Source organism: Streptomyces sp. H51, from assembly GCF_035656535.1.
Taxonomy (GTDB): domain Bacteria; phylum Actinomycetota; class Actinomycetes; order Streptomycetales; family Streptomycetaceae; genus Streptomyces.
On the sequence record NZ_JAYMHD010000070.1, the window covers coordinates 57,672 to 149,982 of the forward strand.

At 71.9% G+C, this 92,311-nt stretch carries 76 protein-coding genes, 1 tRNA gene and 5 pseudogenes (1 of these 82 running past the window's edge); 47 read left to right on the plus strand and 35 right to left on the minus strand.

Features of this window, described 5'->3' with window-relative positions:
• The 5 genes from VKA29_RS25600 to VKA29_RS25620 form a co-directional block, all read left to right on the plus strand.
• Nucleotides 1-1,014 carry the 3' portion of a radical SAM protein gene (locus tag VKA29_RS25600; protein WP_324788332.1) on the plus strand. Its footprint begins 33 nt before the window's first position, so 1,014 of the gene's 1,047 nt are visible here — the last part of the coding sequence; its start codon lies beyond the left edge, outside the window; it ends in the stop codon at nucleotides 1,012-1,014.
• Nucleotides 1,015-1,246: 232 nt separating this feature from the next.
• Entirely contained in the window at nucleotides 1,247-1,675 is a 429-nt protein-coding gene (locus tag VKA29_RS25605) for a hypothetical protein (RefSeq protein ID WP_324788333.1), read from the plus strand.
• A gap of 603 nt (nucleotides 1,676-2,278) precedes the next feature.
• On the plus strand, nucleotides 2,279-2,521 hold the full coding sequence (locus VKA29_RS25610) for a hypothetical protein (RefSeq protein ID WP_324788334.1): 243 nt from the start codon (nucleotides 2,279-2,281) through the stop codon (nucleotides 2,519-2,521).
• 178 nt (nucleotides 2,522-2,699) lie between these two features.
• Complete coding sequence (locus VKA29_RS25615) at nucleotides 2,700-3,605, plus strand: tetratricopeptide repeat protein (protein ID WP_324788335.1); 906 nt, start codon at nucleotides 2,700-2,702, stop codon at nucleotides 3,603-3,605.
• A 3-nt stretch (nucleotides 3,606-3,608) separates the two neighbouring features.
• Entirely contained in the window at nucleotides 3,609-4,832 is a 1,224-nt protein-coding gene (locus VKA29_RS25620; RefSeq protein ID WP_324788336.1) for an MFS transporter, read from the plus strand.
• A 194-nt stretch (nucleotides 4,833-5,026) separates the two neighbouring features.
• Here VKA29_RS25620 and VKA29_RS25625 read toward each other — a convergent pair whose 3' ends face one another.
• The 3 genes from VKA29_RS25625 to VKA29_RS25635 form a co-directional block, all read right to left on the minus strand.
• Nucleotides 5,027-6,175 (minus strand): cytochrome P450, encoded by a 1,149-nt coding sequence (locus tag VKA29_RS25625; RefSeq protein WP_324788337.1) that lies wholly within the window; start codon nucleotides 6,173-6,175, stop codon nucleotides 5,027-5,029.
• Between the two features lie 488 nt (nucleotides 6,176-6,663).
• Complete coding sequence (locus VKA29_RS25630; protein ID WP_324788338.1) at nucleotides 6,664-7,710, minus strand: zinc-dependent alcohol dehydrogenase; 1,047 nt, start codon at nucleotides 7,708-7,710, stop codon at nucleotides 6,664-6,666.
• Between the two features lie 166 nt (nucleotides 7,711-7,876).
• Nucleotides 7,877-8,773 carry a LysR family transcriptional regulator gene (locus VKA29_RS25635; RefSeq protein WP_324788339.1) on the minus strand — a complete coding sequence of 299 codons (897 nt, stop codon included), beginning with the start codon at nucleotides 8,771-8,773 and terminating at the stop codon, nucleotides 7,877-7,879.
• Nucleotides 8,774-8,877: 104 nt separating this feature from the next.
• Between VKA29_RS25635 and VKA29_RS25640 the strand changes: the two genes are divergently transcribed.
• From VKA29_RS25640 to VKA29_RS25665, 6 genes are all read left to right on the plus strand, one after another.
• Nucleotides 8,878-9,897, plus strand: coding sequence for an NADP-dependent oxidoreductase (locus tag VKA29_RS25640; RefSeq protein WP_324788340.1), 1,020 nt, complete (start codon nucleotides 8,878-8,880; stop codon nucleotides 9,895-9,897).
• Nucleotides 9,898-9,994: 97 nt separating this feature from the next.
• Nucleotides 9,995-10,363, plus strand: a complete 369-nt coding sequence (locus VKA29_RS25645) for a cupin domain-containing protein (protein ID WP_324788341.1) — start codon at nucleotides 9,995-9,997, stop codon at nucleotides 10,361-10,363.
• Nucleotides 10,360-11,463 carry a histidinol-phosphate transaminase gene (locus VKA29_RS25650; protein ID WP_324788342.1) on the plus strand — a complete coding sequence of 368 codons (1,104 nt, stop codon included), beginning with the start codon at nucleotides 10,360-10,362 and terminating at the stop codon, nucleotides 11,461-11,463. The genes VKA29_RS25645 and VKA29_RS25650 overlap by 4 nt, the downstream gene beginning before the upstream one ends.
• A 43-nt stretch (nucleotides 11,464-11,506) precedes the next feature.
• Nucleotides 11,507-12,544: a class I SAM-dependent methyltransferase gene (locus tag VKA29_RS25655; protein WP_324788343.1), complete on the plus strand. Its 1,038-nt coding sequence runs from the start codon at nucleotides 11,507-11,509 to the stop codon at nucleotides 12,542-12,544.
• 9 nt (nucleotides 12,545-12,553) lie between these two features.
• Nucleotides 12,554-13,303 (plus strand): hypothetical protein, encoded by a 750-nt coding sequence (locus VKA29_RS25660; RefSeq protein ID WP_324788344.1) that lies wholly within the window; start codon nucleotides 12,554-12,556, stop codon nucleotides 13,301-13,303.
• A gap of 15 nt (nucleotides 13,304-13,318) precedes the next feature.
• Nucleotides 13,319-14,131 carry a methyltransferase domain-containing protein gene (locus tag VKA29_RS25665; RefSeq protein WP_324788345.1) on the plus strand — a complete coding sequence of 271 codons (813 nt, stop codon included), beginning with the start codon at nucleotides 13,319-13,321 and terminating at the stop codon, nucleotides 14,129-14,131.
• An 88-nt stretch (nucleotides 14,132-14,219) separates the two neighbouring features.
• Here VKA29_RS25665 and VKA29_RS25670 read toward each other — a convergent pair whose 3' ends face one another.
• From VKA29_RS25670 to VKA29_RS25695, 6 genes are all read right to left on the minus strand, one after another.
• Nucleotides 14,220-14,846 carry a hypothetical protein gene (locus tag VKA29_RS25670; protein WP_324788346.1) on the minus strand — a complete coding sequence of 209 codons (627 nt, stop codon included), beginning with the start codon at nucleotides 14,844-14,846 and terminating at the stop codon, nucleotides 14,220-14,222.
• A gap of 28 nt (nucleotides 14,847-14,874) precedes the next feature.
• Nucleotides 14,875-15,651: a hypothetical protein gene (locus VKA29_RS25675; RefSeq protein ID WP_324788347.1), complete on the minus strand. Its 777-nt coding sequence runs from the start codon at nucleotides 15,649-15,651 to the stop codon at nucleotides 14,875-14,877.
• A gap of 346 nt (nucleotides 15,652-15,997) precedes the next feature.
• Complete coding sequence (locus tag VKA29_RS25680; RefSeq protein ID WP_324788348.1) at nucleotides 15,998-16,717, minus strand: TetR family transcriptional regulator; 720 nt, start codon at nucleotides 16,715-16,717, stop codon at nucleotides 15,998-16,000.
• Nucleotides 16,718-16,802: 85 nt separating this feature from the next.
• On the minus strand, nucleotides 16,803-17,528 hold the full coding sequence (locus VKA29_RS25685) for an EthD family reductase (RefSeq protein WP_324788349.1): 726 nt from the start codon (nucleotides 17,526-17,528) through the stop codon (nucleotides 16,803-16,805).
• 285 nt (nucleotides 17,529-17,813) lie between these two features.
• Nucleotides 17,814-19,472: an AMP-binding protein gene (locus tag VKA29_RS25690; RefSeq protein ID WP_324788350.1), complete on the minus strand. Its 1,659-nt coding sequence runs from the start codon at nucleotides 19,470-19,472 to the stop codon at nucleotides 17,814-17,816.
• Nucleotides 19,473-19,835: 363 nt separating this feature from the next.
• A complete protein-coding gene (locus VKA29_RS25695) occupies nucleotides 19,836-20,564 on the minus strand; it encodes an alpha/beta hydrolase (protein ID WP_324788351.1) in 729 nt (242 codons plus the stop codon).
• Nucleotides 20,565-20,952: 388 nt separating this feature from the next.
• Between VKA29_RS25695 and VKA29_RS25700 the strand changes: the two genes are divergently transcribed.
• The 6 genes from VKA29_RS25700 to VKA29_RS25725 all read left to right on the plus strand — a co-directional run bounded on the left by VKA29_RS25700 (nucleotide 20,953) and on the right by VKA29_RS25725 (nucleotide 27,604).
• On the plus strand, nucleotides 20,953-21,363 hold the full coding sequence (locus VKA29_RS25700) for a nuclear transport factor 2 family protein (protein ID WP_324788352.1): 411 nt from the start codon (nucleotides 20,953-20,955) through the stop codon (nucleotides 21,361-21,363).
• A gap of 79 nt (nucleotides 21,364-21,442) precedes the next feature.
• On the plus strand, nucleotides 21,443-22,024 hold the full coding sequence (locus VKA29_RS25705; RefSeq protein WP_324788353.1) for a GNAT family N-acetyltransferase: 582 nt from the start codon (nucleotides 21,443-21,445) through the stop codon (nucleotides 22,022-22,024).
• 601 nt (nucleotides 22,025-22,625) lie between these two features.
• Nucleotides 22,626-23,999, plus strand: coding sequence for a hypothetical protein (locus VKA29_RS25710; RefSeq protein ID WP_324788355.1), 1,374 nt, complete (start codon nucleotides 22,626-22,628; stop codon nucleotides 23,997-23,999).
• 78 nt (nucleotides 24,000-24,077) lie between these two features.
• Nucleotides 24,078-24,150, plus strand: a tRNA-Ala gene (locus VKA29_RS25715).
• Nucleotides 24,151-24,499: 349 nt separating this feature from the next.
• Nucleotides 24,500-26,629 carry a glucose PTS transporter subunit IIA gene (locus tag VKA29_RS25720; RefSeq protein ID WP_324788356.1) on the plus strand — a complete coding sequence of 710 codons (2,130 nt, stop codon included), beginning with the start codon at nucleotides 24,500-24,502 and terminating at the stop codon, nucleotides 26,627-26,629.
• Between the two features lie 123 nt (nucleotides 26,630-26,752).
• The gene (locus VKA29_RS25725; protein ID WP_324788357.1) at nucleotides 26,753-27,604 is read left to right on the plus strand and encodes a PRD domain-containing protein; all 852 of its coding nucleotides are present in this window, start codon (nucleotides 26,753-26,755) and stop codon (nucleotides 27,602-27,604) included.
• Here VKA29_RS25725 and VKA29_RS37055 read toward each other — a convergent pair.
• The gene (locus VKA29_RS37055; protein WP_420718563.1) at nucleotides 27,547-27,819 is read right to left on the minus strand and encodes a cellulose binding domain-containing protein; all 273 of its coding nucleotides are present in this window, start codon (nucleotides 27,817-27,819) and stop codon (nucleotides 27,547-27,549) included. The two genes, VKA29_RS25725 and VKA29_RS37055, sit on opposite strands and share 58 nt — an antisense overlap.
• 199 nt (nucleotides 27,820-28,018) lie before the next feature.
• A pseudogene (locus tag VKA29_RS37060) lies at nucleotides 28,019-28,126 on the minus strand (hypothetical protein); the annotation flags it as partial.
• Nucleotides 28,127-28,394: 268 nt separating this feature from the next.
• On the opposite strand from VKA29_RS37060, the gene VKA29_RS25735 reads away from it, so the two are divergent.
• From VKA29_RS25735 to VKA29_RS25755, 5 genes are all read left to right on the plus strand, one after another.
• A complete protein-coding gene (locus VKA29_RS25735) occupies nucleotides 28,395-29,261 on the plus strand; it encodes a DUF4132 domain-containing protein (RefSeq protein WP_324788359.1) in 867 nt (288 codons plus the stop codon).
• Nucleotides 29,262-29,275: 14 nt separating this feature from the next.
• A complete protein-coding gene (locus VKA29_RS25740; RefSeq protein ID WP_324788405.1) occupies nucleotides 29,276-34,171 on the plus strand; it encodes a DNA-binding protein in 4,896 nt (1,631 codons plus the stop codon).
• 209 nt (nucleotides 34,172-34,380) lie between these two features.
• Complete coding sequence (locus VKA29_RS25745) at nucleotides 34,381-35,541, plus strand: AAA family ATPase (RefSeq protein WP_324788360.1); 1,161 nt, start codon at nucleotides 34,381-34,383, stop codon at nucleotides 35,539-35,541.
• Nucleotides 35,538-39,362 (plus strand): vWA domain-containing protein, encoded by a 3,825-nt coding sequence (locus tag VKA29_RS25750; RefSeq protein ID WP_324788361.1) that lies wholly within the window; start codon nucleotides 35,538-35,540, stop codon nucleotides 39,360-39,362. Before VKA29_RS25745 ends, VKA29_RS25750 begins: the two co-directional genes overlap by 4 nt.
• Nucleotides 39,359-41,296 (plus strand): hypothetical protein, encoded by a 1,938-nt coding sequence (locus tag VKA29_RS25755; RefSeq protein WP_324788362.1) that lies wholly within the window; start codon nucleotides 39,359-39,361, stop codon nucleotides 41,294-41,296. The genes VKA29_RS25750 and VKA29_RS25755 overlap by 4 nt, the downstream gene beginning before the upstream one ends.
• A gap of 174 nt (nucleotides 41,297-41,470) precedes the next feature.
• Here VKA29_RS25755 and VKA29_RS25760 read toward each other — a convergent pair whose 3' ends face one another.
• The 9 genes from VKA29_RS25760 to VKA29_RS25800 form a co-directional block, all read right to left on the minus strand.
• Nucleotides 41,471-43,660, minus strand: a complete 2,190-nt coding sequence (locus tag VKA29_RS25760) for a SpoIIE family protein phosphatase (protein WP_324788363.1) — start codon at nucleotides 43,658-43,660, stop codon at nucleotides 41,471-41,473.
• A 186-nt stretch (nucleotides 43,661-43,846) separates the two neighbouring features.
• Entirely contained in the window at nucleotides 43,847-44,767 is a 921-nt protein-coding gene (locus tag VKA29_RS25765; RefSeq protein ID WP_324788364.1) for an NAD(P)-dependent oxidoreductase, read from the minus strand.
• Entirely contained in the window at nucleotides 44,764-45,942 is a 1,179-nt protein-coding gene (locus VKA29_RS25770) for a cytochrome P450 (protein ID WP_324788365.1), read from the minus strand. The genes VKA29_RS25765 and VKA29_RS25770 overlap by 4 nt, the downstream gene beginning before the upstream one ends.
• A complete protein-coding gene (locus tag VKA29_RS25775; RefSeq protein ID WP_324788366.1) occupies nucleotides 45,939-46,712 on the minus strand; it encodes a glycosyltransferase family 2 protein in 774 nt (257 codons plus the stop codon). Before VKA29_RS25775 ends, VKA29_RS25770 begins: the two co-directional genes overlap by 4 nt.
• Nucleotides 46,709-48,202 carry a class I adenylate-forming enzyme family protein gene (locus VKA29_RS25780; protein WP_324788367.1) on the minus strand — a complete coding sequence of 498 codons (1,494 nt, stop codon included), beginning with the start codon at nucleotides 48,200-48,202 and terminating at the stop codon, nucleotides 46,709-46,711. Before VKA29_RS25780 ends, VKA29_RS25775 begins: the two co-directional genes overlap by 4 nt.
• A complete protein-coding gene (locus VKA29_RS25785) occupies nucleotides 48,202-48,942 on the minus strand; it encodes a glycosyltransferase family A protein (RefSeq protein ID WP_324788368.1) in 741 nt (246 codons plus the stop codon). Before VKA29_RS25785 ends, VKA29_RS25780 begins: the two co-directional genes overlap by 1 nt.
• A complete protein-coding gene (locus tag VKA29_RS25790; protein WP_324788369.1) occupies nucleotides 48,939-49,967 on the minus strand; it encodes a ketoacyl-ACP synthase III in 1,029 nt (342 codons plus the stop codon). Before VKA29_RS25790 ends, VKA29_RS25785 begins: the two co-directional genes overlap by 4 nt.
• Before the next feature lie 251 nt (nucleotides 49,968-50,218).
• Nucleotides 50,219-50,797: a YceI family protein gene (locus tag VKA29_RS25795; RefSeq protein WP_324788370.1), complete on the minus strand. Its 579-nt coding sequence runs from the start codon at nucleotides 50,795-50,797 to the stop codon at nucleotides 50,219-50,221.
• Complete coding sequence (locus VKA29_RS25800; protein WP_324788371.1) at nucleotides 50,794-51,147, minus strand: rhodanese-like domain-containing protein; 354 nt, start codon at nucleotides 51,145-51,147, stop codon at nucleotides 50,794-50,796. Before VKA29_RS25800 ends, VKA29_RS25795 begins: the two co-directional genes overlap by 4 nt.
• Before the next feature lie 129 nt (nucleotides 51,148-51,276).
• Here VKA29_RS25800 and VKA29_RS25805 point away from each other — a divergent pair, with 129 nt between their 5' ends.
• Nucleotides 51,277-51,732 carry a MarR family winged helix-turn-helix transcriptional regulator gene (locus tag VKA29_RS25805; RefSeq protein ID WP_324788372.1) on the plus strand — a complete coding sequence of 152 codons (456 nt, stop codon included), beginning with the start codon at nucleotides 51,277-51,279 and terminating at the stop codon, nucleotides 51,730-51,732.
• 172 nt (nucleotides 51,733-51,904) lie between these two features.
• Here VKA29_RS25805 and VKA29_RS25810 read toward each other — a convergent pair whose 3' ends face one another.
• Both VKA29_RS25810 and VKA29_RS25815 read right to left on the minus strand, forming a co-directional pair.
• On the minus strand, nucleotides 51,905-52,741 hold the full coding sequence (locus VKA29_RS25810; RefSeq protein ID WP_324788373.1) for a hypothetical protein: 837 nt from the start codon (nucleotides 52,739-52,741) through the stop codon (nucleotides 51,905-51,907).
• A gap of 66 nt (nucleotides 52,742-52,807) precedes the next feature.
• The gene (locus VKA29_RS25815; protein ID WP_324788374.1) at nucleotides 52,808-54,016 is read right to left on the minus strand and encodes a cytochrome P450; all 1,209 of its coding nucleotides are present in this window, start codon (nucleotides 54,014-54,016) and stop codon (nucleotides 52,808-52,810) included.
• 303 nt (nucleotides 54,017-54,319) lie between these two features.
• Between VKA29_RS25815 and VKA29_RS25820 the strand changes: the two genes are divergently transcribed.
• The 5 genes from VKA29_RS25820 (at nucleotide 54,320) to VKA29_RS25840 (ending at nucleotide 58,619) form a co-directional block, all read left to right on the plus strand.
• On the plus strand, nucleotides 54,320-55,363 hold the full coding sequence (locus tag VKA29_RS25820) for a zinc-binding dehydrogenase (protein ID WP_324788375.1): 1,044 nt from the start codon (nucleotides 54,320-54,322) through the stop codon (nucleotides 55,361-55,363).
• Between the two features lie 36 nt (nucleotides 55,364-55,399).
• A complete protein-coding gene (locus VKA29_RS25825) occupies nucleotides 55,400-55,915 on the plus strand; it encodes a hypothetical protein (protein ID WP_324788376.1) in 516 nt (171 codons plus the stop codon).
• A gap of 270 nt (nucleotides 55,916-56,185) precedes the next feature.
• On the plus strand, nucleotides 56,186-56,926 hold the full coding sequence (locus tag VKA29_RS25830; protein ID WP_324788377.1) for a lysophospholipid acyltransferase family protein: 741 nt from the start codon (nucleotides 56,186-56,188) through the stop codon (nucleotides 56,924-56,926).
• Nucleotides 56,927-57,649: 723 nt separating this feature from the next.
• On the plus strand, nucleotides 57,650-58,330 hold the full coding sequence (locus VKA29_RS25835) for a restriction endonuclease (protein ID WP_420718566.1): 681 nt from the start codon (nucleotides 57,650-57,652) through the stop codon (nucleotides 58,328-58,330).
• Nucleotides 58,331-58,346: 16 nt separating this feature from the next.
• A complete protein-coding gene (locus VKA29_RS25840; RefSeq protein ID WP_324788378.1) occupies nucleotides 58,347-58,619 on the plus strand; it encodes a hypothetical protein in 273 nt (90 codons plus the stop codon).
• 148 nt (nucleotides 58,620-58,767) lie between these two features.
• Here the strand turns inward: VKA29_RS25840 and VKA29_RS25845 are convergent.
• From VKA29_RS25845 to VKA29_RS25865, 5 genes and pseudogenes are all read right to left on the minus strand, one after another.
• Nucleotides 58,768-59,768, minus strand: a pseudogene (locus tag VKA29_RS25845) (IS5 family transposase).
• Nucleotides 59,769-59,942: 174 nt separating this feature from the next.
• Entirely contained in the window at nucleotides 59,943-61,640 is a 1,698-nt protein-coding gene (locus VKA29_RS25850) for an amidohydrolase (protein ID WP_324788379.1), read from the minus strand.
• Nucleotides 61,641-61,853: 213 nt separating this feature from the next.
• A pseudogene (locus tag VKA29_RS25855) lies at nucleotides 61,854-62,129 on the minus strand (transposase); the annotation flags it as partial.
• Nucleotides 62,130-62,208: 79 nt separating this feature from the next.
• A pseudogene (gene infA / locus VKA29_RS25860) lies at nucleotides 62,209-62,427 on the minus strand (translation initiation factor IF-1); the annotation flags it as partial.
• Entirely contained in the window at nucleotides 62,424-63,014 is a 591-nt protein-coding gene (locus VKA29_RS25865) for a GNAT family N-acetyltransferase (protein ID WP_324788380.1), read from the minus strand. The pseudogene infA and the gene VKA29_RS25865, both read right to left, overlap by 4 nt.
• A 313-nt stretch (nucleotides 63,015-63,327) precedes the next feature.
• Here VKA29_RS25865 and VKA29_RS25870 point away from each other — a divergent pair, with 313 nt between their 5' ends.
• The gene (locus VKA29_RS25870) at nucleotides 63,328-64,626 is read left to right on the plus strand and encodes an MFS transporter (protein WP_324788381.1); all 1,299 of its coding nucleotides are present in this window, start codon (nucleotides 63,328-63,330) and stop codon (nucleotides 64,624-64,626) included.
• Nucleotides 64,627-65,066: 440 nt separating this feature from the next.
• On the opposite strand, the gene VKA29_RS25875 is transcribed toward VKA29_RS25870, so the two are convergent.
• From VKA29_RS25875 to VKA29_RS25885, 3 genes are all read right to left on the minus strand, one after another.
• A complete protein-coding gene (locus tag VKA29_RS25875; protein ID WP_324788382.1) occupies nucleotides 65,067-65,192 on the minus strand; it encodes a hypothetical protein in 126 nt (41 codons plus the stop codon).
• A gap of 160 nt (nucleotides 65,193-65,352) precedes the next feature.
• The gene (ligA, locus tag VKA29_RS25880; protein WP_324788383.1) at nucleotides 65,353-67,449 is read right to left on the minus strand and encodes an NAD-dependent DNA ligase LigA; all 2,097 of its coding nucleotides are present in this window, start codon (nucleotides 67,447-67,449) and stop codon (nucleotides 65,353-65,355) included.
• 201 nt (nucleotides 67,450-67,650) lie between these two features.
• The gene (locus tag VKA29_RS25885; RefSeq protein WP_324788384.1) at nucleotides 67,651-68,091 is read right to left on the minus strand and encodes a MarR family winged helix-turn-helix transcriptional regulator; all 441 of its coding nucleotides are present in this window, start codon (nucleotides 68,089-68,091) and stop codon (nucleotides 67,651-67,653) included.
• Nucleotides 68,092-68,242: 151 nt separating this feature from the next.
• Between VKA29_RS25885 and VKA29_RS25890 the strand changes: the two genes are divergently transcribed.
• Both VKA29_RS25890 and VKA29_RS25895 read left to right on the plus strand, forming a co-directional pair.
• Nucleotides 68,243-69,646: a DHA2 family efflux MFS transporter permease subunit gene (locus tag VKA29_RS25890; protein WP_324788407.1), complete on the plus strand. Its 1,404-nt coding sequence runs from the start codon at nucleotides 68,243-68,245 to the stop codon at nucleotides 69,644-69,646.
• A gap of 234 nt (nucleotides 69,647-69,880) precedes the next feature.
• A pseudogene (locus VKA29_RS25895) lies at nucleotides 69,881-70,372 on the plus strand (kinase); the annotation flags it as partial.
• Nucleotides 70,373-70,624: 252 nt separating this feature from the next.
• On the opposite strand, the gene VKA29_RS25900 reads toward VKA29_RS25895, so the two are convergent.
• The 4 genes from VKA29_RS25900 to VKA29_RS25915 form a co-directional block, all read right to left on the minus strand.
• Nucleotides 70,625-71,971 carry an MFS transporter gene (locus VKA29_RS25900; protein ID WP_324788385.1) on the minus strand — a complete coding sequence of 449 codons (1,347 nt, stop codon included), beginning with the start codon at nucleotides 71,969-71,971 and terminating at the stop codon, nucleotides 70,625-70,627.
• Nucleotides 71,968-72,633 carry an ArsR/SmtB family transcription factor gene (locus tag VKA29_RS25905; protein WP_324788386.1) on the minus strand — a complete coding sequence of 222 codons (666 nt, stop codon included), beginning with the start codon at nucleotides 72,631-72,633 and terminating at the stop codon, nucleotides 71,968-71,970. The genes VKA29_RS25900 and VKA29_RS25905 overlap by 4 nt, the downstream gene beginning before the upstream one ends.
• Before the next feature lie 128 nt (nucleotides 72,634-72,761).
• The gene (locus VKA29_RS25910) at nucleotides 72,762-73,691 is read right to left on the minus strand and encodes an ADP-ribosylglycohydrolase family protein (protein WP_324788408.1); all 930 of its coding nucleotides are present in this window, start codon (nucleotides 73,689-73,691) and stop codon (nucleotides 72,762-72,764) included.
• 460 nt (nucleotides 73,692-74,151) lie between these two features.
• Complete coding sequence (locus VKA29_RS25915) at nucleotides 74,152-75,108, minus strand: ScbA/BarX family gamma-butyrolactone biosynthesis protein (protein ID WP_324788387.1); 957 nt, start codon at nucleotides 75,106-75,108, stop codon at nucleotides 74,152-74,154.
• A gap of 440 nt (nucleotides 75,109-75,548) precedes the next feature.
• Between VKA29_RS25915 and VKA29_RS25920 the strand changes: the two genes are divergently transcribed.
• Nucleotides 75,549-76,334 (plus strand): response regulator transcription factor, encoded by a 786-nt coding sequence (locus VKA29_RS25920; protein ID WP_324788388.1) that lies wholly within the window; start codon nucleotides 75,549-75,551, stop codon nucleotides 76,332-76,334.
• 149 nt (nucleotides 76,335-76,483) lie between these two features.
• Nucleotides 76,484-77,092, plus strand: a complete 609-nt coding sequence (locus tag VKA29_RS25925) for a ScbR family autoregulator-binding transcription factor (RefSeq protein WP_324788389.1) — start codon at nucleotides 76,484-76,486, stop codon at nucleotides 77,090-77,092.
• A gap of 83 nt (nucleotides 77,093-77,175) precedes the next feature.
• Here VKA29_RS25925 and VKA29_RS25930 read toward each other — a convergent pair whose 3' ends face one another.
• Complete coding sequence (locus VKA29_RS25930; RefSeq protein WP_324788390.1) at nucleotides 77,176-77,769, minus strand: TetR/AcrR family transcriptional regulator; 594 nt, start codon at nucleotides 77,767-77,769, stop codon at nucleotides 77,176-77,178.
• An 856-nt stretch (nucleotides 77,770-78,625) separates the two neighbouring features.
• Here VKA29_RS25930 and VKA29_RS25935 point away from each other — a divergent pair.
• From VKA29_RS25935 to VKA29_RS26000, 14 genes are all read left to right on the plus strand, one after another.
• On the plus strand, nucleotides 78,626-79,162 hold the full coding sequence (locus tag VKA29_RS25935) for a hypothetical protein (protein ID WP_324788409.1): 537 nt from the start codon (nucleotides 78,626-78,628) through the stop codon (nucleotides 79,160-79,162).
• Nucleotides 79,163-79,690: 528 nt separating this feature from the next.
• On the plus strand, nucleotides 79,691-79,897 hold the full coding sequence (locus VKA29_RS25940; RefSeq protein WP_324788391.1) for a transcriptional regulator: 207 nt from the start codon (nucleotides 79,691-79,693) through the stop codon (nucleotides 79,895-79,897).
• A 419-nt stretch (nucleotides 79,898-80,316) separates the two neighbouring features.
• Complete coding sequence (locus VKA29_RS25945; protein ID WP_324788392.1) at nucleotides 80,317-80,625, plus strand: dehydrogenase; 309 nt, start codon at nucleotides 80,317-80,319, stop codon at nucleotides 80,623-80,625.
• The gene (locus VKA29_RS25950; protein WP_324788393.1) at nucleotides 80,622-81,164 is read left to right on the plus strand and encodes a nuclear transport factor 2 family protein; all 543 of its coding nucleotides are present in this window, start codon (nucleotides 80,622-80,624) and stop codon (nucleotides 81,162-81,164) included. The genes VKA29_RS25945 and VKA29_RS25950 overlap by 4 nt, the downstream gene beginning before the upstream one ends.
• A gap of 27 nt (nucleotides 81,165-81,191) precedes the next feature.
• Nucleotides 81,192-81,674 (plus strand): ester cyclase, encoded by a 483-nt coding sequence (locus tag VKA29_RS25955; RefSeq protein ID WP_324788394.1) that lies wholly within the window; start codon nucleotides 81,192-81,194, stop codon nucleotides 81,672-81,674.
• Between the two features lie 221 nt (nucleotides 81,675-81,895).
• The gene (locus VKA29_RS25960; RefSeq protein ID WP_324788395.1) at nucleotides 81,896-82,300 is read left to right on the plus strand and encodes a nitroreductase family deazaflavin-dependent oxidoreductase; all 405 of its coding nucleotides are present in this window, start codon (nucleotides 81,896-81,898) and stop codon (nucleotides 82,298-82,300) included.
• 14 nt (nucleotides 82,301-82,314) lie between these two features.
• Nucleotides 82,315-82,887: an NAD(P)H-dependent oxidoreductase gene (locus VKA29_RS25965; protein WP_324788396.1), complete on the plus strand. Its 573-nt coding sequence runs from the start codon at nucleotides 82,315-82,317 to the stop codon at nucleotides 82,885-82,887.
• Between the two features lie 81 nt (nucleotides 82,888-82,968).
• Entirely contained in the window at nucleotides 82,969-84,261 is a 1,293-nt protein-coding gene (locus tag VKA29_RS25970) for a cation:proton antiporter (RefSeq protein ID WP_324788397.1), read from the plus strand.
• A gap of 173 nt (nucleotides 84,262-84,434) precedes the next feature.
• Nucleotides 84,435-85,094, plus strand: coding sequence for a hemerythrin domain-containing protein (locus VKA29_RS25975; protein ID WP_324788398.1), 660 nt, complete (start codon nucleotides 84,435-84,437; stop codon nucleotides 85,092-85,094).
• Between the two features lie 334 nt (nucleotides 85,095-85,428).
• Nucleotides 85,429-86,898: an MFS transporter gene (locus VKA29_RS25980; protein ID WP_324788399.1), complete on the plus strand. Its 1,470-nt coding sequence runs from the start codon at nucleotides 85,429-85,431 to the stop codon at nucleotides 86,896-86,898.
• Between the two features lie 1,849 nt (nucleotides 86,899-88,747).
• The gene (locus VKA29_RS25985) at nucleotides 88,748-89,668 is read left to right on the plus strand and encodes a MarR family transcriptional regulator (protein ID WP_324788400.1); all 921 of its coding nucleotides are present in this window, start codon (nucleotides 88,748-88,750) and stop codon (nucleotides 89,666-89,668) included.
• Between the two features lie 197 nt (nucleotides 89,669-89,865).
• Nucleotides 89,866-91,578 carry an NAD(P)/FAD-dependent oxidoreductase gene (locus VKA29_RS25990; RefSeq protein ID WP_324788401.1) on the plus strand — a complete coding sequence of 571 codons (1,713 nt, stop codon included), beginning with the start codon at nucleotides 89,866-89,868 and terminating at the stop codon, nucleotides 91,576-91,578.
• Between the two features lie 40 nt (nucleotides 91,579-91,618).
• The gene (locus VKA29_RS25995) at nucleotides 91,619-92,200 is read left to right on the plus strand and encodes a flavin reductase family protein (protein ID WP_324788402.1); all 582 of its coding nucleotides are present in this window, start codon (nucleotides 91,619-91,621) and stop codon (nucleotides 92,198-92,200) included.
• A 1-nt stretch (nucleotide 92,201) separates the two neighbouring features.
• Nucleotides 92,202-92,311 (plus strand): biotin carboxylase N-terminal domain-containing protein (locus VKA29_RS26000; protein ID WP_324787317.1); only part of this gene is annotated, 110 nt, incomplete at its 3' end.

The following is a 92,311-nucleotide window of genomic DNA, read 5'->3' on the forward strand; positions in this document are numbered from 1 at the left end:
GAGGTCATCTGGGACATCACCTACGCGTGTCCCCTGCGATGTGTTCACTGCTACTCGGAGTCCGGGCGCCGACCGATCCGACAGCTGTCCCCCGCCGACATGCTGCATGTCGCGGACGCCATCGTCGAGATGGGCCCGCACGCGGTCTGCCTGGCCGGGGGAGAGGCTCTCCTGGCCCGCGGGGTCTTCGCCGTCGCCGACCGGTTCTCCGAGGCCGGGGTGCCGGTCTCGCTCTTCACGAGCGGATGGTCCCTGAAGCAGGAGACGGCGGAGTCGGTCCTGAGCACCTTCGCCGGCGTGACCGTGAGCGTGGACGGCGCGTCCGCCGACGTGCACGACCGGATCCGTGGCAGACGGGGATCGTTCGCCCGGGCGATGGACGCGCTGGCGCTGCTCGACCGACTCGCCCGCAAGCGGTCGGAAGCCGGTGATTCCCGTCCCGACCTGGGCATCGACTGGGTGGTGGTGCGCAGCAACTTCCACCAGATCGAGGAGCTCATCACCGACGTGGCGCCCCGCTTCCCGGCCCTGGACCACATCACGTTCGGCGCCGTGGTCCCCGAGGGCCTCGCCAGCCGGCCGGGCTTCGCCGATCACGAGCTGCTGTCCGACGACCAGGTCCGGCTGCTGGGCAGCTCGCGGTACGTCCAGAAGTTGCGGGCTCTGGCCCCGCCCACGGTCAGGATCGGCACCACCGACAACCTGGCGCTGCAGATGCATCCCGATCTGATCGAGCGCGGCGTATTCCTGCCCGTCCTGCAGATCGAACCGGACGGCCTGGTACGCGGCATGGCCGCCTACGAGGGGACGGTCGGCGACGTGCTCACCGATCCCCCGGCGGAGCTGTGGCGGCGTGCGGTGGAACGCTGGCACGACCCGTTCGTCGTGGAGACCCTGAAGCCGGTGCGCACCATGAGCCAGTGGGCGGAGGCGACACGCGCGATCGACTACCACTTCGCGTCCGAGACCGATCGCCGGCGCATCGACCAGCGTCCCGCGTACGAGCCGGGCTGAGCATGCGACAGGTGGAGGCATCTACCGGGACCCGATCCGCGGCCGCCGTCCTTCGAGACACGGCAGAGCGCACGGGCATCCCGCAGGGCGACGGCGTGCACTGCGGCCGCATGGCGGGTGGTGTGCTCTGCAGGGTGGAAGAGGCCGCCCGCCACCAGTTGCTGTGGACCGCCCGGCCGGCGGTCGCGGCCGCCGGCCGGCGCACACCGACGAGCTGCGCCGGTGGTGCGGCATGATGATCGACGCCATCCTCGCCTTCCACGACGACCTGGCCGAGCTGCCCGGACCGCATGCGCGGTCCTGGCAGCTGGGACTGGCCTCGGCCACCGAGCGCTGCCTGCGGCCCCTCACCGGTGGCCTTCCGGCTCGCCGCTGGCTGGTGCATGCCCGACACCGCACCCAGACACGCCCTCATCCCACGCTCGACCGCCAAATCTACGAGTCCTGGATCCCGCACCTGACGGCTGCGCTCCGCGGCCTCATCGGCGAGGCAGCCGCAGCCGCCGGGCAAGCGAAACGTGCCCGGCAGCCCGCCGCCATGACGCATCTCCTGAGGGCCCGCCACAACCTCCAGCACGCCTGCCGCCACCTCAACCAGCGCGGTCGGTCCGACAACGTCCCCAGCCCGACTCCGCCGAGGAATGCGGCAGGCGAGCGATAGGGTTCCTCCTCCCCCCCCGCCGACGGCGGGCGCCTCGCCGGTGCGGGGGAGGGCGCGGATGGCGCACCGGACGGGCAAGAGGACCGCCGGCGACCGCTCCGACCGCCCGCACGGCCTCCCCAGGACGCCGAAGCGGCCCAGCAGACGGCCGGGCCCACCATGTTCCGGGCAGCGAGCCGTTCGGCTGCCCCTGCCCCGTCGGCCACCGCCCCCGGGAAGGGCCGGGTGCACTGCACGGTGAGGACGGCAAGAGCTCGTCCGGCCGGAGTCCGGACATGGGGAACTCCGGAACAGAACAGTCCGCTCGACGACTCCGTCCCCGGCGCAGTGGACCGGTCGGGCTCCCGTCCTGACGAGCGATCGGCGCCGTCTCCGCCATGAGCCGCGACCGAAAATCAGCGCGGCCGGCCCGCTCGGCGTCCCAGCCGTGGTTCACAGGAGTACCTTCCGTTTCTCCAATCACCTGGGTCACACGGGAAATCCCTTTAGTGCGTGGGGAGTTGGAGCACAAAATGCTCAGAGATCGGGTGCCGGTTCACACCTAACTTCGAATCACTGCCTGCAGCGCAGAACATGTCCGACCGTCACACACAGGGAGTGCACATGAACCGCACCGAGCCCGTCATGCGGGGTCTGAGCCTGAACCACGCGGAGCCGGTGATGCGGGGTCTGAGCCTGAACCACGCGGAGCCGGTGATGCGGGGTCTGAGCCTGAACCACGCGGAGCCGGTGATGCGGGGTCTGAGCCTGAACCACGCGGAGCCGGTGATGCGGGGTCTGAGCCTGAACCACGCGGAGCCGGTGATGCGGGGTCTGAGCCTGAACCACGCCGAGCCGGTCCTCTGACGGACCTCTGCTCCTCACATGTTGCACGCCGGGACGGGGCCCCGTCCCGGCGTGTTACGAGCGCAGTCAACTGGCCTCAGCAGAGCCGGATCCACCTCCCGATCACCGATAGGGCAGCTCCTTGACCACCAGCCGACCTACCCACGGCACCACCCCGCCATCGTCAGTCGAACGTGAGTTGCTGGATCTTCTGGCCGAGGTCGAACAGCATCACCGGTCGGGCCAATGGGCACAGGCGCGGGCGAAGGCAGGGCAGGCCGTGCGGCTCGCCGGACGACTGCCGGACAGCGCGCGCGGACGGCAGCTGGCTCTGACCACCTGGCGCACCGGTGCCGAACTGCTGCGTGTCCTCGGCCGGTACCGCGCGGCGGAGCGGGTGCTCCGGCATCTCATCCGGCAACCGCGGACGGGGTCCGCCGAAGGCGACCTCGAACTCGCCCTCACCTTCAACGGCCTCGGCATCCTGTACCGCTACACAGGCCGGGGAACCGAGGCGGAGGAGTGCTACACCCGCGCCCTGAGCCTGTTCGAGGACGTGGAGGACCCGGTCGGCGAGGCCACGGTCCAGCACAATCTGGCCGGCCTGTACTTCGCGGCCGGGCAACTGGACGCCGCGGAGCAGGCAGTCCGAAGAGCACTCGACATCCGGCACGCGCACACCCCCGAAGCCGCGGCGGAGATCGCGGCCGACAGCCTGTGCCTGGCCGGCGTCCTGGCCCAGGCGGAACGGCTCGAGGCGAAGACGTACGCCGAGCGGGCGTTGCGCTTCTACCGGGAGACGTACGGCCCCGACCACGTCGAGGTGGGCTACTGCCTGCAGGTGCTGGGACACGTCGCGGCGACGGTGGAGGGCGACCGGGAACGGGCCCGCGGTCTTTACGAGCACGCCTTGCGGACCAAGAAGCAGACCCTGGGACCCGAGCACCCTGAACTGCTGTCCACTCTGCTGAGCCTGATCGATCTCTCGTCCGGCCCGGCCAGGGACGAGCTGGTGGCCCAGGCACGACTGGTGGCCGCACCCCTCCCCGACACACATCCGCTCAAGCAGCAGTGCGGGCCCGTGGTACCGGACGAAGGGGTCTGAACCGTGCACGAGGTCACCTCGCGGCAGAGCACCTCCTCCGGCCCTGTCCGCTGGGCCCTGGCGGCCGAGTCCGCTTCGGCGTTCGGCACCGGCATGACGGGGCCGCTGCTGGTCATCTACCTGCACTCGGCGCGCGGCCTGCCGTTGGGGCTGGCGACGGTCGTCGGTGGGGTGAGCGCCCTGATCAGCCTGCTGGGCAATCCCTCCGGGGGCGTCCTCACGGACCGGTTCGGGCCCTGGCGGACCGCTGCCGGGGGACTCGTCGTCGCCGCTCTCGGTACGGCGGCTCTGGGGGTCGCCGGGGAACTGTGGCAGATCCTGCTCGCCGTCGGCGTCGGCGGACTGGGCCTCTCCGTGTCCATGCCCGCCCAGGACACCGTGCTGGGACGGCTCTCACCGGAACACCGCTCCAGGGTCTTCGCCCTGCGCAGTCTGGTCTTCAACGCCGGTCTCGGCGTCGGGGCTCTCGCCGGCACGGTCGTCATCGACCGCCAGAATCCCGCGTCCTTCACGGTCGCCTACGTCTGCGACGCCCTCACCTTCCTCGTGGCCCTGTGCTGTCTGGCTCCGCTGCGGCACGTGGCGGGACGCGGATCGGGCGGGTCGCGGACGCCGTGGATCTCACCCGTTCCCGCCGACCCCCGCCTGCTGCGCCTGTGTGCGCTGCAAGTGGTGTTCACCGTGGTCGGCCTGGGTCAGATCCAGTACGCCTTCGCGGGCTGGATCGAGTACCACGACGCCAGCCCGCGCCTGATGAGTCTCGCCTTCCTCGCCAATGTCGCCACCGTGGTGATCGTCCAGATGCCCGCGCTGCGCGTGACGCGAGGGCGGCTGCGTACTCGCCTGATGGCGGGGATGTGCGTCTGCCTGGCCCTCGTATGGCTTGTCACGCTGGTCAGCGGCGGACGGTCCCAGCTGTCGATGGGAGCGCTGCTGGCGATCGCGGCCGCCCTGCTGGGACTGGGCGAGGTACTGCACGCCATCAGCCTGCCCGGCCTCGTCAACGAACTCGCTCCCGAAGAACTGCGCGGCCGATACAACGGTGCCGTGATCCTCGCCGGGACCACGGGCATGATCCTGGGGCCGGTCATCACCGGGGGCCTGCTGCAGATGAACCGCCCCTACCTGCTGATGACGGTCCTCGCAGGTGCCGCACTGGGCGCCGCCGCCCTCTGCCTGCGCCTGGAACGGCACGTTCCCCGGGCGGCCAACGCCGTGGACGGCTGATCCCGACCGGAGTCCGCGGCGGTGACGCAGTACTGGCTGCCGCCGCCCAGCGAGGCCCACACCCCGTTCGTACCCGAGGACTGATCAACCGCATTCACCGGCGATGACGACGGGTGCGGCCCTGCCGCGGCCCACCCGTACCCGTACTCGGGCTGCGCTCGGACCGCCGACCGGTCTGCCGTGCCGCCGGTCCGTCAGCGGGGCGGATCGAGCACGACGACCAGGCCGCGCCCCGCACGGACGCCCTCGCCGGATCCGGCGTGCAGTTCCCCGGGGGTGGCCAGGCGCATGTGGGGGAAGCGCCGTACCAGGGTGGCCAGGGCCGTGCTGACCTCGGCCCTGACGAGGCCGGCACCCAGGCAGTGCCGGAACCCGAGGCCGAAGGCCACGTGCTGGCCGGCCGGTCGCCGCGGATCGAAGCGGTCGGGGTCGGGAAAGCGCCCGGGGTCCCGGTTCGCGCCCGTCACCGAGCAGTACGCCCGGCTGCCCGCGGGCAGGACGGCACCGCCGATCTCGACCTCCTCACGCGCGTACCGGAAGGCGAACGAGGCCGGCGAGACGAAGCGCAGCAGCTCCTCCACGACCGTCTCCAGCAGTTCCGGTTCGGCGGCGGCCAGTGCCTCCCAGTGCCCACGCTCCTTCAGCAGCAGCGCGAGCCCGTCCGTCAGCAGGTGAGCCGTTGGCCTGGGACCCACGACGATCAGCAGCCGAGCGGCAGCCAGCACGGCGGAGTGGGCCACGTCCGCGCCCTCGTCCCGGCACATGTCGCTGATCAGGTCGTCGCCGGGGTCGAGCCGCCGCCGCTCGATCAGATCGGCGAGGTAGTCGGCCACTGAGCGGTCCGGACCGTTGACCGCGGCATCCGGGGCGGGCATGCCGGGGTAGCCCTCGAACACGAGGTTGTGGATACGGCGTCGGCCTTCCTCCGGGACACCCAGCAGCGCGCACAGGGCGGCCACGGGATAAGGACGGGCGAACGCCGCCCCCAGATCCACGGCGGTGCCGGTGGGCAGAGTGTCCAGCAAGGAGTCGGCGATCGGCTGGATGCGGCCGGTGAGCCTGGCGATCCGGCGGGGGCCGAGAGACCTGGTCAGGATGTGGCGCAACTGGTTGTGCTCGTCCGCTCCGAGGGAGAACAGCTGCTGCTCGTCCATCACCTGGTGGTCGGTGAGCGCGTCGAAGGCGGCCATGCTCAAGGAGGTGCTGCCGGGGCACTCGCCGCGCATCCGGGGGTCGGTCAGGACCCGGGCCGCGAGGTCGTAGTCGGTCACCAGCCAGCCGGGCGCCGTGCCGTTCAGGGTTATGTGGTGCAGTCCGCCGTCTTCCTGAAAGGTCCGCAGCATGGAGACATCACGGAGCGAGGCTCCGCCGACGAAGAGCGGTTGCCCCTCGGAGCGGCGGAAGCCGGACGGGGCCGTGGTCCCGGCAGTGCGGTCGCTTGCGCCAGGAGTGCTCACAAAGGAGTCCTTTCCTCGGGGAAGTGCGCGGACGTGCGTGCGGTCAGCGGTTCGGACATCGGTAAGAGCTATCGGTAAGAGCTACACGAGCGCCGGTCGAGGCGTCCACGAGAAGTCACGGATTGAGTAGCCATTGCTCCGGTGGCGCCTCTTCACAGGTGATGCAATGAATTCGGCGTGACAAGGTGCCGGTTACGCCCTCAACGGCGCGACAATCCCCCGAGTCGCCGTTGAGACCGCCCTCGCAGGAATCCCCGTGGCCCCTTGCGAGGGCGGTGTCACCACCCGGCTTGCCGCGCGCGGGGACGCTCTCGGGCGGCGGACGTGCCCGCTTGCGCCGAGGTCACATGGTGGCCCGGCCCGCTCGACGTCCCTCAGCGGGGCGCGTGGAGGCGATCGCGCACGAAAACGGGTTTGACAGCGGGTTCCAGCAAGGCATCCGCGGCTTCTTCGACCGGTACCGGCTCTCCCAGCAGAACGTCCGGCCTGATTCGCCCTTCCCGGGTCAGACCGATCGCGTCCTCCACGTACATCCCGGCGTTGGCGATACCGATGTGGAAAGAGACATTCAGGCTGTACATCCGGAGGAGATCGATCTCGATCTTCGTGAAGTGTCCTCCCGCCGACTCGATGGATCCGCCGGGGGCGACCGACGCGAAAGCCTGCGCCAGCCTCTCGCTGTCCAGAGAACCGTCGAAGATCAGATCGAACTTTCCGAGTTCCTTGCGGAGCGGGCCGCTCTCCACCGCGGCACCGAGCGTGGCCGCCAAGGTCCGCCGCGTGGCACTGTCGTCCAGATAGGTGATCCGGCGCGCTCCCAGACTGCGCATCATGTCGACGGCGAAGAGGGCCACACTCCCTCCCGCCGGGCCGGTCGGGGCGAGCACGAGAACCTTCGGGTCCTTGTTCGCGGAGAGGTGTCCGGCGGTGAACTCAAGGGCGATCGTCATGTTGTCGCCCGCTGACACCAAGGGGATCGGATCCATGCCCTCGGGAACGGGCACCAGCATGGCATCGGCATAGGGAACCCGGACCACCTCGTCGAAAAGACCACCCCAGTGACCCGTCGCCGGCGAGGGGATTCCGTACGAGGCCGCCGGGGGAGTGGACCGGCAAAGGGCCGGGCGGCCGGACCGGCACTCGGCGCAGGTGCCGCAATTGATGTGCCAGGGTATGACCACCAGCTGTCCGGGCGTCACATGGCGAACGTCGTCGCCGACGTCGACCACTTCGGCCACGCATTCATGGCCCAGGGGAAAGGGCGGCCGGAAGGGTGTCGCCCCCGATATGATCAAGTGATCGAGATCGCACGTCGAGCTCGCTATGGGGCGGACCAGCGCCTCGATCCCGCTCTGCAGGACGGGAGCCGGAACGTCGCGCCATTCGAGTTTCCTGGTTCCGGTGAAGGTCAGCTGCTGCATGGTCTTCCGGTCTCACCCACTTCCCGACCGAGGACCGCCGTCCGACGCGGGCGATCACTCACGATCCGGATCCGGCTGCCCGCGGACCCGGCCCGGAAGACTCCGCCGGTACGGTCCGACGGCCGGCCACCATCATCCCACCCCGGCACGGCACCGCACACTTCCCTCACTCTCCGGGGCGCGGGTGCCGGGCGCGCAGCTCGCGGATCAGTGCTCGGACCGCCGCGGTGGCCGCGAGCTGGGGTGTGGTGACATAGCCGATCCGGCGGGTGGGCCGCTCCGGCCCGAGGTCGGTGATCTCCGTCGTGGCCGGCGCTCCGGTGAGGGAGAGCGCGGGCATGATCGCCATCCCCAGACCGCTGCCCACCATGGACAGGACCGCCCCGTCGTCCTCCGCCCGGACGGTGGCGGTGGGGATCCAGTCCTGGGCCGACCACCACTGACGGGTGTAGGACGAGCAGTTCTCCAGCCAGTCGACCAGCGGCAGCGACCGGGGGTCGGGATGCCCTGCCGGGTGCACCAGCGCGTACGGCTCCTCGAAGAGCACGTCCCCGACCAGGTGCGGCGGGATCGGCGAACCGGTGCCGGTGATCGTGATCCCGATGTCGGCCTTCCCGGCGGCCACCTCCCCGGCCGTCCCGGGACCGACCTCCCGTACGACCGTGACGGACGCCTCGATCCCGGGGTGCCGCGCGGTCAGCCGCCCCAGCACGGACGGCAGCAGATGCAGGGCCGCGCCGCGGAAGGCGGCGATGCGCAGCGGCCCGCTGACCTGCTCGCCCGCCCCCTGCCCGGAACCTCGCGTCTCGACGACGAGGGCGTCCATCATCCGCAGGATCCGGCGCGCGTGGGCGGCGGCCCGCTCACCGGCCGCGGTCGGCCTGGCGCCGTACCGCCCACGCTCGAAGAGCACGACGCCCAGCTTGCGTTCGATGCCGCGCAACGCGTGCGAGACGGCCGACTGAGTGGCGCCGAGCCGGGCGGCGGCCGCCGAGATGCCGCCCTCCTCCGCGACCGCCACCACGGTCCGCAGCTCCTGCGGCGCGAGATCGACTGTACTCATACGCGCGTTCCTCACCTGGTGCTATGAAGGCAGCTCATGGAAGCGGCCGTCCCATGAGCGCAACCCCCTGCCCGGTCCGCACATTCCTTCCTACGGTGCCGACCATGACCGACACCGCGCTCACCGTGCACCAGACCGCCAGACCGGCCGGCTTTCCCTCCCCCGACCACTTCCGCTTCGTGGAAGCGCCGATTCCGGAGCCTGGTCCCGGCACGGCTCTGGTCGAGAACCTCTACTGGTCCGTGGATCCCTACCACCGCGAGATGATGGACGGCGACTTCGCGCTCGACGCCCCGCTGGAGGGCCGCACCCTCGGCCGGGTCGTCGCCTCCCGCACCCCGTCGCTCGCCGAGGGGGAGATCGTCCACCACCGCCACGGCTGGCGCACCCACTCCGTGGTCCGGGCCGCTGACGTCCGGCGCATCCCCCGTATCGACGGGGTGCCGCTGTCCACCCACCTGAGCCTGTTCGGCGGAACGGGCCTGACCGCCTATGTCGCCCTCACCCGGATAGCCCGGCTGCGCGAGGGCGAGGACCTGTTCGTCTCCGCGGCGGCGGGCGCGGTCGGCACGGCAACCGCCCGCATCGCCCGGCTGTTGGGCGCCGGCCGGCTGATCGGCAGCGCGGGCTCGGCGGAGAAGGTCCGGTACCTGACCGAGCGGGTCGGATACGACGAGGCCTTCGACTACCGCTCCGGCCCCGCCGCCGCCCTTCTCGGCGAGGCGGCGCCCGACGGCATCGATGTCTTCGTCGACAACGTCGGGGGCGAGCAGCTCGGCGCGGCGATCGGTGCGCTGCGCGGGCGAGGGCGGGTGGTGCGGGTCGGCACGATCGGCCAGTACAACACTCCCGACGCTCCGCCCGTGGTGTTCGACCACGCCGATGTCGTGGAGAAGAGCCTGCGGATCGAGGGGTTCCATGTGCGCGACTATGCCGATGTGCAGGAGGAACTGTACGAGTTCGCCGTGCCGCACCTGCTGAAGGGGACGCTGGTCCCCGACGAGACCGTCCTGGTCGGATTCGAGCGGATCGTCGAGGCGTTTTTGCTGATGCTGCGGGGCGGGAACCTCGGCAAGACCATTGTTCAGGCCAGGCATTCCTGCGGTGCAGGATCTGAGCAGTAATTACTCAGCCACCGTTCGAGAGGCCTATATAACGTTTCCATCAACCGTTGCAGCGGCTGTGCCGCTTACGATCTGAATCCATGGGAAGGGGCAGGCGTTGAGCGCCGTCGAGAATCTTCCGATTTTCCGTGAGGTGGCGGGACATCACCAGCCTGCTCCTTTTCTCATCACCTCGGACATGTTCGGTGGACTGCCGATCGAGCTGGCTGGGGCGGAGATATCCGACCTCGTCGGCAAGCCCGTGGCCGAGCCTCACGTGCACGATGTTCCCGAGCTCTACCTTCTCGTCTCGGCCAGGCCCGGTGAGGCGGAGATCACCATCGAGGTCGAGGATTCGGAGTACACCGTCACATCGCCCGCTGTATTCCGTGTACCCGCCGGAAAGCGGCACCGGTTCGTCACCAGAAGGGCCGCTCCCGGCAGTTACTGCTTCGGCATATTTCTGCTGGGAGAAGGCGCCGCATGAAAATCAGCGGCAGTTCGGTCCCCGCTTACAACGACGGTTTCTCGCAGGCGTCGGAGATGCTCCGCCTCCACCTGAACGAGAACCCCTTCGGCCCCCCGCAGTCAGCGATGAGAGCGGCCCGGGAACTGCTGGAGAGCGGCCTCTGCGTCTACCCCGACAGCGAGACCGCCGAGCTGCGGGCCAAGATCGCAGGACATGCCGGGGTGACGCCGGACATGGTGGTCGTCGGCAACGGCGTGGACGAACTGGTCCTGATGACCGTGCTGGCCACGGCCGGAGCGGACGGGACGGTTCTGACCACCCGCTCCACCTTCCCCGGATACCTCAGCGCCGCGGCCGTCTGCGGCGCCGCCGTCCGCGAGATCGACAGCGGCCCCCGTGGGATCGACGCCGACGCGGTCGTCGACGCCGTGGCCCGTCACCCCTCGGACCTGCTGTTCGTGTGCAATCCGCACAACCCGACCGGCACGCTGCTGGGCCGGGCCGACATCACCCGCATCGCCGACGCCGCCGAGCGGACCGGAACGCTCGCCGTGTTCGACGAGGCCTACATGGACTTCGTGGCGGACGACGGCGCCTCGGCGCTCGGCCTGGTACGGAGCGGCCGCCGGGCGATGGTCCTCCGCACCTTCTCCAAGGCCTGGGGACTGGCTGCGGTCCGGGTCGGGTACGCCATCGGCCCGGCCGACGTCGCCGCGCGCGTCCGGCAGAGCCGGCAGGCCGTGCCCTTCAGCGCCAACCGGCCGGGACAGGCGGCAGCCCTGCGTGCGCTGGACGACCCCGGCCACCTCGTGGAGGTGCGCCGTCGTACCGCCCACGCCCGCGAGGTGCTCCGCGCCGGCCTGACGGCACTCGGCCTGACCGTCGTGCCGTCCGTCACCAACTTCGTCTTCGTGGAACTGGGGCCGCACCGGGAGCAGGCGGCCGCGTTGCTCGCCGCCGACCACGGGATCCTCGTCCGCGATCTCGCGGCCTTCGGCGCTCCCGGATGCCTTCGGGTGTCCGTCGGCACACCCGCGCAGTGCGAGCGCTTCTGCGCCGCGCTCCGCGAGGTCATCGAGGTGCTCGACGGCACGAACGACCCGGCCGGCCTCACCTGATCATTCCCGGCACTCCGCGGAGAGCGTCGGCAAAGGAGGAGAGATGAACAACCCTCACTGGCACGGACCCAGTCCGACCCTCGAGCCCCTGAGCATTCCGGCTCTCTTCAACGGCTTCACCGGCTCCCACGTGGTCCTCGCCCTGGAGGAACTCGGCGTGTGGGACCGCATGAAGGACGGCGAGCAACCCCTGGAACTGCTCGCCGAGGACACCGGCGGCGAGGTGGTGAAGCTGTCCGCGCTGCTGCGGACCATGGCACTGCTCGGCTACGTCGTGGTGCACGAGGGCAAGGCCGGGCTCACCGACGCCGGCCGGGAACTGGTCGGCAACATCGGCTTCTTCGTCTGGGGAGTGGGCGGTTACGGCCCGGTGCTGACGGACCTCGCCGACCTCGCCACCGGCCGGAAGTCCTTCGGCGCCGAGGTCCACCGCGACGAACGGCGCATCGCCGTCGGCGCCGGAGGCGTGGACCGTTCCCTCATGCGGCCGGTCGAGGAGGACGTACTGTCCGGCATCGAGTACTCCTCGGTCGCGGATCTGGGCTGCGGTGACGCCACCCGTCTCATCCGGCTGTGCGCCGGTGACCCGGACCGGGTGGGCCTCGGCATCGACATCAGCCGCTCGGCCACCGACCTCGCGACCAAGCGGGTCGCGGATGCGGGACTGGCGGACCGGATCGACATCGTCTGCAAGGACGTCCTCCGGTCGATGTCCGAGGAGGTCTTCCCGGGCATCGAACTGGTGGCGAACTTCCTGATGATGCACGACCTGCTGGCCGCCCACGACGACGGCGCCGACGTCGTGCGGACCCTGCGGCGGGTCTTCCCGGACGCCCGGTACTTCCTGGTGGCCGACACCACGGCCCGGCCGTGGGACCGGGATACGGGCCCTGCGCCGATCTTCTCGCTGGAGTTCGAGCTGGTTCACACGTTCATGGACACACCCATCATGAACCGCGACGTCTACGAGAACGCCTTCGCGGCCGGCGGCCTGCGGATCCTGCGGCGCGAGCCGTTCGGCGCGCCCTCCACATGGATCTACCTGCTGGAGGCCGACGACACGGCCACGCCGCGCCGCTGAGGAACGGGCATGAGGAAAGGGAACCTGCTTTCCGCCGCCGGATACGCACGGCTCCTCGCTCCGCTGACCGGCGAACTCTGCATCGAGATCGCAGGCATCGGGGATCCGCGGGCGAGCCCGGCGGACCGGGACCGGCACGAGGGCCTGCTCCAGGAGATCTCGGCCTTCCGCGGACACACGTACTACGCCGACGGGCAGCGGCCGAACTTCCGCCGGACCGACGGCGGTTACGCCGACCTGCAGCCGTACGACCGGGCGGCGTACCACGTCATGCTGCGCGAGCGGGCCTCGGGTGCGCTGACGGCGGTGGTCCGGCTGATTCCCCGTGACTGGGCGCCGGCCGGGCACAGCGCTGTGGAGCAGATGTTCGGGCCGGGGGTGGCGGATCTCATCACCCGGCGCGGGCTGTGCGACGCCGCCGTCCTGGAAGGCGGCCGCCTGGCCGTCGCCGTGAGCCGGCAGAACTACTCGATCGGGCCGCTGGTCAGCCTGGTCGGGCTGGCCTTCGCCGAGTCGATCGGGCGCCGGATGCTCTGGGGGCTGTCCGGCACCAAGGGCCGGCAGGACCTCCTGTTCGCCCGGCTCGGTGCCCACATCCACGACGAGTTCCTCGAACCGGACCCCAAGTACCACGACACGATGACGGTCTACAGCTTTGATCTCGCTGCCGTGCCACCGGTTCTACGGCCCGTCTACGACCGCATACAGGAACTGCTGCTCGCCGGCCCCTACCCGGTACCGGTCGGCCCGAGCACGTGACGAACGAGGTGAGTGATGCGTCCCTTCAGCGCTTTGCCGACCGGCGACCGGTCGGCGGCGGCCCAGACCTATCTGGAGACGGTGTCCCGGCACCCCAGGACCGCCGAACTGCGCGACCTGGCCCTGGCGGCGCTTCCGCTCACGGAGGGTGAGTCGGCTCTGGAGGTCGGCTGCGGCCTCGGCGAGATGGCCCGCAGGCTGGCCAGGCGGACCGGACCGGGGGGCCGGGTGACCGCGGTCGACCACGACCCGGCCATGGTGGCCGCGGCGCGACAGCGGGACGACTCGTGCCCCGGGGCCGCCGGAGTCGACTACGGGGTGGAGGATGTGTGCCGGCTCTCCTTCGCCTCCGGCGAGTTCGACGTCGTCTGGTGCGAACGGGTGCTCCAGCATGTGCCCGATCCGGCGCAGGCGGTGCAGGAGATGTGCCGAGTCACCGCACCCGGCGGACGTGTCTGCGTCCTCGACGTCGACTGGCGCTCCCTGCGCGTCGACGGAGTCAGCCAGGAGATCGCGGCGCCGGTGCTGGCGTCGTTCGCGTCGATCGTTCCAGGTCCCGATGTCGCCGGCCGGGTTCCCGGGCTCATCGCGGCAGCCGGGTTCGAGCAGGTGCGGTCCCGGGAGTTCACGGCCACGTTCGCGTCACTCGCCGAGGCGAAGCCGATCATCCCCCTGTTCGACCGCACCAGTCCCCTCGCCGCTCAGCACGGCGACGGCAGCCTGGAGACCTGGTTCGATCTGCTGGACGCCGCGGACGCGCGCGACGAACTGGCGATCTCGCTGTCCACCTGGATCACGATCGGCACCAGGCCGAGCGCGACGGACTGACCGCGGGCGCGAGACGTGTGTTCTCACGGCCCGGGGCGCGGACGGCCTGCCCGGGGCGCGTTTTCCCACCCCGGGCAGGCCATCCGGTCTACAGTTCCTGCTCCAGTACCCGCGGATCCGTCCGGACGGGCGAGTCCGGGATCTCCGCGTCCGTGCGAACCCCGACCGGGACGCCGAGGTCGGTGAACCACCGTCCGAGCAGGGCCACCTCCGAATCGTCCTCGGCGTGATCCGCCAGGAGTGCCTCGGTGAGCGTCCGGCCCCGCGCGGTGCAGAACGTCGCCTCGTCGTCGATGCAGACGACAGGCGGCGGCCAGACCTCGCCCGGGTACAGCCAGTACCCGTGGACGAAGCAGCCCTCCTCCTTTTCGGCGGCCGGGAGGAAATGGCCCAGGAGTGTGGCCAGGTGCGGAACCGTCGCATTCGCCTGCTCGTCGAGAACGTGGCGCGCGAGCCCGTTCCCCTGGGCGCTTTGCGGACCGAGAATCTCTATGCCGAGATAGTCCAGCGGATCGGAGGCATCCCGCATCCTCTCCAGGGCTTCGGCATCCTCGGCGCCGGCTGCCGACGGACGTGCCGCCTCGAGGGCGGCACGCGCGGGACCGCCGCTCGACCGCGCCTCCTGGATGGCGGCGAGCTGGAGAAATTCCTGCGGGACCTCCCTATCCCCCAGCCACTTCGCTGCCCATGCCCTCAACTCCTGCATCCCTGCCATGTCGCGCACCGCCCGAACCCCCGGAGACTCAGCTGAGCTGGGCCGCGTCGAGGCTCTCGGACGCGCTCGGCACGTCGAGGCTGAGGGGCTTGCCGTACTCGTCGAGGACGACGCCGGCGGCGCTGCCCTGGTCCGACCCGTGAATCTCCAGCGGGTAGGGCTTGCCGGTCCGGGCGATGTACAGCTGGGACCGGCCCTCCTGGGGATCGTTCCTGACCAGCTCGAGAGCCGGAACCCCCCTGACGTCCTTCTGCACGCCCTTGTTCACCGTGCTGTTGCCGTTGTCCTCGGTCATGGAGTCGGCGTAGCCGGCGATGTCGCAGGCATCCGCCAGCGAGCTGAACTCGGGATCGCTGGAGTCGGTGACGATGTAGCGGTCTCCCACCAGTGCTTCCGTCTGGGTGGCCTGATCACCGGCGGCCTGGACCCAGAACGCGTGATCGGGCTTCAGCCACACCTTGCTGCCCTGCTTGATGAGATCGACGTTGGTCCCGTCCTCCGTGATACGGCCCTGACAGTTTCCGGCGCTGTCCATACGCAGGTCGAGCTGACTCTTGCTCACCGTGCCCGCGATGTGGACGGACGGTGCCGTCCGCAGAGCGTCGGAGGCGGCGTCGACCACCTCCGACGCGGAGAGGTTGTCGATCCCGTTGAACTGCGGCGCGCTGGAAGGGGTGGCCGAAGGGGGAGGGGGGGACGAGGGCTCCGACTTCTTGCCGCCGGTGAATGAGATGGAACAACCGGAGGTGGCTGCCAGGGCACAGACGGAGGCTATGGCTATGCCTGCCCTCTGGGTGATCTTCATGGTCTTCCTTCGCGAATCAAGTCAGCACGGCCCTCGCACGCGTACCGTCGGCCGGCCGCACCCCGTGCGTTCACAGGGCGTTCCGTCCTCACGCGCCGGCCGTCGGTTCCGCGTACATGCAGCGGACCGACGAGCCCACGTCGGTCCGGTCCCCGGCATCCGACACGCACCAGACTGCCGACCCCGCGCGGATTCCACATGAGTACTCATTGCTCATGCGGCGCACGCGGACCCGTCTTCGGCCGGGGCGGCGGGACCCGCTCCGGTCAGCACACCCCCGCGTCCGTGAACAGGACTCGCTCCGCCCCGCCCACCGCGCGTCGCGAGGTGGGCGGGCCGGTACGGCTCAGTTCGGCGACGCCTGCCCGCATTCGGCGACGCGGGCCTTGATTCCGGCGATGAAACGCTCGACGGCGTAACGGAACTGGCGCTTCATGGCCTCCTCGCCCGTACCCGGCCCGTAGCGCATCAGGTTCGGGTACGGGCGGGCGGCATCCGCCGCCTCCTCGTCCTGGTCCGACGACTGCGCGCGCATCTGGCTGTACGGAGGATTCCCCGGTGAGGTGCGCCCGCCCGCGACGAAGCCGAGCATCAACGTGACCAGGGCCATGTAGGAGTCGGCCACCTCGTCGTCCGGAAGGCCGCTCTCGGCGACGAGTCCGGTGAGGGCATCGGCCACCCTCAGCGTTTCCGGCCCGAGCCGCCACGCGGCACTCCACAGCACATCGACGAGCGCGGGGCGCGCCAGGAGCGCCTCATGGCATTCGGCGAGCGTCCCGAAGAGCCGGACGTCCCATCCGCCGGGCTCGGGAGGGACGACATCGCGGAGCGTCTCGTCGAGGATGAGCAGCAACAGCTCATCCTTGTCCTTGACATGCCAGTACAGGGTCGAGGACCCGGTACCCAGCTCCCTGGCCAGCTTGCGCATCGACAGCTTCTCGGCACCCTCGGTGTCGAGAAGCCGGATGCCGGCCCTGATGACTTCCGCCCGCGTCAAGGTCAGGCGACCCTTGGCGCGCGCTGAATCCGACCGGCGGCGCTCTACCTCGAACTCTGCTCGTGACACTCGAACAGTCTAGACCAACTTCTGTCCGGGGCCACCGCCCCGGCCTGGTGCCGGGCACGCACCGGACGGGGCGGTGGCACCTGGGTCATGGGCCGGTCGGCAAGAACTCGTCCGGCTGCCCCGCGACGAGGACTTCGCGGGTGGCGACCGCTCGGTAGGTACCCATGAAGGCCCGCTCGTCCTCCAGGAGCGCCTCCAGGTTGGACCGGACGAAAGCCTGCTGCTCGGCCACCGAGTGGTCGAGGGCGAGTTCGGCGATCCCGTCGTAGAGGGGAGCCTCGTGCGGCGACCACCCCCGGTAGTCGGCGGCGAGGCCCACGTTCGTCGTGTAGCGGACCAGTGCGTCGGCGAAGAGGTCCCGGACGAAGGGAACGTGCCGGTCCCGCCAGTAGGCGACCGACTGATCCGGCGTCATGTCGGTTCGGCGCATCAGCATGAACAGCATCTTGACGCCGCGCTGGGCACGTCCCAGGTCGCGGTGGACCCGCTGATCCGTGATCACATGCCGGAAGGTGCCCATGAACTGCTGTTCACCGGCGCGCAGATGATCCGCCGTCGCGCCGAGGAGAGCGGTCAGATCGGCGGGGTCGTCGCAGTCGTACCAGCCTTCGGCGACGCCGTCCCAGGCCGGAGCCTCGTCCGGGGCCCAGCCGGAGTAGTCGGCAGGCAGGCCGATGTTGCACGCGTACCGGAGCAGGTGACTGCCGTGCGCCGCGACCACCTTCGGGGCGTGCACCCGTGTCCAGTAGTCGACGGCCTCGGCATGGGTCTGGTCGGGACGGCGGTTCCAGAGCGTGAAGAGCTTGATCACATCGCACTCCTGTCGGAAGCTTGAATCGGTTGTCGGGTAAGGCGGTTCGCGCAGCGCGGCGCGGCGCGGCGGAGTTCGGCGCCGGCGGTTCGACGGGGTGTTCGGCGGATGCGTACGGGTGCCGGCCGGCGGCACTTCTACCGTCCGCCGGGCCCCGGCCGCCCGGGCGTCGGCGCCGCGGTACCCGTACTCGGCCGGGTCTGCGGGGCACACGGGTTCAGCGGTACGTACGGCTCGGCCGCGGCTCGACAGGCGGCGGTCACTCGGTCATGCCGGTCATGCCGGTCATGCCGGTCCGGCCTTCCGGTCGGCATACCGCTCGCGCAGCCGGACCTTCTGCACCTTCCCGGAAGCCGTCAGGGGCAGTTCCTCGACGATCTCCCAGTGTTTCGGGACCTTGTGGCGGGCGAGCCGGGCCAGACAGTACTCGCGCAGGCCGGCAGCGTCCGGTGTGTGCCCGGGCGCGGGCAGGACGAAGGCGGCGACCTGTTCGCCCCACGTGTCGTCCGGGACCCCGACGACGGCGACATCGGCCACGTCGGGGTGCTGGAACAGCACGTCCTCGATCTCCCGCGGGTAGATGTTCTCGCCACCCCGGATGATCATGTCCTTGAGACGTCCCTCGATACGGCAGTAGCCGCGTGCGTCCATGCTGGCCAGGTCACCGGTGTGCAGCCACCCGTCACCGTCGATCGTGCCGGCGGTGGAGTCGGGGGCGTCGAAGTACCCCATCATGACGTGGTAGCCGCGGGTGCAGAGTTCTCCGACCGTGCCGACCGGGACGACTTCGCCGTCGGCGGGGCCGATGATGCGCACGTCGGTGTGGGGCAACGGGCGGCCGAGTGTCTCCGCGCGGTCCTGGGCGCTGTCCCGCGGCGACGTCCCCGTGATGACGGGCGACGCCTCCGTCTGGGCGAACAGCACGCTGACGGCCGCCGCGGTCTGCGTCTCGACGCGGTGGACGAGTTCCGGCAGGACCACGGCCCCGCCGCTGACCACGCGGGCCAGCCGTGACAGGTCGGTGCGGGCGAAGTCCGGATGGTCGAGCAGACCGATGAGCATGGTGGGGACCCCGATGAGGGTGTCAGCGCCCTCCGTCTCCAGGAGGTTCAGCACGAGCGCCGGGTCGAACACGGGCGGGAGCACGAGCGTGCCGCCCACGGCGAGGGCGCCCAGCACGCTCACCACACAGCCCGCGGTGTGGAACAGCGGCATGGGACTGACCTGCACGCCACCCGGGGGGAGGCCGCACCGTTCAGCGTAGAGGCGGGCGTTGTTGACCACTCCGCGGTGACGCAGCAGCACCCCCTTGGGAGTCCCCGTGGTACCAGACGTGTACTGCAACTGGGCCGCGCTGTCGGGGGAGACGACGGGAAGCGGCTGCCCCGGCGCGCCCCCGGACAGGAACCGGTCCCAGTCCGTGAGCGGGACGGCCTCGCGCAGGTGAGGCAGGTCCGGACGCACCTGTGCCAGGATCTCGGAGAGTGCGCAGTCCCGGTATTCGGGGATGTGGAGAACCCCGGCCGCGCGGGAGTGGCCGAGGACGTGACGCACCTCCCCGGCCCGCAGGGCCGGATTGACGGTGACCAGGGTGATCCCGGCCAGCGCGGCTCCGTACTCCAGCAGCACCCACTCGGGCACGTTGTCGGCCCACACGGCCACCCGTTCGCCCGTCTCGAAGCGGGCCAGCAGCGCACGGGCCACCGTCTCGGCCTGCTCCAGCAGTTGCGCGTACGTCCAGCGGCGCCGCTGCGCGGCGTCGGGAAGGCCCTCGACGAGGGCGACGGTGCCGGGGTGGTCGTGTGCCGCCGACCGGAGCGCGGTGCCGACGGTGAGGTCGGCGAGCGGCGGTGCCGGCTCGGCAGGCCACCACGAACTGGTCAGCGGCGGTCTCGGCCCGCTCGTGGGGTCCTCCGTCGGCGGGAGGTGTGGCGCGTGGGTCATTGCGGATTCTCCAATCGGGACGGTGCGGCCTGATGCAGCGCCGGTGCGACCGAGGTGGCCGGATTCGGCGGCGGCCGCCCGGCGGCCGGCCCGTGGACCACCCGCTCGGCGACGAGGCCGCCCTGCTTCGGGGGCCCAGGGCCTGTCGCGGAAGTCGGGTCGCCCGCGGGAGTACGGGGTCCTGCGGCGTTCGCCGCCTGCTCTCGGGCGTACCGGGGGCAGGCTCTCGCACCGGGCGTGCCCGGGCCGGTGCGAGGTGCGGCGAGTGGGAGCAGCCCGGTGGCGGGCGGTGGCGGACGATGTACTCGCCATGCGTGCGAGCCGCCGACGCCGCCCCCGTGCTGCCGCGGTGAGGAGGGGTGGTCACTCCGCCGATCGCGAGGCGAGCGATTCGATCAGTCCGGCGACCGCGGCCGGCATGACGCGCACCGCGTCGTGGGGGCCGGCCAGTTCGTAGTAGTCCCAGTCCGGAGAGTTGCGGGCACGCAGCGCGTACGGCTCGACGATGCCCAGCGGCCGGGCGTTGCAGTAGACGAACGATCGACGCGCCCTCGACTCGGCCGGGGCCCGCACCGGTTCCTCCATGGTGCCGATGGGGTGCGCGGTCAGCCGTTCGGCGACCGCGGCGGCCCGGGGGCCGGTCCATCCGGTGGTGTCCTCCACGGAGAACATCGGCGGGATCAGCAGGGGGGAACCGGAAGCCGCGGCGGCCGCCCGGGCGCTCTCCACGAAGTCGGGCCCCAGGAGGTCGCCCACCGACTGGCCCGTCTCCGGCACGAAGGCGTCCAGGTACACCAACTCGGCCACCCGCTCGCCCCGTTCGGCCGCTGCGCCGGTGATGACCATCCCTCCGTAGGAGTGGCCGACCAGGACGATGTCGTGCAGATCGTGCTCATCGATGACGCGGACGACGTCCGCCACGTGCGCCGACATGTCGGTGTGCTCGGACGCCTCGCCCGCCCGCTCGGCCAGGCCGGTCAGGGTCGGCGTGTGGACGTCGGCGCCCGCGGCGCGCAGTCGCGCGGCCACGTCTTCCCAGTGCCAGCCACCGTGCCAGCCACCGTGTACGAGGACGCAGGGTCTGAGTGTCATTGACAGTCTCCCGAGATCAGCGAGTCAGGCATCAGGCCAGGGCTCGAGGGAAGAGCGCCGCCTGCCGGTGAGCGACAGGACGCCGTGTAAACTCGGCTCACTGTCACTGGAACACCGTTCGTCTGTCAATATCAGTGCACCAGAAGCACGGGCGGCGCTCAGCCGGGAACCCGGGGGAGTGGTTGCCCCGCAGGGCGTACGGCCGCACCCCGCCACCCGGCTGCCGGGGCCGTCGCACCACCGGTCGGCAGCGGCCCCCTCACGTCACCACCCGTGCCGACTGCGGGAACCGCCACGGCAACCGCGGCCGAGACGCTCGAACGGTGCGGGAACCGGCGGGTCGACGCCCGCACGGTCTCCGTACTCCTCCACCCCTGGAAAGGACGCCATGACCACCCCGAACCACCCTGGGACGCGCGAGTCCCTGCTCGACCAGGACCAGCGCTTCTTCGACGCCCTGGTCGCAGGCGACGTCACCGTGCTCGACGAACTGCTCACGGACGACTTCCTCCTGGTGAGCCTCAGCGACGGAGCGATAGCGACGAAGTTCGACCTGCTCAGCCTGGTGAGGTCGGGAGCCGTCACGTTCCCGGCCGTCCAGCCCTTTCCCGCCGAGGCCGTCGTGCGCTTCATCGGCGACATCGGCATCACCGTCGGAAGGACGAGCATGAACTTCACCAACGCCGACGGCACCACCTTCACCGCCGGCAGCCGCTACACCCACGTGTTCGCCTTCGACCCGGCTGCGGGCTGGCGCCTCCATTCCGCGCAGGGGACACAGATACCGACTGGAGTCTGACGCGCTCCGGCCCCGTCCGGCGACGCCGTGAGTCGATCACATCGCTTGCGCTTGCGAGGTGCGTGAGCACAATCGGCGCGTGCAGATCCTGTCGTTCCCGGAAGCAGCCACTCCCACCGACTTGCGTGTCCAGGTGAGAGAGATCCAAGAGCAGGCATGGCCGTCCGAGCCTGTGCCGGACGTTCCTGTTGACACCCCCAGCCACGATCCTGCACTGCGGCCGTTGTCGATGCTGCTCGTGGACGGGGGAACCGTCCTGGCCGCGCTGGACATCCTGTCCAAGGAGATCGTCCACGCCGGACGTCGCTTTTCGGCTGGTGGGCTGAGCACCGTGGTGACGAGGAAGGAAGCACGTGGCCGTGGGTACGGCCGGCAACTGGTGACAGCGGCCCGGGAGAAGATGATCACCCTGAGCCTGGACCTGGGCCTGTTCACGTGTGATCGCCCGCTTCAGGCGTTCTACGAGAGTGCGGGCTGGCCTGTGCTTCCGGGAGCCGTACTCGTCGGAGGGACACCGCGGGCTCCGTTCCCCAGTGACCGGCCCGGTTTCGACAAGGTCACCATGGCGGACTTCTTCTCGCCCGGGGGCCGGCAGGCCCGGGCGTCGTTCCGTCATTCCCGTATCGAGCTGTATCCGGGGGAGATCGACAAGCTCTGGTGACAGCCGTCGACCGGTGGGCGGCCGGCGAGCCGGGGCACCGGTGAACGGCCCGGACCCGCCGGCAGACGCGCGACAGGCGTTGCGGCGGCGCTTCTCCTGGGTCCGGGCCAGGCGGAAGCCGTCGGTGCCGGTCCCGACACGCCCCTCACCACGACCGCTGCTTCAAGCCCCGGGGATGTCCGGGGAACGGTGCCGTCCATCCGCGGCCCCGTCTCGGTCTCCGTCCACCGCGACGACGCCGGCCATGAGACGAAGGTGACGCTGCCGCCGAACTCCCGGGCCGTGATCGAGGTGGGAATCGGAAACGGTGACCCCGACGCGTATCAGATCGATGCCACGCCCTCCGGGGGCAGCGGGACCATGAACGTGACAGCGGCGAGCGATCCCTCAGGGACCGTGCTGCGCATCGGACCGGTCGGCTCGGGCGCAGCGCACTCGTTCCGTAGCTGTCGACGTTCCACGGAACGGCGACGGAGCGTGGCGCCGCGCCCCAGGGGCGGGGTACGGGCAAGCCTGAGCGGGCTGTTGCGCACTCGCAGGGGGTCTGCGCAGACGGATAAACAGTGGAGCCCGGGCCGGGACGGATGACAAGGTGACGCCCATGCCGTCGCCCGTGGTCGAACAACTGCTCCGTGAACTGCACGCGTCACTGACACTGCGCAAACGCCCGGAGGATGTGGCCCGGCTCGTCCAGGACCTGCACACCGCGCAGGGCACCGCCCTCGACACGGCGACCGAGGGGGCACTCGCCAAGGCTGCCGAGCACTCGCTGCGCAACCTCTGGCACGGCTACACCTCCATGCTGGAGGAGTTCGCGTGTCCCGTCGGCGCGCAACGCCAACTCGCCCGAGCGGCGGACCTGTTCACGTGCGTGCCGGAACTGCCGGGCAGTGCCGGCGACGATCCCGCCGAGATCGAGGCGGTGATCCGGCGCGCGGGGGAGGAGATCGGCCGGTCGTACGGGCAGAACGACTTCGGCTGGGACCGCCTCAACCGGGCCGAACGCACGGCGGCGGGCCTCGACGCCGTCTCGAAGCGCCAGTACAACAAACGCTTCCGGCTGCTGCGCCGGATGGAAGCCAAGCTGGCCCGGCTCGTCCACGAGCAACAGCGGCGCGAAGTGACGATGACCGGCAAGGGCGCGCTCGCTCACGCCCTGCCGTACGAGCTGTTCGCCGCCGACGCGGACTCGGCAGCCTTCATCGCATACATGACGGCGCGCGGCTACATGCGCAGCGTCTTCACCAACGGCCGGCAACGCCGGGTCTACGACGAGGTCGCAGAGGCCCTGTTCCAGCGCCTGCGGGATGCTCCCGAGCGGACCTGCTGGCACGCGGTCGCGTATGTGCACCCGACGGCCGAAGTGCTGGCCCACGTGTCCGACCAGCACCTCACACAACTGCTGGTCCGATGGAACCGTTTCCTGCGCCAGGTCGCCGACCTGCTGGAAGACGCCTGGAACCGGCATCCGCTGGAACGCCACACGATGATCGTGCGCCGCGGCGACGACTCGTCGACGTGGAACCAGGCCGCGCAGGCATGGAACACGGCCCGGGCACACTGGTTCGCGCTGCTCGAGGAACTGGGCCGACACGAGATCCTGGATCGTGTCTGCCCCGGCAAGGTCCCCCGCCTCATGGCTGCCGACGTCGCCCACTGGCACCGCATGAGCGGCGGCGGACTGCACCCGGACACCTACGTGTGGGCGGAGCTTCCGCTGCCCTGGGAAGTCCTCCGGGGCGAGAAGGAATGCCCACGTTCACTCGTCGAAGCAGTCTGCGCCCGGCACCGGGTGGACCCGGTGGCCGGAGCCTGGACCGCCCCCAGGCCGACAGCCGAAGCCGTCCCTTTCCGGCGCACGCCCGAGTTGGTGCACGGAGTCGCCGTGGCGGACCCTCTCATGGCCGGCGCGCTTCGGTCGGCAGGGGTCTTTTCCGGCAAGGACAAGCGCGCCGCTGCCCAGGAGTGGCTGTGACCGAAGGCGAGGAACTCGCCGAGCCGGGCCCGCAAATCAGTTGACCCGCGCCACATCGCCAGCAATGATCACAACGGCGACGAGGAAGCTCTGCGGAGGAGCGCCCGGCTCGCATCCCGGGTGGACGCAGGTTCGAATCCTGCCCTCGTCGCCTCTTTTCTTCCGCGGCGGGAGTATCACCGGCCCGCCCGGGCGTGCGCTCCGCGGCGGCGCGACGGACCTCACGGTGATGTGTCGGGGATTACAGAACGCCGGTATCGAGGGGCCGGTGTGCCGGGTGCTAGGGTGAGCTTGATCGATCTTGATCACAGGATTGTTACTTCCTGAGGCTGTCGTCGTCACCGCTTCGTGCGGTGCCACGCTCGGCATCTGTTTGAGGGAAGGCAAGGCCTGGGTGACGCCGCTGGCGTGACCTGGGCCTTTTTTGTTGCCCGAATCCTGGGGTGAGAGGTCGTGGACCGAAGCAGGACGGCGAGAAAACAGGGATGCAGGGACGCATCATGACTACACCCGTTGCCGGGGCCGGCGCACTGGCGGAGGAGATCCTCCGCGGTGTGGGCGGACCGGAGAATGTCGAGAGCCTGACGCACTGCGCGACGCGACTGCGTTTCCAGCTTCATGACGGCACGAAGGCCGACCGGGCCGCCCTCGACGCCCTCGACGGCGTGATGGGCACCGTGCCGCAGTCCGGCGACCGCCTCCAGATCGTGATCGGCGGAGCCGTCGCCGGCGTCTACGCGAACATCGTGAACCTGCCCGCGATGAGCAAGGCCGGCGCGCGCCCGCAGTCGGACGCGGAAGTGAAGGCCGCCATCCGCGCGAAGGGCCGTGGCCGGTTCGCGTGGCTGGACAACTTCTTCGAGTACCTGTCGGACTCGTTCCGCCCGCTGCTGGGCGTGCTGCTGGGCGCTTCCCTGATCATCGCGATCGCCTCCGTGCTGGACGCGGTGGGCGCGGTCGACTTCCGGGCTGCGGACAAGTCCGCGAGCTGGGTGTTCGTGGACGCGATGTGGCGGTCGGTGCTGTACTTCCTGCCCATCATGGTCGCCTACAACGCGGCGAAGAAGCTGAAGATCGACCCATGGGTGGGCGCGACGGTGATGGCCGCCGTGATGACGCCGAACTTCACGGGCATGATCGGCTCGAAGGTCCCGGGCGTCACCACCACCACCAACAAGACGCTGGGGACCAGCGAGTCCGTGGCGCACGTGTTCGGGCTGCCGATGCAGCTCAACGACTACGGCGGCCAGGTGTTCGTGCCGCTGCTGATGGTCGCCCTGCTCGCGCTGGTCTACAAGCGTCTGCAGCGGATCTTCCCGGAGAACCTGCAACTGGTGTTCGTGCCGTTCTTCAGCATGCTGATCATGATCCCGGTGACCGCGTTCCTCATCGGCCCGCTGGGCGTCTGGGCCGGCAACGGCATCGGCTCGGGCCTGGCCTGGCTGAACGGCAACGCCCCGATCGTCTTCGCGATCATCATCCCGCTGCTGTACCCGTTCCTGGTGCCGCTGGGCCTGCACTGGCCGCTGAACGCGCTCATGCTGCAGAACATCAACACCATCGGCTACGACTTCATCCAGGGCCCGATGGGCGCATGGAACTTCGCCTGCTTCGGCGCGACCGCCGGTGTGCTGCTGCTCTCCATCCGCCACCGTGAGCCGACGATGCGGCAGACCGCGGTCGGCGCGCTGGCCGCGGGCCTGTTCGGCGGCATCTCCGAGCCCTCCCTCTACGGCATCCACCTGCGCTTCAAGCGGATCTACCCCCGCATGCTGGTCGGCTGCGCCGTCGGCGGTGTGATCGTGGGCGTGCTGGGCGGCGTGGACACCAAGGTGTTCGCCTTCACCTCCCTGCTGACCATCCCGGTGTTCTCCCCGGCGGCCGTCTACCTCATCGCGATCAGCGCGGCCTTCGTCACCGCCATGGTCCTCGTCTACGTCTCCGACTACCGCACCCCCGAGGAGCGCGCCCAGGCCAACGCCGAGCGCGACGCGGCCGAGGCAGCCGCCCGCGCGGAGACCGCGGCTGCCGCCACCGACGGTGAGGCGGCGGCCGACGAGCGCGAACTCGTCACCATCGGCGCCACCGCCCCGGCTGCTGCGGCCGGCTCTGCGGCCGGCTCCGCGCCCGCGGTCGCCGCTGCCGCCGGCGCTGTCGACGGCTCGGACGCGGGGCAGGGCATCGACGTTGCGGCGCCGGTCGCGGGCCGTGTCGTCGGCCTCGACGAGGTCGGGGATCCGGTCTTCGCCTCCCGCGCGCTCGGCGAGGGCGTGGGCATCGAGCCGGCCGACGGCCGCATCGTCGCCCCCGCCGACGGCGAGCTGGTCACCGTCGCCGCCACCGGCCACGCCTTCGGCATCCGCACCGCGGACGGCATCGAGATCCTCATCCACATCGGCATCGACACCGTCCAGATGAACGGGGAAGGATTCGACGTCCGCGTCGAGCCAGGCCAGATGGTCACCGTCGGCGACCTCCTCGCCGAGGTCGACCTGGACGCCGTACGCGCCGCCGAGCACCCGACCGTCACCCTCATGACCATCCTCAACACCGCGGGCCTCGCCTCCGTCGAGCCCCACACCGGGCACGACGTCACCCCCGGCACCCCTGTGGTGACCGTGCGGCGCTGACACCCGCCACCCGTCCGGCGCGTGCACCCGTCACCACATGTGACGGGTGCACGCGCCGCGCAGTCTTGTGCAGGATGGGTGGCCGGACAGGAGGACGGGCACGGACAGAAAGGAGGGCCGGCGGTGAAGGCGCTGCGGGTCCTGAACAACAACGTGGTCCTCGCGCGCGAGGAGAACGGCCAGGAGGTGATCCTCACCGGGCGCGCCATCGGCTTCAGCTCCCGCCCGGGCAAACGCGTGGACCCCGCGCTGATCGAGCGCGTCTTCGTCCCCGCCGACGGCCGTGACCCCGACCACTTGGCCGAGGCCCTCGCCCTCATCAGCCAGGACGTCCTGCAGGCCGTCGTGAGCGCCCTCGGCGAGACCGGCATCGAGAAGCCCGACTCCACCCGGCCCACCCTCGCCATCGCGCTCGCCGACCATGTCGCCGGAGCCCTGGACCGCGCCGCCCGCGGCATCACCGTCGACTACCCGCTGCGTGCCGAGGTCCAGACCCTGTACGCCACCGAGTACGCCCAGGCCCGGGTCCTGCTGCAGGCCATCAACAAGCACATCCGCCCGGGACTGGAGGCATCCGAGGCGACCGCCCTCGCCCTGCACCTGGTCAACGCCGGCTTCGTCTCCGGCGACCTGTCCTTCACCTACACGATGACCGGGGTCATCCAGCAGATGCTCGCCGTCGTACGGGAACGCTACGGACTGGACGTCTCCCACGACTCCATGAGCGCTGCCCGCTTCATCACCCACGTCCGCTACCTCTTCGTCCGCATCCAGCAGCACCGCCAGCTCAAGGGCCAGGAAGTCGCCCTCGGCGAAGGCATCCGCCGGCACTACCCAGTCGCCACCCACACCGCCCAGCAACTCGCCACCGTCGTCGAGCTGCGCCTGGGGGAACGCCTGACCGAGGACGAGGTCTCCTACCTGGCCCTCCACATCGCCCGCATGACCATGGACGCCGACGGCACCGCCGCGTGAAGACCGCAGGCCGAGGGGCGGGCGCGCCGGTCCCACGCGCCCGCCCCCTTCCCGGGAGCGCGCCGGTCAGCTGAGTCGACGTTCGAGGCCGTGACCGCGGAACCCGACTGCGTCAGCCTGGTGCTCCAGGCGGTCGTCACCTTCTGGGCGCCGGGCCAGGTCCAGCCGACCTGCCAACCGCTGCTGGTGGAGGTGCCGGTGTCGGTGACCGTCACCTCGGCGGTGACGCCACCGGACCAGTAGTTGACCAGCCTGTTGGTGACGGCGCAGCCGGAGCCCGAACCGCTCCCCGAGCCCTGGGTGGTCGCCGAGACGCTGCCCGAGGCGGCCGATGTGCCTCCCGAGCCGTCGTGGGGTCCTGACCGTGTAGGTGTACGAGGTCGAGGCGGACAGGCCGCTGTCGGCGAAGGACGTGCCGGCGGTGCTGCCCACCTGCCGCCCGTCGCGGTGGACGTCGTAACCGGCGGCACCGGACGAGGCGCTCCAGGACAGCGAGACGCTGCTGCTGGTGGCGCCGGTCACCGTGAGGTTCGCCGGCGCCTCCGGCGACCCGCTGCCGCTTCCGCCGGCGCGCCTGGGGCGGAGGACCTGCTCCCAGCGACCGATGAACCGCCCGGCACCGTGGGAGGCTTGCGCCGAGAATGATGTCGGGAGCGGGCCGCCGGTCGGGTACCCGGTATCCGATTGTCAGTGGTCCCCCCTAACGTTCTCCCCATCGTCGCACTGGCGCCGGGATCACCCCGGTGAACTGTGCTTTCTTCGTGATGTCTTGGTCCGAAGGTGGGGGCTCGTGGGTTGGCTGTCGGCGGGTGACGGGTATGAGGTCGCCCTGGTGGAGGGACGGGTGGCGGCGCGCGCCACGAAGGGGAGGGCGGCCGGACGGCAGCTCAAGTCCCTGCCGCGCGCGCTGAAGGACCACCCGGAGGTGGACCGGCTGCGACGGTTCGCCGAATGGCTGGACCGGCACGCCGCGTCGTGCGTGGCGCAGGTCGACGCCTGGATGGTGTCGTCCCTGCCGGTGCCCACCGGCCTGCTGGCCCGGGTGTGGCCGGACGAGGCCTGGCAGTCGGCGCTGCGCGACCTGGTGGTGATCGGCGACGACCCGGACGAGGCCGGATTCCTGCGCGGGGTGACCGACTCCGGTGAGCTGAAGGTGGTCGACCTGGACGGGGAGACCGTCCGGCTGTCCGCGTCCACGGTCACCCTGCCGCATCCGGTCACCCTCCCCGACCTCGACGACCTCCGCGAGTTCGCGGCCGAACTGGGCATCGTCCAGCGCGTCGAACAGATCCACCGAGCCGTCTGGCGCCGGCCCGCCGGCCTCGACCCGAAGGCCACCCAGGTGGGGGACTTCTCCGGCGGCTCCTACCGTTCCCGGTTCGCCCTGGCCGCCCGCGCCACGTCGCTCGGCTACCGCGTCTGCGGCGGCTACGCCACCGCCCGGGTCCGGGACGCGGGCTCCACGGTCGAGGCGTCCGTGTGGATCGGAGAACCCTACTGGGAGGACGCGGTGTCCACCGGCACCCTGACCTGGCGTGACGGGGACGGCCGTGCCCTGCCGCTGCCCGAGGTGGGCCCGGTGGCGTGGTCGGAGGGGATGCGGATGGCCGCGGCGCTGTACGCCGGCCGTGTGATCGAGGAAGGCAAGAGCGCGTGAGCGGGGGAACGCAGATGGAGCACGAGGAGGCACTCACGGCGGGCGCGGTGCTCCCGCCGGACACGCGGGGCGCCGGAGAGCGGGCCGTGCCGCTGACCGCGCGGACGTACCGTCACCCCGGACTCGACGACCGGGTGGTGGTACGGCTGGTGGCCGGTGAACTGGGCGCCGCGGAAGACCTCGCCGCCGAATACCTCGGCCTCGAACAGGACAGGGAACCGGTCGTCGTGGGACTGGGGCTGCGCCAGTCGCTGGGCTTCCCCGAGTGGGTGCTGGTGCACCACCCGGAGGACGGACACCACGCCCTCGCCGTCGTACCCGACCTCGAGCGCGCGGCCCGCCAGGCCCGGTCGCGCCCCAAGGCGGCCCTGGACGCCTGCCTGCAACTGGGCGAGCAGCTCGCGGCATCCGTACCGCACTTCCTGCCGGTCTTCTACGAACAGGTCGGACGCGTCTTCCTCGCCGAGGAGAACAGCTCCTACGCGGCGCAGATGTTCACGCGGGCCCGCAAGGCGGAGGCGCAGCACGGACTGCCCGTCGACGAGGAGCGACTGGACGCCGTGTTCCTGGAGTTCGCGCTGGCCGGCGCGCTCCCGGTGACGGTGCTCACCGCCTACGCCAAGGAACTCGCCGCCCGGCTCCCGGCCGACGAGGCGCTGCACCGCTTCACCCGCCTGTGCCTGCGCCGGACCGCGGGCGGCATGCCGCCCTCCACCCAGATGGCCAAGAGCCTGCGCAAGCTGGCCCTCGCCGCCGGCCGGGACGCCGGCCAGGTCGAACAGGACTACCTGTCCGAACTGCTCGGCCTCGAAGCCACCATGTGGGCCACGGCCGGCTGGTGGCGGGAACACCGCGCGGCCCTGGCGGCCCTCGCCACCCGCGACCCGCGGGTCCGCGGCACCCTGCTGAACCTGCTGCCGGTCAGGCGCGACAGCGAACTGTCCGAGATCTGGCTGCGACTGCTGGACGATTCCGGGGCCACGGCCGGCCTGTGGGACACATCGCTGCCCGAGGACCAGCGGCCCGACGACGGCACCGCGGGCTGGGTGGAACGCTTCCTGGCCTTCCACCAGGAGAGGACGCACTGGCGAGGCCCCGGCCGCCTGCCCGCGCTGCACGCCCTGGTGGAACGGATCGCCGACCCGCTGCGCGCACAACTCCTCGCCGACGGCAAGGAACTGACGGTCGGCCACGACATCGACCTGATCGACCTGCTGCTGTCCCTGGACATCCCCGTCGCCGCCCCCGACGAGAAGACGAGCCTGCCGCTGTCGCAGTGGTCCCTGGGGGACGGGCAGCGGGACCTGCTGGCGCTGTCGGCCGACTCCCGGTTCCACGCGGCGTTCCACCGCGGCGCCGACCGCCTCGGGAACAACGAGGACGGAGTCCGCACGTGCCGCCTGCTCGCCGCGTCGCCCGGCGGCCGCCCCCTGCTCACCGAATGGGTCCGCTCGGTCGCCCGGAACTTCACCGCCGTCGGCCTGCCCCAACTGCCCGACGCGCTCAACCGGCTCAAATGGCTTCCGGCCGTGGCGCTGGCACTGGCCGAGGAGGACGTGCGCGCCGCCGTCACCACCGACCTGGCGCCCGTCGTCGTACGCACCCTGCGGGCCGGCCTCTTCGACGAACTCGGCTGGCCCGCCTGGGAGGAGGCGACCGCCGCCCTCGTGCCCAAGGCGAACGTCGAGGACATCCTGGTGGCGGACGCCTGGCCGCAGCTCGTCGTCGCCGGCTCCGCACAGGCCCGCGTCATCGGCCCCGGCGGCACCCTCCTCACCCACGACCTGCGCATCCCGGCGAACGACGCGCTCGGCGACCCTGGCTTCCACCTCGTCGACGGCGAAGTCCTCGTCTACTGGCACACCCGACGGGACGGCCTGCGCGGCTACTGGCACACCCGCGCCGACCACGTCCACGACCTCCAGGGACCCGAGCGGATCCGCAGCACCGAGATGGACTGGTACCGCGGCACCCTGCCGCACACCCTGCCCCTGCCCGGCGGTGGCCGGACCACCGGCACCGGCGTCCTGCACGCCGGGGACACCACCGTGCCCGAGGACCGGCCGCTCCTCTTCGACGGATCCTCGCACTGGGTGTGGCACGCAGGCTCCGACGACCCGCAGACGCACGGCTGGTACGAGTACGACCCGGCCACGGGCGGCCTCGGACGCATGAGCCGGCCCGCCTTCCTCGCCGACGCGCTGCGCGACGCCCCGGAGGGCAGCACCTTCCTCACCGGCCGGCTGCTGCCCGCGCCGACGACCGACCCCGGCCCCGCCTGCGCACCCGTCGGCGGCCTCGTCGGCCTGCGCGTCGTGGAGCTGCCCGGCGGCGCCCTGCGCGCCGAGGACCTCGCCGGACACAGCATCACCCTGCCCGCCGGCACCGGCGCGCCCTCCGCCCTCGTCGTCTTCCCCGGCGACGACCGGGCGCGGGCCGTCGTCCGCAACAACTGGCAGCTCGAGATCGTCGACCCCGACGGTGTCGTCACCTCCGTCGCCAAGACCGACCGCACCCCCGGCGTCTTCGGCGAAGGCACGCTGCTGCTGCCGCCGGTCCAGTACTGGGAGAGCTGCACCCCCCGCGACCCGGTCGCCTCCAAGGCACTGCGGAACATCGACCGGGACACGGCCGCCGCCCTGCTGACGGCCGCCGCCCAGGACGACACCGAGGCCCTGCCCAAGGCCGTCGGCGCCCTGCTGCCCGTCAGCCACCCGGCGCTGGTCGCGGGCATCGCGGGGGTCGTGCGGTACGCCGCCGGCCAGCAGGCCGTCCTCGATGCCGCGGCCCAGCGCCTCGCCCACGCCCTCGAAGACGGCCCCGGGACGGACGACGGCCCGGCCGGCCCCTCCGACACCGCCCTCCGCGAGGCCATGAACGGGCTGGGCGTGCGCCCCGGCTACTGGTGGAACCAGCGCGAAGGCTCGGACACCGTCTTCCGCGCCCTGCGGACCCTCACCCGGGCCGCGGGCCTCACCGGCGCCCCCGTCCCCGAGGAGCGCACCAGGAGCCTCCACCTGGACGGTGCCGAGATCGACGTGGCGGACCCCCAGCTGGGCACGCTCCTGGCCCGCAGCGCCGCACTGGCCTACCGCACGGCGTCCGCCGTCACCGGCGAGGAGCACCGCGACGTCCTGCGCGCCCTGCTGACCGGGCTCGACACGCTCGGCCTGACCGCGCCCGACGCGTCCGCGCGCTGGCGCAAGGTCACCGTGCGCCTGCCCAGCGGACCGCTGCGCACCCCGTCGGGCCTGTGGCGCGACGGCGCCTGGAACGGCCTGCTGCCGCTGGGCGGCGGCGCCTTCCTCGCCCTGCTGGGAGACCGACGGCTGGACGACGCCGACTGCACCTTCGACGGCTTCTTCCACGACCCCACGGGACGCTTCGAGGCCCCCCAGCCCTACACCCTCGTCTCCTGCCTCCCGCCGGGCGACGACGCCGACCCCGGCCGCATCCGCGGGCTCCTCGCGGAACTGGCCGTCCGCGGACCCGCGCCCTGGTTCCCCGAGGCCGCCGCCGAGTTCGCCCGGCTCACCGGCGTCACCGACACGGCGGCCCGGCTGATCGTGGCCGGCCTGCCCCAGGTCGATGCCCACCAGCGGACGTTCCTCACCGCCGACACACGGGCCCTCATCGGCGTCAAGGCCGCTCCGGCCGCCGTGGCCAAGGACGAACTCGGCACGCTCGACGCCGGCGTACGGACCGCGGTGGTCGGGGCGCTGCTGCCCGCCGACCCCGCGCGGCTGTGGACCGACGGCCCCGACGTGCGGGCCGCCGCCGACGTCTGGATCAAGGCGGTCGGCCGGCGCACCGCCCTGCCCGAAGACGTCCTCGGTGACGCCGTCCGCTCCCTCAGGCACACCCGGTGGGACGTACGGCAGGCCCTGCCCGCCCTGCTGGACCCGGCCGGAGACCCCCGCCTCGGCCACGACCTCGAATGGGCGGTCAAGGGCGACCGGGTACGGCCCGTCGGCGACGCGCCCGGATTCACCGAGCAGACCCTCGTCGGCTCCGTGGACGTCCTCGCCTGGCTCGCCCACCGGCTGCCCGCGGGCGACCCGCTCCGCGCCGCACTGCCGCCCGCGCTCACCGCCCTCCGCGAGCGGGTGGCCCACCCCGGCCTGGTGCTCGACCTCGGCCGGTACATCAGCCTCCCCGACTTCCGCAAGACCGCGGGCACCCCCACCGAGACGGGCGAGAACTTCGTCCGCTACGGCGCGGTGATCCTGCCCACGCACGACGACCAGCCCGCCCCCGGACTGCGGGTCGCGCTGCTCGACGCGGCCGGCCAGGACCCGTACCTGCCCGCGATCCGGGTCGACGGCCAGCGGCCCTACGCGGCCGAGGTGGCCCTGAGCCTGGTGCGCGACCCGCGTTTCGCCGCCCTCCTCGCCGACCCGGGCGAACCGATCGCGGGGGAGCGCGGCAAGAACGGCACCTGGTGGCCGCAGGACCCCTCCCGCTCGGTGCCGGACCTGGTGACCGAGGCGGCCGGGGAGTACGGCATCGGCGAGGACGCCGCCGCCCTCTACCTGATGCTGCTCGCCCTGCCCGACCCGACCGACCGGATGACGGCGCGCTGGACGGGCTGGAAACCGGCCCGCCTGAAGGCGGCACGCACCGAACTCGCCGCCACCGACCTGGTGATCGGCGCGGACCGGGCCCGCGCGGGCCGCTCGCTGTTCCTGCCCGGCGGCTGGGTGGAGCAGTCGGCCCCGCGCCTCCCCCTGGAACGGTGGAAGCTGCCGCTGTACGACGCGGTGAACGGCGAGCACACCCCCTTCGCCGCCCTCGTGCCGACCCAGCCGGCCGCGGACCTGTTCCGCCGGGCCTGGCAGCGGGTCCGGGAAGGCGACGCGCCCCGCTTCGAGGAACTGAAGGTACGGCGCAGCCGCGGACGCCGCCGCTGAACCCGCCCGGCCGGTGAGCGGGGTGTCGGGCACCCCCGCATCCCCGCTCACCGCCTCCGGCCGCGCGCCGGCCGGCCTCACCGGACCCGGCCGCCTGCCGGTCGGCCGCACCGCGCGACGCGCCGAGTGCCTCCCGGGCACCGACCCCGCCGGGCGCTGCCCGGCGACACCCTGCTCACGCTTCTCACGCACGCCCACCTAGGACACCCATGACGCACACCGACACGGCGCCGACCCTCCCGGCCCGGCAGACACTGCCCGCCGAGGAACGCCACGCCACCGAACTCGCCTTCCTCGCCGCCCACGACGAGGGCCCCCGCCCGCCCGGCTGGCGGCTCACCCCCCGCTCCGTGGTCACGTTCGTCTGCGGCAGCGCCGACCAGCCCCTCACCCTGCCCAAGCCCCACGCCACCCTGCCCGACAAGCTGGTCATCACCCCCAAGTTCATCGGGGAACGGGCCCTGGTCGAGCGGTGCGTCGTCACCCTCGCCGGCGAGCGCGGCCTGCTCCTGGTCGGCGAACCCGGCACCGCCAAGTCGATGCTCTCCGAACTGCTGTCGGCCGCCGTCAGCGGCACCAGCGCGCTGACCGTGCAGGGCACCGCCGGCACCACCGAGGACGCCCTGCGCTACGGCTGGAACTACGCCCTGCTCCTCGCCCAGGGCCCGACCCCGCAGGCCCTGGTCGACTCGCCGGTGCTGGCGGCGATGCGCGCGGGCCGGGTCGCGCGCGTCGAGGAGATCACCCGCTGTCTGCCCGAGGTACAGGACGCCCTGGTGTCGATCCTGTCCGACCGCCGGATGAGCGTCCCCGAGCTGTCCGGCACGGACGACGCCCAGGTCGCCGCCGCCCCCGGCTTCACCGTCATCGCCACCGCCAACCTGCGCGACCGTGGCGTGTCGGAGATGTCCGCCGCGCTCAAGCGCCGCTTCAACTTCGAGACCGTGCACCCCATCGGGGACGTGGAGGCCGAGACGGCGCTCGTCCGGCGACAGGCCACCGCCGCCGTCGAACGGGCCGGCGCCGCATTCGGCGTCGACGACGCGGTCCTCGACGTCCTGGTCACCGCCTTCCGCGACCTGCGGGCCGGCCGGTCCGCGGAGGGCTGGGACGTGGAGCGGCCCAGCACGGTGATGTCCACCGCCGAAGCCGTGCAGGTCGCCGTCTCGCTCGGCGTGGCCACCGCCTACCTGCCCGGCGGCGACGCCCTCGACCTCGTCCCCGGCCACCTCCTCGGCGTGGTCCGCAAGGACGACCCGGCCGACCACGCGCGACTGCTGGGCTACTGGGACGGCCCGGTGCGCCGCCGCGCCGAGGACGGGTCGGCGCTGTGGCGCCGCCTGTGGGACCTGCGGGAGAACCTGCGGTGACGACTGCCCTGGAACCGAGGGCGGCCGTCGCCGCCCTCGCCGATCACACCGAGCCCTACCTGCTCGGCGTCCGCCACCACAGCCCGGCCCTGGCCGCCGCGGTGCCCGCCCTGCTGGACGCCTGCCGCGCCGAGGTCGTGTGCGTGGAACTGCCCGCCGAGTTCCAGCCGTGGCTGGCGCACCTGGCCGCCCCGGGGACCGTCGCGCCCGTCGCGCTGGCCGGGACCGGCGCGGGCGGACGGCTCGGGTTCTACCCGTTCGCCGACTTCTCGCCCGAACTCGCCGCCGTGCGCTGGGCCCGGGAGCACGGCGCCGACGTGGTCTGCTGCGACCTGCCGATGTCCGACCCGCGCTGGCAGACCGAGGCGGCCCCGTCGGCGGGCGACACCCGCACCGCGGTCGCCGAGGCGGGACCCGGACCCGGACCCGCCCCCTTCGCGGACGCCCTCGCCGCCGCCGGCACCGGCCGCGACGGCGACGACCTGTGGGACCGCTGCGTGGAGGTCCTCGCCCCCGGCTGCACGCCGGAGGCGATCCGCCGGGCCGCCCTCGGAGTCGGCTGGGCGCTGCGCCGCGACGCCGAGTCGGCCGGCGTCGTCGCCGGGGCCGACCTGGCCCGGGAAGCCCACATGCGCGAGACCATCGCCCGTGCGGGGGAGGGCGGACGCCGGGTCGCGGCCGTCGTGGGCGCCTTCCACGCCCCGGCACTGACCGGCCCGGACACCGCCGGGTCGGCCGCCGCGGACACGGCGGGGCCGACGGCCGCAGAGGTCACCGGCTCGACGGCCGCGGACACCGCGGGCCCGACCGCCACGGACATCCCCGCGCCGGCAGCCACGGACATCCCCGCGCCGGCAGCCGCGGGCACCACCGGGCCGACGGCCACGGGGGTCCCCGCGCCGACCGCTCCGCGGGTTCCCGCGCCGGACACCACCGGTCGGAGCACCGCCGGCCGGCCGGCTGACGTCGGCGAGGGGCCGGCGGTCGTCACCTCCCTCGTCCCGTACGCCTTCGACCTGCTGGACTCCCGCTCCGGATACCCGGCCGGAATCCGCGACCCGCGCTGGCAGCAGGCCGTGTTCACCGCCGCGGGCGACCCCGCGGAACTGCGCCGGGCCGCGGCACGCGCCATCACCGACGTGTGCCGGGAACTGCGTGCGGCCGGGCACACCGCGGGCACCGGCGAGGCCGCGGAGACCCTGCGGGTCGCCTGCGACCTGGCCGCGCTGCGCGGCCTCGCCGCCCCCGGACGCGGCGAGATCCTGGAAGCGCTCACCGCCGTCATGGGCCAGGGGGAACCCCTCGGCCGCGGCCGGGCCCTCGCACGGGCCCTGGAGACCGTCCTGGTCGGCACCGACCGCGGCCGGACCGCGCCGGGCACCCCCCGCTCCGGTCTCGGCCCCTCCGTGGAGGCGGAACTCGCCGCCCTCCGGCTGCCCCACCCCGACGACCCGGCCCCCCGCGAGATACGCCTCGACCCGCTCCGCTCCGCCCTCGACGGCCGCCGCGAGATCCTGCTCCAGCGCCTCGCCGTGTGCGCGGCCGGATACGGCGAGCCCGTGCGCGTGACAGGCACCGGCGACGGCACCGCCCTGACCACGCGCTGGCAGCTGTCCTGGTCCCCGTCCGTCCCGGTACGGCTGGACCTGGCCGGCACCCGGGGGGTGACCGCCGCCCTGGCCGCCGAAGGCACCCTGCGCGAGACGTTCCGCAAGGAGGCGGCGGACGGCGGACCCACCTGTGCCCTGGTCCTCGCCGGCCTGGAGGCGGCCGCCCGGTGCGACCTGCCCGCCCTGCTCGCCGAGCGCCTGACGGACGCCGCCGAGGTGCTCCCCGCCACCGCCACCCTCCCTGAACTGCTCACCGCGCTCGACCTGCTGGAAGCACTGCGGCGCGAGCACCTCCCCGGCACCACCCCCCAGGCCCGCCGGACCGCCGCCCAGCTGGCCACGGAACTGCTGGACGCGGCGGTACGGGCGCTGCCCGGACTCGCGGGCAGTGACGATCCGCAGGACGCCGCCGCCCTGGTGGCACTGTCCGCACGGGCCGGCGAACACCGCCTGGGGCTGCGCATGGACGACGCCCTGCGAACCCTCGCCCGCGACGGTTCGCCCCTCGTCCAGGGCGCCGCCCTGGCCTCCCGGGCCCTGCTCGACCTGGACCCCGTCGCCGACCTCGGCGCCCGCGCCGCCGGATGGACCGACACGGCCACCACGCCCGACGGACGCCGTGCGCTGGCCCGTCGCCTCACCGGGCTGCTGAGCGGCGCCGCACCACTGCTCCAGTCGGCGCCCAGCGCTCTCGACCCGCTCCTCGAACGCATCGACACGCTGTCCGACCAGGAATTCCTGGACCGGCTGCCGGCCCTGCGCGGCGGCTTCGACACCCTCACGCCCGCCGGCCGCGACCGGCTGCTGCACACGGTGACCGAACGCCTCGGCCACCGCGTCGACCTGTCGCTGAACGCCCCGCCCCACCTGCTCGCCCTGTGGACGGCCGCGGACACCACGGGCCGCACCGCGCTCACCGCCCTGGGCCTCCCGCTCGGCACGGAGCGGCCGGCGCACCCCGCCACCGAGGAGACGCACCCCGTCACCGAGGAGACGCACCCCGCCACCGAGGAGACGCATCCCGTCACCCCGCCCGCCCCGGAACACCCCGCACCCCGGCCCGGACCCGCGCCGCGGGCCGCCCGCGAGCTCCCGCCCACCGACCGCTGGCGACTCCTGCTCGGCCGGGAGACCGACAGACTGCCGCAGCACGCCCGCCGGTACGCCCACGCCCTGGACGAGCTGTACGGCGCGGGCCGCGGCGAAGGCTCCGCGGACCTCGCCCGGGGCGACGGCCAGGGTCGGGGCGGCGGCCAGGAGGCGTCCTTCCCCACCGCCAGGGAGTGGGCCGAGGAACTGCAGGCACTGTTCGGCACGGAAATCCGCGAGGAGGTCCTGGCCCGCGCCGCCGACCAGGGCCGTACCGACGTACTGACGGAGCTGGACCCGGACGCGGTCCGTCCCTCGATCGACCTGCTGACCTCCGTGCTGTCCCTCGCCGGCGGACTGCCCGAACACCACCTCGCCCGGCTGCGCCCGCTGGTGCGCCGCCTGGTGGACGAACTGGCCAGGGAACTGGCCACCCGGATGCGGCCCGCGCTGACCGGACTGGCCACCCCGCGCCCCACCCGCCGCCCCGGCGGCCGCCTCGACCTGCCGCGCACCCTGCGCGCCAACCTGGCCCACACCCGCCGCACCTCCGACGGCCGCACACTGGTCGTCCCGCAGCGACCCGTGTTCTCCACCCGCTCCCGCACGGAGGCGGACTGGCGCCTGATCCTGGTGGTCGACGTGTCCGCGTCGATGGAGGCGTCCGTCGTGTGGTCGGCGCTGACCGCGGCCGTCCTGGGCGGCGTACCCACCCTGTCGACGCACTTCCTGGCATTCTCCACCCAGGTGATCGACTTCACCGACCGGGTCGACGACCCGCTGTCGCTGCTGCTGGAGGTCCGGGTCGGCGGCGGCACCCACATCGCCGCCGGACTGGCCCACGCCCGGACACTCGTGACCGTCCCCAGCCGGACCCTCGTGGTCGTGGTCAGCGACTTCGAGGAGGGCGCCCCGCTGGGCGGACTCCTGGGCGAGGTACGGTCCCTGGCCGGCTCCGGGGTGCATCTGCTGGGCTGCGCCGCCCTGGACGACACCGGCGCGCCCCGCTACTCGGTGCCCGTCGCCCGGCAACTCGTCGCGGCCGGGATGCCCGTGGCCGCCCTCAGTCCCCAAGCCCTCGCCCGCTGGGTGGGCGACCGTCTGCGCGGAGAGAGCCGATGAACCCCGAACTGCCCCCGGCGGCGCCCGACGTGGTGGCGGCGGCCGTGGAGGTGCTGACCGCCCGGCTGCGCAAGAGGCTGGACGCCGCCGTGGAGACGTACACCGCCGCGCCGGTCGTCGACGACGGCACCGCGCGCAGGGTCCGCTGCGGCGAGGACGCCGAGGTCGTTCTCGTGCCCGGCCCGTCGGGCGCGGTCACCGAAGCGGCGCAGGTGACGTGCACCTGCCTGCTGGCGCCGCGCTGTCTGCATCGCGCGGCCGTGCTCGGCGCGTGCCCGGTGGCCGACACCACGGCCCCGTCCGAACCGGCCGAAGCGACGGCCGACACCACGGCCCCGTCCGAACCGGCCGAAGCGACGGCGGACACCGCACCGGAACCCGCCGGCCCGGCGTCGGCGGCCCGGACCCCCGGACCCGTCGGCCCGGCGGCCGACGCGGCACCGGGACCCGCCGGTCCGGTGGCGGCCCCGGCACCCGCGAGCACGCCGCCCACCGCCGCCCAGGTGGCCGCCGCGCGCGGGCTCTGGTCGGCGGCCGCGGCCGTCCTCACGGGCGGGGTGCCGGCGACGGGAGCGGTGCCGCAGGCGGAACTGCTGCGCGCCGCGCACACCGCGCGACTCGCCGGTCTGCACCGTGCCGAAGCGGCGGCCCTGCGGGTGGTGCGCCAGGTGCGCGGCGCCCGTGCCCGCCACGAGGGCCACCGCCTGGCGGACCTGGTCGCCGGCCTGCGCGAGGTGCTCCTCATCACGCACCGGCTGACGGCGCAGGACCCCGACCCCGCCCTGATCGGCACCGCCCGCCGTGCTTACCGTCCGGGCGGCGGCCTCCGCGTCCACGGCGTGTGCCGCGAACCGGTCGTCACCGCCACCGGCTACGGCGGGGTCGTCACCCATCTCGTCGGGGAGGACGGGCAGTGGTTCTCCGTCGCCGACGTCAAACCCGGCGGAGCGGCCCGGGCCCGGGGCGCCGGCACCGCCACTGTCGCCCTCGGCTCGCACACCCTCGACCACGCGGGACTCGCCCGCGGCGGTCTGCTGGTCTCCGGGGCGACACTCTCCCCGGACGGCCGTCTGGGAGCGGGCAAGGGGGTACGCGCGACCCCGCTGACCGGACGGCCCTGGACCGACGGCCCGCTGGCCGCCCTGTTCGCCCGCCCCCTGGACGAGGCGGTCGCCGAGCGTCTGAGCGCACCGGCCGACGCCGACCCGGAACAGGAGGGCGCGACGAACCGTGCACTGATCGGCTGCGACCTGGTCCTGACCGGCGCCGCGGGCGACCGGATCTTCGCGCGGGAACTGCGCCCCGGCGGTGCGGACGGCCTGCTGGTCCGGCTCACCCCGGCCAGCAGCCACCCCGGCCTGGCCCACACGGCGAACTTCCGCCGTCTCGCGTCCCGCCCCGGCCTCCGTCTGCGCGTCATCGGCCGGCTGGACCCCGACCGCGCCGCCACCATCCGCCCGCTCGCCGTCGCACCGGTGCCCGGCACCGAGGCGACCCTCCGGCTGCCCGCCGACCTCAGCGGCCACGCCGACCTCGGCTACGACCGTCTGGAGGCCGCCCACTTCCCGCCCGCCGAAACCCTCGACCAGCCCCCCGGATCCACCGACGTCCCCCCGGACCCCCTGGCCGAAGCACCGCTGTGGCGGCTGCGCCGGCTGGTGGAGATCGCCGTCTCGGGAGGCCGCAGGACCGTCGCCGAAGCGCCGGGCGACGGCGTCACGGCACGGCTGCGCCGCAGCGGCTTCGCGACGGCGGCCGACCTCGCGGCGCAGCTGACCGGCGAGGCCGCCCGCCGCTCCCGCGACGCGTTCGGCCGCCTGGAGGACACCGACCCGGACGCGTACGCCCGGGCATGGCTGGCGGCGGCCGTCTACCTGACCGGTACCGAACGGGCGTTGGTCCAGGCCACCTGGCACCTGCCGTCCACCGCCTGACCGCGAGCCGGGCCCCACGGACGAGCGGGCCGCGAGCCGACCGGTCAGCGGCCCCCGGAAACCCGACGCGATCGGCACACTCGCGCCTTCCGCGGCGGGGGCCGGCCCGCTTCCCCGCCGCCAGCCGCACTCGCGCAGGGCCGGAGGCTGGGCCCGCCCGGCGGGGCCGTCGTCTCATCGGACGCGCGGCAGGTCCAGTTCCGCCCATACGGCCTTGCCGGTGTCGGTCCACCGTACGCCCCAGCGTGTGGTGAGTTTGTGGACCACCAGCAGGCCGCGTCCCTCCTCGTCGAGTACGTCGCCGCGGCGCAGACGCGGCCGGCTGTTGCCGGTGTCGCCGACCTCGCAGGTCAGGCGACGCCCCGCTCGCACCAGTCGCAGGGTGACGGGTCCGGCGCCGAAGAGGACGGCGTTGGTGACCAGTTCGCTGATCACCAGACCGGCGTCGTCCCGGGTCCGGTCGCCGGTGCGCCACCGCCGCAGCAGGGAAGCGGCCAGGGCGCGGGCGCGCGCGGGGGTGTCGTCGCGCGCGGGCAACTGCCAGGTCGCGGTGTCCCGGCTGTGGCGGCCGGTCATCCGGGCGAGCAGCAGGGTCACGTCGTCGCGCAGGCGCCCCTGCGGGGCCAGACCGGCGACGACGCGGCGCGCCGCCTGCTGCAGATCGTCCCACGGGTGCACCTCACGCACCACGTCCTTGAGGCGGCTGATGCCGTCGTCGATGGAGGCCACCGGATCCTCGACCAGACCGTCGGTGTAGAGGGCGAGAAGCGAGCCGGGCGGCGCGGTGAACTCGTGCACGTCGAACGGCTCCCGCACGGCGAACTCGGCTCCCAGGCCCGGGTGAGGTTGCGCCGTGACGGTTGCGGCGGACCCGTCGGGACGGACCAGGACGGGCGGCAGGTGTCCGGCGTTGGACATCACCACCCGGTGGTCGACCGGATCGTAGACCGCGATGCAGCACGTCGAGCCCAGCGCGCTGTAGCCGGCCGCCAGGCCCGCGTCCGTGTCGTCCAGGAGCGTGACCGTCTCGTCGAGACGCTCCAGCACCTCCCCGGGGCCCAGCCCCGCCGACAACAGCGCGCGGGCCTCCATGCTCAGCTGGCCCATGGCCGCCGCGGCCCCCAGGCCATGCCCGATGACGTCGCCGACCACCAGCGCGGTACGGTCACCGGGCAGCGGAAAGCTGTTCACCCAGTCACCGCCGACGCCCGCGCTGTCGGGGGTGGTGGGCTGGTAGACGGTGGCCACCTCGATGGTGTCGCTGCTGGTACGCGGCAGCAGCCGGCGCTGCAACGCCAGGACCTGTGCGTGCTCACGCTGATGCCGGCGGGCCAGGTCCACGTGACGGGCGGTCTTGGCCACGAGTTCCTGCCGGTCGAACAGTTCGCTGTCGCGGAAGGGGCGCTCCTGCCGCCGCCACACTTCCGTCACGCCCAGCACGACGGGCCCTGACGTGCCTTCCGGCCCTTCGACGACCAACGGTATGCATGCCACGTTCGCCCGCAGGCCGCCGGGCACCAGAGCGCGCACCAACCGCGGATCGCCGAGGGCCCGCGCGATCGCCTCACCGTCGGTGAGGACGACGGCCTGCGGCGCGTCGTCGCGCATGACCGCGCCGACCAGCAGACGGCTCGCACCGCGGGGCAGGTTGTCCCCGCACGTCACATATCCCTCGGGCCAGGCCCGGTCCGGCGCCAGGGCCGCCCGGCGCAGCCGGATGCGATCGTGCGCCTGTTCGGTGACGGCCTCGCCCGTCCACACGGCGAAATCGAAGTCGACGGCGGCCACGTCTCCCCAGGCCAGCAGGGACTGGGCCAGGGAACGGGCGGTCTCGCCGATGTCCAGTGAGGTCCCGATCGCGGCCGCCGACGCGTACAGGTGCAGCCGCTTGGCCATGGCGATCAGGGAGACCGTCAGACCTCCCTGCGGCGCCGCGGCCGGCAGGATGCTCATCGAGACCACCAGCTCCGTCCCGTCGTCCCGGCGCAGGCGCTGGACCCGGGCGACGTGCGCCTCCTGCGTCTCGAGGACGTTCCGCAGCCGTTGCGTGACCGTCGGCACGTCCTCCGGGGGCAGCAGTTCGGCGAAGGCGGTCCCGGCCGCGACCCTCACCCCGGCGAACGGAGCAGCGGTCAGGTTGAAACTGGTGATCCTCAGGTTCGGGTTGAGATCGACCACCCCGAGGATCTGTTCCTGGCCTCCGGCCTCCGCGCCGTCACCCGCGGGCCGACGGGCACGGGGATCGCTCTGCGGAACGGCAGTACCCGGGGCCTCGGCGGTTCCGGCCCGGCGGATGTAATCCGCCAGCGCACCGCTGACCCTGTCGAACGGCGGCCCGGACGACGAGGAAGGGGTGGGATCCATGCGGGCTCACTCACCTCGCTGCCTCCGGCTCGCGCCGGAGAGACACTCCCGAGTCCATGGCGATCGGGCTCCGAGATCCCTCACCGCGCATCTCCTGAACAACACGATCGCCGTATTCACCGTAGGGGCGGACGCGAGTGACGCAACACGAGCACCGCCTCGCGGCGCCCGCGCCGCCGGTGTGTCTCAGCCGTCCGCCGCCCCGCTCAGTCGTGTCGTGTAGTGGGTGAGGGTGTGGCGGGGGGCCCAGCCCTGGGCTCGGGCCCTGGTGGTGTCCAGGGTGAGGGAGCCGGTCAGCTGGTGCACGGCGTAGGGGGTGAGGAACGGCTGCGTGTGCGGGCGTAGCCGGGCGAACGTGTGGGCGGCGTGCGCCGCGGTGCGGGCGGCCGCCACCGGGACGTGGCGGATTCGCGCCCTGACGCCGTGGGCGTGCAGGACGTCGCGGATCGCCTGGTCACGGTCGTAGGGTGCCGGGTCGGCGATGTTGTAGGGGCCCGGCGGCCAGTCGGCGGCGGTCAGGCATGCGTCGGTGAGGTTCTCCACGGCGGTCAGGCTGAGCGGGGCGCTGGGGCCGGGCAGCAGCAGCACTCCGCGGCGGACCCGGGACAGCAGCCGGGGCACCAGGTGCGGGTCACCGGTTCCGTAGACGGCACGCGGGCGCAGCACGACGGCGCCTGCGGCGAGCGCCAGTGTCTCCGCGGCCGCCTTGGTGCGGCCGTAGGCGTTGAGGTGGTCCCGTACGGGGTGGTCTTCGGTGAGGGGGGTGCGGCCGGGGCCGGGCGCGTAGACGCTGGCGCTGCTGACCCACACCACCGGCCGGCCGACGGCGGCCTGCAGCAGCCGTGCCGTGCCGTCGACGTTGACGGCGTGCATCGCGGCCTCGGCGGCCGAGCCGGGCGGCGGGTCGCCGACCGCCGCGGCGCAGTGCACCACGATGTCGGCGCCGGACAGGTCGGGCACGTCGCGGGTGGCGTCCCAGGGGATGTGCCGGCCGGCCGGGCCGGGGCGGCGTCCCACGCACAGGACGTCGGCGCCCCGGGCGGCTGCCGTGGCGGCGACGTGGGAGCCGCAGAAGCCGCTCGCTCCGGTGACGGCGATCGTGGTCATCGGTCCTGCCCGGGCGGGGGGGTGGCGCGGACGGTGAGGGAGCGCCAGGCGGGCAGGGCCGAGGTGCGGTCGGCGCGGGCGCGCACCACGGTGGGCCGGTGCGGGGCGAGCGCGGCGAGGAGGTCCTCGAGCTGGGCGCGGGCCAGACGGGCGCCCGGGCAGGTGTGGGCGCCGGCGCCGAAGACGAGGTGTGCCACGGCGGGTGGGGCGGGGCTGAGGGCGTTCGGCGGAGCCGAGTGGGCCCGGGCCGCGTGCCGGGCCACGAGGATGAGCCGGTCGCCGGCCCGGACCGGGCACCCGCCGAGGTCGGCGTCGGCCGCCGCGACGCGCGGCAGCAGCGGGGAGGGCGCGATCACGCGGAGCAGCTCCTGCGCCAGCGCCGGCCGCAGCCGGTCGTCGGCGGCCTGGTCCCACAGTGCCGCGTCGGCGCACCAGGCCGCTGCGCGGGGAAGAGCGGCCACGGTGGTGGTGACGGCGGCGACCGCGAGCATCGCCCGAAGGCCCGTCTCCTCGGCCTCGCCGGGAGTGAGCGGGTGCTGTGGCCGGTCACGGTCCGCTGTCCCGGTTCGGCCGCGCGCGAGCAGGGTGTGCAGCTGTGCCGCGGGCTCGGCCGCTCTGTGCGTCGTGCCGGGCAGTCGCGGCCCGGGGAGGTGGTCGCGTACGGCGGCGGCCGCGGTACGTACGGCGGCGTCGGCGATGTGCAGCGGGTCCGCGCCGGCGTCGAGGAGCGCGCGGACGGTGGCCCCGGCGGCCTCGCGGGCCACCGGGACGAGGTCGACGGCGCGGCCGGCGGCGAGCGGGGCCAGCCGGCGTCGCAGTACCTCCTGCCACACCGGCCGCAGCCGTTCCACGCCGACCGCGCCGAGTCGGTCCGCGACGGCGCGGCGGGTGTCGCGGTGGCCGGTGCCGTCCTGGTCGAACAGGACGGCGCCGGCGGACAGTTCCCGTGCCGCGCCTGCCGTGGTGCCGGCGGCGGTGCGGTCCAGCGGTATGCGGGTGAGGGCGTGGCGGTACGGGTCGCTGCCGTGTACGAGCAGTGTTCCGCCGATCCGGGTCACCGGCCGGCGGCGGGTGGCGGCGAGCAGGGCGAACAGCAGGGGGTGGGAGCGGGCGTACACGCGCCGGTCGCGGCGGCGTGCCGCCCGGACGGCGGCCGGGCGGGGCGGCGGGGTCATCGGACGTGCACCTTTCTTTCGTCGGCGGGGAGGTAGCGGCGGTCCCAGCACCACAGCAGCGTCCGGCGGGCGCCCCATGCCCGCAGGCGGCGCAGGCTGGAGTGGACCACCATCCGCTCGGCCCGCGCGATGCGGTCGCTGTGCTCACGCGCCCGGTTGAGGAGGACGACGTCCTCGGGCGGCCCGGCCAGCGGGACGCGGGGCGCGCCTCCGCAGCGCAGGTAGAGGGCGGCCGTGACGGCGATGTTGTGCCCGTGGCACAGCACGTACGGGGCGCGGTAGCGCGGGTGGCGGTGTTCCCGCCGCCAACGGCCGTACAGTGCCGTCGCCCGGATCACCGCCGGCAGCAGGTACCGCTCGGCGGGCGAGGGCTGCTCGTCGGCGCGGGGGACGCTGCGGCCGCAGGCCAGTTCCGTGCCCCGCCCGAGTTCCGCGCGCACCTCGGTGATCCAGTCGGCGGCGGGCAGGCAGTCCGCGTCGGTCCGGGCGAGCAGCGCGGCGCCGCGTCCGATGGCGTAGCGGAATCCGGTGTCGGCGGCTGCCCCGGTACCCGGTTCGTCCTCACGGACGAGGTGGACGGCGAACGGCGCCCGGGCGGCGAAGCGGCGTACGACGTCCGCGGTGGTGTCCGTGGAGGCGTTGTCGACGACGACCAGGGTGAAGCGGGTGTCGGTCTGGGCGGCGAGGGCGGCCAGGGTGGCGCCGATCCCGGCCTCCTCGTTGAACGCCGGCACCACCACCCACAGGGGCGCGTCGTCGTGGGCGGTCATCCGCGGCCGCCGGCGGTGGGAGGGGCGGCGCCGAGGCGGGCGGCGGCCAGCCGTGCGGCGGCGGCGCGGTCCGGCTTGCGGGAGCGTCCGGACAGCGGGATGTCGGCCAGCAGGACCGCGTCCGGGCGGGCGGACCCCATCCGCCGCAGCGGCCCGGCCAGCGCGGCCCGCAGGGCGGCCGGGTCGGTGCCCGGGGTCGGCTGGACGACGGCGACCAGGCGTTCGTCGCCGTCGCCGGCCTCCACTCCCACCAGCAGCGCGGACTCCACGCCCGGTATGTGCAGGGTGGGTTCGTACAGGCCGGGGTAGATGTTCTCGGCACGCCTGAGCACCATGTCCTTGCAGCGGCCCTCGAGCACGATCCGGCCGCCGTCCAGGTGCGCCCGGTCCCCGGTGGCGATCCAGGGGTCCGGCTGTTCGCCCAGGTAGCGGTCGCGGGCGGCGGGCCCGGACAGCAGCAACTGGCCCGTGGCGTCCGTCCGGGCCGCCACTTCGGGCAGCGGGGCGCCCACCAGGTCGCCCTGCCCGGTGAAGGCGGCCTTGTCGGCCTGCTCCACGGCGGCGGCGGGGAACAGCTCGGTCAGCGCGTACACGCCCCACGCCTCGTGTGCGCCCGCCTGCTTGACACGGGTGAGCAGGTCGGCGCTGACGGGTGCCGATCCGGTCCACACCCGTCCCGTGAAGCGGGCCCGCCGGGCGAGCAGGCCGCGCAGTTGCGGCGGTGTCAGGTAGGTGAGCTGGGGGTCCAGCCCGGCCAGCTGCCGCACCAGCAGGCGTGGCGGGCGGGCGGGCAGTGCGACCGGCGCGCCGGCGGCGAGGGAGGGGACGAGGACGAAGAACGTGCCGCCCAGGACGGGCCGGCCGGCCTCGGGCCGGGCCAGGGCGGAGACCGCGGTCATTCCGGCGGCGAGCGAGGAGCGGGTGTGCACCACGGCGCGCGGCCGGGAGGTGGTGCCGGAGGTGAAGACGATGACCGCGTCCCCGTCCTCGTCCACCGGGCGCGGCAGGGCCGCCGGTGCGGCATCGCCGTCCAGAGCGGGTGCGCAGCCGGGCAGCCGCGGCCCGACGGTGGCCACCGGGCCCAGCTCGTCGAGATCGGGCAGGGCCAGGCGGGCATGGTGGGCGAGGCGCCGGCCCCATCCGGCCACGGCCTGGGCGGCGGCGTCGGCGAGGACGGCTTCGGGCCGGGCGAGGGCGAGCCGGGCCCGCAGTACGTCCGGTCCGGCGCCGGGGTCGAGGACCGCGGCCCGTGCGCCGAGCCGGTGCACGGCGAGCATCACGGCCAGGGCCCGGGGGCCGGGCCGTACGGCGACGCCGACGGTGCTGCCGCGGGTGATGCCCCGCCGGTGCAGAGCGGCGGCGTACCGGTCGGTGAGGTCGGCCAGGTCTCCGCGGGTGGCCCTGACGCGTACGGCGCCGGTGCGGGTGGTGCCGAGGACGGCGGGCCGGTCGGGGGCGGCGCGCAGGGCGTGGTGGAGTGCGTCGAGCATCAGCGGGGGTCCTCCGTGTGCCGGCCCGGCCCTCTGTCGAGGTACCAGCGGGCGGTGCCGAGCAGGCCGTAGGCGCGCAGCCGCCGGGTGGAGTTCTCCACGACCATGTCGCGGGCGTGGACGACGGCGGTGGTGTGGCGGCGGACCCGGTTCAGGAACAGGCGGTCGGTGGGGGAGGGGCGGCGCGGCATCCCGCCGACGGCTTCGTACAGGCCGGCCGTGACGGCCATGTTGTTGCCCGCGTGCATCCGGTAGGGCGTGAGGTAGCCGTGCCGGCGCCGGTGCGCGGGGCGGATGCGGCCGAAGAACGCGGCGATGCGGACCAGCGTGCGGAACGCGGCGCGTCCGAGCGGTCCGTGCTCGTCGCGGCGCGCGTCGATGCGCCCGCACACCAGGCCCGCGCCCCGTCCCAGGGCTTTGCGGGCCGCGGCCGTCCAGCCGGGGCGCGGCAGGCAGTCAGCGTCGGTGCGGGCCAGCATCGTGGCGCCGTTGCCGATGGCGTAGCGGAAGCCGGTGTCCACCGCGCAGCCGGTGCCCTTCTCCGGCTCGCTGAGGACGTGGACGGGGAAGGGGGCCCAGCGGGCGAAGTCGTGGACGACCGCCGCGGTGCCGTCGCTGGAGGCGTTGTCCACGACGACGAGGGTGAAGTCGCGGTCGTGCTGCGCGGCGAGCGCGTGCAGTGTGGCGTCGATGCGCGTGGCCTCCTGGTGCGCGGGGACGACCACCCACAGGGCGTTCACGACTTCTCCCAGACCATCGTCATCATGCTCACGCCGCCGCCCAGGCCCACGAACAGCACCCGGTCGCCGGAACCGAGCCGTTCGTGGATCAGGTCCAGCTGCACGCCCAGGGTGGCGCTGGCCATGTTGCCGAGCCGGGGGAGGGTGACGACGAGCCGCTCGCGAGGGACGCCGGTGAGTTCCACGAACCGTTCCAGGTAGGGCATGGTGACCTGGTGCACCAGGATGTGGCGGAAGTCGTCCCAGTCCAGGCCGGTGCGCTCCTTCATGCGGTCCAGCACGGCGGTGCCGGCCTTCTCGAACACCGTGCGCAGTCCGGCCCCGTCGCCGGTGAAGTACGTGTGCTCCTCACTGCGGGGATGACGGGATCCGCCGCCGAAGATGCCGCCCACGTCCCAGTGCTCGGAGTGCGTCTCGGTGCCCACGTCGAGTATGCCGCCCCGGTCCACCGCCTCGAGCACGACCGCGGCCCCGGCGTCCCCGAAGGTGTAGCCCGCGAAGCCGTCCCGGAACTGGCCCAGGCCGCGGGGTGCGTACCGGACGGCACGGCTGGGTGTCTCCCCGGTCACCACGAGAGCCCGGCGGGCGCGTCCGGCCAGGATCATGGAGCGGGCCGTGTCGATGCCGTTGACGAAGCTGTTGCACGCGTTCGTCACGTCCAGCGCGTGTGCGGCCGAGCCCAGCTCGGCCTGGACGACGTGGGCGGTCGCCGGTTCCGCCATGTCCCGTGTGGCGGAGGCGAACACCAGCAGGTCCACGTCGTAGGGCGCGAGTCCGGCCCGGCTGAGAGCCCCGCGGGCCGCCCGCACCGCGAGCGTCGAGGCGTACTCGTCCGGTGCCGCTGTCCGGCGCGAGGTGATGCCGGTGACGCGTTCGAGCATCCGGCCGGGCAGCCGGAGCCCGGACTCTTCGCTGATCCGCTGCTGCAGGTCCTGGGACGTCACCTCGTGCCCGGGCAGGCAGGAGGCGACGGCTGTGATGCCCGCCCGGAGGCCGGGGCCGCGAACCATGTGGTCTTCGTGCATGGGACGGAGGTTAGGAGCCGGACAGGACGGCGCGCCTGAGCACTCGTACTCATCCGGCCTGGGTGATCGACCGGCGCGGAGGTGGGATCCTCGGCACTGTCACGGCCGCGGCCGCCGGGCGCCGGGCGCCGCCAGGACGGCCGGTGCCCGCAGGGGGCGAACTCGCCGCCGCCCGTGGAGCGCCTTCCTCTGCCTGCCGGGCCACCCGCCTCCGGCCCCGGTCGGGTGCCGGGCCCGGAGGCGTCGAGGGTTCAGACCTGCCGGACCGCCTCGATCTCCAGTGACAGTTCGATCTCCTTGGAGACGAGGATGCCGCCGGTCTCGAGGGCCATGTTCCAGGTCAGTCCCCAGTCTTCCCGGTTGACCCGTCCTGCGGCGGAGAAGACCGTGCGGTCGCCGCCCCACGGGTCGCGGATGTAGCCCAGGTAGTCGACATCGAGCGTGACCGGGCGGGTCACCCCCTTGATCGTCAGGTCTCCGACGAGCTTTCCGGCCGTGCCGTCCCAGGTCACCGAGGTGGACCGGAAGGTGGCCCGCGGGTGGTTCTCCACGTCGAAGAGGTCGGCGGAGCGCAGGTGGTCGTCGCGGGTCCGGTCGCCGCTGTCGACACTGGCCATGTCGATCACCGCGGTCACCGTGGTGTCCTCGGGCCGATCGCCGACGTGGACGGTGGCGTCCACCGAGGTGAAGCGTCCACGCACCTTCGTCAGCATCAGGTGGCGTCCCATAAAGCCGACCTCGGCATGGCCCGGGTCGACCGTCCAGGTGCCCGGTGCCGGCAGTTCCACACCGCCGACCGAGCGGGTCGGCGTGATCGTGTTCCCGGTCATCGGTCGTCTCCGCTTCCCTCTGTCTGCTGCGCGGACTCGGTCGGCAGTCCGGCGCCGATCCAGTCCTCCTTGCCGTCCTTGTAGGTGTAGACCTGCTGGTAGCCGAGCTGGATCAGCCGGTTGGCGGCCTGGCCGGAGTTCGGGCAGGCCGGACCGGTGCAGTAGACGATCACTTCGGACAGCTTGTCGGGCACCAGCTCCGGAGCGAGGGCGTCCACCCGGTCGAGCGGCAGGCAGTGGGCGCCGGGCAGGTGGGCCTCCTCCCAGTACTGCTCCGGAAGGGCCTCGAGGACCGTCGCGCCGGCGCCGATCTTCTGCTTGACCTCGTCACGGGTCAGGTTCTGCACCATGTGGTACCTCCGATGAGACATAAGGCTGTGTGGGTGAGCACGCGGCCACACCAGCCGGGGATTTCCGTGCGTGCGCACACACTTTAACGCTTGTGTGCGCACGCACGCAACCCTGAATACAATGGCCTGATGGCTGACCGCGACTACGGACTAGAGGCATGGCGGGCGATGCTGCTCGCCCACAAGGCCGCACTGCAGGCGATCGAGAGCGACGTCCAGCGCGACGGTCGCGTCCCGCTCACGTGGTACGACGTACTGCTCGAACTCAAGGCGGCCGGTGCGGAGGGCCTGCGCATGCGGGAGGTCGCAGACCGTGTCGTACTCAGCCGCACCCGGGTGAGCCGTCTCGTCGACGACATGGTGCGCGCGGGGCTGGTGCACAAGACGCCCGATCCGTACGACGGCCGGGTGTCCTGGGCGGCGATCACCGACGAGGGCGCCGCCATGCTGCGCGCCACCGCGCCGGTGTATCTGCGCAGCATTCACCGCCGCTTCTCGGTGTACCTCAGCGACGAGGACGCTCAGGTCGTCGCCGAGGCCCTGCGGAAGGTGGCGGAGCAGGACCACGGCGTGGACCGCGACTGACCGCGCCCGCGGGCCGGGTCCGCCTGCCGTTTCCCTCGGGGGCTCGGCGGGCGGGCGTGGGCGGCGACGGCCTCACGCCTCACCTGCCCTCGGCCGTCGCTCCGCCCGCCGTTTCGTCTCTGCCGGGCACCTCCGCCGGACCCGGTGCACAGGCTTTTCGGGCTCCTCTGCCCTACCCGGGGGTGAGCCGCCAAGATCCGTAGGGGTTGAAGGCGAACGATTCTGAGGAGTGGCGCTCGCATTCCAGTCGATGCATGACCCATCGGGGTGCGTCCGGCGAGACCCGGAACCCTTCACCGTCCTGGATCCCCTGTTCGGGCTGTTCGGTGAGCAGGTAGTGCGCCACGGCGTCCATGGTGAGCAGCCACTCGTCCCGCACTTCCAGCTCTTCCGCGTGCCCACGCCCAGGCGCGAGTTCCACGTCGGCTTCGCCGAGCAGATGCATGCCGCGGCTGTACAGCACGCCGTCGCGCCGGCTCGGGAGAGCCGGCACCACCCACGCCCGCCTCAGCACGGTCGCCAGGTCGTACTCGTCCTCGGCGGCCTCAGCCATGTCCGCCAGGCCGAGCCACCGCTCACGCCCGCAGGTCACTCCGCTGGACTCGTTCTTCACCGCGGTGGCACCGCAGTTCAACAGCGCGGCCGTCACGGCCAACGCCCGTACGGAGATGTCGAGAGCGGTGAACTGCGAGGTAAGCGGTGAGAGTACGTAAGCAGCGGAGTCGTGGGCATCCACCGCGGCCCAGTCGTCCTCGGTGAACTCGTCGTCGAGGGTGGACCGGCGGGCGTCCAGCGCGGCGTCGAACGCCGCACGCATGCGAGGATCCGGCCGCTGCCGCAGCTCCGCGAGCCTGAACTCTCCCTCGCAGGCCTCTTCGATCGCCGCGCTGAGCGCGTCGGCATCCAGGCCCACTCCGACCGCACACAGCACATGCCTCGGTTTCACGCCCGACGCCGGAACCACGAATCGGGAGCCGTACATGACTGTTCCCTGCCACACCTTGCTCATCCGGCCAATGATCCGTGGTCGACGGCACGCTGTGACCAGTAACGGCTACTCCAGGATCGCGCACGCTCAGGGACGCGGCCTCCACCGCACCGGCAGCTGACGGGGGCCCCGGATGAGCATGCCGTGGCGCCAGGTCAGGGCGGCCGGGTGGGCGTCGAGTGCGAGGTCGGGGCAGCGCTCCAGCAGGGTGCGGATCGCGACCCGCGCCTCCATGCGGGCGAGCGGCGCGCCGAGGCAGTAGTGGATGCCGTGACCGAAGGCGACATGACCGCCCGCGGCCCGCCGGATGTCGAAGCGGTCGGGGCCGGGGAAGCGTGCCGGGTCGTGATTGGAGTCCGCCAGCGCGACGAGGACCAGCTCACCACCGCCGGGGATGACGGTACCGCCGATCTCGACCGGCTCCGTGGTGAACCTGAACGTCGGCGTCTCCACGGGCCCGTCGTAGCGCAGCATCTCCTCCACCGCGTTGTCCATGAGTGTCATGTCCTCGCGCAGTGCGGCGAGTTGGTCGGGATGGGTCAGCAGGGCCAGTACGCCGTTGGAAATCAGATTGACCGTGGTCTCATGCCCCGCGACCAGCAGCAGCCAGGCGGTACCGCGCAGTTCGTCCGCGGACAGCCGGTCGCCGTCCTCGTCGGTGGTGCGGATCAGAGCGCTCATCAGATCCTGGCCCGGGGTCAGGCGCTTGCGCTCCAGTAAGTCGACGAGGTACGCGGACGTCTCACCCGTCGCCGCCGACCGCGCCTCCGGGTCGGGGTCGGTGAGGATCGTGCTGGTCCAGGCACGGAAAGCGGCCCGGTCCAGCATCGGCACACCCAGCAGCTCGCAGATCACCGAGATCGGCAGCGGGAACGAGAGCGCCTCGACGAGATCGGCCCGCCCTTCCGGAAGCGCCGTCATCGCGTCGAGCAGTTCGTCGGTGATCTGCCGCACACGCGGCGTGAGCTGCTCGACCCGGCGCGGTGTGAACTCGCGGACGACCAGCCTGCGCAGCCGCTCGTGGTCCGGCGGGTCGGAGTTCAGCATGTGCGGTCCCGCGGCGGGACTGGTGATCGGGAAGGAGGGCGAGGCGTTCTTCCACTGCTTGGACAACCGCGGATCCACGAGCGCCGCCCGGCCGGCCTCGTACCCGACGACGAGCCAGGCCTCCGCACCCTCCGGAATCCGCACCCTGTGCACGGGGCCGCGTTCCCGCAGCGCCGCGTAGACCGGATAGGGATCGCGGACGAAGTCCTCGCCCAGCGCGACCAGATCGATCACTTCGGCTGCTGTCATCGCCCGTCCCCGTCGCCCGCCCGTCTCGCGCTCAGCCCGACGCTAGCAGCGAGCGGTGCCCCGGCGAAGGACGCATCCAGCCGAACCGGGCAGGACAGAACCGGTGCTCGGGGCACGCGGGCGAGGAGGCCGGGTGGGCACGGCCGAGGACCCGGGTCCGCTTCCGGGCGCGATCGCTGCACCAGCTGCGCCCGCTGCGTCCGCTGCGTCCGGCGAGTCGGGCGCCACAGGCCCTCAAGAGATTAGACATCGGGTATCTGGTCACACGGTGATCGTGTCGACCGGTTTCCCGGAGGTGAGCCGATGACGACGCCGACCATGCGTGCGGCGCGCTTCTGCCGGGCCGACGGCCGGCTGCGGGTGGCGGAGGTGCCGGTGCCCCAGCCGGGACCGTCCGACGTGCTGGTCCGCGTCGAGGCCTGCGGTATCTGCCTGTCGGACGTGCACATGATCGACGGCACCCTCGACTGCCCGCTGGAAGAGGTCACCCCCGGTCACGAGCCGGCGGGCACCATCGCCCGGGTGGGCGCGGAAGTCCCCTATTGGCAGCCGGGCCGACGGGTGGTCATCGCGCCGGGCAGGGCCTGCGGCTCCTGCCGCCACTGCGGTGACGTACAAGGCTGCCTCGCCCCGCAGACCATGGGGCAGAACTGGGACGGCGCCTGGGCGCAGTACGTCGTCACTCCGTTCCAGACCCTGGTGGAGGTGCCCGACGGGGTGCCCATCGAGCAGGCGGCGATCTGCGCCGACGCGGTCGCCACACCGTTCTCGGGAATCGTCGAACGCGGTGGGCTGCGCCCGGGGGAGCGGGCCGGCGTATGGGGCGTCGGCGGCCTCGGCGTGCACGCCGTCCAGATCGCCCGCCTGGCCGGGGCGAGCCTCGTCGTCGCCGTCGACCCCCTCGACTCCGCCCGACGGCGGGCGCTGGAGGCCGGAGCCGACCACGCCTTCGACCCGACGGCGACCGACGTCCCCGAGCAGGTGCGGCGGCTCACCGACGGCGAGGGGCTGGACCTGACGGCCGAACTCTCCGGCGCCGGCAGCGCCCTCGCCCAGGCGGTCTCCTGTCTCGGCCGGTACGGACGGGCCGTCATGATCGGCATGTCGCCGCAGCCGATCCACCTCACCGAGAACACCATCCTCTTCGGCTACTTCAACCACTCCGTCCTCGGCCACGACGGCTACACCCGCCGCCATCTCACCCAGCTCATGCGCCTGCTGGCGGCCGGCCGCCTCGACCTGTCCCGCTCGGTCTCCGAGGTGCTGCCCCTGGAGGAGATCACCCGGGGAGTGGAGCGGCTGCGGACGAAAGCGGGCGACCCGGTGCGCCTCGTGGTCAGGCCGTAGCCGGGAGCGGACCCGGCCGTGCAACGGAGAACGCCTATGCCGGTGACCTCCTACCTGCGCAGGCAGGCGACGGCTGCCGCGCTCATCAACGTGGTGGTCAACGCGCTGATCACCTGGATCGGCCATCGCCGCACGGACTTCGTCCCGCTCGCCGGGAGCGACGGCATCACCACCGACGTCTTCGTGACCTCGGTCCTGCTGTCGCTGCTGGTGTCGCTCTTCGTCACCCAAGGAGTACGGCACGAACTCACCGCCGGACGCCTGGTGGCGGCGGACGAACCCCCGAGGGCAGGGCGCCTGCTTGCGCGGCTGCCCGCGCGGTGGTGGGCGCTCGGCCTGCTGATCGGGGTGGCGGCGGCAGTCGTCGCCGCCGTCGTGCTGCGGCTGCTCGGTGCGCTGGGGCTGTCCGGCCTCGGCCTGGGGGCCTTCGTGGCCTTCATGGCCGCGTACACCGGTCTGCTCGGGTACGCCGTGACCCGCTGGGTGATCCTCCGGCAACTGGCGGAACGCCGGGCACAACGGCAGCAGGACACGGGCGGCCCGGGCACCTGACCACGCGCCGCCTCCGGCCGTCGGCCCCACGGCTCGATGCCCGCGCCCCTGCCTCCGGTGCCGCGCCCCGGGCCGCCCGGGGCCGCGTCGGGCGGGATCGCCGCAGCCCGGCAGCCGGGCATCGGCACGGACGTGGGCCAAGGTCGTCGGCTGCGACAGGTCTGAGCTGAGGACCAGCGGACGGGGAAAATGAGTACGGCGACTCAGGCCGGACGGGCGCCCCGCCGCCGACGATGAAGACCAACATCGTCGAGATCGGGAGACCGCTCCGTGCTCAGCAACATCGCCGACACCTTGGTGCCCGCCTTCGGCCGCCTGTCGGTGACCACCGACCCCGGCGCCGAGCCGGCGCCGGGCAGCATCATCGCCGCCAACCACACCTCGCTCGCCGACCCCGCCGTCGTGATCGCCGCCCTGCACCGCGTGGGCATCGAACCGGTCATCATGGCCACCGCCGGCCTGTGGCGCGTGCCCGTACTCGGCCGCGCCCTCACCCGCGAGGGACACATCCCCGTGCACCGCGGCGACCGACGGGCCCGGGCCGCGCTCGACCTGGCCGCCCGCGCCCTGGAGCAGGGCCGGTACCTGCTCATCTACGCCGAGGGCGGCCTGCCCCGCCGCAGGGACGCCGCGGAAGCGGCCCCGGGTGACTTCCGCACCGGCCTGGCCCGCCTCTCCGAGCGCACCGGCGCCCCTGTCGTGCCCGTCGGCCAGGCGGGTGCCCGCCGGGTCACATCGGGCAGCGCGATCAAGCAGATCGCCGGTCTCGCCACCGCCCCGCTGCGCCGGCCCGCACTGCATGTCCATATCGGCGCTCCGATCGTGCTGACCGGCGACAGCGCCGTACGCACGGCGCGGGCCCGCGCGGCGGTGACCAGCGCGTGGCGTACCGCAGCCGCACACCTCGCCGAGCCTGCCGCCCTGGCCGGGCAGCCCCGTTCGCAGGCCTGGACCGGGAATCGGGGCGGGGGTGAGGTACCTCCAGCCGACGAAGGGAAGGCTGCGGCTTGATCATCGAGCGGTGCCGCGGGGACGTGGGGTGGTCGGCTCCTTCGTCCGGTGCTTCGCGGGGTCCGCGCTGCGGGATGCGTACGCCGTGGCGTGGCGTGGCGTGGCGTGGCGTGGCGTGGCGGGACGTGGCGGGGCGTGGCGTGGGGCGGGCCGGGTGTCCGTGCGTCAGGAAATGCCGTCGCCGTGAGGACCTGGTCACGGCGTGATTCCCACCGTGTACGAGGACACGGGCCATCGCGGGCGAGCGCGGTACACACTGACCGACTCGTGCCGCCCAGACAGCCGGCGCCCCGCTCGTGCTGCGGGGGCTCGCCCAGGGCGATCAGTTCAGAGCAGCGTTGCTGAAGGGCACCCGGCGGGCGCTGGAGCTGGGAAAAGCCGCCCTGGAGACTGGGGGAAGCCGCCCTGGAGATACGGGACGTAGCCGCCCGGCCCGTTCACCGCCTCGCCCGGCGCCAGGTCACCGCCCTCGACGACCGCCTGCGCGGGACCTTCGGCCACACCGCCCCCGTACCCCTGCTCTGGCGCCACGCCGCGACCGCCCGCGCACACCTGTCCCAGATCCTGACACCGGACGGCGAGCCCCGCGACCTTTTCACCGAGGTCCTCGAGGTCCTGGCCGGGGGAGACATGCACGTCACTCTGGAGTGAGGAGCGGTTCGGTCGCCGGGCGCTGACGCGCTGCTCCCCGCTCAAGCGGTTCACGGCCGAACCCATGACGGCTTGACCTCGGCAAGCCTGGCACACACCGTCACAACGGCAAGGATGGGCGGCCCGGCGGTTGGGGAGCAACAGGTCAGCAGACCACAGAAGGGGGCCCCGCTCATGGGAACAGCGCTGCTTGCCGTGGCAGCCGTGGCAGCCGTCGGGATCGTCGTCGCCCGGCTGGTGAGCGCCGGACGACACGAGGCGCAGGCGGAGCACGCCCGACTGGCCGAGGAGGCGCGCCGCCGAGCCCGGCGGTCACTGGACGCCGTCTGGGCAATGGACGATCGACAGTTCGAGGAGTACGTCGCCGATCTGTGCCGCCGGGACGGCTGCACCGACGTGAAACGAGTCGGCGGCGCCGGTGACCTCGGGGCCGACGTCACCGGCCTCCTGCCCGACGGCCGCCGCTTGGTCATCCAGTGCAAGCGCTACGCCAAGCACCGCACGGTCGGCAGCCGTGACATCCAGACGTTCAACGGCACCGCCCGTGCCGAACACGGCGCCGACATTCCCGTCTTCGTGGCCTCGTGCGTGTTCACCAAACCCGCCCGTGACTTCGCCGCCAGGCACCGACTGGTACTCGTCGACGTCGACCTGCTCGGCTTCTGGAACAGCGGCACCGCGCTGACATCGTTCCTGGGCCTGGACATCGGCAGGTCCGGCACGAACCGAAAACTCCGCCCGGACCATGAATGACAGGAGGAGTGCCGCCGTGAGCAAGAACGAGGCCCGCACGCACGCCTGGCACGTCGAGGCCCGTGAATGCCGGCGCCAGGAGCAGCGCCGCGGCCGCCGGTTCGCCTGCAACAGCCTCCATCCGGCCCGCACCGTACCGGTGGTGGTCGACATGGTGCCGTTCTTCGTCGACGCCGACCCCTGCTGCCGCGGCATCGTGCCGAACATCCAAAGCCTCGCCGACCGGCTGCGCGCGGCCGGCGGAACGGTGGCCTGGGCCGAGGCGCTCGCCCTGATCGACACACGCTGAGCGCTGCGCACAGCCGCAGCGGGCCGGCCGTGGCCGTGCGAGTCGTCATCGGGGTCCCGGTCACGGAAACGCCGTGACCGGAACCCCGGGAGATCAGCTACCGCGGAAGGCACCGACCGCCGCCAGGGAGCGTATTTGGTTGTGATCATCAGGTGGTCCGGGTGAGTTCTCTGAGCCAGATCATCGAGGCGCGGAGGTGAAGGCCGGCGAGGTAGCTCGCGGGTGTCTTGTCGTACCGCGTAGCGATGCCTCGCCAGGCCTTCAGCTTGTTGATCAGCCGCTCGACGGTGTTCCGCTCCTTGTAAAGATCGGCGTCGTGCCTGACAGGCCGGCCGCCTCCAGAGCCCTTCTTCTTCCGGTTGGCGGCCTGGTCCTTCTTCTCCGGGATGACCGCCTTGATGCGGCGTTTGCGTAGGTGGGCGCGGTTTCCGCGGGACGAGTACGCCTTGTCCCCGGCGACTGCGCCGGGCCGGGTGCGGGGACGGCCAACGGGCCCGCGCACCCGCACCTTGCCCAGCACGGGGATGAACTGCGGGCTGTCGGCGGCCTGGGCCGCGGTTAGGAGGAGTGCCAGCGGACGGCATTTCCGGTCGCCAGCGACATGGATCTTGCTGGTCCGCCCGCCCCTGGAACGTCCGAGCCGGGCGGCCTTCAGCCGGAGTTTGCGCCAGCGGCGGATACGCCGCCGCTCTTCCCGCTCGGGATCGTCTTCGACCTCCTGTCCGGTTTGTTCGTCGTAGCCGCCCCTTTTGACCTGGCCTTCTCCTCCGCGATGGCAGCCTTCTCCAGAGCGGTGAGGACGTCTTCGTCCATGTGCGTCCCGGCAGCGTCGTGGTGTGCCCGGGCGGTGGTGGAGTCGATGCCGACCAGAGACAGGTCCACCTCATCCCGCTGCGCGGCTTCCCTGATCAGGCCTTCCATCAGGGCCTCGAAGACACCGGCGTCACGCCACTGCCGGAAGCGGTTGTGGACGGTGGACCAGGCGCCGAACTCCGTCGGCATCTCCCGCCACTGCCCGCCCGTCCTGAACCGCCAGATCACGCCCTCGAACTGCTGTCGCAGCCGCTCGGGGTACGGGCCGTACTCGCCGATCGGCAGATACGGCGCGATGAACTCCCACTCCACATCCGTCAGTTGCACTCGCGTCACTCAAACAGGTCTACCGGTCCACACCCTGCCGCGCGGGCAGATCTCGCAGATTTTCACGGCGCCCAGGGACGCCGTCGCCTCCCTCCATCCGCAGGCGGCGCTGGAGATGACGGAGCGCAACATGAGCGCCGGATCACCACGGCGAAGGAGACCGAATTCACGCAGGTCTGGCCACTACGGCGTGGCGGCCTCGAATACCCTTTCCCCTCCGACGAAGGTCATGTTGACGTGCGCGCGGGCGATCTCGTCAGCAGGCCGGAGGAAGATGTTACGGTCCAGCACCGCCAAGTCCGCCCGCATACCCGGCGCCAGAACCCCGGCGTCGTTTCTGCCGCAAGCATACGCAGCGCCGACCGTGTAGGCGTCGAGAGCCTGCTTGAGTGTGAGAGCTTCGTCGGGTCCGAGGGGATTCGAACTCGGCGGATACGACCGGTTCACCGCCACGTGTATTCCCTCCAGGGGGTTGGGCGTGCTGACCGGCCAATCACTGCCCGCGGCAAGGCGCGCGCCGGTGCGGAGAATCGACGCGAACGGATACTGCTGTTCAGTCCGCACCGGCCCGAGAAGAGGTTTTACCTGCTGGTCCATCTGAGGTTCATGGGTTGCCCAGAGCGGCTGGATGCAGGCGATCACATTGGCCTTCTGGAACCCTGAGCGGTCCTCGGGTGCTACGAGTTCGAGATGAGCAATCGCGCTGTGCCACTTGTTGTCGGGCGCGGCCATGTAGCTCTGCAGCGCATCGCGCACTGCCTGGTCGCCGATGGCGTGGACATGTACACTTAGGCCCGCATTCAACAGGCCCTTCACGGCCTGCCTGAGAAGCTCTTGAGGGACATGCGTATCACCGTGATGATCGGTGGGCATCCCAGTGGTCGGGTCCAGATACGGGTCGATCAACGCGGCGGTGCGGGACTCCACGATGCCGTCCAGGAATATCTTGGCCGTGTTGACCCGGAACTGCGGCCTGTCAAGTTGCTTTTTCAGGTAAGAAAATTCCCCGATCTGTTCAGACAGCAGCCGAGCGGCGATTGTCGGGTCCTTGTCGGCAGGGGTCCAGATGAGGGCCCCGGAAACTCTTGCTGTGAGCTTTCCTTGCTGCAGGGCAAAGAGATACGCCTCTCCGGTGATGCTGCGTGCCTTCACCACGTCAAGCCCCGCGTCGAGCCAGCCGACGATACCCAGAGAGTGCAAGTACTTCTGCCCCTCCTTCAGGGCCGACGCCAGTTCACCGACGCTGAAAGGAGGGATTTTCCCTTGCACCACTCCGGCCGCCATCTCGTGCAGAGTGCCGATGGGCTCGCACACGACGCCGTTTTCAAGTGTCGTGGTTGACGGGATCAGCGGGCCGACATCATCAAGGGCCGCCTGATTGACCCAGGCCGTGTGACCACTGGCCTCTTGAAGAAAAACCTTCCGATCTCTGAGGACCGGATTCTCGTCCAGATATTTCTTGTGCGGCAGCGCATCCCCGAACGGCACAAGTGACCAACCGAAACCCTGGACCCATCCCCCTGGTGGCACACGGGCTGTCTCCACGGCGAACCGCGCTGCCTCCTGCACACATGCATCTATGTAGACCTCTCGAGGCACAGGAATTCCGTTCTTCTGCGAATCACAGTTGCTCAGGTCGCACAGTTTGCCTGAGCGCATCAAGCCTCCCGTAACGGGGTGTACGTGTGCATCATAAAAGCCGGGAATGAGCATCTTGTCGGCAAGGTCGACCACCTCGGTTCCCTTACCGATCAAATCCCTCGCACCATCACCGACCTCGGAAATCGTCTCTTTGGTGACTGCCAGGGCGGTCGGCCAGTTCTTTGGGTCGACTTTACCGTTGTAAACTCCCCCGTTGATGAAAACCAGGTCCGCAGACATTCGATCCTCCACTGCTAATGAGGGGTTGAGCCGCAGACGTCAACCGCGTCGCTCATACCGCGGCGGGCGCGCAGAGTTCTGCCAACGTACGAGATCCCTCATGGAAGATCTGCCAAACAGAGGATTTTGCGATTCACTCATGCGGCGCAACTCATGTTGCAGGGGTTACCCTCAAGTCGGATACTGGGCTGCCGTCATTCCCGGCGCTGAACGTATTTCATCCTCGCCCCGCTTCGCGGCTTCCGTGATCAGGCCTTCCATCAGGGCCTCGAAGACACCGGCGTCACGCCACTGTCGGAAGCGGTTGTGGACGGTGGACCAGGCGCCGAACTCCGTCGGCATCTCCCGCCACTGCCCGCCCGTCCTGAACCGCCAGATCACGCCCTCGAACTGCTGTCGCAGCCGCTCGGGGTACGGGCCGTACTCGCCGATCGGCAGATACGGCGCGATGAACTCCCACTCCACATCCGTCAGTTGCACTCGCGTCACCCAAAAAGGTCTACCGGTCCACACCCTGCCGCGCAGGCAAATCTCGCAGATTGATCACGACGCAATACGCGCCCTGGTTCCGGTACCGGAACACGATCCGGCCGCGCGTCAGGTCGTACGGCGGCAGTTCCACCAGCACCCGGTCGTCCAGCATGATCTTGATGTAGTTCTTGCGGATCTTCCCGTTGATGTGCGCGAGCACCTGGTGGCCGTTGTCGAGCTCCACGGTGAACATGGCGCTGCGCAGACACTCGACGACCTTGCCCTCGACTTCGATGACGTTCTTGTTCTTCGTCATCGCACCAGCTCCAGGTTGCTGCTCATCGGCCGGGCCCCGATGCCCTCGAACAGCGCCGACGCCGCTCGGTCGGACTCCTGGACCTCGGTCCGGGCCGTGGCGAACCCGGAGCGGTGCAGCGTACCCAGCGCGTGCGCGAGCAGCGCCAGCGCGATGCCGCGGCGCTGCTCGACGGCCCGGACCGCGACCAGTCCGATGCGCGGCCGGATCACGATCGTCACGCCCGAAGGCGGCAGCACCGCTCCGAGCCCTGTGACCCTCGGGCCGGTCGGTACGGCGTACTCCCACTCGCGGCGCCGGATCGTGAAACCCGCCCGCCGCCCGCCGGCCGTCAGCTCGACGTCGGCTTCGTCGACCACCGTGTGCAGCGGCGCCGGCAGTTGCGCCGGCATCGCCTCGGCGAGCCGGTCGAGGGCGACGTCGTGCCAGGCGTCGATGCTGACGAACAAGCGTCCGTCGGGCCGGTGCTCCGCATGCCCGCGTCCGACCACCAGGTCGTCGTCCAGCGCATGCCATTGCCGGTCCGCGACGCGCGTGACCACCACAGGGTTCTCGCTCAGGCCAGATGGGAAAGGCTTCGTGTTCATCGGAGTCTCCTTCCAGGAGTGCCTCGATCTCAGGCGCTCCTGGCGACACCGAACGTCAGCCGCCGGACCGTGACGGGTTGAGGGAGCACCCACGGGCAACTGTGTTCACGGGGCTCACCTCCATACGACGACTTCACGGTCCACCGCGAAAGTAGCAGCGGCGCCCCGCCCCGCTCGAACCATTTCCTCGCCCACCCGGTCCATCAGCGCACGGCCTGACCGCCGCCCGGCAGAAATCCAGGTGACCGGTGATGAGGGTCCTCCTTAGGATCGGGCGCTGCACATCTTGTCCTTCCGCTCCGATCGGCCGCTCGTGAGATCCCTGATTCCCCCTGTGCTGCGCGAAGAGCCGCAGTTCGCCCGCCTGTTCATCGGACAGTCCCTGTCCGTCCTGGGCGACCGCGTGTCCTTCGTGGCCGTGCCCTTCGCCGTGCTCTCGGTGGGCGGGTCGGCCTCCGACGTCGGAGCGGTGGCGGCCGCCGGCCTGGTGCCCATGCTCCTGTTCGCCCTGGTCGGTGGCGTGTGGGCGGACCGTTTCCGGCGGCACCGCATCATGCTCGTCTCCGACGCGGTGCGGTGCGCCGTACAAGGGCTGGCCGCACTGCTGCTGCTGACCGGCGTTGCCGCCGTACCGCATCTCGTCCTGCTGATGATCGTGTTCGGAACCGCGGACGCCTTCTTCATGCCGGCATCCACCGGGCTGATGCCCCTGGTCGTCGCGCCCGAGCGGCTGCGGGAGGCCAACGCCCTGCGCGGGTTCGTCCAGTCGGCCGGGCTGGTACTGGGCCCGGCCCTCGCCAGCGGCCTGGTCGTGCTGGCGGGACCCGGCGGCGCCCTTGCCCTGGACGCCGTGACCTTCGCGGTCAGCGCCGTGTTCCTGGCCCGGCTGCGACCCCGAAGCACGGCGGCCGATGCGCCGGGGCACGGCGGCGGTACGGCTTTCCTCGGGGAACTGCGCGCCGGCTGGGCGCAGGTGCGCAGCCGCACGTGGGTGTGGTCCGGCATGGCGGCCATGGCGGTCTACCACGTCGTCGTCCTGCCGTCGGTGTTCGTGCTGGGACCCGTCCTGGCCGATCAGGAGTGGGGCGGTGCCACGAGCTGGTCGGTCATCACCGCGGGCTTCGGCATCGGCTCCGTCATCGGGGACGTCTGCGCCTACCGGCTCACGGCCAGGCGCCCCATGGTGCTCGCCGCAGCGGCGCTGGCCGTGGCCTCCTGCCAGGCGATCGTCATCGGATCCGGCGCACCGGTCGCCCTCATCGCCGCCCTCGAAGCGGTCACCGGCGTTGCCGTCTCCCTCTTCTTCGTCACCTGGGAGACCGCGCTGCAGACGCACGTGCCGGAAGCAGCCCTGTCCCGCGTGAGCTCCTACGACTTCCTCCTGTCGGCGGGCCTCATGCCGCTCGGCCTCGCACTGGTCGGCCCGGTGTCCGACACGCTCGGCGTCCGGCCCACCCTGTACGGGATGACGGCCATCGCCGTCCCCGCCACCCTGGCGCTGCTGTGCGTCCCGGCCGTACGGCGTCTCCCGGCGAAGGCGTCACCCGTCACGGCCGCCGACGGCGGCGCCGGCGGTGGTGTCCAGCTCGCCCCGGAGGCCGGTCTGCCGTAGCGGGACGCACACCTGGGCGGACCCGCCGGCGGAAGCGGGGGAGCGGTCGGTCCGACGGTGCGCCGGCGCGGTCACGGTGACGTACGGTGCCGTCCCGATCGTCCAGCCGTTCGCAGACCTCGCCCGCCATCGCGTACCACAACTGCCGTTCCTGCGGTGCGAGATCCTCCGGCGCACCCTGCGCGGCCCGGTCACGGCCCGGGCCCAGCACCCGCTCGGAGAGCCCCGGATGCGGGATCCGCAGTTCCGTCAACTCCGCCAGTGATAAACGCACTTCGCCCCCGCATCATCACCCGGGCCCGGTTTCGTGACCAGAGCCCACGGCGCACGCCCGAGCACGCACGGGCCGATCACCGAAGAGGAACGGGAGGGCGGCGGCGCGCACGCCCCCGCTCGACGGTGTTCGCCGGGCCCGTCACCGGACGAGCCGACGACGTGGTTCAGGGCATGTCGTCCAGGAAGGCGCGGCGCAGGTCGCTCACCCAGACGTCGGGGACCTCCTGAACCGGCGAGATCTCCGTAGCCGGGCGGCGTGCGTCCCGTTCCGCGCTCCTCGTCCGGCTCACCCGCTCACCCGCTCACCCGCACGGCCGGCAGGTCACGCGGGGCTGCGGGCCGCCGTCAGCGCGCAAGAGCCCCGGCTGAACGGGGAGACCAGCCGGGGCCGTAGGCGGTGACGTGCGGAGGGCTCCTGGGGCTTCGGCCCGCCGGGGGACACCCGGAGGATCAGTCGAGGTAGTCGGCGACCAGGGCGGCGAAGGCGTCCGGGGTGGCCAGCCGGATCCCGAGATCTTCGGCCTTGGCTCGCTTGGACCCCGCGCCGTCTCCGGCGACGACGAGGGTGGTCTTCTTGGAGACGCTGGAGGAGGAGCGGCCGCCGGCTCGTTCGATGAGTTCGTTCATCTGGTTGCGGCTGAGCTTCTCCAGGGGGCCGGTCATCGCGCCGGTGACGACCACGGTCATGCCGGCCAGTGACCCGCCCGCACGCTCGGTGCCCTCGTCGTGGCCGCCGGTGTCGTCGTCGGACGGGGCGGACGGGGTGGGTGGGGTGGCGCCGGGTTCGGTCATGTTCACCCCGGCGGCGGCGAGCTTGTCGATGAGCGGGGCGAGTTCGGCCAGTTCGGCGACGATCGAGGGGGCCTTCTCGGTGCCGATGCCCTCGACCTGCCGCATCGCTTCCACGTCCGCGGCGCGGATGTCGTCCATGGTGGCGAAGTGCCTCGCGATCCGGCGGGACATGGAACGGCCGGTGCCGCGGACCCCGAGCGCGCACAGCACCCGCGACAGCGGCCGGCCCTTGGCCGCGGCGATGGCGGCGAGGAGGTTGTCGGTGCTGGTCGCACCCATCCGCTCCAGGCCCATCAGCTGTTCGCGGGTCAGGGTGAACAGGCCGGCGAGATCGGCGACGAGGCCGGCCTCGACGAGCTGGACGATCCGGGTGCGGCCGAGGCCTTCGATGTCGAGTTGGTCGCGGCCGGCGGCGTAGGACAGGGAGGCCACCAGATGGCAGTTGCGTCCGTTCTCGCAGCGCCAGCGCTGCTCGCCGGTGTCGATGCCGGCCCCGCAGCGCGGGCACGCCTCGGGGAAGGCGATGGGTCGTTCGCCGCCGGTGCGCAGGTGGGCGACGGGCGCTTCGACGCGGGGGATGACGTCGCCGGCCCGGTGGACCATGACGTGGTCGCCCAGGCGCAGGTCGCGGCGGGTGATGTCGGCCGGGTTGTGGAGGGTGGCGTAACTGATGGTGGCGCCGTCGATCTCGACCGGCTCCAGGACGGCGCGCGGGGCGATGATGCCGGTGCGTCCGACGTTCCACTCGACCTCGAGCAGCCGGGTGATCTTCTCGACGGCCGGCAGCTTGTAGGCGATCGCCCAGCGCGGAGCGCGCGAGCCCGACCCTGCCGCCTGCTGGTCGGCGGCCAGGTCGGCCTTGACGACGATCCCGTCGATCCCGAACGGCAGCTCGGCCCGCAGGGCGGCGATCTCCTGCACCCGCGCCAGCACCTGCTCGACGGTGCCGGCGGTGACGCCGGGCACCGCGGTGGCGGCGGTGGTGTTCACCCCGTATGCGGCGGCCTGGACCATGAGGTCGCTGTGCGCGAGCCCGCCCAGCCGCGTGGCGAGCGCCGTCTCGGTGTCCGGCAGGGGCAGCAGGCCGTAGCCGAAGAACGTCATCGCCACCGTGTAGCCGCGCTCCTTGGCGCGCAGGGTGCCCGCCGCGGCGCCGCGCGGGTTGGCGAACGGCTGCCCGCCGTGCGCGGTGCGCACCTCGTTGGCATGCTCGAACTGAGCGGTCGTCATGAGGACCTCGCCGCGGACCTCCACGGTGACCGGCTCGGCGAGTCGGTCCGGCAGCCCCTCTACGGTGCCGATCGCGTGCGAGACGTCCTCCCCGGCCGTCCCGTCCCCCCGAGTGATCAGTTGTCGCAGGCGACCGCCGACGTAACGGGCGGCGACCGCGAGCCCGTCCAGCTTCGGCTCGACGCTGAACCGCTCGACCTCGTGGCCGATACGGCGGGTCAGGGAGGCGGTCCAGGCGGTCAACTCCTGCGGCGAGAACACGTTGTCCAGACTCAGCATCGCCACCGTGTGCGGGACATCGCCCTCCACGGCGCCGCCGGCGACCTTCCCCGTCGGAGAGTCGGGCAGTACCTGATCAGGATGGTCTGCCTCCCACGCGGCGATGCCGCGCACCAGCCGGTCGTAGGCATCGTCGTCCAATGCCGACGTTCCGCCCGCGTAGTAGGCGGCCGACGCCTTCACCGCGTCCTCGACCGCCTGCGCGTAGGCGGCGGCATCCACGATCACTGCAACTGGTGTGGTCATGCCCGCCATCCTGCCTGCCACCACTGACAACGCTCCCGAGGCCCGGTTCGGCTGCTGACGGCCGAGCCTCACCCACTCGTGCCTGATCAACGGATGCCTGATCGACGGATCCGTTCCGCAGCCGGTGGTGACGCTGCGGCCCTGGCTGCGATCACGAGCCGTGCACGAGGCCGGCCTGGCGAAGCGGCCGTCCCGCCGGGATCAGTCCTGCCCGGCCGTCGCCTCGCGGACGACGGCCAGCAGGGCCCGGAACCGGAGGCGGTCCTCGGCGCTGAGCCCGGCCGTCGCCTCCGCGAGCGCGAGCCGGTCCACCTCCTCCGCCTCACGGTGGCACGCGCGGCCCGCGTCGGTCAGCCGCAGCAGGAAGGCGCGCCGGTCCTCGGGGTGACGCACGCGCTCGACCAGACCGTCCCGTTCCAGGCTGTCGACGATGCTGGTCGCGGTGCGCGCCGCGACGCCCGTCATCTCGCTCAGGTCCCGCATCCGCAGAGGACGTTCGCTGCGCGCAAGCATCCGCATGGCGCGCAGCCGCGCCACCGACGCCCCGCTCCTCCTGAGCCGGGCCTCCACGAATCGGCGCAGCCGGTGCGTCGTGTCGTACAACTCGTCGATCAGGACGTCACTGCTGCCCTGCACTGCCATGTGCCGCTCCCCGTCGCGCGTTCCGCCGTGCGACCGATTCTATGAGCACCGACATAGTGAGTATGCTCAGCATGTGTCGCAGTCTCCTTCCTCCCGCTCCCGCAGACCGCCGCGCTCCCTCCGGCTGAGCCAGCGGCTGGTCGTGCCCGTGATGTGCGTCAGCGTCACCTTCATCGCGATCGTCGACGGTGCGATCACCACGGTGGCCCTCCCCTCCATCGCCCGGCAGTTCCAGCTGACGACGGCCGCCCTCGACGGGGTGGTCGTGGCCTACACGGTGTGCCTGGCCATGACGATCCCCGCCTCCGCCTGGCTCGTCGAACGCTTCGGCGGCAAGCACGTCCTGCTCACCGCGCTCATCGCCTTCCTCGGCTCCTCCCTGCTGTGCGGCCTGGCCGCCGACCTCGTCCAGCTAGTCGCCTTCCGCGCGCTCCAGGGCCTGTCCGCCGGCGTGCTCTTCCCGGCCTCCGCCGCGCTGCTCTTCGCCACCTTCAACACGTCCGACCAGGTGCGGATCTCCCGGTACATGATCATCCCGCAGCAGATGGCCCCGGCCGCCGCCCCCGTCCTCGGCGGCCTGCTGGTGGACCACCTGTCCTGGCGCTGGGTCTTCTACGTCAACGTCCCGGTGGGCCTCCCGGTCGTCCTGTTCGGCCTGCTGTTCCTGACCGAGCACCGCGGGCGGCTCCCCGGCCGCTTCGACCTCACCGGGCTGCTGCTGAGCGCCGCCGGCCTCGGCGCCGCGATGTTCGGGACAACCGAAGGCCCCAACCGCGGCTGGTCATCCGCCGCCGTCCTCGTCTCCCTCGCCCTCGGCGCGGTCCTGCTGGCCGCCACCGCCGTCCACCAACTGCGCGCCGCCGAACCGCTGCTGAAGCTCCGTCTCTTCGCCGACCGCCTCTTCCGTGACACCAACCTGATCAACCTGGTCGGCCTGATACCGATCCTCGGCGCCATGTACCTCGGCCCGCTCTTCCTCCAGCAGGCGCAGGGCCGCACCGCCCTCGAGTCCGGCACCGGCACCTTCACCGAGGCCTTCGGCGTCCTGCTGACCGTCCAGGTCGCCGGAGTCCTCTACGCCCGTGTCGGGCCGCGGATCATCGTCGGGTGCGGCCTGGCCGGTGTCGCCGCGGTCCTCGTACTGTTCGCGACCTGCGACCAGGACACCGGCCTGTGGACCTTCCGCTTCTACATGTTCCTGCTCGGCATCGCCATGGGCGGGGTCTTCATGCCGACCACGGTGGCCTCGCTCGCCAACATCGACCGCCACGACCTGGCTCAGGCGTCCACGCTCAACACCGTGGTACGCCAGACCGGCGGGGCCCTGGCGCCGGTCGCGGTCACCACCACCATCGTCCTGGGCACCCCCGCGTCGGCGGCCGCCGACCCGCCGGTCTCCGCCTACCAGTACACCTACCTCGTCCTGGCCGCTCTCGCGGCGGCGACCGCGGTCTTCGCCTTCGCCCTCCCGGACGCCGCGGCCCGTGCGGCGGCCCGGAGCACCGGCACGAAGGCATCACGGCCGCCCGCCGCTCACCCCGAGATCGCTTCCTGACGCTGTTGTCCGAGCGGCGAGTCGGTGCTCTGGAAGCGGCCCTCGATGAGGTTGTCCTGCCCACGGACCTGTTCCGCTCCTCGCGGCGGCGCTGTCGCGGACGAAGCCACCCAGCTGGATTCGGGACCGCTGCACGCTCAGGCAGCTGCCGGGCGACGGCGGCGATCGTCCTGCAACTCCTGGACGGCCGGGCGGCACCCGGCGCCCCCGGCCGTCGGTGGCGTGAGGGCCGTGATGGTGGGTACCGAGGAAACCCGGCTGGCCGTCCTGCGCGGCAACAGCGCCTCGGGGAAGTCGTCCGTCGCGGCCGTCCTGCGTGAACGGTTCGGCCGCGGCCTGGCCCTGGTCGGCCAGGACAACCTTCGCCGCACCGTGCTGCGCGAGCACGACCGGCCGGGAGCGGCGAACACCGGCCTGATCGACCTGACCGCCCGCTACGCCCTGGACGCCGGATTCCACGTCGTGGTCGAAGGCATCCTCCACGCCGACCGCTACGCCGACCGCTACGGCGACATGCTCGCGGCGCTGCGCACCGACCACCGCGGCCCGACCCACTGCTACCACCCGGACGTGCCGTTCGGTGAAACCCTCGCCCGGCACGCCACGAAGCCGATCGCGGATGACGTCAGTGAGACGCGACTGCGCGACCGGTACCGGGAGCGTGATCCGCTGCCCGGCGGCATCGAGACCGTCATCGGCGCCGCCGGCGTCCTGCACGAGACCGTCATCGGCGCCGCCGACGCCCTGCACGAGACCCTCGACCGCATCATGCCCGGCAGGGAATCGCCCCTGTGCCAGGACCAGGGGAAACAAGGCCGCACTGAGCCCGAGTGCCGACGCCGGCTCCCGCATGCGGGGCTTCACCGCAAGGTCCGGTTCGATCAAGGATGCCTCCGGGCGGCGAACATCTCGGCGGCGTCGCGAGGTTCACCGGGGCGCAGGCGAAGACCGATGCCGTACACCGTCCCACCGGGAGGGTCATGGCACCGCATGAGCGCTGTCCCTCGGGGCGTCTTCCTCGCAGCGCGGCTTCAGGACGCCCCGCCCACGCGTACGGTCGATCTCCCGCCATTCGCGCCGCAGTCCGGCCAGGTTCGTGGTGAGGAAGTAGGCGGTGCCGCAGGCGAGCAGCACCGGCGCGAGTCCGAAGGCAGTCACCGCCGCTCCCGCGACCAGCCCGCCGAGAGGGATGCCCGCCCAGGCCAGCGAGTCACCGAGGGCGTTCACCCGGCCCAGCATCCGGCGCGGCACCCGCTCGACGAGGACGGCTCCCAGCACCGGGTTGACGAAGCCGGCACCGAACCCACTGACCACGAACACGGCCAGTACCACCCCCACCGGGGCACCGACGGCGAGGATCAGGAACCTCGGCGCCCCGGCCAGCAGAAACCCGGTGAGAAGCACCATCCGCCGCCGCAGCCGGTGCGCGACCACCGCGGCGACCAGGCTCCCGCCGACCGCCGCGGCCCCCATGACGCTGCCCATCAGACCGATCGAGGCCGGGCCGTTGCCGGACTCCCTTGCCCAGACGGGTACGAGCACCGAGGCGATCGCCGCGTCCAGCAGGTTGGTGATGCCGACCATGACGATGACGGTGAGCAGCAGCGGTTCGCCGCGCAGGAAGGTGAAGCCCTCGCCGAACCGCCGCCAGTAACCCGGCTCCGAACCCCCGGCAGGCGAGGGGGCTTCCCCGGCCGTGTGCCCCATGCCGCGAGGCAGGGCGAGCTTGATGATCAGCGATCCGAGGGCGAAGCAGCCCGCGTTGACGACGAGCCCGGTCAGGGGGCCCAGCAACGCCACCAGGGATCCGCCGGCCGCCAGGCCCACGGTGGAGGCGAGCCGCTCGGTCACGCCGGCCAGACCGGTGGCCCGCTCCAGTGGCACCCGGCCGCGCTCGGCCGCCTCCGGGACCATCACCTCCTTGGCCAGGTCGCCGGGCCCCCGGGCCGCGCCGATCAGCGCGACCAGAACCAGCAGAAGGGGAAAGGACAGCAGGTCCAGGGCGTGGAACAGGGGAACCGCGGCGGCCGCGACAGCACTGGCCAGATCAGTGCTCCAGGAGACGGCCCGCGGGCCGGTCCGGTCCACCAGCGGGCCGGTGAACGCCTTCACCACCACGTAGGGAGTCATCTCGCAGAAGGCGACCAGTCCGGTCCGGGTGGCGCTGCCGGTTGTGACGAGGACGAACCAGGGCAGTGCCACGACGGAGATCCGAGTGCCGGTCAGCGACACGGCCATGGCCGCCAGCACTCCGCCCAGCGGGCGTAAGGACCTCTTGCCGGGTATACCGCCGGGCTCCGGGGCATCGGGGGCATCGCCGGTCATGACGTCGGGCTTCCTTCCGCCTCCTGAGGGCCGGGAGAGAGCGGCGACGCGGCAGGCGCCTCGACCTCGGGCAGGATCTGCGTGATCACGACGACCCGTTCCGCTCCCTCGGGGGCACTTGCCGCCGTCTCCGGTGCGTCTCGCCGGTAGCGCGCGATGACTTCCGTCAACTCCCGGTACAGGGCGGCGGCTTCCTCGGGCGTGAGCCGCAGGGACCAGTCGCTCATGTCGAAGGTGTCTCGCCACGCGCGGGGCATCGTTTGAAGCCCGTTCAGGGTCTGCTGCGTGCGCAGGGTGTGGATGGCGGCGATGGACTGCTGGTAGGCCAGTGCGGCCTCGGGTTCCCGCTCGGCCAGCTCCGCATCGTTGAACCAGGTGGTCCGGTGCACGGAACGCCACCAGCGCTCGCGCGCGTTGCCGCGTTCGGTGTCCTCCTCTACGAAACCGGCCGCGTCGAGCTGCCGGAGGTGGTAACTGGCCGTTCCTGAGTTCACACCCAGCCGTTCCGCGAGGCGGGTGGCGGTCGACGGGCCGTACTTCCGCAGCAGCCCCACCAACTGCACACGCACCGGATGCGCGAGGGCACGCAGCCCCTTGGCATCGAGAACCACCGAGTCGGCTTCGGTCTGCGGGCCGTCCGGCCCCCCGTTCGGGTCAGTCATACCGTGCACACTAGACCGCAAAGACTTGTTCGCAAAGGTTCCTTTGCGAACAAGTCTTCGCGTTCTGGCGGGACTTCACCGCGCCCCTGCTCATCCGTCAGCCGGCCGGCCGGCGGATGAGACCCGGGTCAGCCTCCGAGCCGGTGTGCGAGGTGGAGCAGATCTGCCAGGCGCAGCACCCGTCCGTCGAATCCCGGAAGGGGAACATGGAGCGGCTGGGTCCAGTGAGCGGGGATCGCGTCCAGCCCGTAGTACGCGCCCGCCAGGCCTCCGGTCACCGCGGCGACGGTGTCCGTGTCGCCGCCGAGGTCGATCGCCGCACGTATCGCGTCTTCGAAGCCGCTGGTGGTGCGCAGGGCCCAGACCGCGGAGCCCAGGCAGGGCCAGACGGCACCGTTGAATTCGGTCGCCCGATCTAGGTGCCAGTCGGGCGCGAGGACTGTGGCGTAGCGGCCGCGGTGGTCCGGGTGGACGAGAGCGAGGATGTCCGGGAGCGCGGTGAGGGGGTCGGTGTCCTCGATGATGACGCGGATGAGTTCGTGGAAGATCGCGGTTCCTTCCCAGGCGGCGCGGTCCCCGTGGGTGAGGGCGGCGATGCGGCGGGCCGCGTCCATGGTGGCTTCCTGGCCGGCGGCCGCGAAGTGGACCGCGGAGGCCGATGCCCGCATCAAGGAACCGTTTCCCGCTGCTCGCCGGTTGACCTGGAAATGGATCGCGGCGGCGAGGTCCCAGGGCAAGCCGTTGGTCAGGACGTCTTCGGTCTGCAGGCCGATGTCCTTCGGTTCCGCTGCCGCCCAACGCTGGAAGCGGGCGAAGATGTCCGGCAGGTCCAGTCCGCCCCGCTCCAGCAATGACTCCGCGACCAGGACGGCCATCTGGGTGTCGTCAGTGGCCTCGCCGGGGTCCCAGCCACCACCTCCGCACATCTCGCCACCGGCACCAGGTACGGGAAACCGCGCGGAGAAGGCGCCCCGAGGACCGAACTCGAAGGGGCCGCCCAGCGCGTCACCCACGGCTGAGCCGACGACCGCGCCGGCGGCCCGCTGAATCCGCTGCATTGGCTGCATCCGCGCAGGTTATGCGTGCCGCACCGACGGTGGTCGCGCGGTCCCGGCCGCAGTCTCCGCCAACGCCGCTGGAGTCTCGGCGTCGCGCCTGGAGCGCAGCACCACCCGGTTGGAGGCGGGGCTGCAGACGTATCAGTCCGGACGCCGGGCGAAGAACCGCACCGGTACGGTCACCCGCGCGGTGGTCCGGGCCGGCGCGGGCGACCCTTCCCAGGCCCAGCACCGCGGCGCCGACTCGAGGTTCCGCGGCGACGAAACCACCCGCCAGAGCTGCGGATGCGATCGCGACCTCGGAACGAGCACACCTACCACCGGTACCGGTGCCGGTGCCGATGCGGGTGCCGGAGAAGCCGGGCCCGATCGACCCCGTCGAATACGGGACCGTCATCACCCCACCCGCAGCTCCGGCCGTACAGACCCCACTGCCACGCGATGACGCAGCAGACCCGGGTCAATGGGCGGGGGGTCGCACGGTGAGGTCGGCGGTGAAGACGGTCTTGTGCCGTTGGGTGCCGTGTACGTGTATCAGCAGGTCGTCGTGGCTGGTGCTGTGGGGTCGGCAATGCGCTGTGATCCAGCAGGGTGCGTCGAGTTCGGCGTAGCGTGTGAAGGTGCTCTTGAGACCGATGAGTACGGCGCGGGGGAGACCGGCGGAGGCGTGGGCGGCCTGTCGGGCGGCTTCCAGGAGGAGCATGCCGGGTATGTGGTCGACGGGGTGATCGAAGTAGGTGGGGTGGGTGGTGTCGACGCGTAGTTCCCATGTGTGAGGGTGTTCTGGGGACCTTGGGCCGAGGACCACGTGCTGGGTGCTGTTGTGGCCTACGGTGGCGGGGTCGACGGCCGGTGGCGGGGTCCGGTCGGTGGTGGTGGGGCGTCGGCCGCGCAGGCGCTGGTAGACGTCCGGGCTCATGCAGCGGAACGCGGCGGTGGCGGTGGCCCGGGCGCCGTTCTCCCGCAGGACGGTGGTGTCGTAGCGCATCTCGCGCAGCAGGCCGCCGCGGCGGACGACGTCCCGGCAGGCTGTGTGCATCTGGATGTCGGTGGGGACCGGGTCCGCGGCGAGCAGTTCAGGTTCGAGGTCGACGGAGATGTCCGACATCAGGAACTGGTGGCCGAAGGGGACGTCGAACTCGGCGTGGGCGAGCAGGGATCCGGCCTGGCGGACTGACTCGATCAGCAGCATCGGGTCCTGGTATCCGCGGCCGGGCGCGAACAGGGCGTGGCAGCGGGGCCATTGGGCCCTGACGAGGAAGCCGTGGTGCTCGTCGGGGCCGACGGGGGCATGTTCCCAACCGGTGAGGAGGACCTCTGAGACTGCCGTGCGGTGGACGTACTCGCGCGGCACCGTGGTGGTCAGTCCGGGGCGCAGCGTCTTCGGGGCCGGCGCCTTGTCGGTGAGGTACGGCATGTGCAGCGCTCCTGTCAGATTCAGGGCAGGGGGCAAAACAGACCGTACGTCGGCTGTCCTTCCCCCGTGACCGACGTTCTGCGACAAGATACAGACATGTCGGTCGGGTGAGGCAAGAGCACGATCCGGTTGCCCGGACCACGTATGTTCCGGCCTGTCGGCGGGACGCTGTGACTCGTTCTGGTTTGTCTGCTTTGAAGCGTGCAGGGTCGTATGATTCCGGTGCGCGCGCGGGTTGTTTCTTGTTCGACAATTTAGGCTTCCTTTAGTGGGCGGGCGGGCGTCCCGGGCCGTTACGGATGGCGGCACCGCAGGTCAGAGAGGGGGCTGTCGGCGGCGCCCGCGGGCACCGTGCAGCGTTGACAATCAGACAAGTCTGTTTGGTATGGTCTCGCCGTGAGCCCCAGTCCGTGATGACGTGGTTGTGCCAGGGGGAGCAGATGAACTGGCAGTACACGGATCTCCGTAATCCGTCGCCGCGGCGCCACCGCCCGCACGGCCCTGTCAAACCGTCCCGGCACGCGGTCAGCCCTTCCGGCCCGGTTTCGTCGGGCGCCCTGAACGTCCTGGTCGTCGAGAACGACCAGCGGGCCGCCGGCGTGCTACTGCAGGGATTGGCGCGGCAGGGCTTTGCGGCAAGCGGTGTGACCACCGGCGCCCAGGCGCTTCGCGGGCACCGCGACGCCGACCTGATCCTGCTCGACCTGGACCTGCCCGACCTGGACGGCCTGGAGGTGTGCCGGGGTATCCGGGCGGTCAGCGACACGCCGGTCATCGCGGTGACCGCGCGCGGCTCGGAACTCGACTGCGTGCTCGGCCTGCAGGCGGGTGCGGACGATTATCTGGTCAAGCCGTACGGTTTCCGGGAGTTACTGGCCCGTATCGAGGCGGTGATGCGGCGGGTGCGCTCGCAGCCGGCGCACCCGGCGGTCGCCGGGGTCATCACCCATGGACCGCTGTGCATCGACACGGGGGCCCGGGTGGCGACCCTCCACGGGGAGCCGCTGAATCTGACGCGCAAGGAATTCGACCTGCTGTACCTGCTGGCGTCGCAGCCCGGCGCCGTGATCCCGCGGCGCCAGATCATGGCCCAGGTGTGGGACGACGCATGGTCGCCGCGCGGCCGCACGGTCGACACGCACGTGGGCACCCTGCGCAGCAAACTCGGCTCCAAGGACTGGATCATCACCGTTCGCGGGGTCGGCTTCCGGCTCGGGCGTCCGTAGGGCCGTCCGTCGAGCCCGGCTCACGCCCCCTGTCCGCCGCCCCGACGCAAACCCGCCCCCGCTGTTGTCAGCCCTGCTGATGATCTCTGCGTTACAGTACAATACTAAACGGTCTGTTAAAAATTGCGGGCTAGCGTAAGGATCCAGGCATGGCCCAACAGGAACGCGGAAAGCGATCGCGAGAGTCGATCCTGCAAGCCGCTGCCCGAGTCTTCGACGAGCGCGGTTACGACGCCGCCAGCACCAACGAGATCCTGGCCCGCACCGGACTCACCCGCGGCTCCCTCTATCACCACTTTCCGTCGAAGGAAGCCATCGCCGTGGCCCTGGTGCAGGCGCATGCCGAAGCACTGCAGCCGCCGGAGCGGCCGGTGAAGCTGCAGTCGGTGATCGATCTGACGCTCGAATTCGCCCAGCGCCTCCAGCATGACCCGGTGCTGCGCGCCAGCGTGCGCCTGACCACGGAGCAGACGTCCTTCAGCTGCCCGCCGCAGACCACCTACGAGCAGTCCATGGCCGCTGTCCTCGCTCTGCTGCAGGAGGCGGAGAAGCAGGGCGAGGTGCTGCCCGGGGTGGACGTGCACGAGGTCACGTCCACCGTCGTCGGCTCCTTCACCGGCCTGCAGATCATGTCCCATGCCTTCACCAACCGCGAGGATCTGCCCGAACGGATAGGCGTGTTCTGGAAGTTCCTCCTGCCGGGTGTCGCCACCCCGGGCCTGATCGGCCGCCTGCGCACGATGCTCCCGGTGAACTGACGGCGGCAGCGCACCGCGAGGTGTGCGGCGCTCCCCGCCTCCCGTGGTCCGCCCGGCCGTGGCCCGGCGCTCGCCGCCCCCGTTCACGTCTTCGGGGCCGGAGGCGCCGTGCCGACCGGGCACTGGCCCGGGTCGTTGCGGTCGAACAGCGGGCGGAGCAGTTCCCACAGGCGGTGGGAGGCCTTGCCGGTCCACCAGGCGGGGTCCGTGCGGCCCAGCGTCTCGATGCCCGCGACCAGTACGACGGTCAGGTCGGCGAGGTCCTCCGCCCGGTCCTCGGCCTGCGTCGCCACCATCCGTTCGCGGACCACTGCCAGCACCTCGTCGCGCAGCCGCGGCGGGTCCGCCGAGCCGTCGGCGGCCAGTTGCATGCCGGCCCGTACGACCTTCTCGGTGCGCATCGCCTCGCCGAGCGCGAGCGTGAAACGCTCCGGCGCGTTCTGCAGCGGGCCCGCGAATGCCTCCTCGGTCAGTGTCTCCAGCCGGTGGCGGGCCTGTTCGTACACGGCGGCCGCCAGTGCCGCGGTGGAGGAGAAGTGGTGGTACAGCGCTCCCCGGCTCACCCCCGCCCGGCGGCAGATGTTCACCAGCCCCGCGTCGGAGGGCCGGCCGTCCGCGATCAGCTCGGCGGTGGCACGGACGAGGGCCTGACGCGTCTGCTCGGATCGTGCCTGCACCAGCTCGCACCTGCCTTCTCTTCCGCTCGTGTCCCGCAAGAAGCATACAATCTTGCCTGTTTCACATCAGCGCCCCTGTGCCAACTTCCTCCTCTCGGTCTTTACAGAACCTGAACACCCGCATTTTCTGATTATTTGTCCGAAAATTTTCGGGTGGAAAGAAGAGGGGGCTCGCTTTTGGGCCATTTACAATCAGACATGTCTGTTTGTTAAGGCGGCTGTGTTGAGTTTCCCGGCGGCTGCCAGGCACCGCGCTCGGCGAAGAGCCCCGTGAGTGCATCTCGCGGCCCGCTCCGGCATCCGCGCGGCAAGACGGACCGACTTGCTCCGCACGCCGGCCACCCCGTCGTGCGACCACGCCCGGCTCCCCGGCGAAGCCTTCTCGCAGCCGCAGCCGCAGCCGCAGCCGCAGCCGCAGCCGCAGACCCGCCGTGGACCCGCCGCGGACGCGGCCCGCCCATCGACGCTCACCTCCTCGTGTGCTCGCCGGAAGGACGCGGGGACGCCGTCCCCGGCCGGGCGGCGGGCCGTCGCGCACGGCACCGGGTCCGGCCGGTCCTGACCGGCCACGGCACCCTTCGGCGAGCCCGGGCCGCCGGGCCGCCGGAGGCGCCTTCCCCGGCCCCCAGTTGACACGGACTTGACAGTCCGCTGACACGGCTGCGGATGATTGTGGGAACCCTGAACCGGCGTCCGTTGAACCGGACCGCGACCCACCGCGAGACTGGAGTGAGTCGCAGGAACGCCAGGGATTCGGGGGATTGAAATGGATCAGCGACAGCCGCCTACCGAGGTTCACGCGAGTAGGGACTGCACGCTGCGCTGTGGCCGGATCTGCGCCGAGTGCGTGGACCGGATGGGCCGCGAACTGCGCACCCTGCTCGATCTGTACGAGGAGAGCGGCCAGGCACTGGCTCCCGCGCCGCCGGTGCTGCGCGAGAGGGTGAGCGGAAGCCGGAGCACGGGCGGAATCGTGCTCGACGAACGGGTCGTGGCGCTGCGGACCCAGGCGGCCGAGGTACTGGCCCAATGGGCACGGCTCGTCGTGGAAGAGCGCGGTGGCGCCGGGTGCCGCCCGGAGGGTACGGATGTCGACGCTCTGGTGAGGTTTCTGGGGCAGCAACTGCCGTGGCTCGCCGAGCATCCAGCGGGTGTGCACTTCGACGATGAGCTCACCGAGCTGCGCACCGCCTTCAGCGGGCAGTTCGGGCCGGGGCAGACACGCAGGCTCCCACTCGGCCGGTGCACGCAGCCGGGGTGTGCGGAGGTGCTGTACGGCGTAATGCCGGCGCCCGGCGACCGGGTGCCCAGCCATGTCTCCTGCGGGGCCGGACACGTCCTGCCGCCCCGGCAGTGGCTGTTGGTGGCGAGCCGCATGCGGGAGGCCGCCTAGTTCCTGGCAGGTACCGCCGGGCCGAGTCCCGGTGCCCGTCACGCCCCCGCGGCGCACCGGCCGGAAGCAGGGGTGCCCGACCACCTGAAGGCACACCGCCGGCTTCGTGCGGGGGCCCGGCTTCACCGTCGGCGCGCCGGCGGGTGATGTCGGTGCGCCGGGCAGGGGTGTCCGATGCGTCCCGCCGCCCGTGCCCGGGCAGGGCGCTGCCGGCCGGCGCCCGGCCACCGCGGCCGTCCGGTGCCATGAGCCGGTCCGCCCTCGGCGATGCCGAGGCCCGCGCCGGCAGACGCGGTGACGCTTCCCTCGCCGGACGGCCTTCGGGACTGCTTCTTGCGCCCGTCCCGCGCCTGGTGAGTGATGCTCAGCTCCGATGTTCCGCTCCCTTGCCTGTGTGCGGTCCGGCAGGGAGCGGCGGGACCGGCCTTCCGGGCCGTGGACCGCGGAATGTACGACAACCCATCCTGCCCAGCTCGCGCGACCACGCCGTCGTGACCGAGCGGGCCGTACCAAGAAAGGCAGTGCAGCATGACCTGGTCGAAGGGTCCGGCCGCGGGGCCGGCGAAGCGGCGGACGGTGCCGACAGAGCTGGCAGCCCTGGCGATGGGGGTCTCCCAGGCCACCATCCGCAAGTGGGCGAGCCGCGGCAAGATCACCCGCCTCGGCGGCCCCCAGCGGGCCGAGTACGACCTGGACGAACTGCTCGCACTGGCCCGCCGGGGCGAGGCGGCATGACGGCCCGGTGGGCGGGGAGGCGGGCCTCCCCGCCCACCGGTGAAGAGGACACGGATCCGTGCGGGGATCCGTAACGAAGCAGCCCCCGTGGCCACCGGCCACGGGGGCTGCTTCGTTGCAGACAGCCCGAAGACAGCCTGAATTACTGAGGAGTTGACGGCGCGTGGGGCAGGTGTCACACTTTTCCGGCGCCCTCATGCCCTGACGCACCCGCCCTTCGGGCCGGTGATTCCTGTAGGCGGCGCATCTGCCGGGTTTTCCACGAACCCGCCGGACTCTCCTGACATCCGTATTCCGATCGGCACGCCGATCGGAATACGGATTTTCTGTTTCCCCGACCTGAGGAAGTGTCGTCGATGCCTGTTTCTACCTGGACGCCCGTCGGTCGATGGACGGGTACGGTCACGCACGACGGTGAGGTGGACGATTACACGGTCACTTTCGAGCCGGACGGTTCGCTGTCCGTCACGACGTCGAAGAGCGCGGGTTACGGCTCGTGGAGCGTCACCGGTGACGACACCATGGAGTTTTCCCTGCGCGAGGACTTCAACGTCGACTTCACGCAGATCAGCCCGAACGGCCACCGTGCCGCGTACATCCAGATCGACATCACCGCACGGCGTGACGGCGAGACGTTCGCCGGTGAGGGCAAGGCCGTCGTGCACGGTCCCGATGACGCCGTGATCTACGCGACGGACGCCCAGACCGAAGCGCACCGGGTGTCATGACCCGGGAGCAGGCCGCAGATCCGGCCGCCCTGGCCGCCGAGGTCGCCCGCCTGGCCGACCTCGCGGCGCTGCAGCACCTCATCGAGCGTTACCTGGCGAGCCTGGACGAGGGCGTCTTCGACGAGAGCTGGGCCAGGTCCCTGTTCACCGAGGACATCGAGATGACGTTTCCGGTGGGCAGCCACCAGGGCATCACCGGTGTCACCGGTTTCATCGGCGAGATCATGGCGCGCTGGGGCCGTACGCATCACCACGGCTCCGGCGGCTCGGTCGAGCTCGACGGCGATCGGGCCGCGGTCAGCTGGAGTCTGATCGCCTCCCATGTGCACTACGGCTCGCCCCTGCCCCCCGAAGCCACCGAGTACTTCCAGCTCGGCGGACGTTTCACCGGCACCGCGCGGCGCACGCCGGACGGCTGGCGCTTCGACCGGCTGGGGCTGCGCATCGTGTGGACCACCGGAACCGTGCCCAAGGACGTGACCCGGGTCGACACACAGACGCTCGACACCCGCGGCAACGCAGCCCCGTCCCCCGCATAGCAAACCCCAGCAGAGGAGAACGCAAGCATGCCCACCACACTCACCCCCGAGCAGCAGAAGGAACTGGTCGAGAAGGTCTTCCACGAGGGCCTGGACCTCGGCGACCTCTCCGCCGCCGACCGCTACCTCACCGCGGACTTCCGCAACCACGGCAGCCACGACGACTCGATGCGCGGGCCCGAGGCGTTCAAGCACACCATCAGGATCCAGCAGTCCGCGTTCAGCGACATCAAGTACGAGATCCTCGACTTCATCTCGCAGGGCGACAAGGCCGCGATCCGCTGGGTGATGCACGGCAAGCACACCGGCCCGTTCATCGGCATCCAGCCGACCGGGCTGCAGGTGCAGCACCAGGCGATCATCTGGTTCCGCTTCGAGGGCGACAAGATCGCCGAGCGGTGGGGCATCGTCGACAACTTCTCGCTGCAGCGCTTCCTCCAGTCCGGCGGCAAGCCGGTCGGCGCGCTCACCCCGGCGGGCGGCCCCGGCGCGGGCAAGCCCTCCGCCTGAACCCCGTCCCGCTTCCGGCCGTGCTGGTGCCGCCGGAAGCGGGAGCGTCTGCCCGGCCTCCGCTGCCGGCCCTCGCGGCCCGCGGCGGAGGCCGGGCGGCCACGGACCGTCCGGCGACGCTGCCGACGCGGCCGGGGGACCGGTGTGCAAGGGACCGACGTGCAAGAGATCGACGTGCAAGGGACCGACGTGCAAGAGATCGACGTGCAAGGGAGGAAGACATGCCGATCGACAGGAAAGTAGCCCGTTTCAACCGGCGGTTCGCCAACCGTCTCGTGGGGCCGCTGTTCAGCCGGCTGCCCGGGTTCGGGAAGGTCCACCACCGCGGACGCAAGTCGGGGCGTGAGTTCGCCACCCCGGTGAAACTGTTCCGCCGTGGTGGGGACATCATCATCACGCTGCCCTACGGACCCGGCTCCGACTGGGTGAAGAACGTGCTGGCGGCGGGCGGCTGCGAGATCACCACCCGCGGGCGCCGCATCCGGGTGGCCAATCCCGTCGTCTTCACCGACGACGGCACGACGAAGATGCCCGCCCTGACCCGCCGGATCCTCTCCCGGGTCGACGCCACCGAGTTCATCGCGCTCACACCGGTGGCCTCCCCGGCATCGGCGGCCCGGCGATGAGCGCGCCGGGCCGGATGACCCGGCCGGTCAGGGTCGTCCTCCTGGTCGGCTCCGCCCGCGCCGGACGGCTCGCCCCCGATGTCGCCGGCTGGTTCGCCCAGGTCGCCGCACGGCGCGACGACATCGTCCTGGACGTCGTCGACGTTGCCGAGCACCTGCTGCCCGCCTCCCTCGCCGAGGACGACGCCGGTGCCGCGGCCCTGCGCCCGCGGCTGGCCGGGGCCGACGCCTACGTGGTCGTCGTACCCGAGTACAACCGCAGCGTACCGGGCCCGCTGAAGACCCTCATCGACAGCTTCCAGTCCGAGTGGGAGGCCAAGCCGGTCGGCTTCGTCGGGTACGGGCTCGGCACGGCCGGCGGGGTACGGGCGATCGAGCACCTGCGGCAGATCTTCGCCGAGTTCCACTGCGTCGGGATGAAGGACATCGTCACCTTCCCCCGCGTTCTCGACCAGTACGACGGCGAGGGCCGTTTCCCCGCCGATCCCGAGGGTGCCGAGGCCGCCGCCAAGCTCATGCTCGACCAGTTGCTGTGGTGGGCCGAGGCGCTGCGTGAGGCCAAGGCGGTCCGTCCTTATGGCTCCTGAGGCCGGCATTGCCCGCCCCTGACACCGGACGTCGCACGCACCCGCGCGCACCCCGTCCCTTCCCCCACCCAGGAGACTGCGATGGCAGCTGTCCCGGATCCGCTTCCCGACCTCCTGATCGCCATCCCGGTGGTCATCCTCGCCTGCCAGGCCGGCGCCCAGTTCGTCAAGCGGCTCGGCCAGCCGCCGGTCGTCGGTGAGATCGCCGTCGGCATCCTGCTGGGCCCCTCGCTGCTGGGCTGGCTGTGGCCCCAGGCGGAGGCCGGCCTCTTCCCGCAGTCCGCCCTGCCCTACATCGGCGTGCTCGGCAACATCGGACTGCTCGTCTTCATGTACCTCGTCGGTCTCGAGCTGGATCTGGGATCGCTGCGCGGACACAGCAGGACCGCGCTGGCCGTCTCCCAGGCCGGCATTGCCGTGCCGCTGCTGCTGGGGACCCTGCTGGCGATCGCCATGTACGGCGATTTCGCCCCCGCGGGAGTCGACAAGCTGCCGTTCGTGCTCTTCATCGCCGTTTCCATGAGCATCACCGCCTTCCCGGTCCTGGCCCGCATCCTCACCGACCGCGGCCTGTACCGCACCAGGGTGGGCACGCTCGCCATGGCGAGCGCGGCCGTGGACGATGTGAGCGCGTGGTGCCTGCTGGCGGCCGTCGTGGCGGTGACGAAGAGCAACTCGCCGTGGGAAGCCGTCACCACGGCCCTGTACGCCGTGGCCTTTGCGCTCGTCATGTTCCTCGTGGTGCGCCCGCTGCTGGCCCGGTGGGCCGTGCGCGCCGAACGGCGATACCCCGACAGCGTCATGCTCGTCGTGCTGTTCAGCGGGCTGTGCGTGGCCGCGTACGCCACCGACCGGATCGGGGTGCACGCGCTGTTCGGCGCGTTCATGTTCGGTGCGGTCAGCCCGCGCGGCAGCCGCAGGATCGAGGCCACCGCGGCCCGGCTGCACGCGTTCACGGTGCCGGTGCTGCTGCCGCTGTTCTTCGTCGCCACGGGGTTGAAGACCGATGTCTCGCTGCTGGCCGGGAGTGCCACGCAGTGGCTCTGGGCGGGTGCCGTGCTCGCGGTGGCCGTGCTGGGCAAGTGGGGCGGCGGCTCGCTCGCGGCCCGGCTCTCGGGCCGCAACTGGCGTGACTCCATGTCGCTGGGTGTGCTGATGAACTGTCGGGGGTTGACGGAGTTGGTCGTGCTGAACATCGGGTTGGGTCTGGGGGTGATCGGTCCGGAGCTGTTCACTGTTCTGGTGCTGATGGCTTTGGTGACGACGGCGATGACCACTCCGGCTCTGATCTGGCTGCGTACCGGGGCGGACGACGGCCTCGTGGTGGACGGCTCGCCCGGGACCGGCCAGGAGAAGCCCGCTCTGCAGCCGTGAGATCCCGCTTGGCCTGCTGCTTCGAGGGCAGGGGCGGCGGCCTGGGAGGCCTTCCCGGCAATACTTCACCTGTTGATGGTTGGGTTGTTGTTGGTTGGCTGCTTGATGGATAAGTGGATTGACGATAGTGTCGGGGTGCGACACGGAGTGGTGGGGCGGCCAGGGAGAGAGAGATGAGCCAGGAGTTCAGGAACCTCGACATGACGATGATGTTCGCGATCCATGACGCGCTGCGGCGTGAGCTGGAGCGGATCGCGCGGATCACGGCCCGGGTCGAGGAGGATCCCCGCCGTGTCCTGGGGACCGCGGTGGGGTGGGAGCTGTTCAAGAAGTTCCTGACGATCCATCACACCTCGGAGGACGTCACGGTGTGGCCGGTGATGCAGGAGGCGCTGGCGGGCCGGCCCGACGAGCTGGCTCTGCTGGAGGCGATGGAGGCCGAGCATGCGGTGATCGATCCGCTGCTGGCGGAGATCGATGCGGCGCTGGCCGACCGGGACTCGGGTCTGGAGCGTCTGGGGGGTCTCACCGAGACTCTGCACGCCCGGGTCGGCGGTCATCTCGACCATGAGGAGCGGGACGCTCTGAAGCTCATGGACCTGACGATGAGCCAGGAGCAGTGGGCGGTCTTCAGCACCGAGCAGCGTACCCGTGTCGGTGACGATTCCCGCCGTTATCTGCCCTGGCTGCTGGACGACCTGCCCGCCGACAAGCTCGCCCGCGTCATCGGCAAGCTGCCCGAGCAGCTGCGCACCGCTTATGAGACCGAGTGGCGTGCCGCGTACGAGGCGCTGGACATCTGGGGCGCCAGGACCGGCTCCGCCGCCGGCTGAACCCCGGGCGCCGTGGCCGGCTCCGCCGCCGGCTGTTCCCGGGGCGCTGCCGGTTCGGCTCCGCGGGTTGTTCCCGGGGCGCCGTGGCCGGCTGCCGGCTGAGTCCGGGGGCGCCAGGACCGGCTCCGCGGGCTGAGTCCGACCGGTTCGGCTGGGCCGGCTGTTCCCGGGGTGCTAAGGCCGGTTCGGCTGCGGGTTGTTCCCGTGGTGTCGTGGCCGGTTCGGCTGCGGGTTGTTGCCGGGGTGCCAAGGCTGGTTCGGCTGTTCCCGTGGTGTCGCCTGACGGCAGTGTTCACATCCCCCCTTTCAATTCAGAGACAACCGGAGAGAGTTCATGTCGCTGCAAGATCCGACCCAGGCCGGCCGTAAGGCCGCGGCGCCGCCGCAGGACGGCAGACTCGGCCTTGCGCTGCTGGTCATCGCCGCGGCGCAGCTCATGCTCGTCCTGGACAACACCATCGTTGCTGTTGCTCTGCCGAGTATGCAGAGTGCGCTGGGGATGTCGGAGTCCAGCCTCGGCTGGGTCGTCTCCGCCTATGCGCTTGCTTTCGGTGGTCTGCTGCTGGCCGGGGGGCGTGCCGGTGACCTTTTCGGCCGCCGCCGGATCTTCCGTACCGGGCTGGTTCTTTTCACCGCTGCGTCGCTGCTCGGTGGTCTGGCGCAGAGCGGGGAGCTGCTGATCGCGGCGCGGGTGATCCAGGGGGCCGGTGCCGCTATCGCCGCGCCGACTGCTCTGTCCCTGCTGGCGACCACGTTCCCGGCGGGTCCCGCGCGGAACAAGGCTCTTGGTGTGTACGGGGCGATGGGCGGTCTCGGCTCGGTCGTGGGTCTGCTGCTGGGCGGTGCGCTGACCGAGTACCTGAGCTGGCGCTGGGTGATGTTCGTGAACATTCCGATCGCGCTGGCGGTCTTGTTCGGTACCAGTGTGCTGATCGAGGGCGAGCGTGAGCGGGGCAAGGTCGATGTTCCGGGTGCTTTCACCGCGACCTTCGGGTTCGGGGCGCTGGTCTACGGCATCAACCGTGCCGGTGACAAGGGGTTCGACGATGCTGCCACGCTGATCGGTCTGGGTGCCGCGCTGGTGCTGCTGGTCGCGTTCGTCGCCATCCAGCGTTCCAGCAGCGCGCCGATGATTCCCCGGGGTGTGCTGGCCGACAAGAGCCGTGTCGGCGCCAATCTGGTGATGTTCCTGGTCGGAGCGGGCATGCTCGCCACCTTCTATTTCCTCACCCTCTACATGCAGGTGGTCAAGGGCTACGAGCCGATGGTCACGGGCCTGGCGTACCTGCCGTTCGCGCTGGGCATGGGTATCGCGGCCGGCGGTCTGGGTCCGCAGCTGCTCGCCAAGATGCCCGACCGCAATGTGATCGTTCTCGGTCTGCTCATCGGTATCGCGGGCATGGTGTGGTTCAGTTTCGTGGAGCCGGGCCAGAACCCGCTGGCTGTCCTGCTGCCCGCGCAGCTGGTCGTCGGTCTGGGGCTGGGGATGGTCTTCGTGGCCGTCACGATCATCAGTGTCCGCGGTGTCGAACCGCAGGCCACCGGTGCCGCTTCCGGTCTGGTCAACACCGCTCAGCAGATCGGTGGCGCCATCGGTCTGAGCACGCTGGCCGCGGCCGCCACGGTCATCACCGAGAACCACCTGCCGGGCAGCCTGCCCGAGGCGCTGACCACCGGGTATTCCTACGGGTTCCTGCTGGGCGGCGGCATGTACCTGCTGGCCCTGCTCGCAGTGCTGGCGACCGTCCCCGCGACGGCTCCGCACCCGCAGCGCGACGGAGAGCCCGACCCCGTCGCGCTGTGACCAGATCCGGCGGCCCCGCTATTCGTCCCCCGGCGCGGGGCCGCCGGTGTCTTCTCCCCCGTCCCGCCAGTGCGAAGGCGCATCGAGTCATGCCGGGTCCCGCCGAGTCCCCGCACAACGACCGGCCCGTCCAGGACGCGATGACCGCGTCCGGGGCGGCGCACAGGCATTCCCCCGCTCTGCCCGGGCCGGCCTGCCCGGTCACCCCCGCGACCCCCCGCACGGCGGCCCCGCGCACGGCGGCCCCCCACGCCACCGCCCCCGCCTGCCTGACCGCCGCCGCCCCGGCCCCGGCCGGGGGCCCGCGCCCCCAGTTCCTGCAGCGGATGCCGGGCCGGGCGGGGTGCTTGCACCGGACTGCGGTCCCGGCCCGGGCGGGGTGCTTGCACCGGACGGCGGGGGGCACGGCCCGGCACGGCCGGGGGAGGTGCTGCGCTGCGACAGTCCTGCCGGCCGCTGTCTCACCGGCGCCGGCGGGCCGGCCGGGCGCGGCGGCCCCGCCCCGGTGGGCCCGCCGCGCCCGGCCGCGCACCGGTGAAGCGGCCCGCCGCGTCCTCCGCGGTGTTCTCCGCGGTGTCGTCCACGGGGACGGCCCGCCTGCCGGCCGGGTCCCGGCCGGGGCTTGCGACGCCGTCCCGGCTGGCCGGCCGGCGCGCGGCGTCCCGCCGGCCGCAGCGCGCCGCGGCCGGCCCGCATCCGGCCACCGCCGCGGCCCGGCCGGCGGCGTCCGGCCCGCAGACCGTCCCGCGGCCCGTGCCGCAGGCCATCCCGCAGGCCGTTCCGCGGCCTGTTCCGCACCGCGCGGCCCGTCCCGGCCGCCTCCCGGCGGCCGTGCCGGGCGGGCCCGGGCCGTCACCGGGAGCGCCGCCGGGAACGGCCGTCGGCGAGCCGACCGCGGGCGGCGGGGCGGGCGGGGACTGGGTCCTCGCCCGCGGCCCGTGCACCACACCGGCCCGCACGCGCCGCGGACCCCGCAGCGCCGCGCCCACGCCCGGGCCGGACGCGCCGCGGTCCCGGCCCGTCCGTCTGCGCCGCCGGCGCCCGGCGTTCAACGTCCGGCCGGTCCGGCCGGTCCGTCTGCGCCGCCGGCGCCCGGCGTTCAACGGACGGCCTGTCCGTCTGCGCCGCCGGCGCCCGGCGTTCAATGTCCGGCTGGTCGGGTCTGTCCGGCCGGTCGGGTCCGTCCGTTCGCGCCGCCGGCGCCCGGCGTTCAACGTCCGGCCCGTCCGGCCGGTCCGTTCGCGCCGCCGGCGCCCGGCGTTCAACGGACGACCGGTCCGGCCGGTCCGTCTGCGCCGTCGGTATCCGGCGTTCAACGTCCGGCTGGTCGGGTCTGTCCGGCCGGTCCGGCCGGTCTGTCCGCTCCGTCGGTTCCCGGCGTTCAACGTCCGGCTGGTCGGGTCTGTCCGGCCGGTCCGGCCGGTCTGTCCGCTCCGTCGGTTCCCGGCGTTCAACGTCCGGCTGGTCGGGTCTGTCCGGCCGGCGGTCCGGCCGGTCTGTCCGCTCCGTCGGTTCCCGGCGTTCAACGTCCGGCTGGTCGGGTCTGTCCGGCCGGTCCGGTCCGTCCGTCCGCTCCGCCGGTTCGGGTCCGTCGGGCCCGTCCGGCCTGTCGGGGCGGGCGGGGCGGGTGTCTGCCGGGCAGGCGGCGCCGTGCGGCCACCGGACCGGGCGGCCGTGCGGCGGCCGTCCGGTCCGGTGGCGGTCCGGTGGCGGCCGGTGTCTGCGGGCCGGGTGTGCCGGTCCCTGTTCTCCTGGGGCGGTGTATCCGGCCGGAGCGCGGGTGCACCCCTCGTATACTCGGTTCGGAGGTGCTGTCTTGCGGCGTGAACGCGATGAGGGTCGAGGTCCCGTGTCCCGGACCGAGGAACTCGCCGAGGTCCCCGGAGCACTTCCGGAATCACTCACGGGTTTCATCGGCTACCTCCTGCGCCGGGTGTACGCGCAGTTCTCCGCGGCCGCGGCCGCGGACGGCAGCGACTCCCGGGACTTCCTCGTCCTCGACGCGCTCACCGGCCGTGACTGGGAGTCCCAGCTCGACCTGGCCGAGCGGCTGGGCATCAACCGGACCGTCATGGTGTCGGTCATCGACCGGCTGGAGGCCTGCGGCGAGGTGCAGCGCACCCGCAATCCCGGGAACCGGCGCCAGTACGTGCTCTCCCTGACCGACAAGGGACGCAGAGCCGCCGAGGACCGGCGCCGCGCCGTGGCCGAGCGGGACGCGCGGCTGACCGCCGTGCTGAGCGCCGAGGAGACGGCCCGCCTGGACGAGCTGCTGGCCAGGCTGCTGCCCGAGTCCGCGCAGCCTCTGGTGCAGGGCACCGAGTACCTGGTGGCGCAGGCCCATCACCGGCTGCGCCGGCACGGCGACGAGAAGCTGGCCGGCACCGGCCTGCGGGTGCGCCACTACGGCCCGCTGTCCGCCCTGCAGGCCTACGGGCCCTGTTCCCAGCAGCAGCTCGCCGAGCTCCTCGCCATCACCGGGCCTGCCGTCTCCCAGCTGGTGGACGAGCTGGTCCGGCAGGGCCTGGTGCGCCGCGGCCGTGACCCGCGCGACCGGCGCCGCTACGCCCTGGAGGTGACCGGGCCGGGCCTGGAGAAACTCGGCGTCGTGATGCGGGCCGTCGCCGGTCTGGCGGCCGACGTGGCGGGCATGCTCGGCCCGGGAGGCGAGGACGAACTGCGTGTTCTCCTGCTGAAACTCCTGGCCCCGACGCATTCCGGAACCGCTTTCTCCGAATTTTCCGAACCCCCGGCCCCGGCCAGGGGTTGAACTTCCCCGAAAATCCTGTCACGCTAATTCCAGCGGCACTTCCACGCCCTTTTCAGGCTCCTCATTGCTTTCCTTCCGGATCGTGACCACATCCTTTCCCGAAGGTATATGAGGGGCCTTTTTTCATGCGGTTCTCCCGCCGTGGCCGACTCGGAATTCCTGCTGTGCACCGCCCCCCTCGACGAAGGAGACAGCTCATGGTCGCGAAGCTGACCGAAGGCATGCCGGAACCGGCGAGCGTTCCCGAGGAGATGACCTTCGACGTCATCATCCTGGGCTCGGGCATGGCCGGCTCCGTCACCGGCGCGATCCTGGCCCGGCACGGCGCGAAGGTCCTGCTGGTCGACGCCGCCGCCCATCCGCGTTTCGCCATCGGTGAATCCATGACCCCGCAGCTCGTGGAGTGGATCCACATCCTCGCCGAGCGGCACGACCTTCCCGAACTGAAGAGCCTGGCCAGCGTCGAGGCCTCCACCCGCGACATCGCGCCTTCCTTCGGCACCAAGGCCCACTTCGGTTTCATGAAACACGAGGTCGGCCAGGAACCCGACCCGCGGCAGGCCACCCAGCTGGCCCTGCCGAAGATCTTCCACCAGAACAGCCACATGTTCCGCCAGGACAGCGACGCCTTCATGTTCCACGTCGCGGTCAAGTACGGCTGCACTCCCCGGCAGAACTGGCGGGCCACCGAGGTCGATTTCGACGACGACGGTGTGACCGTCCTGGGCAAGAGCGCCGCCCCCGGCGCCGAGCCCGAACTGTACCGGGCGAAGTACCTGGTGGACGCCTCCGGTTTCCGCTCGCCGCTCGCCGACAAGTTCGGCCTGCGGGAGAAGCCGGCCCGCTTCAAGCACCACTCCCGGTCGATGTTCACCCACTATGTCGGCGTCAAGCGGTTCGACGACGTCAGCGGCCACCCCGCCGGCCTGCGCCCGCCGGCCGACTGGCACACCGGCACCATGCACCACCTCATCGAGCGCGGCTGGTTCTGGATCATCCCCTTCGACAACCACAAGAAGTCCCGCAACCCGCTGTGCAGCGTGGGCCTCACCATCGACGAGCGCACCTACCCCAAGCCGAAGGACCTCACCCCCGAGCAGGAGTTCCAGCTCTTCCTCGACAAGTACCCGGCAGTCAAGCGCCAGTTCGACGGCGCCACCCGGGTGCGTGAGTGGGTGTCCACCGACCGGCTGCAGTACTCCTCGAAGCAGACCATCGGCGACCGCTGGTGCCTGATGTCGCACGCGGCCGGCTTCCTCGACCCGCTGTTCTCCCGCGGTCTGTCCAACACCATGGAGGTCGTCGACGCGCTGACCTCCCGCCTGGTGGCCGCCCTCAAGGACGGCGACTTCTCCGCGAAGCGCTTCGAGTACGTCGAGCGCCTGGAGCAGGGGCTGCTGCAGTACAACGACGAACTGGTCAACAGCTCCTTCATCTCCTTCTCGCACTTCCGCCTGTGGAACGCCGTCTTCCGGGTGTGGGGCTCCTTCATCACCCCCGGCACCATGCGGCTGACCCGGGCCCGCCTCCAGCACGTCCGTGACGGCCGCGAGGCCCACTTCGACGAGCTGGAGCAGGTCCCCTACCCGGGCCTGTGGTGGCCGCAGAGCGACTCGTTCAAGCAGCTCCTCGAGGCCACGGGGGAGACCTGCGAGAAGTACGAGGCCGGCGCGCTGAGCGGCGACGAGGCCGCCGACATCGTCTTCAGGCTGCTGAAGGACTCGCCCGTCGTCAACCCGGTGTTCGGCTGGAAGGACGAGCAGAAGCGCTTCATCTACCCCTCGACGGCGATGATGGCCCGCTTCCTGTACTGGGCGTCGGTCCAGGCCCCGCCGGAGATGAACAGCGTCGGCCGCGAGTTCCTCCTCGGGATCCTCAAGGCCGGCTCCAAGGTCCGCAAGCTCCTCTGACCCGCGCGGCACCAATCCGACACCCATGGAAGGGATGCGCATGTCCGCAGCAGCGCGGTCGCTGACCCGCGCCCATGAGCGCCAGCCCATCGAGCCCTTGAGTCTGCGCCGCGTGTGCGGCCTGTTCACCACCGGCGTCACCGTCATCACCACCGGGCCGGAGGAGAACGCGGACGGCACGACCGTCAACTCCTTCACGTCCGTCTCGCTGGAACCCCCGCTCGTGCTGTTCTGCCTGCACAGGAAGTCACGGCTGCGCGCCCCGCTGGAGGAGAGCGGCGGGTTCACCGTGAACTTCCTGTCCGGGCGGCAGCAGTCGCTGGCCCGCTCCTTCGCCGAGCGCCGGGCGGACGCCTTCGAGGGGGTCCCGCACCACTTCACCGCCGACGGGCTGCCCGTCCTCAGCGAGGCGCTCGCCTACCTCGCCTGCACCACGGTCGACGTGCACACGGCCGGGGACCACGACATCGTCGTCGGCGAGGTGGTCGATCTGAGCCTGCCCCAGCACGGCCAGGAGCCGTTGATCTTCTTCGACGGTTCGCTGGGGCCGCTGCAGACGGACGCCGGACGCTTCAGCCACATCGTTCCGGAGTCTCCGGGACCGGACCGGCAGGCGTCCTGACATGCGCAAGGTGCTGATCGCCAACCGTGGTGAGATCGCTGTCCGTGTCGCCCGGGCCTGCCGGGACGCCGGTATCGCGAGCGTGGCCGTCTACGCCGACCCGGACCGGGA

Bases quoted from the DNA above. Each gene is read 5' to 3' on its own strand.
- VKA29_RS25710 (WP_324788355.1), top strand. From the start codon at position 22,626: ATGCCGTCGCCCGTGGTCGAACAACTGCTCCGTGAACTGCACGCGTCA.
- VKA29_RS25690 (WP_324788350.1), bottom strand. From the start codon at position 19,472: ATGACCCACGCGCCACACCTCCCGCCGACGGAGGACCCCACGAGCGGG.
- VKA29_RS25770 (WP_324788365.1), bottom strand. From the start codon at position 45,942: ATGACCCCGCCGCCCCGCCCGGCCGCCGTCCGGGCGGCACGCCGCCGC.
- VKA29_RS25905 (WP_324788386.1), bottom strand. From the start codon at position 72,633: ATGACTGACCCGAACGGGGGGCCGGACGGCCCGCAGACCGAAGCCGAC.
- VKA29_RS25755 (WP_324788362.1), top strand. From the start codon at position 39,359: ATGAACCCCGAACTGCCCCCGGCGGCGCCCGACGTGGTGGCGGCGGCC.
- VKA29_RS25625 (WP_324788337.1), bottom strand. From the start codon at position 6,175: ATGCTGCGGACCTTTCAGGAAGACGGCGGACTGCACCACATAACCCTG.
- VKA29_RS25655 (WP_324788343.1), top strand. From the start codon at position 11,507: ATGAACAACCCTCACTGGCACGGACCCAGTCCGACCCTCGAGCCCCTG.
- VKA29_RS25865 (WP_324788380.1), bottom strand. From the start codon at position 63,014: ATGAACACGAAGCCTTTCCCATCTGGCCTGAGCGAGAACCCTGTGGTG.
- VKA29_RS25850 (WP_324788379.1), bottom strand. From the start codon at position 61,640: ATGTCTGCGGACCTGGTTTTCATCAACGGGGGAGTTTACAACGGTAAA.
- VKA29_RS25800 (WP_324788371.1), bottom strand. From the start codon at position 51,147: ATGGTGCAGAACCTGACCCGTGACGAGGTCAAGCAGAAGATCGGCGCC.
- VKA29_RS25740 (WP_324788405.1), top strand. From the start codon at position 29,276: ATGGAGCACGAGGAGGCACTCACGGCGGGCGCGGTGCTCCCGCCGGAC.
- VKA29_RS25650 (WP_324788342.1), top strand. From the start codon at position 10,360: ATGAAAATCAGCGGCAGTTCGGTCCCCGCTTACAACGACGGTTTCTCG.
- VKA29_RS25665 (WP_324788345.1), top strand. From the start codon at position 13,319: ATGCGTCCCTTCAGCGCTTTGCCGACCGGCGACCGGTCGGCGGCGGCC.
- VKA29_RS25795 (WP_324788370.1), bottom strand. From the start codon at position 50,797: ATGACCGGGAACACGATCACGCCGACCCGCTCGGTCGGCGGTGTGGAA.
- VKA29_RS25605 (WP_324788333.1), top strand. From the start codon at position 1,247: ATGATGATCGACGCCATCCTCGCCTTCCACGACGACCTGGCCGAGCTG.
- VKA29_RS25920 (WP_324788388.1), top strand. From the start codon at position 75,549: ATGAACTGGCAGTACACGGATCTCCGTAATCCGTCGCCGCGGCGCCAC.
- VKA29_RS25720 (WP_324788356.1), top strand. From the start codon at position 24,500: ATGACTACACCCGTTGCCGGGGCCGGCGCACTGGCGGAGGAGATCCTC.
- VKA29_RS25810 (WP_324788373.1), bottom strand. From the start codon at position 52,741: ATGAGCAAGGTGTGGCAGGGAACAGTCATGTACGGCTCCCGATTCGTG.
- VKA29_RS25980 (WP_324788399.1), top strand. From the start codon at position 85,429: ATGTCGCTGCAAGATCCGACCCAGGCCGGCCGTAAGGCCGCGGCGCCG.
- VKA29_RS25760 (WP_324788363.1), bottom strand. From the start codon at position 43,660: ATGGATCCCACCCCTTCCTCGTCGTCCGGGCCGCCGTTCGACAGGGTC.
- VKA29_RS25660 (WP_324788344.1), top strand. From the start codon at position 12,554: ATGAGGAAAGGGAACCTGCTTTCCGCCGCCGGATACGCACGGCTCCTC.
- VKA29_RS25925 (WP_324788389.1), top strand. From the start codon at position 76,484: ATGGCCCAACAGGAACGCGGAAAGCGATCGCGAGAGTCGATCCTGCAA.
- VKA29_RS25990 (WP_324788401.1), top strand. From the start codon at position 89,866: ATGGTCGCGAAGCTGACCGAAGGCATGCCGGAACCGGCGAGCGTTCCC.
- VKA29_RS25765 (WP_324788364.1), bottom strand. From the start codon at position 44,767: ATGACCACGATCGCCGTCACCGGAGCGAGCGGCTTCTGCGGCTCCCAC.
- VKA29_RS25910 (WP_324788408.1), bottom strand. From the start codon at position 73,691: ATGCAGCGGATTCAGCGGGCCGCCGGCGCGGTCGTCGGCTCAGCCGTG.
- VKA29_RS25970 (WP_324788397.1), top strand. From the start codon at position 82,969: ATGGCAGCTGTCCCGGATCCGCTTCCCGACCTCCTGATCGCCATCCCG.
- VKA29_RS25950 (WP_324788393.1), top strand. From the start codon at position 80,622: ATGACCCGGGAGCAGGCCGCAGATCCGGCCGCCCTGGCCGCCGAGGTC.
- VKA29_RS25745 (WP_324788360.1), top strand. From the start codon at position 34,381: ATGACGCACACCGACACGGCGCCGACCCTCCCGGCCCGGCAGACACTG.
- VKA29_RS25775 (WP_324788366.1), bottom strand. From the start codon at position 46,712: ATGACCGCCCACGACGACGCGCCCCTGTGGGTGGTGGTGCCGGCGTTC.
- VKA29_RS25640 (WP_324788340.1), top strand. From the start codon at position 8,878: ATGACCGACACCGCGCTCACCGTGCACCAGACCGCCAGACCGGCCGGC.
- VKA29_RS25885 (WP_324788384.1), bottom strand. From the start codon at position 68,091: ATGGCAGTGCAGGGCAGCAGTGACGTCCTGATCGACGAGTTGTACGAC.
- VKA29_RS25635 (WP_324788339.1), bottom strand. From the start codon at position 8,773: ATGAGTACAGTCGATCTCGCGCCGCAGGAGCTGCGGACCGTGGTGGCG.
- VKA29_RS25965 (WP_324788396.1), top strand. From the start codon at position 82,315: ATGACCCGGCCGGTCAGGGTCGTCCTCCTGGTCGGCTCCGCCCGCGCC.
- VKA29_RS25695 (WP_324788351.1), bottom strand. From the start codon at position 20,564: ATGACACTCAGACCCTGCGTCCTCGTACACGGTGGCTGGCACGGTGGC.
- VKA29_RS25935 (WP_324788409.1), top strand. From the start codon at position 78,626: ATGGGCCGCGAACTGCGCACCCTGCTCGATCTGTACGAGGAGAGCGGC.
- VKA29_RS25940 (WP_324788391.1), top strand. From the start codon at position 79,691: ATGACCTGGTCGAAGGGTCCGGCCGCGGGGCCGGCGAAGCGGCGGACG.
- VKA29_RS25995 (WP_324788402.1), top strand. From the start codon at position 91,619: ATGTCCGCAGCAGCGCGGTCGCTGACCCGCGCCCATGAGCGCCAGCCC.
- VKA29_RS25780 (WP_324788367.1), bottom strand. From the start codon at position 48,202: ATGCTCGACGCACTCCACCACGCCCTGCGCGCCGCCCCCGACCGGCCC.
- VKA29_RS25815 (WP_324788374.1), bottom strand. From the start codon at position 54,016: ATGACAGCAGCCGAAGTGATCGATCTGGTCGCGCTGGGCGAGGACTTC.
- VKA29_RS25610 (WP_324788334.1), top strand. From the start codon at position 2,279: ATGAACCGCACCGAGCCCGTCATGCGGGGTCTGAGCCTGAACCACGCG.
- VKA29_RS25975 (WP_324788398.1), top strand. From the start codon at position 84,435: ATGAGCCAGGAGTTCAGGAACCTCGACATGACGATGATGTTCGCGATC.
- VKA29_RS25955 (WP_324788394.1), top strand. From the start codon at position 81,192: ATGCCCACCACACTCACCCCCGAGCAGCAGAAGGAACTGGTCGAGAAG.
- VKA29_RS25630 (WP_324788338.1), bottom strand. From the start codon at position 7,710: ATGCAGCAGCTGACCTTCACCGGAACCAGGAAACTCGAATGGCGCGAC.
- VKA29_RS25825 (WP_324788376.1), top strand. From the start codon at position 55,400: ATGCCGGTGACCTCCTACCTGCGCAGGCAGGCGACGGCTGCCGCGCTC.
- VKA29_RS25900 (WP_324788385.1), bottom strand. From the start codon at position 71,971: ATGACCGGCGATGCCCCCGATGCCCCGGAGCCCGGCGGTATACCCGGC.
- VKA29_RS25670 (WP_324788346.1), bottom strand. From the start codon at position 14,846: ATGGCAGGGATGCAGGAGTTGAGGGCATGGGCAGCGAAGTGGCTGGGG.
- VKA29_RS25675 (WP_324788347.1), bottom strand. From the start codon at position 15,651: ATGAAGATCACCCAGAGGGCAGGCATAGCCATAGCCTCCGTCTGTGCC.
- VKA29_RS25805 (WP_324788372.1), top strand. From the start codon at position 51,277: ATGGCTGACCGCGACTACGGACTAGAGGCATGGCGGGCGATGCTGCTC.
- VKA29_RS25890 (WP_324788407.1), top strand. From the start codon at position 68,243: ATGTGCGTCAGCGTCACCTTCATCGCGATCGTCGACGGTGCGATCACC.
- ligA (WP_324788383.1), bottom strand. From the start codon at position 67,449: ATGACCACACCAGTTGCAGTGATCGTGGATGCCGCCGCCTACGCGCAG.
- VKA29_RS25820 (WP_324788375.1), top strand. From the start codon at position 54,320: ATGACGACGCCGACCATGCGTGCGGCGCGCTTCTGCCGGGCCGACGGC.
- VKA29_RS25960 (WP_324788395.1), top strand. From the start codon at position 81,896: ATGCCGATCGACAGGAAAGTAGCCCGTTTCAACCGGCGGTTCGCCAAC.
- VKA29_RS25790 (WP_324788369.1), bottom strand. From the start codon at position 49,967: ATGCACGAAGACCACATGGTTCGCGGCCCCGGCCTCCGGGCGGGCATC.
- VKA29_RS25915 (WP_324788387.1), bottom strand. From the start codon at position 75,108: ATGCCGTACCTCACCGACAAGGCGCCGGCCCCGAAGACGCTGCGCCCC.
- VKA29_RS25700 (WP_324788352.1), top strand. From the start codon at position 20,953: ATGACCACCCCGAACCACCCTGGGACGCGCGAGTCCCTGCTCGACCAG.